We start from the raw sequence: 111,003 nt of genomic DNA on the forward strand, positions 1-111,003 counted from the left end.
TCCTTTTCTATAAGGCCGTCCTTCATCTTTATTATGCGGTCGGATTTTCTTGCAAGTTCGCTGTCGTGGGTCACTATGAGCATTGTGGTATGAAGCTCATGGTTGATCTTCCGAAAAAGCTCGTATGCCTGCGCAGTGCTCTCGGTGTCAAGGTTTCCGGTCGGCTCGTCTGCAAGTATTATCTGGGGCGAGTTTATGAGGGCCCTTGCTATGGCAACCCTCTGCTGCTGCCCTCCTGAAAGGTCGGTGGATTTTTTGTTCATATATTCCTTCAGGCCTACTGTCTCAAGAAGATACTCAGCGTGTTCTTTGTGCTTCATGCCTGATCTTTTGTCTTTTATCCAGGTCGGGATCAGTACGTTCTCTATTGCTGTGAACTCCGGAAGAAGGTGGTGGAACTGGAATATAAATCCGAGATTCTGATTTCTAAATGCTGCCAGTTCATCTGGTTTCATGGCAGTCAGGTTTTTGCCCTCGAAAATTATTTCTCCTGAAGTTGCGTTGTCGAGGGTTCCCAGGATGTTTAGAAGCGTGGTCTTGCCGCAACCAGAAGGGCCTATTATGCTTACGAATTCTTTTTTTTCAATAATAAGGTCCACGCCATGGAGCACCTGTGTCTTTATTTTTTCACCGTATACTTTGGTTATCTGCCTGGTTTCAAGCAGCGGTATGGCTTTTTCGGATATTATGCCGTCTTTTTTATCATCCATTTCTTATGACCTCCATAGGGTTGAGCTTTTCTGAATTCCTTGCCGGCACGAATGAAGCTGCCATTCCTGCAAAAGTTGCAACTGCAAGCACTATGATTATGTTAACCGGTTTTATGGTCAGCGCAAAGCCGAGCCCTCCGCCTCCTGAGGTACCTATTCGGAATGCCTCGAGAAGGAGTGCTCCAAGCCCTATGCCTGCTACTGCTCCTGCAAATCCAAGCAAGGTGCCTTGAATTATGAATATTTTACTTGCTGATTTTCCGGTTACTCCCATGGCCTTGAGTATGCCTATCTGCTTGGATTTTTGGACCACAGAAACTGCGAGCACACTCGAGATTCCAAGCGCTATGGCAATCAGCACGAACACCTGTATGGTGTATGATGAGCTCGACTGGCTGCTAAGAGCTGAAAGCAGCTGTGCATTTTGCCCTTTCCAGTTTTCTACTTTGAGATCCGGAAACGCCCTTCCAAGCTGCTGGGCTTTGATGTCTGCTTCAAATGGCGTTGTTATCTGCATCTCTATCCGGCTTGCGTATCCGCTGAGATTGTAGAGCTTTTGAGCTCTGGTTATATCCATGAATATCCAGCTGCCGTTTATGCCTGCGGATTCGAGGTCGAATATGCCCCCCACTATAAAGCTCTGTATGGAGCCTCCTGCCAAGGTCAGGTTTATTGCTTCTCCTGATTCTATATCATACTCACTGGCAAGGTCCTTACCTATGAGTACTTGATTTGCGCTTATCTGTGCGTTTCCTGAAACCATTCTGTCCTTTATCTGATATATGCTGTCCGCTCTTTCAAGCTCTATTCCTTTTACTATAAGGGAGGTGTCTTTTTCTGCTCTCTTGAGGAATGCATTTCCATCGACTGAAGCTGAGGCCGTTATTATATCGGGGTCTATGTCCAGTCTCTCGAGCACCTTAGTATATTCTCCTATACGATTTCTGGAATCGCTATCACTGCTCAGTACGGTTATGTGAGAGCTGGTCCCTATGGTGTTATCCAGAAGATTTTCCTGAACACCGGTGATTATGGAGTTTAGAAATATCTGAACTGCTACCCCCACAGCTATCCCAAGAAGTATGAAAAAGGTCTGGGCCTTGCCGTCAGTGAGGAATCTCATTGCTATCTTCCATTCATATGGCATATTAATTTCCTCCGGTTTCCACTGTTGCTACCTTGTCTCCCGCTTTTAGTTTTTCAGGATAAAGCAAGATGCTTTCCTGCGAAATTACTGTATCAGAAGCCGGTGAAGAAGTATCGCCTGAGCTTGGCGCCGCTGCCTTTTGCGATATCATTACGTAAGCGCCTTCGCCTTCTACTATAACAGGTATTTGCTCTGCTCTGTCTGCATTTTTTACAAATATATAGCTTGAGGTATCATCGCTCATTATATAAGTTGCATCTACAACGAGCGCTTGCGGAAATTCCTTGGTTACAAGCTCTGCTGTCACTGTCATAGAAAGCAGAAACTCTGATTTTGAGGCCTCGGGTATTTCGATTTTTACAAGTATTGTGCCTGAAGTTTTGTCTACGACCGGTGATATCCAGCTTACCTTGGATTCTACCTTTTTTTCAGGGTTTGAAGATGGATATACATATGCTTTTTGTCCTTTTTTTACATAGACTGCATTTTTTTCATCAACTTTTATTTCTGCATATTTTTTTCCTGATTTTGCTATTTCCGCTATCGGAGCCCCATTTTGTATAATTTCTCCCTGGCTTATGAATTTTTGAACTATGACTCCTGCAAATGGCGATTTTATACTGTATTTGCTTATGTCGCTTCGGCTGGAATTAAGATTTGTACGTGCCTGTTCTATCGCTGATCCTTGTTTTCTCGCTTCGCTGCCACCTGGGGCATATGATTTCATCCTTATTTCTGATGCTTTAAGATCTGTCTCGAGCTTTGATATAGTGTCTTTGAATGTCTGCAGCTGAGCCTGCGATATTCCTCCCGATTCAAAAAGAGAGAGATTTTTTTGATACTCACGTTTTTGAATCTCAAGCTCCTGTGTGAGTTTTTTTACTTCCTGGGCTGCTATGTCATAATTGGTGGTAATTACTGCATTATAATTGCTCTGAGCCGCTGAAAGGGCTGCAGTCTTTTCGTTTATGGTGTTTTGAAGACTCTGTGATTCTATTTTTGCCATTTCCTGAAAAGCCTGAATCTGGCCGCCTTCTGAAAAAATCACGTCTGTTACTTTTCCTGCTGCTTCTGAAATTACGGTTACGGATTCATCTGCCGCTATTTCTCCGCTTGCAAGTACGCTCTGTACATAGGTCTGCCTTACAGGAAGAGTATAAGCCACCTTTGTCGGCCTTGTTGTAATGTACGCCGCAGCTGATACCGCTACTGCTGCTATTATGATTATTGTTATGATCTTTTTCTTCATATTATCTCCTATATTATTATGGAAAAAAATCCCCGAGGAGACGGACTCTTCGGGGTAATTTATCTGCTTTATGCATAGTGCCTTTTTTACAGAACGAGTGATGGTGGTGAATACACTCTTGCTGCAAGCTCTGTGTCAATAAGGTATAGACCTCTTGAATCAGCTCCAAACAGCTCCATTTTCTTAACAAGACCATCTGCCGTTGCTTCTTCTTCTCCCTGTTCTTTTACGAACCAGTCAAGGAACTGAATTGTTCTGTAGTCCTTAACTTTTGCAGCCTGTCCGTAGATATTGTGAACGAGATTTGTAACAAATACTTCGTGCTCAAATGCTACTTCAATCGGCATCTTAAATCCTTCGTATACCTTGTCAGGTTTTGCGATTGCTTCAAGCGTAACTATGTCTCCATTGTTTTGAAGATATTCCATGAAAAGCATTGCATGGTCTCTTTCTTCTTGAGCCTGGATCTTGTACCAGTTTGCAAAACCGTCAAGGCCATTGTGTTTATAGTAATTTGAGATGTCCAGGTAAAGATATGCTGAGTAAAGCTCGTGATTAATTTGCTCATTCAATAATTTTGATACTTTTTCGTTTAACATATTATCCCCTCTCTTATTCTTTTATTTTTTGATTAAATAGTCATTTTGACTTATACCCATTATAGCACACATTAAACGAATTTTGTCACTCATTATTTTAATATCCGGCCGGTATTTTAAGGTTCTGCCGTTGTGCCTTCCGTAGGTGCTCCCGCCGGAATTTCTCCCGCAGGTGGCTCACCGTCTGGTGATGGTGGCTTTGTTCCATCTGGAAGAAGAGGCCTGTTGCCGCCGCCCTTGCCAGGATTTCCGCCAAAGCCGCCTTTGCCTCCCATTCCGGTGCTTCCTCCCTGGCTGACTACCATTGCTCCGACTGCTACAGTCTCTCTTTCTTTATCTGCTACTTTTACGGTAAGTGTCTCTCCCTGTGTGATATCCGGCGAGCTGAATATCAGGGTGCTGAAGGACCTTGATGCTGTGAACGACATCAGCTCCCCTGATTCGTCGCTTATGCTTATTTTTTCACCTTCGCTTGCGCCGCTCAGGATTACTGAGGGCTGAGTTGAGGAGTCTGCGGTAGGCATGCTCGTGCTTCCTGCAGCTCCTATTATTGTTCCTCCTGTTATTATGAGGTTATTTCCGTCACAGTCTATTGAGGCTTCTGGCATGTCTGCTCCTACTGCTATGGTATTTCCGCCGTTTATGTGTATGGTCCCGTTTGAGTCTATGGCATCGCCTTTTGATGCGTTTGCGTAGACTTCTCCTGCGTTTATGGTTATGTCGTTTGTGGCATTGAGGCTGTCATCGCTAGAGTTTACCGTGACGCTTCCTCCGTTTATTATTATGTCATTCTTGCTCTCTATTCCTTCTTCGGAGCTCTCTACGTTTATGTTCCCTCCATTTACGGTGATATTGTCTGTGGCATGGAGGGCGTCATTCACCGCGTTTATGATTATGTCTGCTCCGTTTATGATTATGTCGTCATCTGATTCTACGCCGTGCTCGTTGTTGCCGTTTATCCTGAGCTCGCCCTTTCCTTCAAATATAAGGGTGTCATTGCTGAAGAAGGCTGCATTGATTTCGTCGCTGCCTCCGTCCGAAAGCTCGTTCTTTGCGCCTTCGCTGACTGTTACGGTCACCTGTTTCGCATTGTCTACCTGGATCGCCGGTCCTTTGGAGTTGTTTATGGTAACTCCGTCAAGCTGCAGGTTAACTTCCTGGTCTGTGTCTATGACAAGCTTTGCGTCGCTGAGGCTGCCACTGAGGGCGTAGGTTCCTCCTGTGGTTATCTTCTGGTCGGTGCTCCCTGAAAGTACCATCTTATTTGCGTATGGATCCTGGGCTGCCGATGAGTCTGAGCCCGCTGGTGCCTGGGCGCTGCATCCTGCTGAGGCTATAATTACTGATGAAGCCAGCATAAACGCTGTTATGATTTTTCTTTTCATTATTTTACCAACTTTCTGTATGTTTGAGACTTAGGGTAATATTGAGGTTGCCATTCCTGGCCCTGAGGCTGTCTATGAATTCTTTCTGATCTGTGTCATCAGGCACCATAACTGCATAATGGAGCTCAAAAAGCGCCCCAAAATCTGCGGTCTTTATTCGCTCTAGCCTGAAACTGCTCGTATAGCTGCTGAATATGTCATCAAAGAGGTGCTGAAAATCCGTATCTTCTGGAATCATTATCTTAAGCTGCATACTGCCCGATTTTTTCTGCGCATATCCGGTCTGGGTGAGTATTACCATCGCCGCGCACAGTATTGCTGCAAATATTGCTCCGTAGAGGATATACCCCATTCCGCAGGCCAGTCCGACTCCGAGGGTGAAGAATATATATCCTATGTCCTTGGGATCTCCGGGGGCGCTCCGAAACCTTATGATGCTGAAGGCTCCAGCAAGGCTGAGGGCTCTGGCTGCGTTGTTTCCTACCAGAAGTATTATCATGGCTATTATGGATGGCAGCATTATGAGAGTTACTGCAAATGAGGCTGAGGCTCCCCTTTCTCTTTCTGTGAATCTGTAGATCAGGCTGATGAAGAGCCCAAGTGCCAGAGATGATAGTATTATGGTTATCGTCCCGCTCAGGGTGATGGTATCTGCTGCTGATGATGTTGAAAGCAGTGAGTCTAACATATTATCTTTCCTTCTTTCCTTTTGTATAGTTCTTTCCTTTTATATTCGGTTCCGTATTTTGAAAAGCTCTGCGACCTTATGCCAAGCCGTGAGAATTCTGCTGTAAGCCAAAGCGGCAGCGCGCCTGAGGTTTTTACTTCCATAAGATAGGTACCTTCCTTTAAAAGTAGCTGGCCTGATGCTCCACTGGTGAGCTGAGGGCTGGTCCGCCTTGTCCTTATACTGCTGTCGAAGGTTATCCTGAAGCTGCTGTCTTCTCTGTCAAAGTAGGCGTTTCTCCTGTATCCTATGAATACCTTGGGGGATACCCGGTGATTCTTTAGAAAAAACTCTATCTCGCCCGTGACCTGGCGGCTGATGTAGTCCTGATACTGGGGCCGGATGCCTTTTTCGACAAAGGCTTCGGCCTCGCTGCAGGTCATTGCTACCCGCCTCTTGCTGACTATCCCTCCGATTTTCTTCTTGAGCTCGAGGTATACTTTGTCATCTCCACTTTTGGGGATTTCGTAGCTCCTCATCCTCAGCTTTTCCTTGTAGTACGGCTTTGAGAGCGATTTCTGTATGATCTCGTCGTTATCGGTATCGTAATAGACATTGTATATGGTGTACATCGCTCCGTCCCTGCAGTTGGCATCGCATACCATGTGCTCTGACAGTGCCTTCGCGAGTTCTTCATATTGAGCTCCGTTCAATATATATTTTTTTTCGTATCGCTTGAATGTGCTTATTGACATGTTTACCGCCTCCTTCATGATTACATGATACAGTGGATTTCTGACTGTTTTATGGCGGGAATGTGAACAGTGGGTGAAAGTTTTGGGTTTTGACATCTATGCTCATATACATTAGCGTAGTGAGTATAAATGTCAACACATGAATCTGATCTAAATTACAAAAACACTTATATCATGTGCGATATAAGTGTTTTTGTAAAAAGCAGTATATATTATTTTTAATCAAACACAAGCATTCCCGTTTCATCGAATTTAAAGTTTGGTCCCCAGGCTACTTCCCAGTAGTATCCGTCAAAGTCGGCAAAGTATGCGTTATCCCCGAAAAACCACTGGAAGTCTGAGGTGGATCTTCTTCGCTTATATCTTTGGCTAACAGTTCTAAAGGTTAGAGCTCAAATTTTGTCCCTGGCGTATTGAAGAATATCACATCAGGATTATTGCTTTTTTCCTCCGATTTCTGTAAAAGGGTGTATACTTACCATTTATTATCTCATTATTTAAAGGTAATTTTTACACCTGGAACCTCCTTATTTTTGGGCACGTTATCTTTATATGCCCAATTTATATATTCTTATTATATTCTTAAGTTCTCTTAATTTTCCTATAAAGGGTTGCCCTGCTTATTCCAAGCATGTTGCACATCTCTTCAAATGTCAGGCCATGATTTTCTTTGTAACGCATGGCTTTTTCTATTTCTCTTGTTTCGAGTTCTTCGAGGTTCATTATATTGTCTGAAGGTTGCGAGGCTGCCGATGGATGTTTTCCTGCAGTCTGAAGCTTTGGCGGAAGATCCAGGAGCGATATGAGGCTGTTTTCTGACATGTTGACTGCATATTCTATAGCGTTTTCAAGCTCTCTTATATTTCCCTTCCAGTCATATGCTTTTATTGTCGCAAGTGCTCTGTCATCTATTCCGGTTACCGCTTTACCCAGCTTTTGAGAGAATTTTTCTACGAAGGATCTGGTTATTATTTCTATGTCACCTGTCCGTTCTCTAAGAGGGGGTATGTGCAGCGGGATAACATTGAGTCTGTAATAGAGGTCTTCTCTAAATTCTCTATTTTTTACTTTTTCCTCTAGATTTACGTTGGTGGAGGCGATTATTCTTACGTCTACCTCAATCTGGCGACTTCCTCCGACTCTTGTAACTTTGCCGTCTTGAAGCACTCTGAGCAGCTTTGGCTGAAGGTGAAGTGGCATTTCTGCTATTTCATCGAGCAGGAGGGTTCCTCTGTCTGCAAGTTCGAATTTGCCGGGGTGTCCTCCTCTTGAGGCCCCTGTAAATGCTCCTTCACTATATCCAAAAAGCTCGCTCTCAAAGAGGTTTTCAGGTATGGCGCTGCAGTTTATGGCTATGAAGGGTTCCTTTTTTCTGTCGCTGGCGTAGTGGACTGCTCTTGCAAAAAGCTCTTTTCCGGTTCCGCTTTCTCCTGTTATGAGAAGGGTAGACTTGCTCTGAGAAGCTTTTTTGGCGAGCCTTATGGTGTCTTCCATAACTTTGCTCTTGTATATAATGTTGTCAAAAGGTGTGGCTATGTTGGCGGATATTATGTTTCTTGCGGATTTTATGAGGCCTTGTATCTCTTGTATTATAAAGACTACAGACTCTACTCCGTCTTTACTCTGGAGTATTTTGCTGCTTATTATAGCCCCCGTAACGGCTCCCGATGGATGAGTGTACTCAAATTCTCTGTTTTTAAGTTTTCCCCCAAGCGTAAAGCCTTTTATACTGGTATGATTGATGATTTCTTGAATGTTTCTGAATCTCTGTTCTGAAATCCCCAGTATATTGTCTGCTATGCTATTTGTGTACTTTATGTCACCGATGCTGTCTACAGTAACTACGCCCTTGTCCATTATGTCCATTACTGTCTGGAGCTGGTTTGCCAGTATATTGATTTCGGCTGTCTTTTCTTTTTCAGTGAGGGTAGAGGCTATCATCTGTGACATATTCTGGAGGAAGGTCAGTATGCTGGATTCGTTTTTTAGGAGTTTTTTCTTTTGGTCTGGATCAAAGGCTATGAGTCCGATTACACCTTCTGCCGATGAATTTATAGTTATGGGCGTGACCATCTCTGCACATTCCAGGCAGGTGTCTTTCATTTTGCAGTCACTGCACACCGCTGCTTCTCTGGGGTTTTCGACTATATATGGCCGATTGTCTCTGAGACAGCTCGCAAAAACCCCACTTTGGGATATCTGCTCTCCGATCTGGGACTTGTATTTGCCTGTTCCCGCTATCCTTATAAGATTTTTATCGGTAACCGTAACATCTATCTCTATAACGCTCGATATGGCTTCTGCTATCTGTTGAACGCTCGCTTGTATATCCTTCAGCTCCAAAATTTCCCTCCTGTCCATTGCGGCCTCTGACCCTGCGTAAGCCGTTTCGCTACTATTCGCTTATCATAAGGGTCAGTATTTCTACATCCGTTTCTTTCATTCCTACTTTAGCCATGAGCCCTATGTTTTTTATTGTTTTTTCTATGTCAGTCCCTACCAGGCCTTCTCCTGGAAGATACCTGTTTCCTTCAAGGGCCATATGATAGCCCATGAAGGCTGCATCTACTGAAGATGATATCTTTGCCGCGCAAGATGGTTTTGCTCCATCACATACTATGCCTGAAACGTTAAGAAGTGAATTTGTTATGGTATCTTCTATAACTGAAAGCGGCTGATCATCAAGGTATGCTATTGCAGCCCCCGCCGCACATCCTGCACTCACTGCTCCACAGTATGCGCTCAGTTTTCCTATCCCTGATTTTTGGTGTATTCCAAGCAGATTGCTCAGGGCAAGGGCTCTGTAAAGTTTTTCCTCAGATGCTCCTATGTGCTGCGCATAAAGTATTACTGGGATTGAAACTGTCATTCCCTGGTTTCCACTGCCTGAATTTATTACTACAGGAAGCACGCATCCGCTCATTCTTGCGTCTGAACCTGCTGCCGTATATGCTTTTGCTTTTGTTTTTATCTCATCACAGTCATATTTAAGCAGTGTTCTTCCTACCGCAGTCCCGTATTTGTTTTGAATTCCTTCGTTTGCTATTTCCATATTGCATTTTATCTGTCTGCCCAGAACTGGTTTTACAGCTTCTATGTCTACTGTATTCGCAAATTCGTATATGTTTTTTACGCTTAAATTGGATCTGTCCTGTTTTTTCTGATTTGAAGAGGCTTTGCTGTCTTTTTCAAAAATCGTATTGCCGTCTTTTTTTATGTTTATAATATTGGTATGGCTGTCTGATATAGTTACGGATGCACTTTTGTCACCTTTTACAGCTGTTATTTCTATAAAGAGGTTTTCTACGCCCTTTGCAAGACTTACCTGGCATATTTTTTGCGCAAGCAGTTCTCTTGTCTTTGCAACATGGTCTGGTCTTACTGAGGTAAGTACTTCCAGCTCTTTTGAAGCATCTCCAGCCAGGGCTCCAAGTATGGCACTGGTCTCGATGCCTTTCATGTTCCCTGTTGAAGGAACCGTAACTCCCTTTACATTCTTTATTATATTCCCACTGCAATGAACTATCATGGAGTCTGGCATCTCTCCAAGGACCTCTTTGGCCTTTGCAGCCGCGTAAGCTATTGCTATGGGTTCTGTACAGCCAAGTGCTGGTACAAGTTCTTCTTTAAGTATATCTATAAAATTCTCAAACATAATTAATTCCTCCTCTTATAATATCTATGCATTTAATAATTAACGTGTATTAATTATATATATATATATAATTGCAAGTATCGTGCCAAAGGAATAAAACCTTATACTTCAAGGCTTTGAGCAATGATGCAAAAGGCTTTTGTTTCATTATGAGACACCAATTAGAATGGTCTGCAAGTCCACTGTGTCATAATGAGATTTTATATAGTTATTGTATCATAATGAGACATAAGAAAGCAACCTTGTTATAAGTAGAAAGTATTGACAAAAACCTAATTTTGTAATACAATGTAATACAAGGGAGGTGCTTTTATTATGACAATATCACTAAGATTAAATCCGCAAGATGAAAAGCTAATTAAAACATACGCATCATTGAAGCATCAAAGCGTATCCGAAGTCATCAGAAGAGCTATAATAGAACAAATTGAAGATGAGTTTGATATTAAAGAATATTTTGAAGCCAGGGAAGAGTTCGATAAAGACCCTGTAACATACAGCTTGGAAGAAGTCGAAAAGGAACTGGGGTTTAAATAAATGTACAAAGTAGAATTTTCGAAAAAATCCCTAAAGGAACTAAAAAAAACAGATAAAACAGAGAGTCTCCTTATTCTAGCATGGATACGAAAAAACCTCGAAGGCTGCGACAACCCAAGGCTTAACGCTAAAGCTTTAAAGGGTAATATGGCTAATCTTTGGAGGTACCGTATTGGAAACTACAGGTTAACAGCTGAAATAAATGACGAAAAAGTCATTATACTGATTATTAACATTGGACACAGAAAAGATATTTATACGAATTAACTCGTTGGATAAAAAAAGCAATCTCCCATAAATTGGAGATTGCTTTTTTGGTTTATGATTTCTTAAATTTCGCAAGAATACTGGGATATTTTCCTGATACATCCAGCTTTTTATGTTACCGAATTACCGGAGATTATTATCTGTCTTCTAACGTTTCAGATAATCAAATAGATAATTGGCTACTTGGGTGCAACAAATAAGATATTGCAAGGCTTTGAGCAATTACAAAGATATATCTAGTATCATTTTGATACACATTTGAAGCATATATGTATTTTTATGTATCATAATGAGACATAAATGAAAACATGAAATATCCCGTGAGAAATTTCATGTTTTCATTTTTGTCTTTTTTACTTATACATTATTTTTTTGATAATACCCACTCGTTTTTTGCTAAGAGGAGGGTATTTGAGTTTCAAATCAAACCAAGTTGGACTATGACTAATTGATTTTTCATGGGTAAAGGCATCAAAACTGGATTTTCCGTGGTAATTACCCAGGCCACTGGTTCCTCTGCCTCCAAAGGGAAGGTTTTCATTGGTCAGGTGCATAATCGTATCATTAATGCATCCCCCACCAAAATGAATGCGTCTCAATACTTCCTTTTGAAACTTTTTATCATCTGAAAAAACATAAAGTGCTAAAGGATCAGGATTGCACTCGACAATTTCAATAATATCCTCAATGGATCGAAAGGTTATAACTGGCAAGATGGGTCCAAAAATTTCTTCTTTCATGACGGAACAATCTAAAGACCTTATTTCTAACAACGTTAGATCAATATGATGAGACGCTTCAGTGAATCCACCACCATACACAATTTTTCCATCGTTTAAGTAAGACCTCACACGATTAAAATTTCTGTCATTGATTATCTTGCCAAAATCCATTTGATTCTGTTTTGTACTCCCGTAAAAAAGACTTGCTACCCTTTTAAATTCATCATAAAACTCTTGTTTAATCGATTCATGTACAATCACATAATCTGGTGCAACACAAGTTTGCCCCGCATTTATACCCTTACCAAATACAATTCGCTTAACTGCAAGTTTTAAATTGACATTTTTATCTATAATACAAGGGCTCTTTCCCCCTAATTCCAAAATCACAGGTGTTAGAAATTTGGCGGCGCTCTGCATCACAATGCTCCCAACCTGGGTGCTGCCTGTGAAAAATATCTTGTCAAATCGATGATTCAACAGTTCAGTAGTTTCTTTTATACCTCCTTGTACAACTGCAATATAATTTGGATTAAAGGTCTTGAAAATCATCTCTTCAACCACTTTTGCGGTGTACATTGAAAGTTCAGATGGTTTGATTACTGCCGTGTTGCCACCAGCAATTGCACCAATTAAAGGGGCAATTGCCAATTGAAAGGGATAGTTCCATGGGCCAATAATCAAGGTTGTGCCAAAGGGTTCACGCATGGTATAGGATTTTGCCCCAAAATTGATAAGGGTAGATTTGACTCTTTTTTCTTTATCCCACTTTGACAGATTTTTAAGCATAAAATTGATTTCAGTCAAAGTAATTCCAATTTCTGTCGTAATGACCTCTTGTTCCGATTTTCTTAAATCTTGATAAAGCGCTTTTGTAATTTGAGGTTCAAAATCAAGAATCGCTTGCTTTAAGCGCGTAAGCATAACTTTACGAAAAGCAATTGTTCTTGTTTTGCTTGATTTATAAAAATGCTTTTGACTTTCAATGAGATGGGTAATCGCATGAGCGTTTAATTCTTCCATTGATTTTCCTTTCATTTGTTGTTTTTAAGAAGGTCTCTGATTTCTTCAAGAAGTTTGATGTCTTGTGGAACTGGTTCTGGCTCTGGTGCTTTTTCCGGTTCTTGGACCTTTTTCTTTTTGGCTTTGTTTATAAATTTTATAGCAAGAAATATTGAGAATGCTATTATAATAAAATCCACTATGTTTTTTATAAAACTTCCATAAAGAATGGCTGCTTCGGGAGTCACTATAGTTTCCCCATCCATGACTGCCTGAGACAATACATATTTTAAGGTACTAAAGTCTGTCCCTGCTGTAAAAAAACCTACTACTGGCATTATTATGTCATTTACGAGGGATGTCACTATCTTTCCAAATGCTCCCCCCATTACTACTGCTACTGCAAGGTCAAGCACGTTGCCCTTGAATGCAAAGTCTTTAAATTCTTTCCACATATTTATCTCCTTTTTATATAATACAATATAATTATATAGTATTACCTGTTACCACTATCCCTGCATATTTTCCAAGTTTTATGGTGTGAGAGTCGATTACTTCCACCTTGCCCATCCTGAAAAATGTAAGAATTTTTGTAAATGGGAGTTTTATTATTTTTTCTTCTCCAAGATTTACTCCTGCAAATATTCTATCTGTCTCTCTTTTGTCAGAACCTGGCTCAGGAGCTTTTTCTCTGATGAATATAAATGCTCCCCCGGTGTCCATTACGGTCTTGTATCCATAGGTCCCTATATCTGCTATACGTTTTCTAATGCTCAGCACGTCTTTGTGGTGGTAATATATTCTGTCGTTTTTCTTATCTATATCGAAACATCCTCTGTTGAGGGGGTCTTTGGCCCCGCTCATCCCAATTTCGTCTCCGTAATATATACATGGTATGCCAGGAAGAAATGCCCAAAGTATGACTGAGAGGCAGAGTTTTCGCTTGGCTGTGCGATGTTCATTTTCTGTAAATACGGTCAAAATCCTTGGTGTATCGTGGGTTCCAAGTATATTCATAAGGGAATTAAAGACCTGAGGCGGGTAGTTCTCCTGGAGGGTTTCTACAGCCTGTGACAGGATTGATGCCTCACCTGTTTCCATATAGGCAATTATTGCTTTTTTTAGGGGATAATTCATGACACTGTCCAGCTGATCGCCATGAAAGTATTTTCTTCTTTGTCCGTAGCTTAATTTGTTTGAGGCGTCTTCCCATACTTCTCCCAGTATAACGTTTTCGGGATTTTTTTCCTTTACATGTTTTCTTAGTTCTTCGAGGAATACGTCTGGAACCTCGTCTGCCACATCGAGTCTGAAGCCTGATGCTCCAAGATCCAGCCAGTGATTTATGACTGAATCCGGATTTCTTATCATGAAGTCAATATAGTTATCGTCATCGTCTTTTACTTTTGGAAGGGTATCGATTCCCCACCATGACTCATATTTGTCCGGATAGGTGGTAAAGTTATACCACTTATAGTATTTTGAATCCTTGCTGTTGAAGGCTCCCATTTCTCCTTTTCCATCAGAATTGTCATATCTTCTTTTCTTGTTAAAGTAAATACTGTCGTCTCCTGTGTGATTGAACACTCCATCGAGTATTATCTTTATACCTTTTTGCGATGCCTCCCTGCAAAGATTTTTAAAATCCTCATTTGTTCCAAGCATGGGATCTACATTTTTATAGTCTGAGGTATCATATCTGTGGTTTGAGTAGGCCTCTGTTATGGGGTTAAGGTATATAACGCTAACTCCCAGGTCTGCGAGGTAGTTGAGTTTTTCCTGTATACCTGCAAGATTTCCCCCAAAAAAGTCGTTGTTTTTTACAAAACCGTTTTCATCTTTTTGGTTTGGAATGCCTCCCCAGTCGCTTCTGATTATATAGTCTTTATCTATGGGGGGTGCAATATAGGTGTCACTCTTTGCAAATCTATCAGGAAATATCTGATACATCATCCCCTCGCTCAACCACTTTGGGACTTTAAAGTCTTTTCTGTATACGGTATGCTGAAATTCTCCGCTGTGGTGATTGCACTGGAGCATTCCGCTCATACCGCTGGTAGTAAGCGCCCTTATGTGATAAAAATACAGTCCGGTCTTTTTGGGCATCCACCTGAATTCGTAATAATCCGTACCGTCTTTCATGGAAATCCAGTTTCCTGGAATTTCATCGGTTGCTTTAGTCTCATCATTTATGACGACCAGTGTTGCCTGACACTGGCCAAGAGCTCTTGATATACCTGCTCGAAATGTTATTTCTACCTCTTCTGGGGTAGCTCCAAATGGTGATTTATAAAATTCATCTCTGGAGTTGTACTCTATCGTTTTATTTTCCATTTATCGATTCTATCCCCCATATCCGCTGTGCATATTCGCCTACGCTTCTGTCGGCTGAGAATATTCCTGATTTAGCAATATTTGTCAGAGACATCTGGGTCCATCTTTTGCGATCTTTCCATGTTTCCTGAACGCGTTTTTGGGCTTCCATGTAGGACTTGAAATCTGCCAGCACAAAATACTGGTCAGCGGGTCCTCCGCTGCCGTTGGTTATAAGGTTTGCAATAGCATTGAAGCACTGGCCGTCTATCTCACATGAGAGCTGTTTCATTATCCTGTATATATGCTTGTCATTGACCATGTGGTCATAGGGGCTGTAGCTGTGTGAGTCTCTTAGCTTTTGTACTTCATCTTCTCTCATGCCAAAGAGGAACATGTTCTCGTCGCCAACCTGCTGATTTATCTCTATGTTGGCTCCGTCATAGGTGCCTATGGTAAGGGCCCCGTTGATCATAAGTTTCATATTTCCTGTCCCTGAGGCTTCTTTTCCTGCCAGAGATATCTGCTCCGAAATATCTGCTGCGGGCATTATGAGCTCTGCAAGGGACACTGAGTAGTTCTCAAGAAACACTATTTTTATCCTGTCTCTTGCTTCTGGGTCTGAGTTTATCTTGTTGGCCAGATGGCATGCAAACCTTATTATCTCTTTTGCGGCCTGGTAGCCTGCTGCCGCTTTTCCTGCAAATATAAAGGTTCTTGGCTCAATGTCAAAGTCAGGCTCGGTCTTTATTCTGTCATAGATGTATATTATGTGGAAAAGATTTAGAAGTTGTCTCTTGTACTCATGGATACGCTTTACCTGGACGTCAAATATGGAATCTGGATCTACCTTTATAGCATTGGTCTGCCATATCTTGTCTGCCAGTTTTATCTTGTTATCTCTTTTTATCTGATGAAGCTGAGTCAGGACGTTTTCGTCTTCTTTGAATTTCATAAGTTTTTCAAGATTTGTGGCGTCTTTTTTGAATTCAGGTCCTATAAGGTCTTCTATTAGCTCGCTAAGTCTCGGATTGGCCTGACAGAGCCAGCGTCTGTAGGCTATGCCGTTTGTAACATTTGTGAATTTTGAAGGTGTCTCCTTGTTGAATCCATCAAATATATCTTTTTTTATTATCTCACTGTGAAGAGCTGAAACCCCGTTTACCGTATGGGCTGCTGCTGCACAAAGGTTGGCCATCCTCACCTGTCCGTCATATATTATGGCATTTTTTCTTATCATATCTTGATCATATGGATATTTTATGGTCAGTTCCAGAGTCAGCCTTCTGTTTATCTCTGCTATTATGGAATAAATTCTTGGCTGTATCTCTCTTATAATGCTCTCTGCCCATTTTTCGAGGGCTTCGGGCATTACTGTATGGTTGGTGTATGATACAGTCCTTGTAACTATGTCCCAGGCATCTTCCCATTCCAGGCGGTGGTCGTCTATGAGTATTCTCATAAGTTCTGGTATTGCAAGAGCTGGATGGGTGTCATTTATGTGTATGGCTACCTTGTCTGGGAAGGTTTTAAGGTCTTTGAAGGTGCGCATATGTCTTTTTACTATGGTCTGTATGCCTGCTGATGTAAAAAAGTACTGCTGGGTAAGCCTAAGCATTTTCCCTTCCTGATGGGCGTCTTCTGGGTAGAGTATCTTGGATATTATCTCTGCCATATGCTTTTCTTCCATGGCTTTGAGATATTTTCCCTGGGCAAAGAGCTCCATATCTATGCTTACAGGCGACGTTGCTCTGTAAAGCCTGAGGGTGTTTACTACCTTGCTGTCGTAGCCTGTAATGTAATAGTCGTTTGGAATTGCAATTACTGTATGATAGTTTTTATGGTTGATTCTCAGCTTCCCATTTTCCCAGTACTCCTCGAGAGATCCTCCAAATTGCACATTCTCTGACTCGTCTTCTTTTTCAAGCAGCCAGGCCTCGCCAAGGTCTTGCCAGTCATCTGCTTTTTCTACCTGATTACAATTTTCTATGGCTTGCTTGAAAATCCCGTATTCGTAGCATATGGACATTCCGTGTCCGGCCATGCCCTGGGATGCTATGGAGTCAAGGTAACAAGATGCAAGTCTTCCCAGACCCCCATTTCCAAGTCCCGCATCGGGGTCTATGGCGTAGAGGTCTTCGAGTTTTTTCCCAAAGTTTGCCAAGGATCTGGACATTACGTCTTCGAGGTGAAGATTGAAAAGGTTGTTTCTTAGTGATGTTCCTGGAAGAAATTCCATGGAAAGGTAGTATACCTGTTTTTCCTGATGAGAATTTACTATGTCGTGATTTTCCAGCCAAAGCTCTGACATAATGTCTCTTATAACACTGCAGGTCGCCTTGTAGTATTGGTGCATGGTTGCATTATGGGGCTCACGGGCAAAGTATCGCATGAGCTTTCCTTCTATCAAATCTGAAATCTGTCTGGATGTATAATTAAGTCTCATTTACTACTCCTGTTCTAATTCTTTGTAAAGATTTATATATTCTGCTACCGGACTCTTCCAGGAAAAATCTTTTTTCATGGCGTTTTTTGTCAGGGTCTTCCACATTTGAGGGTCTGAATATATGTCCATTGCACGCCTTATTGCGTCCAGCATATCGTATGCATCAAAACTCATGAAGGTTATTCCATTTCCTGTTCCTGTGACTGGATTAAATGGAGCTATACTGTCTTTTAATCCTCCTGCTTCTCTTACTATTGGCACTGTCCCATACCTTGATGCTATCATCTGCGAAAGCCCGCAAGGTTCGCTCTTTGATGGCATAAGAAACAAGTCTGAAGATGCATATATCTTGTGCGCCATCTCAGCTGAAAAAAAGTTAAGCATGGCTGATCTGCCTCTGTAATCTCCTGCCTTGGAGGCGAAGAAATGCTCGTAGCTTGAGTCTCCTGTGCCTAGTATAACCAGTTGGACTCCAAGAGCCATTATTTCATCATAGACTCTTTGCACAAGATCTACTCCTTTGTGAGAAACTAGTCTTGTCACCATGGAAATCAGGGGTATAGCCGCGTTTACTTCAAATCCCAGCTCTTTTTGAAGGGCTTCTTTATTTTTATATTTTCCTTGCATCTTGTCAAGGCTGAACCTGAATGGAAGATATTTATCTTTTTCGGGATCGTATTCAGATGTATCTATACCATTTATTATGCCCCTTAGTTTGAAAGAGTATTCTGCGACTGTCCTGTGAAGGCCTGATGCAAAAAACGGATCTTTCAGCTCCATTGCGTAGCTGGTACTTACGGTTGTAATCCTGTCGCTGGTTTTTATGGCTCCCTTCATCAGGTTTACAGAGTCTCCGTCTTTGATCAGTTGTTCTTCTTCATATGAAAGTCCCAATATATCGCCTGTTATATAGGGATTAAATTTTCCCTGATATTCTATGTTGTGTATGCTAAATACTGTTTTTACAGCGGCAAGTGCTTTGTCTTGAGCGTATAGGGTCTTTAGATATATGGGAATAAGGGCTGTCTGCCAGTCACTGCAGTGTATTATGTCTGTTCTTTTTTCTATATGTTTTACTGATTCTATTGCTGCCTTGGAAAAAAATGCAAATCTCTCTCCATCATCATAATGACCATAATATCCTTCTCTGAAAAAGTAATATTCATTGTCTATGAAGTAATAATCAATATTGTTTTCTTTTATGGTAAATAGGCCGCAGTACTGATTTCTCCATGAAAGCTGGACCTTAAATTCATCTACAAGTTTTAATCTGGAGGCGTATTTTTCCTTTATGGACTTGTAGAGTGGTATCATGATACTGACATTTATTCCCCTCTTTTTAAGCTCTGAAGGAAGTGTACCTATTACGTCTCCCAGGCCTCCACTCTTTGCAAAGGGATTTGCTTCGGAACTTACAAACATTATATTCATATTATCTCCACCTTTAAATTATGCTTCCTTTTTTGATTACCACAGGAAATGTTATATGACCTGATATCTGGCTTGAGTTTCTGACTATGACGTCCTTGTCTATTATAACATAGTCAAGTTCTGCATTCTCAAGTATCGAGGTGTACTCCATTACTATACTGTCCTTTATGACTGAGCCTTTGCCTATACGTACTCCTCTTGATATTATGCAGTTTTCTACTGTGCCTTCTATTACGCATCCATCTGCTATTATAGAATTTTTGACGCTTGCATGAGGGCCATATTCTACGGGCACGCTGTCTTTGACTTTTGTGTATATTGTATTTTTAAATACCTGCTCTCTTATCTCAGGATTGAGCAGACTGATGTTGGCCTGCATATAGTTGGTCACTGAATTAAGAAGCATGAGGCGGCCTGTGTATTCATAGCCCATTATTTTGAGGGTGTTTATCTGTTTTCTCAAAAGACCGGTGTAGATGTCGTATCTTCCATAAGACATGGCATCTGCAACGAGCGCTTCGAGAAGGGATTTTTTCATCATAAATACGCCTATCCCCAGATTTACGGGATTTACGCAGGATTCGTCTTTGTTAAGATATATATCTGTCAGCCTGTTTTCATGATCAAATGTGCAAAGTGGCGATCCAAGAGGTATGTTCTCACAACTTTGTGCGTCCCTGTTGTAGGCCATTGTTATGTCGGCTCCTGTAGATTTGTGATAGGCCATCATAGCCTTGTAATCTATGCTGTAGATCAGGCTGCTTGATGCTATTATAACGTATTCTGCTATTGCACTTTTTATACTCTTCATATGGCATGAAAGGGCGTCTACCTTGCCTCTGTATATACCGCTTGAGCCTGCGCTTCCAAAGGGAGTCAACATGGTGATTCCCCCTCGCTTTCTGTCAAGGTCCCACTCTGTGCCTATGCCTATGTGGTCTATAAGTGAGTTATAGCTGTCTTTGGTTATAAGTGATATATTAAATATCCCTGAATTTACGAAATTTGACATAGCAAAGTCTACGAGTCTATATCTTCCGCCAAATGAAACAGAAGCCATGGTTCTTTCGTCGCTTATTTCTCTAAGATTTGCAAATTCTGAGTATGTGAATATAATTCCAAGTGTATTCATCTTATACCTCCACTTTTTCTGTATCTTTGTCGGTATCTTTGTCTACCATGAATCCCGCGGATATACGAACCCCTTGACCTATCTTGATTTCTTGTCCTATTACTGTTATCAAGGGTGTTTTTTCCGGGTTTTCAATATCTCTACAATCACCTATTTTAGCATTTTTGCCTATTATAGATTCTTCCCCTATTATTGCATATTCTACTACTGCTCCATCTTGTATATCTGCACCGGGCATTATTATAGAGTTATATATTATCGCTCCTTTTCCCACTTTTACAGATTGAGAAATTATGCTTTTTATGACCTGTCCTTCTATGACGCAACCTTCTGTTATGAAAGAGGTCTTTATGTCAGCTTCTTTCCCTATATACTGAGGGGGCTTTACTGGGTTTTTTGAGTATATTTTCCATGGTGGATCGTAAAGACTTATGGACATGTCTGGATCCAAAAGATCCATGTTGGCCTCCCAGAGCGACTCTATAGTTCCCACGTCTTTCCAGTACCCGCTAAATTTGTAGGCGTAGAGGTTTTCTCCGCCTTTTATCATGGCTGGAATTATGTTCTTTCCAAAGTCATTTTCTGATTCTGGATTTCCCTCGTCTTTTATAAGGTAATCTCTCAGTTTATCCCATGTAAATATATAGACTCCCATGGATGCAAGATTGCTCTTTGGATGTTCTGGTTTTTCTTCAAACTCATATATCTTTTCATTTTCATCACAGCTCATTACTCCAAATCTGCTGGCTTCTTCATAGGGCACTTGTATAACTGATATGGTGCAGTCCGCTCCCTTGGCCTTGTGATGACTGAGCATGAGATCATAGTTCATCTTGTATACGTGGTCTCCTGAAAGAATAAGTACATAATCCGGATGCGAAGCTTCTATGAAGTGCATGTTCTGATATATGGCGTTGGCTGTACCAGTGTACCACTCTCCTCGCTTTCCTTTTACATATGGCTGCAGTATACTGACTCCTCCGTTTTGGCGGTCAAGGTCCCAGGGCTGGCCATTTCCTATATATGCATTGAGTTCAAGCGGCATATACTGGGTCAGCACTCCCACCGTGTCTATTTCTGAGTTGGTACAGTTTGAGAGAGTAAAGTCTATTATCCGGTATTTACCTCCAAATGGCACGGCGGGTTTTGCTATTTTCTGGGTAAGTACTCCCAGTCTGCTTCCCTGGCCCCCTGCAAGTATCATTGCTATCATGGTCTTTTTTCTTGTTTCCAGCATTTTGTCGTCCCCCTTATTTTATGATATTTTTAAAAATACGGTTGAAAGAGGCGGAATATCAACACTTATGAATATTCCGTTTTCATCTTTTACTGCCTGGGTATGAGGAATATGGTTTCCTTCTCCTCCATAGCTGATGTCATCACTGCTCATCATTTCTTTATATATTCCCATTTTAGGAACCATTATGCTATAATTTGTTCTTTTTACTGGTGCAAAATTACAAATCACTATTATTTCTTCTAATTTCGTGTTTATTCTGGAAAATATTATTATATTTTGCTCATAGTCGTTAGCGTTTATCCATCTGAATCCGTCCCAGCTCTCTTCAACTTCCCATAGCTCTGAATTTTTGAGATAAAAGTGGTTGAGATCTGCAACGTATTTTTGCATATTGGCGTGGGCGGGGTATTCAAGCACGTTCCAGTCCAGTTCCCCGGCATAATCCCACTCGGAAAACTGGGCAAATTCTCCTCCCATAAAGAGGAGTTTTTTCCCCGGGTGAGCTGTCATATATCCGTAACAGGCTCTGAGATTTGCAAATTTGTTATTGTAAGTGCCTGGCATCTTGTTTATCATAGAACCCTTCATGTGCACTACTTCATCATGTGAAAGAGGTAGCACAAAGTTTTCGGAGTATATATAGGTCATGGAAAATGTCAGAGCATTGTGTCTGTATTTTCTGTACATAGGATCGTATTTCATGTATTCCAAGGTGTCATTCATCCAGCCCATGTTCCATTTAAAGTTGAATCCCAGCCCCCCTAAATAAGGCGGTTTGGTTACCATGGGCCATGAGGTTGATTCTTCTGCTATCATAAGCGCTCCGGGATAGTTTGTCAGCACAGACCTGTTCAGGTCTTTGAAAAATTCAACTGCTTCGAGATTTTCTCTTCCCCCGTGAATATTTGGAGTCCACTGGCCTTTTTCTCTTCCATAGTCCAGATATAGCATGGATGCCACCGCATCTACCCTTAGTCCGTCTATGTGGTATTTTTCAAACCAGTACATGGCGTTTGATATAAGAAAGCTCTTTACTTCATTCCTGCCCCAGTCAAATACCATGGTCCCCCATTCTTTTTGTTCGTTTTTGAAGGGGTCGCTGTATTCGTAACAGGGAGATCCGTCAAAATTGATCAGCCCAAAAGCGTCTTTGGGGAAATGTCCAGGAACCCAGTCCAGTATTACTCCTATCCCATTTTGGTGACACATATCTACCAGTTTCATAAAATCCTTTGGAGTTCCAAATCTGGATGTGGGTGCATAATAGCCTGTGACCTGGTATCCCCACGATCCGTCAAAAGGGTGTTCTGCAATAGCCATGAGTTCTATATGTGTGTAGCCCATAGTCTTTACATAGGGTATGAGCTCCTGGGCAAGCTTTATATAGTCAAAGGTATTCTTATCTTCGTATCTCCTCCATGAGCCTGGGTGAACTTCGTATATGTTCATAGGTTCCTTGTATGGATTTAAATTTTTTCTGTAGGTCATCCAATTTTTATCAGACCACTGGTAGCCTGAAATATCGTAGGTTCTAGATGAGCTGGCGGGCGGAGTTTCCGCATGAAATTCATAGGGATCGCTTTTTTCGTGAAGCTTTCCGCTGGCATCTTCGAGAATATATCTGTACATATCAAGGTCTTTTACGTCTTCTATAAAGAGCTCCCATATTCCCTGACCACTGATTTTTTTCATGGAATTGACTCTGGCTTTCCATTTACAGAATTCGCCTGTGACGTATACGTTTACAGCATTTGGTGCCCATGTCCTGAATATGTATCCCCTTTTTTTCCCTTTTATATGCGGATGCGCACCAAGAAGCTCGTAGGCCTGCTCTGATGTCCCCTGATGAAAGAGGTATATGGGAAGTTCTAGTGTGTTTTTCATGTCATCCTCCCTGTTTGTGGATTTTTGATTTTTGGGTTTTTGATTTTTTGAATTTTCAATCTTTTATTTAATATTATATTACAATTGATGGTTTTTTACTACCTTATTAATATCAATATCTTATGATACTTCGCTTCTGTACTTTGTATTTTTGTGCAAACTGTCACTTTTGCAGATAACAGTTTGCTGATATAATTGAAGTATGTAAAGAATTGGAGGCAATAATGAAAATACAAAAAAGAATCGCAGCAGTACATGATATATCGTGTGTTGGAAGATGTTCTCTCACGGTAGCTCTGCCTGTACTTTCTGCTGCGGGTTTTGATACAAGTATTCTTCCCACTGCGGTGCTTTCTACCCACACGGGAGGTTTTGATGGTTTTACCTATCGCGATCTGACCTTGGATATAGAGCCTATAGCCAATCATTGGAAGTCTCTGGGCCTAAAGTTTGATGCTTTTTACAGCGGATTTTTGGGTTCTTATGACCAGATCGAAATTGTGAGCAATCTTTTTGAATCTTTTAGAGATTCAGATACTATTATACTTGTCGATCCTGTTATGGCTGACCAGGGAGAGATGTATAGCGTCTATTCAAAGAGTATGGCAACTGGCATGAAAAAACTGTGCGAAAAGGCGGATATAATAGTCCCAAACCTGACTGAAGCTGCTTTTTTGCTCGAGGAAGAATATATAGGAAATAACTATGACAAAAAATATATAGAAGATATGCTTGTGAGATTGTCCAATCTGGGTCCTGATAAGGTTGTACTCACAGGGATTTCTTATGATGATAAAAGCCTTGGAGCTGTATGCTATGACAAGACTACAGGAAGCATAGATTATGCCTTCAACGAAAAAAATCCCGCAATATTTCACGGGACTGGGGATATATTTGCAAGCAGCCTCCTGGCTGGCATTATGCACAACTTTTCTCTAGCTGAAGCTGCTCAGATAGCTGTGGATTACACTTACGAATGTATCAAGCTGACAGAGAGCATGAATCAGGAAAGAAGATACGGTGTATGTTTTGAAATGGCTATACCTTATCTTATAAAAAGGCTGGGGCTTATCTAAGTGATTCTGGGATTATCTCATTCTGTATCATATCATCAAAGCTCTGCCTTTTTACTATAAGCTCGCTTCTTCCTTCTTTTACTAGTACTACGGCAGGAATTGGATTCTTGTTGTAGTTGGAAGCCATGGAGTAACCGTATGCTCCCGTTGAAAATACTGCGAAGATATCTCCTGCTTGTGGATTTGCAATGTCTATATCTCTTATGAGTATATCTCCGGACTCGCAGCATTTTCCGCATATTGTTACTTTTTCTGTCTTCTCTTGATCAGCCTTATTTGCAATCACGCCATCATAGACTGCCTGGTAGAGGGCTGGTCTTATATTGTCTGTCATGCCTCCATCTACCGATACATACTTTCTTATGTCCTTTATTTCTTTTATGCTTCCTATAGTATATAGGCTTATTCCAGCTTCTGCTACTATACTCCTACCCGGCTCTATTACTATCTCCGGCCTTTTAATTCCCAGTTTTTTGAAGTATGATTCTATCATTTCCATTGCTGGGTCGAGGAAGTATGAGAATGACTTCCTGTCCTCGTTTGTATATTTAACGCCAAATCCGCCTCCTATATTGAGCTCCTTTATGTCATAGTCAAATCTTCGCTTTACTTCGCCCGTATGCTCAAGGATAGTCTCCACAGCCTGAAGATGCGAAGAGTTGTCATGGAGCTGTGATCCCACATGGAAATGAAATCCCAGGAAGTTTATATATTCTGACTCTATGGCTTTTTTGATCTGAGGGTAAAGCACATCTTCGTCAAGAGGTATCCCAAATTTGGAGTCTTTTTTGCCTGTAACTATATAGTCATGGGAATCCGATTTTACTCCAGGCGTTATCCTGAAGAGTATGCTGGCCGTCTTTCCTTTTTCCTTGCATATAGCTTCTATGAGGTCCGTCTCACATAGACCGTCTACTATAAATCTCCCTATCCCATAGCCCAGAGCCATCTCTATCTCATATGGCAGTTTGTTGTTGCCGTTGAATTCTATCATCTCAGGTGGAAAGCCTGCTTTTATTGCTGTATAGAGCTCTCCTGCTGAAACTACGTCAATACATATGCCTTCTCTTTGACAGAGCCTGAACATGGCCATTGTGCCAAATGCCTTTGCCGCATATGCGACTCTGGTATTTTCATATTTCTGTGTAAACCCTTCCCTCAGCTCTCTAAATCTGCTTACTATATCTGTCTCAGAAAGTACATAAAGAGGCGTTCCATACTTCTTTGCAAGCTCAACCGTACTGCATCCGTCGAAATACAGCTCTGAGTTTTTTATCTGTCTGATCATTATTTTTTCTCCAATCTTGTACAATTTATCTTTCTGGGGCTTCAAATACTAATGTCTTTTTGAAGGTATCCATTGTGCAGACCCCTCCAAGCGGAAGTGTCATCATTGGATGGTCGTGCCCTGATTGAATGTTGTACATTACTGGCACGTCTATGCCTCTCATTGCGTCTGCAAAGCATTCAATTTCTGTATATTCGGGAACTTCATCATTTGAACATTCTGTAAACTGTCCAAGAATTATACCTGCGCAATCTTTTAATTTTCCAGAATTTAGAAGCTGATACGCCATACGGTCTATTCTGCTGATAGTTTCGCCCACATCTTCTATAAATAATATCTTACCTTTTGTGTTTATTTCATACTCGGTTCCCATAGAAGAACACAGGATTGCAAGATTTCCACCTGTAATTTCTCCTGTTGCTTTTCCTTCTTTGAGAACTTTTATATCTTGCCCTTGGGGATTTTTAAATTCGTATTTTTCTTCTGCATTGAGAGTTTTGAAAAAACTTTCTTTTGTCAGATTATCAAATTCGTCTACCATGTTTGAAGATACCATTGGTCCATGAAATGTAACAAAATTGCAGCTTTGGTTTATCGCCAGGTGCATGCTGGTAACATCGCTGTAACCCACGAATATCTTAGGATTGTTTTTTATAGTTTCCAAATCCAGATACTCCATGGCTCGGTTTCCCGCGTAGCCTCCTCTTATGCAAAATATTGCATCTACCTCAGGGTCTGCAAACATAGAGTTTATCCACTTTGCTCTGACTTCTCCATCGCCTGCCATAAATCCTGCATAGTTTTGAGTGAGATTGTCTGCTGTCCTTACTTTATAGCCCTGACTCTCCACGGCACTTATGCATTTTTCCATTCTTTCAGATGAAATTGGTGAACTTGGGGCTATAAGGCCAACGGTTGCTCCCACTTCAAGTTTTTTTGGATATCTCATTTTTGCTCCTTCTTTTTCTTTCTGTTATCCTTTTAGAACCACATTATGTTAACTATAAGCGTCGCTGCAATAAGAGATGCTACGTCACCGATAAGTCCTGCAGCCACTGAGTGTCTTACATTTGTTATGCCTACGCATCCAAAATATACCGCAATTATGTAGAATGTAGTCTCTGTTGAACCCATTGCTACAGATGCTATTCTTCCTATCTGAGTCTGTGTTCCATAGGCAGTAAGAAGGTCTCCTGTCATTCCTACGGCTCCTCCACCTGAGAATGATCTCATTATTCCCATAGGAAGCACTTCTCCCGGCATTCCTATAAGACTTGTAAGTGGATTGATTATGCTAACCAGCCAGTCCATAGCTCCTGAAGCCCTAAACATTCCAATAGCGCAAAGCATTGCTACAAGATAAGGAATTATCATTACCGCTGTAGAAAGACCATCTTTAGCTCCTTCTGTAAATACTGAATATACCTTTACTCCCTTGATGATTGCATAAAGTGGAATAAAAAGAAGTACCAGTGGTATTGCATATGTTGAAATTGTATTTAATACTGCTGTCATTTGCTTGTCCTCCTCTTTCTCCTATAAGTTAATGGCATCTTTGCCAACATAAGCTTCATTTATTTCCAGTGTTCCAGCAAGCTTTTCTTTTTCTATTACGTTTTCCAGCTTGAATCTCTTTGTCTTACTAAGCAATATACTTGAAACAATCCCAACTATAGTTGAAATTGTAGTTGCAAGTATTATAGGCCCTACGACTTCTGTCGCTCCTTCTACCTGTACCGATGAACGAAGTGCAAGCAGTGTAACTGGAAGAAGTGTTATTGATGTAGTACTTATAGCAAGAAGCATACACTGTGCATCTGTTGCTATGTGTTTTGTCTTGTTAAGTGTCTGCAAATCCGCCATAGCCTTGAGTCCAAATGGTGTAGCCGCATTTCCAATCCCCAGTATGTTGGCTGCAAAGTAAAGTGCCATTGAACTCATCGCCGGATGCTCCGGTGGTACGTCAGGGAAAAGAACCTTCATAACTGGTCCTATAAGTTTTCCAAGTTTTTCGCAAAGACCCGCTTTTTCCATTACTGACATGAGTCCTGTGAAAAATACCATTACTCCCACAAGACCAAATACAATTTCAACCGCCGTGTCTGCAAAACTGAACAGCGCTTCCTGTACAGCTGCAATATTTCCCGTAAAAATCCCTGCAATTACTGCGATAACTACAAGGCCAACCCAAATAAAATTCATCATGGCTTAATTCCTCCTAAGTACAATTTCTTTGTGTGATCAAAATCTGATCCACTATGTTTAAAAAAACTGTTTTGCCGGCGCTTTTAATTTATGCAATTATCGTGCCATTTTTTGTTTGTTTTGGAAACAACAGACTTTTCTGTATATTTGGTTTTTTATCCATGTTTTTTGTCCATATTTATGTACGGTTTTTCCATATTTCTGGACAATTCTGCAAATTTAGTTTGCCTGAATATTTACATATGCATTAACTCTATGTATAATTAAATATAATTCGAGGAGGTAAATCATGAAAAAAATAAGGTATTATTATTCTTCCATGTCCAAGCAGGTATTCCTTATACTGCTTACACTGCTAGTATCAGTCAGGTTTTTTATATTTCATATTATTGTCACGTTAGACATTTTGAGTTCGGCATCGCTCTATAACGTGCCCGCTACGGTAGCTATGAACATATCCTATCTTATCTTATGTTCCCTGCTGATATTTGGATTCAAGCTTTTTTACACTGAGTTTGATGAGGTTCAGGTAATCTATCATAATCTCCTTCTCAGAAAAAAAGTGCAGCTTAGCCTTGATATAGTAGATAAGGCAGTGCTTACAAAACGCGGAATCTATCTCTACATAAATGGTTGCCAAACACACGCAATGCGCATACCTTTTTTCAGGCTTGGACTTATATCGCCTGTAGGTGTAGATGAATTCTACAAGCTGCTCAAGTCAAAAGATATAACTATTGAAAAACAGTTCGTTACTCTTCCTGGATACGGAAAATCAAAAAAAATCGTACCCACTGTCTACTCAGCGCTTGCCTTGCTCACTCTCGCCTCGCTGACCCAGGCGGTAGCCCTTGCCAGCGCAATACTAAAAAAAAGCTGAAGTCACTTGGACTTCAGCTTTTTTTTAGTATTCTTGCTCTTTTATTCTTAAATACCTTTACATCGTTTCTCTTATTACTCTCATCATGTTTTTGCTGCATATTTTTTCTATATCTGTCTGGCTGAAATGCTTTTCCAGTGCATTCACCACAAGTGGATATCCCGCGTAGTCTTTCATCTCGAGTCCATTTTCTATGCCATCAAAGTCAGACCCCATTCCTACAGACTCTATCCCAGCCTTGTCTGCCATGTATACTGTATGCCTTACTATGTCATCAATTGTCGCATACTCAGAGCCTTCTCTCAGAAATGCTGAGCAAAAATTGACTCCGACAAAGCCGCCTTTTTCTCCTAGTGTCCTCAGCTGATTATCTGTAAGGTTTCTCCTGTGATCACACAGCTTTCTGGCGCATGAGTGAGATGCTATAAATGGTTTTTTTGAATATCTTGCGACGTCATTGAATCCACCTTCTGAAAGGTGGGATACGTCTACAATTATTCCCAGATTATTCATCTTTTCAACGGCCTCTATTCCAAATGGCTTGAGTCCTCTCATGTGTTGCTGCATGTTGTTACTGCATGGATATCCTATGCTGTTTTCATAATTCCAGGTGAGCGTAATGAGTCTTACTCCTTTTTCAAACACCTCATCCAGCCTCTCCATGCTGTCTGCTATCACTACGCCGTCTTCGATTGCAAGTATTGAGGATATCTTTCCTGATGCTGCATTTTGGATTATATCCTTTTCGCAGAACGCCTTGGCTATTGAGCCCGAGTTTTCCGAGATTTCCCTCTCATATATCTTGTGCATCTCGTTGAATTTGTCATAATGACCCATGTCTGGAAATTCATCTCTGTCTATGTATATGGCAAAGAACTGTGCCAGAGCTCCTCCTTGCTGCATCTTGGCGATACTTATGTGGCCTTCATTATCTGACAGCTTCCAGTTTTTGTCTAGAAAACATCTGAGAAGCGTATCACAGTGTGTATCAATTATCTTCATATTATTATTTTCGCCGTCTTGGGCTACTTCCTCCTATAATTTTGCCTTCTTGCTATATTTTTGTTTTTGGCACATTTATTGCATATTTTTATTATATATGAATTTTCACATTTTTGAAATATAATTAACTTAGATACTTTGGAGGTTATAATGAATACTATGGGTAATCTGGTCAAGCTGCTTGATATGGACGATGATTTTATAATAGATCTTAAGTATGCAGGCAGTGATAATTTTACAGGTGAAAAAATTTATATATCTTGTGAATGCTACATAGATAGAAATACAGCGTTGCTCCTAATAGCGGCAAAAAACATATTCAGAGATGCTGGCTACAGAGTAAAGCTCTGGGATGCTTATCGACCTATAAGCGCACAGAAGCGTTTTTTTGAGATTCTGCCTGATAATAATTTTGTCGCAATGCCGCCTGACATGTCTGTCCTGAAAAGCTTTCGAACTTCGCACATGAACGGTATGTGCGTTGATATAACGCTGACCGACATGGAAGGAACTGAAGTTCCCATGCCCTGCGGATTTGATGAGTTCGTGCCAGCGGCTTCTCTTAGCTGTGAAGATACCCCAGAAAAGCTCAGGGGCAATGCAAATTATATGAGATCTGTCATGATTGGGTGTGGGTTTAGGCCTTATGACGGAGAGTGGTGGCATTTTTACGATGATACCAATGAACCAGTTCCATATTCTGATTTCAGGATTTAGAAAGTATCGAGCCTGAGTCTAAGGGATAGTCAAAAAATACATTTAGGAGGTTTTATGGATATAAAAAAAAGGATAGATGAGATTTATGATGAAATAGTTGAAATAAGAAGGGATCTGCACATGCATCCTGAACTTTCGCAAAATGAGGTGCGCACAGCTAAAAAAATAAGCTCATATCTGCAAGGATTGGATATAGATTACAGGTCCAATGTTGCGGGCAATGGAATCGTGGCCTGGATTGAGGGAAAAAAGAAATGTGAAATCAAAAAGCAGTTTCGCGGTGTGGGAATAAGGGCTGACATAGATGCTCTTCCTGTAAAGGAGATGTGCGATATAGACTTTAAATCTATGAACAAAGGGGTAATGCATGCCTGCGGTCACGATGTCCATACCGCTGTAATGCTTGGATCTGCAAAGATACTTAAGGCTCTGGAAAATGAGTTTTGCGGAGCGGTAAAATTCTTTTTTCAGCCCGCAGAGGAAACCGTGGGGGGCGCTGAAAGAATGATAAAAGAAGGCTGCCTGCGAAATCCCGATGTAGATGCCGTAATAGGGCTCCACGTTGCGCCACTTGTGAGCTCAGGAGATATAGAGTTTTGCAAGGGAAAGATGAATGCTGCCTCTACTGAGTTTGAAATACTTGTACACGGCCAATCGTGCCACGGTGCTCATCCTGATGACGGGGTGGATCCTATAGTCGTTGCTTCACATATAGTGACTGGACTTCAGAGCATAATAAGCAGAAATCTGTCTCCTGCAAATCCAGGAGTAATAACGGTTGGAAAATTCCACTCAGGAACTGCCAACAATATAATTCCTGAAACTGCAGTTCTCTCAGGCATAATAAGGGCGCTTGACAATAATACCCAGCAATATATAAAAGACTGTGTGTTGAAATTTTCAACTTCTACTGCAGAGGCATTTGGGGCGAGAGCTGCAGTTTCTTTTGAAGACAGTTATCCCGCCCTTGTTAATGATGATTTTTTGCTTGATGCAGTCCACGATATAGCAGTGGAAAATCTTGGTACTGAGCGTATACATTTTATGCCTGAGCCCAGCCTTGGCTCTGATGATTTTTCATATTTTACCAATTCTGTTAAGTCCCTTTATTTTAACCTGGGAACAAAAAAAGAGGGAAGCATATCTTCTGATGTTCTTCACAGCGGATATTACTGCCCCGATGAAGAGAGCATGAAATCAGGGATGCTGATTGAAATAATGAGTGTCCTGAAATTGCTTGAGATAAAGGCTGACTGAAAAAATGAAAGGAAGTAATCCATTGGAATCAAATAAATATACAAATGGCTGTAATCGCATCGTCAGGGATACCTGCGTAAAGATAGATCTTTCTGCAATGGCAGGCAACATAAAAAATATAAAGGAAATGGCAGGCGAAAGTGTTGATGTAATGGCGGTAATCAAGGCTGATGGCTATGGCCACGGAAGCTGCTCCATTGCACCTGCATTGATGGAGCACGGAGCTTCATATCTTGGTGTAGCGACACTTTCTGAAGCGCTCGAGCTTAGAAATACCTACAGTGATTATCCCATTTTTATACTGGGACATACTCCTGACCGCCTGCTTGATCTTGTAGTTGAAAAAAACATAACTCAGACCGTATTCTCACTGGCTCAGGCGGAAAAGCTCAGTGAAATTGCAAAAAAATCCGGCAGATCTGCCAAGATTCACATAAAGGTGGATACTGGGTTTCACAGACTAGGCACTGAGAGCGTGGATGAAATTGTAAATATATGTTCTCTGCCAAATCTAGATGTAGAGGGGATATTTTCTCATTTGGCACTTGCTGGAGACAGGGAAAACCAGCTTCAGTATGAAAAATTCACCAAGATAATATCTCAGGCTGAATCTCGCGGATGTTCTTTCAGATATAAGCACATTGCTGACAGCATAGCCTGCGTGGACTATCCACAGTATCACATGAACATGGTAAGGCCTGGAGCGCTCTTGTATGGCCTTAAAGGTTATCACAAGGGAAGCATAGATGTAAGGCAGGCACTTTCTTTTGTGAGCCGCATATCTCAGATTCATGATATCCCTGAGGGCGAGGGAGCTGGATATGACTTTATCTGGAAAGCACCTCAGGACACGAGGATTGCAACCATTCCTTTTGGTTATGCTGATGGATATCCCAGAAATATGAACAAGGGCGGATATGTTACAATAAGAGGTGTAAAATGCCCTGTCATAGGAATAATCTGCATGGATCAGTGCATGGTAGATCTTACAGGCCTACCTGACGCTGAAGAAGGCGATCTGGTTATTATCTATGGTGACGGCTCAAACAACACCATGAGCATTGATGAAGCAGCAAAGATTGCACAGACAAACAAAAACGAGATAGTCTCACGTATTTCGGCAAGACCACCTCGCGTTTATATAAATATTTAATTTTTTTGCATATTTTTGTAAGCATTAAACCGGTATATCATATTTTTTACATTTTTCATAGAAGGAGGATCTGGATATGTCCAGTTCCTCTATTACTTTTTTCTTGTCAGAATTGTTCCTTACAAGTGCCTCTTCGATTATCCTGACCTCTTCATGAGCAAGCAGATCTTTCATGGTTACCGCAATCTTTTTTTCGGATATATTTATATGCTCCGGATAGATAAGCGGTGTCTCACAAAGGGTTATGGCTCTTTCTATGACGTTCTCAAGCTCCCTTACATTTCCCGGCCAGCTGTATGAAAGCATCTTGCGAAGGGCTTCCCCCGAAAACTGCTTTACTGATATGTCATACTGCTCACAGATTCTTTTCATTATCTGATTTATAAGAAGATAAAGATCTGTCTTTCTATCTCGAAGCGGAGGGATGTCAATTGGAAACACGTTTATTCTGTAAAACAGATCTCGCCTGAATGTTCCTGCGAGGACTTCTTCCTCAAGGTTTCTGTTTGTGGCTGCAACAACTCTTACATCTACATTTATCGGCTTTGATGAGCCCACCCTGTAGATGGTCTTGTTCTGAAGCACATGAAGGAGTTTCACCTGTATTTCGAGCGGAATCTCTCCTATCTCATCGAGAAATATCGTGCCGCCGTCTGCTGCCTCAAAATATCCCTCTTTTCCTGATGTGGACGCACCTGTAAAAGCACCTCCTACGTATCCAAACAGTTCACTTTCAAACAGAGTTGGTGCAATGGCGTTGCAGTTTACTTCTACAAAAGGTGCTTTAGGGTTCCCGATGTTATGTATCTCTCTTGCGAGCTGAGATTTTCCAGTTCCGCTTTCGCCCGTTATTATAACGTTGAATTTGGTCTGAGAGGCTTTGTAGGCAAGATATTTGATATCTTGTATGAGTGGACCGCTGCCGACAATTTTTTTGAATGCGTCTTTTGGAAAGGACTTTTTGTATGAACGGTGGACCTTGTGCTGCTTTTCTATTTCTTCGATTATGCGATTTCTGTCATCGAGCAGTGCCTCTAGCTCAGTTGCGTCCTGAAGCATCATAAACACGCCTCTGGTCTGGTTTTCTTCTACATTTTTGAGTGGAAAAATAGAACATATAAAAGGCCTTCGATTTATTTCGTAGAGCGCGTCCTTTATCTGGTCTTCGTCTCCTTTAAGAAGCTCAAACACCTTCCTGGTAAGCTCACTCTCATCAAACACCTCGAGCAGCTTTTTACCTATAACCTGGAATTCTTCTTCGTTACTGCTTCTTTTTGCGAGAAATCGCGCTCCCTTTATAAGAGTTCCGGCTGCCTCTTTACGTACACTGTAGCCTGGCATCTGGAAGAACTTTATCTGTCCGTTAACCCCGTCTATTACTACAATATGGCCAATCGCATTAAAAAAGTTCATTGCAAAGGTCTTTCCGTTTACGCTTATGATTATATTTTTTTTCGATGAATCTATCTTTACATTTATATGAAAGCCCAGATATCTGGTGTCCATCTCAAAGGGAGTATTTAGCTGATGTCCTCTTATATACTTGTATACCGGTTCTATTTTTCGGTTTTTGTAGACTCCAGCCCCTATTATCATATCTCCGGTCCTGATTTTTCTGTCTCTTATGTTTATCAGTTCCAGATCTTCGACTGTGAGGTCTCCGTCATCGTCTCCAAGTGCGTTGTCTGCTATCACGACAATATCACCTGGCATTATCTCCCCGCTTTCGTGAGTATTGGTACGGTCAAAATCTATGCCTGTTATCTCTCTGGCTTTCTGATTGCATATGGAAATGCGCTTTTCGCTGTCCACAAACACGAGCCCTCTTGAGAGATTGTTCATGAGATTTTCAATGATCTGTGTAGTTTCTATCATATCAGCTAAGCATCCAAATTGCATTTTTCAAAAAGCTGAAGTGCAGTATTTCTCATGAAATTGTTTACGTCTGATACCTTTGTGTCATTTGAAAAAAACGAAAATATGAATGGCTGTTTTGCATATATTATTCCGACGTCGTTTGATATGTAGTCGTCTTCTCCTGTTTTGTGAGCCGCTCTGGTACCCGGTGGCAGCATCTCTTTTATCTTGTGGTTTATCTGCTGACGGTGCAGAATTTCTTTTATATCTTCTGACACTTTTTCATTTATGAATCTGTTGAAATGAAGTTCTTCAAGCAGGTATGCCATCTCTTTGGGTGTGGCGCTGTTTTGGATTCCTTTTTTTGAAGCTTCCATGTCAAAAAGCTTTCTGTTGACGCGTGTATCCGCAAGCCCCATATCAGTGAATACTTCATTCAGTTTTTCAGTTCCAAAATGTGAAATAAGAACGTTTGTGGCTGTGTTGTCGCTTATCGTTATCATCAGATTGCAAAGTGTGCGTATGTCAACTTCTGGTTCTCCTGTGAAGGAATTTAGAGCTCCACAGCTTGGCATCTTTTCTTCCTGCTTTATTTTTATGTACTCAGTAAGATCAGCGGCTCTGCTTTCTGCCAGATTGAATATAGCCATAAGCACAGGAAGCTTTATCACGCTCGCAGGTATGAATTTTTCGTTTTCATTCCACGCAATTGTCTCTCCGGTTTCGAGGTTTTTGTAGAAAAATCCTGTCTTGCCTGGAAGCGCTTTTAGTTTTTGGGTTATGCTTTCCATAATTTAATATCCTTTCATTATAAGATTGGTATAAGCTTATGATTTATTATAGTTTATATGAAAGACAGTGTCAAAAAAATCGCATAAAAACTTTCCTTTAAATTGCACGAAAGCTCAAATCCTAGTTCTTTAAGTGCGCCCTGAAGTGCATCCATTACAAGTTTCATGTCTTCTACATTGGCATTTTCTCCCATGTGGCCTATGCGTATAACTTTTCCGCTAAGGCATCCAAAGCAGCCTGCAATCATGACTCCATATTTTTCTTTCATAATTCTCAGTATATCGGAATCCGTCAAACCCTGAGGCACTTTGATCGCCGTAATAGTATCCGCAAATCCTGATTTGAGATAAAACTCCAGTCCAGCTTGTGTTAGGGCTTTTCTGGCAGCCTGAGCTATATCCTTGTGCCTTTGGACAAATCCTTCTTCTTCTATTACATTATCTATTGCCTGAGCTACCCCATATATGTCGCTGATTGGCATGGAGTATGGGAACCACTTGTTGATGTAGTAATCCTTGTAGTTGAGAAGGTTGGCATAAAACGAACTTATTGGAGATTTTCTGGCTTCCATGGATGCAAAAGCCCTGTCGCTGACGCAAACAAGTGTTATCCCAACCGGTGCAGACAGCGCCTTTTGTGAACCTCCGCATATTATGTCTATATGACTCGTGTCTACGCATATATCTTGTCCAAACATGCTTGAAACCGAATCTACTACCGATAATATCCCGTGCGAATCAAACAGAGTACAGATTTTTTCTATATCATTAAGTACCCCGCTCGGCGTGTCGCAGTGAACAACAGTCGCATATTTGAAATCAGAATCTTTTTCAAGAAATGCAGCCAGCCTGCTTATGTCAACTGGTCTGTCGTATTCACTTTCAAAAAGTACGACCTCTCCGCCATACATCTTTACGAAATCCTCAAAGCCTCTTCCAAAGATTCCGTTGTCTATAACAAGCACTCTGTCTCCAGGCTCCGTCAAAGAAGCACATGCCGCTTCGAGACCAAGTATAGCCTCTCCACTGAGTATATATGAAGAGTTTTCTGTTTTTAAAATCCTGCTTAGTTTGTCACAGGTATCCTTGTAGAAATCATAAAATTCCAGATCCAGATCGGGATTTGTAACCTCGATACTCCTTTTCATCCTTACGTTCTCTCTTACCTGTGTAGGTCCAGGCGTCATTATCTTGAGCATTAGAATCCTCCCTTAAGTGCTATTTTCTTAAGCTTGTCTACAACTGGAATCACTATTATTCCGGCAACAAGTATCTGCATTACATTACCTGGAACTGAACCTATTGGTGCTATAGGGTTTCCATACAGCAACACTTCTGCAATATAATATCCCGCCACTTTTATGATACATGCTGCAAATATAGCAATGCTATTGGTTATGTATGCATTTCCTCTTGATTTTTCACAAATAACCCCTACAACATATCCGATAGCACCACATATTATAAATGTAAAAGGTGCCCACGCAGTCCATCCTGAAATTATATCAAACATTGCCATTCCAAATGCTCCGGCTATAGCTCCTGTTTTTCTGCCATAAACAATCGCTGCTATGAACAGCGGTACGTTTCCAAGATGTATAAGTCCCCCGTTTCCCATAAATGGCAGCCTTACATTTATTGACATTGTAGCCAAAAGTGTAAGCCCGATAAACAATCCATTGATAATCATAGTTCTTGTAGCAGTCCTGCTGCCGATGTACTTTTGATTTGTCTGCATTTCAATGTTCTCCTCTGATATTATATTGTTTTTTGTTTACTCAATATGATACCTTTATTCTGTTCTTTTGAAAATGGTCAGATTGTTTATATTTTGAAGGTACAGATTTTTATGTGTAACTTTTTTGCAAAAAAAGAACCAGGATGTTATACCTGATTCTTCCGATTTATTATTTTTATATATTTCACCTCAAAAAATAATTAAGCGCTGACGGGAATATGAGATGCAAGGCCAGCAGCATTATAACGAGCGCTGCAAAATATCTGTGAAGCTGAAGAAAAATTTTCTTCTTTTTTAGATAAAACAATAGCCCCATAGTACCTGTAAGCAGCAGGGATAAATAAAGAAGTGTCCCTGTGTGAAGCCTTAACCCCCCAAGCGCAAGGTAACCATGGACAATTCCAGTCACAACAAGAACAAATCCCATCTGTTTGTGAATTTTTCGCAGCATTCTTGTAAGGCTCTGGATATTCTTGTTTTTGCCCTTGAAAATCATCTTGTTTGCACGTATCAAGGCGAAGGGCATAACCATAAGTGTAAGCAGAACCGCGTTAAGCCAACCAAGTATTGAGTACATAATTCCCCCTTACCCAAGCTTTCCTACTACCGTAATTCCTTCCAGTTTTGATACACCATGCGGGGATACATTTTTAATTTCTTCTGTTAAATCTTTTCCCGCCTCATAGCCGTTATGTTCTCCACCAGACCATGGTTTTACATCGGTTACATCATATACCACTCCATCTACAGCAATGTATGCTTTTGCCCCGTCTTTTCCGTCATATTCTTCAAGCTCGTCCAGAGTAAATGTCTTTTCTTCAGCCTGCTCCGGTGCAGCAGGTTCTTCAGTTGTTACATTGCCGTCATCATTTTCAGGTATGGTATCATCTGTGGAGCTGCAGCCGAAAAGCGCCAGAGACAAGACAAGCATTATCATACTTAATATCAAAGTTGTTTTTTTCATGGTAAAACTCCTTTCCAATTCTTATGGACATTATAATTGTACTCTTACATGTTTACCCATTTTTTAAGATAAATATATCTTTATGAATATATCTATTATATCTTCTTTTGTACTGCTTTTTATTCCCATAGCTTTCAAATCCACCGGTTCGTCTTTAATAAGATCTACAAATCTTATCATATCATTCAAAATACTTCCATTCAGAGATACTGTTTTGTTTTTAGATATTAACACCGATAGTCTGAAAATGTCGTTTTTGTGTTTATTTATGTCCTTGGAGTCTATATTATTTCCTAATTCCTTTCTTAAACTTAAATCAAGCCACGCCTTTGCTTTAAATGGAATCAAATGTAATTCATTCAAAACAGGTATCCCTTTTACAAACACCCTTCCCTCTATTAAGAAATTATAATAATCTTCATCAAGCAGTATAGCTGAAAGACTCGATATATTATCACTTATGTGGATTGGTACTATATTTTCAGATTTCAATATTTCTTTTGATGTTTTCGAAAACAACTCAATCATAACTGGATATCCCTTAACCCTAGGCTTAGAAAATCTGTACAGTTCTGGTTTCCCATTACTTTTCTCTCTGATTTCATACTCTCCACTCGTTATAAATTCCCAAAATCTCACTCCAAATGTTTCCGTTAGCGCTTCTACTATCAATACTATATCTAAATCTTTTGTAGCTCTAAAATCAAGTCCTGCCTCGTCCATAAGTAAATCACAAGCCGTCCCACCAATGAGAATATATTCCTGCGAAAAATCTCGGAAGAAATTTTCAAAAATTTCTATTCCCTTAACCATTATATTTCCTCCCCTATCAATTTTTCAATTTCAATCTGTATACGATCATCGTTTATATCTTTCACCGATGCAATCAATGAAACAACATCAACCATGCCATTTTTTCGAAAAATTGATGGATCATAATCCCATAGCTCCAACTCAAAAAAATCAGGTTCAGAAATATATTCTTTACCATATTTCTTTATTTCTTTAATTCTGCCATCATCTTTTTTTAAGGCTCTTATCTCATAGGAAGGAGGATTAATCATTGATATATCTGACAATGCCTGCAGACCTGCAATCGGTGCATTTTCTAAGATTTCCTTATTGTCTGTATATATTATTTCTGAAACTGGATTCTTTAAATTTTCTAGTGATTTTATTACAAGTTGGCTCCGGTTTAATGAATGGGCATACATTTTTTTATTTCCTGCTTTTTTATATGAAACCAATCCCAATACTTCCATGTCATTAAATGCTCTTGTCATTGTCATTCTTGTAAATCCAAGTATTTTTGCGGCATCAGTCGGGTTTATCTCCTTGAAATTTTCATCATAAATCAAGTGCAGGAACAAAATCTGAGAAGCGGTTGAAAATACTCCTATATCGTGTTTCTTAATTTCTTTACTGACTTTATCAGTGAGATTTATTCCAAGATAAGCAAGAAAAATCTGTTTCTCAGGCACTATAAATGATAATTTTGATTCAATCAATTTTTTTCTTTGATAAGATGTTATTTTATGAATCTCAAATATACATTCCGTTGAAAATATATTAAATATAGTTTTTCTGTGCTTTTTAATTGAGTTTATTGTTATCTCTGAATCCAAAAGTCTGGCATAAATATAATTTCTGCCAATTATCTCAACCCAGCAAATATCATACAACTCCCAAAGATAAATTGGCAACTTATCTTTGTCTTCATTCCTCATTATTTTAAATACAAAATCTATTCCTAAAATATCATTTACTTTATCCATTATAACTCCCCTTTTTAACGTATTCTGTTTTATTGTAACATATTATATTTCACTGTAACACATTTGATGTTACAAATCAATTTTAATGTTACAATAGTAAAAAAACGATACCTACATTCCTATGCAGGTACCGCAAAAATTATTTTTGTTGTTTGTTTTTCTTTACAGCTTCTATCTTCCATATATTTTGTGCATAGTCCATTATAGTTCTGTCTGAACTGAATTTGCCTGCGTTACACATATTTATATAGCATTTTTTTCTAAAATCCGCTTTATCTTTATAGGCATCATTCACTTTTATCTTTGCTTCTACGGCTGACATAAAGTCATTGACTATAAAGTACTGGTCTGGTCTATGCCATGAGGCTCCTTTTAATATTGAGTCATGAAGTTCTTTAAAGCCTCCTGTTTTTCCATCGTCTAAACTGCCGTCTATGAGCATGTCTAAAATTGCTTTTATCTTTGGATTTGAGTTGTATATTTTTTTAGGATCGTAGGTCTTTTCTATTTTCTTTATCTCTTCTACTGTTGCTCCAAATATAAAGTTGTTCTCGAGTCCTGCTTCTTCTACTATCTCAACGTTTGCTCCGTCCATGGTACCCAGGGTAACTGCTCCGTTTAGCATGAATTTCATATTGCCTGTGCCACTTGCTTCTGTGCCTGCTGTGGAGATCTGCTCTGAAACGTCTGCTGCGGCAACGAGTTTTTCGGCGTATGAAACGTTGTAGTTGGAAACGAATACGACTTTGATTATATCTCTTACTTCTGGATCGCTGCCGATTAGCTCTGCTACTTCGTTTATAAGCTTTATTATGGTCTTTGCCCGCTTGTATCCGGGAGCCGATTTTCCACCAAATATGAATGTAGTTTTATGGAAATCTGTAAGTTCTCCTGATTTTATCTCTTTGTATAGATAAAGGATAGTGAGTATGTTAAGCAGCTGCCGTTTGTATTCATGGAGCCTTTTGATCTGTATATCAAATATACTTTCTGGGTCTATCTTTATCCCATCTTTGTGCATTACGTACCGTGCAAGCTGTTTTTTCTTGATCTCTTTTATCTGACTGAATTTCTCTATTGTTTTTTCGTCTTCGGCAAATATTTCGAGAATCTTAAGCTGTGTAAGGTCTGTTATCCAGTCTTTTCCTGACAATTTTTGGGTTATCATCTCTGAAAGCTCTTTGTTGCAAAGCGCAAGCCATCTTCTTTGCGTTATTCCATTGGTCTTGTTTTGAAACTTTTCTGGATAGAGTTTATACCAGTCTTTGAGGGTGTCGCTTTTTATTATCTCTGTATGGATTGCTGCGACCCCGTTTACATAGCTTCCTGCGTATATGGCAAGGTGGGCCATATGAACTGTCCTGTTTTTTATTATCTTTGTCCTGTGTGAGAGGGCCTTGGATATGAGCTCGTCTTCTATCAGCTCAATTTTTTCTTGCTCAAATGCGCTGTGTATCATCTCTATTATTTCATATACTCTTGGCACCAGTGATTTAACAAGTTTTGCGTCCCATTTTTCGAGGGCTTCGGGCATTATTGTATGGTTGGTATATGCAAAGGTCTTTTTGCTTATTTCAAGCGCTTCTTCAAATTCTAGGCCTTCTTCGTCTGTCAGTATTCTTATGAGCTCTGGGATAGATACCACGGGATGGGTATCGTTTAGCTGAACTGCGTTGTAATCTGCAAACTGCGAAAGATCTTCTCCGTGCTCACTTTTGTATCTTCTTATCAGGTCTTTCAGGGCTGCGCTGCTGAAAAAATACTGCTGACGGAATCTCAGTTTTTTTCCTTCTGCATTATCATCATTTGGATAAAGGACTCTGGAGATATCTTCGGCGCGGTTTTTTTGTGCTACTGCAAGATCATATTTCTGGTCGTTAAATTTTGCAAAGTCAAATTCTTCAAGAGGCTCTGACTGCCACAGTCTAAGGGTTGAGATGTTACTTCCTTCATAGCCTATTATGGGCATGTCGTATGGCACCGCAAGTACGCTATAGTCTGCAAAGTCTATCTGAAGCGCGTCTTCGTATCTTCTCACTGACCAGGGGTCTCCATATTTTTCCCAGTTGTCTGCTTCTTCTACCTGAAATCCATCTTCTATCTTCTGCTTAAAGAGTCCGTATCTGTATCTTATACCGTATCCATCAAGGGGAAGGCCCATGGTGGCTCCGCTTTCCATAAAGCAGGCTGCCAGTCTTCCTAGTCCCCCGTTTCCAAGGGCTGCATCTTCAACTTCTTCCAGTATATTAAAATCCGCTCCTTTTTTTGCGAGCTCTTTTTCTATTTTAGCTGATATGCCCAGATTGAGAAGATTGTTTTGCACGGCTCTTCCTACAAGAAATTCGGCTGATAGATATGCTGCTTTTCTGCCTTTATTTTTTTCTTTGTTCATATCCATCCAAGAAGGCCCTACAGCTTCCATTGCTGCAAGGGAAAGTGCCTCATGAAGCTGCCACGGCAGAGCCTTTGAAAGGTCTTTTCCGTAGTTTGTTCTAGATTTTTTTTGTGCTGATTTTATTATTTTTTCTGCTTCCATTTTCTACCTCACCGCTATCGCTTTTTCTGTTTCGATATCAAAAAGATGGATCTGATTTGTATTTATTCCAAGTTTTATTGTGTCCCCAACTCTTACACTGGTCCTTGGAGGTATCTTTGCAATATTTTTTTCTCCCTCTATTGTTACATAAAGATATATTTCTGAGCCCATTGGCTCTGAAAGCTCGACATATGCATCTACGTAGCTCAGATTTTTTGGATCTTCTGTGCTTTGTTCGTCATGAAGTTCTTCTGGTCTTATACCCAGCATTACTTCTTTTCCTTCATATGCGCTCAGGTTTTGTGCTTTTTTGTAGTCCCAGTTTATTTTTATGTCATGTTTTCCTATTTTTGCCATGTATCCCTCAGAGTCTCTCACAATTTTCGCTTTCATAAAATTCATCTGAGGCGAGCCAATAAATCCTGCTACAAACTTATTTACCGGATGATCATAAAGGTTTTGAGGGGTATCTACCTGATGGACAAAACCGTCTTTCATTACTACTATTCGGTCTCCCATAGTCATGGCTTCGGTCTGGTCATGGGTTACGTATACAAAAGTGGTTCCAAGTCTTTGATGCAGCTTGCTTATCTCGCTTCTCATAGCTGTTCGCAGTTTTGCATCCAGATTTGAAAGAGGCTCATCTAAAAGGAAGACCTTGGGATTTCTTACCATGGCTCTTCCAAGTGCTACTCTTTGTCTCTGACCTCCTGAAAGGGCTTTGGGTTTTCTATCAAGATATTTTTCTATGTCCAGTATGTTTGCCGCTTCTTTTACTCTTTTATCTATTTCTGCTTTGTCCATTTTTTTCAATTTTAAAGAAAATGCCAGATTTTTGTATACTGACATGTGCGGATAAAGGGCATAACTTTGGAAAACCATTGCTATATCGCGGTCTTTTGGGGGCACGTCATTTACCAGCCTGTCTCCTATGTGAATTTTGCCCTTTGTTATAAGCTCAAGACCTGCTATCATCCTTAGCACAGTAGACTTTCCACATCCTGAAGGTCCTACAAGCACAATGAATTCTTTATCGTCTATCTCAAGGTTGAAGTCGCTTACTGCGGTTACATTTCCTGGATAAACTTTATATATGTTCTTTAGACTTATTTTTGCCATAGTCATGCTCCTATCTTTTGTATTTTTCTGCCAGTTTTGCTATTCTTTGTCCAAGCTCTGAAGATGCCTGACCTGGGACAAGTCTCCAACTCCAGTTCCCTCCGATTGTAGACGGTATGTTGGTCCTGGCTCTGTTATCAAGTTCTAGATAATCCTGTATCTGAAATATTACTGTACTTGCCCTGGATTTGAAGGCTGTTTCTATCAGGAGCCATACCAGATCTCTGTTTCTTTTTGTCCTCAATATTTTACGCGCGTTTGCCCTTGTCTTGTCACTGGCATTTTCAAAGTATCCTCTGAGCGTCTCGTTGTCGTGGGTTCCTGGGTAAACTACGGAGTTTGCATCAAAATACTTTGGCAAATTACTGTTCCTTGGATTTCCATCGAATCCAAACTGCATGAGCCTCATCCCTGGATATCCTGAGAGTTTGAGGACTCTTATGACTTCTTTTGTTACAACTCCAAGGTCTTCAGCTATTATAAGGGTGTCTCCTGTGGCCTCGTTTATGGCGCTGAGCAAATCCTCTCCTGGCCCTTTTTTCCACTCTCCACCCATTGCTGTCTTTGAGCCATATTCTATAGCGTAATAATTTATTATTCCTATAAAGTGGTCAATCCTTATTATGTCAAAGAGTGAAGCAGAATATTTCATTCGCTTTCTCCACCAGTCAAAGTTGTTTTTTTTCATATAGTCCCAGTCGTAGATTGGGTTACCCCAAAGCTGGCCTGTCTCTGAGAACATATCTGGAGGTACTCCGGCAACAATGACTGGCCTGTGATCTTCGTCCATCTGAAACTGATCTGTATTTACCCAGGCATCGGCACTGTCAAGCGCCACATATATGGGAATATCTCCTATTATTTCTATTTTATTGTTTTTTGCATACTTTTTTAGATCCTGAAACTGCCTTGTAAATTTGTACTGTATGAAGTTCCAAAACTGGGATTCTTCTTCGAATTTCTTGCTGTAGCTTTCTACTGCTTGCGGTTTTCTAAGCCTTATATCATCTGGCCACTTTAGCCACTCTATCCCTCCAAAGTGTTCTTTTATTCCCATATAAAGGCTATAGTCATTTAGCCAGAAACTGTTTTCTTTGCAGAAATCAAGATAGTCCTGGTCCTCTTTGTGGTCGCTGTTCGCAAAAGCTTTTCTCAAAATATCAAATCTATTTTCATATATTTTGAGATAATCTACTGTATCTTGAGTGTCTCCCCAGTTTACAGCTTCTGCGTCTTCTCTTTCTATGAGCCCTTCTTCCATAAGTATCTCTAGATCTATGAAGTAGGGATTTCCTGCAAATGCTGAAAAGCTCTGGTAGGGGCTGTCTCCATAACCAGTTGGCCCAAGTGGAAGCACCTGCCAGTATTTCTGCTTTGAATTCTTTAAAAAGTCTATAAAGTCATATGCGGATTTTCCAAATGTACCTATACCATATTTTGAAGGCAGACTTGCTACTGGCAAAAGGGTTCCGGATCCCCGTTTTAACGGCTCCTGCTTTTTTAGCGGCTCCTGTTTTTTTAATATTATTCCTTTATCTATTCTTTCTGTCATTTTGTTACCACCTTGCCTGCATATTTTACGCTTTCTCCCTCAAGCAGTTCGTATGATAGAACTTTGTGAAGTGGAGGTGCGTTTTTTTCTATTTGTTTATTCAATATGTCCACTGCATTTTTTGCAAGTTCATCTTGGAGCTGCCTTATGGTCGTAAGCTTGGGATTGTAATAGTTAACCAGGTCTATTCCATCGTATCCTGCTATGGAAATGTCTTGGGGTATTTTGAGTCCTTTGTCTGTCATGGCTCTCATAGTCCCTATTGCCATTACATCACTCATGGCAAATATGGCGCTTATGTCCTTATTTTTTTCAAGGAGCCTGCAGGCTGCCTGGTATGAGCTTTCAAAAGAATATCTGGCTTCTTCAAACTGAAGGTCTGGATCAAAGTCTATACCGTGATTTGAGAGTACCGATAGCACCCCTTTCATCCTTGTATTACTTATATTTGAGCTCTCACGCATTCCCCCGATTACTCCTATATTTGTATGGCCCATAGAGACAAGATGCTCTATAAGGCACTTGGCCGCTTCTTGATCATCTGTGGTTACACTTGAAAGATTTTCAAATCCCAGAGCCTGAGCCGTATTTGTTACAAGCACTGCTGGAATTTTTATTTTTGAAAACCCTGATTTAAAATTATCCAGATTTCCTCCAAGAAACATTATCCCAATGGGTTTTTTCTCGTTGCAAAATATCCTGGCCTGGTCGACTTCATTTGCATATTCATCTAGATAGTTTACTACAGCTATATAGCCCTTGGCTTTTATGAGGCGCTGTATTTTTTCAAGTATTGAAAAGAACAAAAAGTTGAAGGTACCTTTTACAAAGATTCCTATTACCATAGTGCTTTGCTGTTTAAGATGTTTTGCATTGCTGTTTGGTACGAAATTCCTCTTTTTTACTACTTCATTTACCTTATGTTTTGTGGCTTCGCTTACATCTGGGTGGTTGTTGAGTACTCTTGACACTGTACTTACTGCCACGCCTGCTTCTTTTGCTATATCTTTTATAGTTACCGTTGGCATATATTGTCTCCCTGCTAATTTTAACCTTTTACTCATTATCCTTTTACTGCTCCTGAAACTACACCCTTGATGATGTATTTCTGCGCGGAAAGATAAAACACGACTATTGGTATTATAGCCAAAACGAGCATAGCCATTAGGGCCCCCATGTCTTTGGAGCCATAGCCTCCTTGGAGATACTGAACTGCTATTGGTATGGTCCTGTATTTATTTCCTATTACAAGATACGGGAGCAGATAATCGTTCCATATCCACATGGTGTTGAGTATGGAAACTGTTATTGCCGTAGGTTTGAGTATTGGAAATACTATAAGAAAAAAGGTCTGGATTGGATTGCATCCGTCTATCATGGCGGCTTCTTCTATCTCAAGGGGTATGCTCTTTACAAATCCTGAGAACATAAATACCGAAAGCCCCGCCCCAAATCCAAGATATATGAGTATTATTCCAACTGGATTATCGAGTCCAAGAACGTTTGCGGTCTTTGACATAGTAAACATTACCATCTGAAAGGGCACTATCATGCTGAATGTAAAGAGGTAGTAAAGCCCCGTAGTGAATTTGTTTTTTACTCTGACTATAAACCACGCTGTCATAGAGGTGCAAAGAGTTATGGCTGCAACTGAAAATACTGTTATAAACATGGAGTAGCCAAACGCTGAAAAGAATCCAGTTTTTTCTACTCCATTTATATAATTTTTCCCTCCTGCATAAGTCTGCGCTGTAGGAAATACGAATGGAGCATCTGATATAAAAAACTGTCCTTTGAATGAGTTCATTAAAACTATAAATATAGGTGCCAAAAATACTATAGAGAGTATAATCATAGAAAAAAATATGACCCTGTTTGTTGCCCTGCTTCTGTGCTCCATTAGCTTTCCACTTCCTTTCTTCTTGTAATGTAGAGCTGTATGAATGCTATTACAGCTACCATTATAAAGAATATCACGGCCTTGGCCTGTCCTACGCCTTCGTATCCCATTCTTCCATAGAAGGTGTTATATATATCAAGGGCAAGCATGGCTGTCTGTTTTGCCGGAGCTCCTCCTGTAAGTGCAAAGTTTTGGTCAAAAAGCTTGAAGGAATTTGTAAGGGTAAGGAAGGTACATATAGTCACTGAAGGCATTACCATAGGTATAGTTATGTGTCTCAGCAGCTGAAAAGGCGTTGCCCCGTCTATCTCCGCGGCTTCTTTGAGGTCTCCTGGAATATTTTGAAGTCCTGCTATATAGATTATCATCATATATCCGGCCATCTGCCAGTTCATAAGTACTACCAGTCCCCAGAATCCGTATTTTGCACTGAAGGTTATATCTACTCCAAATTTTATAAGCACTCCGTTTATTATTATCTGCCAGATGTATCCAAGCACGATACCGCCTATAAGGTTTGGCATGAAAAATACTGTCCTGAAAAGATTTGTTCCTTTTATCTCTCTTGTCAGAAGAAGTGCCAGTGTAAATGCTATTACATTTATTGAAAGTACTGATACTATTGTAAATTTTACGGTGAACCATAGTGCCTTTATAAAGTCCGGACTACCAAGCAAAGCCTTGTAATTTTTGAGTCCCACCCATGACGTGTTGGTCACTGTTGTGAATTCTGTAAATGAGAGATATATTCCCATAACAAAGGGTATCATAAATGAAATCGCAAAGGCTATAAGGGTAGGAAGCGCAAATACTACAAAATACTTTTTTAGTGATCTTTCCATAAACTCCTCCTTTCAATAATAATGCCCCTGCCCGTTTTTCCAGGCAGGGGCTATTAATGCATTATCAATTAAATTTTCAACCTGTTTGTTAATCCGTATTACATTGCGCTTTCAGTTTTCCAGCCATCTACTACTGTAGTAACTACATTTTCCCAAGGCATTGTTCCTTGAGCATATTGAAGAAGTGCTGATCCAAAGTTATCTTTGAATGCCTGGCTTGGGAACACTGTAAAGTTCCATGCTACTGAAGTTGTTCCTTCTTTTTCCATCCATCTTATAACTTCTTTTGCAAGTGGATCTGAAGGTCTTTCTTCTTCTGTAAATGTATCAAATGGTGCTATAAAGTTTAGCTTGTCTATAACAAACTGTTTTCCTGTATCACTTGAATATAACCAGTAAATGAAATCTGCAGCAAGTTTTTGATCTGCTTCTGAAGCTTGTGAGTTTATAGCAAAAAAGTTTTCAGTTCCTGTGCAAAGTCCCTGTGTCTCTTCGCCCTCAATGCCTGTGTATATAGGCATAAACTTGATATCTTCTTCGGCTACCACGTTTCCATCTACTTCATTTATCTGTGACCATGCCCAGTTACCGTTTTGAACAAATGCACACTGTCCCAGAGCAAATTCTGCCATTGAGTCTGCTACCTGCTTGGTTCCAAGAAGCTTGGAATCTGTTGTTGAGTTGTTAATATAAAGGTCGAATATATTCTTGTAGTTATCTGCATACTCAAATGTTATTTCTTTTGTTGCATCACTTGCAAGGTCTATATTGTTGTTCTTGAATTCATAGTATACCGGAATGTTTGCAAGATGTGTCTGCCATCTCCAGTCTTCACCTGGTTTTAGTGAAGTACTTGCAAATGCGCCATTGATTTCAAGCTCAGCTTTTTTAGCTGTCATGTCTTCTATAACTGCTTTAAATATTTCAAAGTTGTTTATTTGATCCATTGATGTAGCTTTTGGGTCTGCTGTTGCAAAATATTTTTGCATTATAGCATCGTTGTAGATAAGTCCGTATCCCTCAACTACATATGGTATTCCATATACGCCTTCTCCGTCAGTCACTGCAAGGCTCTTGTCAGTAAGGTGACTGTAAAGCTCTGTAGAACTTAGATCAGCTGTATAATCTTTCCAGCTTGCGTATCCCTTAGGTCCGTTTATCTGGAAAAGTGTAGGTGCATCTTTTTTTGCTATCTCTGATTTAAGAGTCTGCTCATATGTTCCAGATGCTGCTGTCACAACGTTAAGTTTTACGCCTGTCTCTTCTTCGTATGCCAGTGCTATTTCGTCATAAACCTCAGCTATCTCTGGTTTAAAGTTTAAGTAATAAATCTCCCCTGATCCTGCAGGAGCCTCCCCTGAATCTGTTGTTCCACCACATGCTACGAGTGAAAGTGCCATCACCCCTGTAACTAAAAGTGCCAATAATTTTTTCATTTTTAACCCTCCCATTGAATTATCCAAATTCAGGAACCGTTACTGGAAACGTTTCCTGTTATCTATAAGTATATTATACAATCGTTTTCCTAGTAAAGTCAATATCCATTTTTATCTTATTTTAAGATTTGATACCCTGATTTTCCGTTTTTCTTTACTTTGTATAAGGCTTCATCGGCTTTTGCCATAAGCGTCTTTACGGTTTCTCCATCTCTTGGGAAAAACGATGCACCTATGCTGCAACCTACATCAAAACTTAAAAAATTTTCACTTGCATTGTCTTCTATCCTGTAATTCCCCGTTATCTTACTGTAAATCCGGTCTATGAAGTGAGCGGCATTTTTTTCGTTTTTAATATCGTGAAGATAAATGACAAATTCGTCTCCCCCTGTCCTTATGATAAGGTCTTCTTCTCTTAGTTCCTTCTTGATTCTCGCAGCAAGATATTTGAGTACATCATCTCCTGCCTTATGACCATAGGTATCGTTTATATATTTGAAATTATCTACATCTAAAACCGAAATGCAAGAGGTAAGATGTCTGTCTTTTGACTCATTCAGCCGTTCAAGCATAACACTGTCTAATGCATACCTGTTATATGCTCTGGTCAAGGAGTCTCTGCTTGCTTTTTCTTTTAATTCATTTTCATTTTTCTTTTTGTCCGTAATATCATCAACGATTATGTTTGCACCTGTAATTAAATCATTTTCTTTGCTCGGCGTAAAATGTACACTCACCCAGATTTGTTTTCCCCAGGTGCTCTTATAGGGCATCTCAAATGAGATTAATCTGTCTTTTTCCATGCACTCTGCGAGATTTTGTGAAAATCCGATTTCCCTGAGTTTTGAAAATTCGAGTAGATTGACTTTTTTTGTTGCTTCATAAGAGGGGGAATCCATTATTTCAAGCAGTTTCCTGTTTGCATAGGTTACTTCACCACTCAAATCACATGAAATAAAACCAATCGGAGCATATTCTGCAAGAGTGTAGAACCGTCTCTGGCTTGCCTTTAGCGACTTTTCCAGCCTGGTTTGTTCTAAGAATTGTCCTATCTGTGACAGATAGAGTAAAAATAAATCACGGTTCTTTAATTTGCTTTCTTTTTTAAAAACAAGTACAAAATCCCCCACTATTTTCTCTTCACTTCTGATCTTTGCTAAGACTGAATTTCCGAGATTAAAGTTTTTTTCAAGATTCTGCATGGTTTCGTTTGCTATTACATCGCCTGAAAAATCAGATATTTTATCAAAACAGGTTATGTCACTGCCTTTTAATTTTTTGTCTCTTTGAGGATCATAATCCCAGTTTTTCCCGATTAAATCAATGCCCAGTTTATCAAGTTCTTTTTTTATATTGCTGTTCAGACCATAAATCGAAACCGTCTTAAGGCTATTATCATTTTCTTTGAATAAATTTAAGGCTGCATACTCTGCTCCTGATAGATCGCAGGCAAATTTGGTTATTTCCTCGTAGTCTATATCATTAGATCTGTTGGTCCTGAAGTATTTGGATAACTCACTCATCTTTTTTTCAAATGTCTTATCGGTAAAGAGTGTCACAAAATGAGTTTTTCCAACGCGATAGGCCTTTATATGGTAATTCCTCCTGGACACTAGAGAGTATTCTTCAAACTCAATAATTTCATTTTTAGCAATCACTTGTCCATATATCTCTACCCACTTTTGTGCGTCTTTTTTATTGTCATAAATGTCTCTTACAAGCCGCTTGTTTATTACATCTTGTTTTTTCATGCCTGTAAACTCTTCAAAAGCCTCATTTACGTCAATAAATATATAATCTGTCATCTTATTATTTTTATCAAACACAGCTTCATGATAAGCAAATGCACATGATGCATTTTTCATGGCTTCCTTATATATATTTCCGTTCACTTAGTATCTCCTTAGTTATTATTTATTGGCCATCCAATTATAATCTCGATTACTAAGTATTATACTTTAATATATTTTATTTTACAATCGATTAGTTTCTCTCATTAAAGCAGATTATATTATTCCCATACCCCATTCCACGGTAATGGCTACAATAACAACCAGCACAGAGACTATAAAGCCATGCAGCATAGGCGCAAAGCCTGCCTTTTTCATTTCCTTAAAGCTTGTATTAAGGCCTATGGCAGACAGGGCCGCTACCATGAGGAATTTGCTTAATTCCTTGGCTGAAGTTGAGACATCGGGCGGAATGAAACCAAGGCTGTTTATTATGGAAAGAGCAAGGAAACCCAGTATGAACCAGGGAAACAAAGACATGAAATTTACTTTTTCGGCTAAACTTTCCTTGCCTTTTTCACCGCCTGGTGATTCTGTTTTTTTCTTGAGCCTTATATTTATAAGTGCAAATACAATCACAGTAGGAATGATTGACAATGTCCTTGTCAGCTTTACCATAGTGGCAAAATCCCCTGCTACTTCACTGAATGCATAGCCGGCGGCAACCACGCTCGATGTGTCATTTACAGCCGTCCCAGCCCAGAGTCCGTAAGCCATGTCGCTCAGGCCCAACCAGCGCCCCATGATCGGAAACAGCACTATCATGGCCATATCGAATAAAAATGTGGCTGACATGGCATATGCAATTTCTCGGTCCTGCGCATCAATTACTGGCGCAATTGCAGCAATGGCAGAACCTCCACATATGCCTGTTCCGGCTGAGATAAGGTTAGACAGCTCCCAGTTGAGTCCCAGGGCTTTTCCTATGAAATATCCACCCCCAAAACAGGTCAAAAGGGTAAATACCATAACTGAAAGAGATATCTTTCCCACTGTAAGTATTGTATTTACGCTAAGTGAGGCTCCAAGTAGAATAATTGCTAATTTGAGGATTTTCTTGGATGTAAATTTTAATCCAGGATTCAAAATTGAAGGTTTCCAGAAGGAATTGACTGTCATTCCTATAAAAAGTGCTATCACTGAAGCTCCGACCAGATGGATAGGGAGAAGACCTTCAATAAATCTGGCGCAGGCAGCTATCAATATTGATACAAAAAAACCTGGAATGATTTTTGATTTCGATTTTATAAATTCCACAGCTATACTCTCCTTTTACATAATTATATTTTATGTATTTATTTTATCCCAGATTGATGATAAAATAAAATAATCATTTGTAATATACTAATAAATTTTTGTTATCAAGGAGAGGAGCTCTAAGTTATATGGTGGACAACAGGGTACATACGTTTTTGAAACTATGCGAGATGATGAATTATCGAAAGACTGCCGAAGAACTAAATATGTCCCAGCCTGCTGTTACCCAGCAGATTCATTTTCTGGAAAGAGAGTATGGATGCAAGCTTTTTGAGTATAGTGGAAGAGTCCTCTCAAAAACTCAAAAGTGCAAGGAACTGGAAATATATGCCAGATCAGTAGTTTATAACGATAATCTTATACGAAGAAATATAGAAAAACCTTTTATAAGAAAAATATCTATAGGCGCCACGAAGACCATAGGGGATTATATAATTGAGGATAAAGTTATAGACCTCTTAAAGCTTGATAATATAGAACTGGAAATTATCATAGATAATACAGAATATCTTTTGAAAAAATTGAATGCGCTTGAACTGGACATACTTCTGATTGAGGGATCATTTGACAAGGACAGCTATGGATTTGAGCTGATAAAGCAGGAAGAATTGATAGGTATTTGTTCACTAGAACATTGCTTTGCACAAGGCACCGTAAGCCTTGCAGATTTACTTAAAGAGCATATTATAATAAGGGAATCAGGGTCTGGGACAAGGGGAGTTTTTGAGAATTTTCTTAAGCAGAACAGCTATTCTTTTAATAGTTTTGCCAGAAAATCTGTAATCAGCAGCTTTAAGCTTACAGAAAAAGCTGTGAGTGAAAATTGCGGAGTATCTTTTGTCTATGAGTCTATTGCCAGAAATAACAAAAATCTCAGCACTTTCAAAATTGAAAATACTGAGATTCTTCATGAATATAATTATGTTTTTCTTAAAAGTACATGTGTAGATGATCTGCTTAATCTGTTCTGATATTATTTGTTTTTCATATGGCTATATTTATCTTTGCTCATTTTTTTGCTTTTTGCACTTCCCGGATTGGTCGGAGTAATGCTTTTGCCACTGTTTGCACTAAGGGTTCTGTTCTTTTTTTCTGTGCCTTTTTTTGATGATGGTTTGCCTGAGCCTTTTGATTCCATAGGCTTTCCGCTTCTTCCTATAGCTGATTTTTTGTTTGTGCTGTCACTGTTGTTTCTGATGTTTCCTCTTTTTTTATTTACTGAGAATCCAAATTTTCCAAGATTTCTTCCCAGCTCAAAATACTCTCCATGCAGATATGATACAAGTTCTGCCTTATCAAGCATTATTTTTCCATTACGGTTCACTATTGAGTCGTCTACATTTATTGCAAGTATTTCTGCAAGGAACATGTCATGACTTCCCAGTTTTATTACCTGTTTTATCTTACACTCTATAGATACTGGACTTTCTTTTATAGATGGCGCTGATACGTGAGTACTTTTTTCATATGTTAGTCCTGCTTTTTCCGCTTTGTCGTTTTTTGATCCGCTTATTACTCCACACAGGTCAGCTGCATAGACAAGGTCCTTTGTAGTAAGGTTTATGACGAAATCTCCACCTTTTTTTATCATGTCATGTGAATGTCTCTCCGGCTTTACCGAAATATATGTCGTTGGGGGCTTGGTGTTAACTATTCCTGTCCATCCTATAGTTATTATGTTTGGATTTTTCATGTCACCACATGATACCATTACTGGTGGTACGGCTCCAAATATCGTACCTGCCTTGAATTCTTTTTTCATCTTTTCTCCTGATTCTCTGTTTATAAATCTATTTTACAATTTGTTTTTCTATAGAAAAAAGCGGTATGAATTCTTTTCAGAAAGCTACCACATATTTAACATTAGTCATGTTTGATTTATGGCGGAGAGAGGGGGATTCGAACCCCCGATACAGTTGCCCGTATACACGCTTTCCAGGCGTGCTCCTTAAGCCACTCGGACACCTCTCCAGATATTTGATGACATTGTCACCAAATTATTCTACCATAAAACACAAGTTTTATCAAGCGATATTTATTTGTAAATTTCCTCCTATTTATCTGGAAATTTTCCCTGACACTCGCTCAGGGTCTTGGCGTTCTTTGGAGATGCTTTTTTCATTGACTCAAAGAACTGAATTACTCTTCCGGCATAAGGCACATCTGCTCCAATGTAGGACTTTGCGATATTTTCTATATCTAAACCAACCTGGCAGGAGCTGTCATGCACCTGGCAACGCCTGCATCTTGCTATGGCTTTTTCCAGTTTTGCACCGTAATATTCATCCCTGTTTTTCATGTTAAGCCCGTAAATCAGATATACCGCTCCTGCAAGTACTGCTGCGAAAGCAATCACCGGAACGGCTGTAAGATACTCTTTTGGAAGAGATTCTACGAGCCCTGCGATTCCAAATCCAAGGAACACTATGGCTGCGATGAATTTCATGGTGACTTCCGGAATCTTTTTGCCTATGAGCTTTCCTGCTATTATTCCGACAAGGCTGACTGCTGCCATTCCGGTCGTAGTTCCCAGAAGTGTTATAAAGGGGCTTGCTGAATCGAGGCCCAGGACCATTGCGCTCATCTGAGTCTTGTCTCCAAGCTCTCCCACAAAAAATGCAAGTGCTACGGTCAGCACCGGTCCAAATTTCAGTTTCTGGTCTTCTTCGTCTTCGTCCTCAAAGTCCAGTTTCATAGACCAGAGCCCAAAAAATATGAAGAGTACTGAAGCTAGTGTTTTTATAATGCTCTCAGATGCAAATCCTGATACCACGGATGCAAGTGCTATGGCTATCCCGTGGTTGAGGAATGATCCTGCCACGACGCCTGCCATGACCTGTCTCATCTTAAATTTTGTCGAGAATGCAAGCGCCAGAAGCTGGGTCTTGTCTCCCATCTCAGCAAGGAATATCAGTGTAAATGCGGTAAAAAATGTCGTCATAGTTTATTCTCCTGTGTTTGAATTCCAGAATTCTGAAAGCTCTGTTTCTATACTGTCCAGGCTTACTTTTCTGCATGGATAATAATCTGACGGCAGCAGTCTCTGATACTGGGGCTCCATATATCTCTCGTCTATGAGAAGTATGACGCCTTTGTCCTGAGCGGTTCTTATAAGCCTTCCCGCTGACTGAAGTACCTTGTTTATGCCGGGGTACAAATACGCATATTCAAAGCCCTGGTTTTTATGTTCTTTAAAATATCTGCTTATTATTTCTCTTTCGAGGCAGACCTGGGGCAGACCTACTCCTACTATAACTACTCCTATAAGCCTTTCTCCCTTGAGATCTATACCTTCTGAAAAAACTCCGCCCATTACGCAAAACCCTATATGGGTCTTTTGGGGAGAATCTTGAAATCTTTCAAGAAATTCATCTCTCTCCTGGTCTTTCATATTTGCGGTCTGCTCAAATACTATTATCTCTTCTTGGCTAAGGTCTGTGTATTTGCGCACAAAAACTTCAAAAACGGTATTCATATATTTATATGATGGAAAGAAAATCATGTAATTCCCGGTCTTTGAGCTTGTCATTTTTTGTATATAATCTGCTATTTTTTCGTAGCTGTAATCTCTGTTTTTGTATTTTGTAGATACGTCTGGTGCTATGAGTATCTTCCTGTTTTGGGGGTCGAATGGACTTTTAAATTCTGCAAGTACATCTTCTTCTTCATATGCAAGCAGGCTCCTAAAGTATTGTCCGGGTACAAGCGTGGCTGAAAAAAATACGGCAGATTTTCCCTGATTTATTGCGGTTCTTATTCTGATTGAGGGGTCCAGGCAGTAAAGTTTCATCCTTAAATATTTTTGTCCTTGTGCATACATAAGGTAGGTCTCATCATACATCTCTAATACTTTCATAAACCTGAGGGCTTCAAAATAGAAGCTGGTCAGTTTTTCGGTTTTTTCGTCCTGATTGTTTTCAAGCAGGTAATCTTCTATTTTGTTATTGAATTTGCGAAGATCTTCTCCCAGTTTTTCGGGTGCTTCTTTTTCCACCGTATTCAAGAGGGGCTCTCCATGAGAGTCTGTAAGATAGTTTTTCTTTTGCCTGGTGAGCGCTCTTGAAAGCTTGCTGAGTGCGTCTTCTACATTTTCTTCAAGCTCGCTTTTGCTGTTTTTAAAAAGGCTTTGCAGATCTTTTACATCTGCCTGGTCTATTACAGAGGAATACATCTCCCTTGCTCTTTCTGGAAGATTGTGTGCCTCATCTATAAGGAAGCTATAATCCTGAACCTGCTGATCTAATCCAAATAGCCTCTTGAGTGCTACGTTTGGATCAAATAGATAGTTGTAATCACAGATAATTATATCTGCTTCCATAGATAGGTCCAGCTGGAATTCGAAAGGACATATGGTGTGGTCTCTTGCATATTTTTCTACATTTTCTCGGTTTATGCAGTCCTGGTTTTGAAGCATGTCTTCTACGGCTGCTCTCATCTTGTTAAAATACCCTTTTGCGTATGGACAGTATTCTGGTATACACCTGGTCTTTTCCATAAAACATATTTTATCTTTGGCCGTTATTGTAAGGTATTTTATCCTGGCTCCATCTTTATTTATAAAATGCAGAGTATCTTCTGCAACTTTTCTTATGGTAGTCCTGGCTGTAAGGTAAAAGATTTTTTCACTGTCTTTTTCTCCCATGTTTTTGAGGGCTGGAAAAATCGTGGAAATAGTCTTTCCTATACCTGTGGGCGCCTGCAGGTATATATTTTTTTCATCTTTAAGTGCCTTGTATACTGCTACTGCCATTTCTCTTTGGTTTTTTCGATACTTTGGAAATGGAAATGCCAGTTCCTTGAGGCTTTTGTTTCTCTTTTCTGTCCACGATTTTTTCTCTCTCAGCTTTTTTTCAAATGCGGTGGTAAGCGTTTTAAAAAACTGACTGAGTTCTTGGAAGGTAAAGCTGTTTTCAAATATTTTTATTTGTTCTGTTATAACATGGCAGTAGGTAAGCCTTATATTTACAATGTCCAGACCATTTTGGAGGGCATAAATCCAGCCGTAGCATTTTGCCTGGGCTGTATGAATTTCTTTTTCCTCTATCATTTCAAGGGGTCTTTTGGTGGTTTTTATTTCATCTATGGTTACTTTTATAATCGAGTCTGCTTCTTCTCTTATTATCCCGTCTGCTCTGCCTTGGACTAATAGGTCAAAGTCTTCATATTCCTCTATATGCTTGAGGCTTACTTCGCTCTCATAATTGCTCGGGGCTTTTTCCTGTATTTTTTTGTGCAGCCTTATACCATCAAGTGCGCTTGCATTTGTCGTAAATCTGCTGTCTATATCCCCTGAGAGCAGGCTATAATTTACCAGTTCTTTTACGGAAATACTGTATCTTGTTTTCTTATTCATTTTTTCTCCAAATATAAAACAGCGGAGCATTGTCTTATGCCCCGCTTAATCAAAATCTAAGATTGTCAGCAGATTTTCTTTTCTTCTAGTATTTCTTTGAGTGATTCTATTTCTTCATCTTTAAAGTCTGCATGCCTCAGGTAAGTTTCAAAGAACTTTTTGAGCGATCCGCCATACATTTTTTCAATATGATCTTCTGATTCTGTAAATCTGACTTGATTCTTTGAAAGTTTTGAGGTCAGTATTGTCCTTTGCTTGTTAAGTACTCCTCTTTCTACCAGGCGCCTTATGACTGTATATGTAGTCGATTTGTTCCAGTTAATCTGCTCTGCGCACTTTTTTGCAAGTTCTCCTGTAGATATTGGTTCATTTTCCCACAAGATTTTCATCATTTTCAGTTCTGCATCAAATATTCGTATTTTCACCATATCTCTTTTCCTTTGACATTTTTTTAGTTGCACGTTCACTCTATCAGAATTTTTTGAAGTGGTCAATGCTTTAACGAACATATGCCATAAAAAGAATCCATAATAAACCGGTTCAGGGCATACTAGGGATTCTTTTATGGTTATTTAATTATTTTTTGTCTTACCAGTTTACAGATCTTATCTGGAAATGCGCTTGTGAATGATCACATACTGGACATTTTGGAGGTGCCTGAAGGCTCTCTACTATATAGCCACAGTTGTCACAATGCCAAAGCACTTTTTCTTCTCTTTTAAATACTTTTCCACTTTGAATATTTTGAAGAAGATCATTGTATCTGTCTTCGTGCTCTTTTTCTATTTCAGCAACTTTGGTAAAAAGGAATGATATATGGTCAAACCCTTCTTCTTTTGCTTCTTTTGCAAATGTTGGGTACATTTCATTCCACTCATAGTTCTCGCCTTCTGCTGCCTGCATAAGGTTGTCCACAGTATCAGCACTTATTCCTTCAAGAAGCTTGAACCACATTTTTGCGTGCTCTTTCTCGTTGTTTGCTGTTTCTTCGAATATGTTAGCAATCTGCACATATCCCTGCTTTTTTGCAACACTTGAAAAATAAGTATATTTGTTTCTCGCCATCGATTCTCCTGCAAATGCATCTAACAGGTTTTTCTCAGTTTTTGTACCTTTTAAGCTTTTTACTTCTGCCATTTTAATGTTCTCCTTTTTAGATTATATATTTTAGTTTATTACTGACATTTTTTTATGCAGTTCGGGCATATTCCTGTGAATATTATCTTATATCCGCTTACTGTAAATCCAGATTTTCTCAAAAATTCAGTATCCTGACTTGTTATTTTTTCTTCCAGATCTCCAGCTTCTGAGGAAATATCGTATACTTTACCGCAGTTTTCGCATTTTACGTGGTTATGGTTTGTAATTGTGTGGTCAAATCTGTCGGCCCCATCTACAACCATGACTTTTTTTATGACATCTTCTGCTACAAGCATATTGAGGTTCCTGTAGACGGTTCCCTTGCTTATGTTTTTGTAGGTCATTAATATATATCTGTATACTTCTTCTGCAGTAGGATGGTTTTTAAGGCTCTGCACTGCATCGAGTACAAGTTTTTTCTGTATTGTATTTCTTCTTTTTGGTGTATTCATTATTCCATCCACCTCCTTACTGAGAATAGTTCCTACTTAGTAGTATATTCATTTTTACTTGCTGTGTCAAGTCCATTTCTAAAATACTGATTTCTTTTTCTGTTTTTTGTGGTAAAATTAATTTGTATATTTGTATTAAAAACAAGGAGGCTTTTATGAGTATAATACTTATTATAGAAGATGAAAAACCAATTTCAGATATCATAAAATTTAATCTTCAAAAAGAGGGATTTGACATCCTTACCGCATATGATGGAAAGGAAGGCCTTGAATTGGCGCTTTCTGCTAATCCTGATCTTATCATACTTGATATAATGCTGCCTGGGATGAACGGTTTTGACGTATGTAAAAAACTCAGAGAAACTTCGAATGTTCCTATAATAATGGCCACGGCAAAAGAAGAGGAAGTCGACAAGATACTTGGTCTGGAATTTGGTGCAGATGACTATATTACAAAGCCTTTCAGCGTGAGAGAATTAACTGCCAGGGTTAAAGCAAATCTCAGACGTACTGCAATGCCCATAGTATCACCAGAAAGTGCAGAAAATGCAAAAGAACATATAAGAAGTGGCTCTCTTTCTATAAATGTTTCTAAATATGAGGTTACCAAATTTGGTGAGGCTCTGCCTCTTACTGTTAGAGAATTTGAACTGCTTAAGTTTCTTGCTACTCAGCAAGAGCAGGTGTTTTCACGTGAGCAGCTTCTAGAAAAGGTATGGGGCTATGAATACTACGGAGATATAAGAACTGTAGATGTAACCGTAAGAAGACTGCGTGAAAAGATAGAAGACGACTCTGCAAAACCAGTTTATGTAATGACAAGAAGAGGAGTCGGTTATTATTTCAAAGGTGAATAAAAGAATTAAGGGAGAATAAAGAGTGTTTAAAAGTATCCGCTGGAAACTAAGTATACTGTATTTTGTGCTTGTCTTTATTGCAATGGCTATAGTTGGAATATTCATAACCGACCGCCTGGAAGATTATAATCTGGACATTGTGCGTCAAAATCTGGTGTCTATATCCAATAACACGATTCGGAGCATTATCCCGGACTCCAGTCTTCCTGATGCAAAAGATTCTATACAAGACAGCATTGACATGATCACACTTCCCATAGGCTATAGCATATCCATAGTGGATTCACTCGACTATTCTATTATTGCGTCCTCAAACGACAGCTTTACGGGAAAAAACAGCCTTGATGTCCTGGACAGAAAGGTCATAATGAGCAGTCTCACCCAGAAGTCATATGAACTTGATATAGTTGATCCATCTCCAGGAAGCTCTATGGTTAAAATAATGGCTTTTTCATTTATAAACGATGCCAATGGGGGAGGTTATATAATATACTCAAGCGCAAGCCTTGAGGGAGTATATGCTTCGCTTAATACTGTAACTGATGTTTTTCTTACGGCCACGCTCATTGCCCTCTTTGTTTCGCTGCTGGTGGGTTTTCTTATATCTGGTTCCATAACCACCCCTATTAACGAACTCAATGCAAAGGCAAGTCTTATAGCCAAGGGAGATTTTTCACAAAGAGTCACCAATCATTCAAACGATGAAATTGGAATGCTGGGAAATACCTTTAACTATCTTACCAAGCGACTGGACAATACTTTGGTAGAGATTTCATCAGAAAAAAGTAAACTCGATGCAATTATAAACAATATGGCTGACGGCCTCATGGCTCTTGATGAACACGGTTTTATAGTGCTCTACAACAAGGCTCTTCTCAAGCTGCTTAAGGCTCGCGATATAGATATTTATGGTAGTTCTGTTCATGATATGTCCCTTCAGACAGGTGTTGGAATCTCATTTTCTGCCATTAAGAAATGTATCTTTGATGATAATTCAAACCAACTTATTATAAATGCCGGTGATGAAAAAATACTCAGAGTATCGCCTGCCTACTACAGTGACGATGCTAAAAAACAAACCGGTTTTATTCTGGTATTTCAAGACATTACCGATGCGCAAAGACTTGAAAATATGAGAAAAGACTTTGTTGCAAATGTATCTCATGAGCTAAAAACTCCTATAACTACTATAAAATCTTATGCTGAAACGCTTTCAAGTGGCATAGTTACAGAGCCTGAGACAGTAAGTGAATTTTTAATGGTAATCGAAAATGAGGCCGACAGAATGACTTCTATAGTAAGAGACCTGCTTCAATTATCTCATTTCGATTTCAAGAAAGCTCAGTGGAATTTTGAACACAATTCCATCAATGATATAATAAGGGAATGCATAGAGCATCTGAAAATATATTACATTGAAAAAAATCAGACTGTTAATTTTACCACCACAAATAATCCGAATATTCTCGTTGATAAGGCAAAAATAAAACAGGTAATACTAAACATTTTGTCAAATGCTATCAAATACACACCCGAGTTTGGAAATGTGGATATCTCGGTAGATACTGTGGATAATTTTGTAGATATCTATATCCGAGATGACGGTCTGGGTATACCCGAAGAGGACCTTGAGCAGATATTTGAACGCTTCTACAGAGTAGATAAGGGAAGGTCCAGACAGCAGGGTGGGACAGGCCTTGGGCTTTCTATAGCTCGAGATATTGTAATCGCTCACGGCGGAAAATTGAAGGCTTCTTCAGAAATTAACAAGGGCAGCATCTTCAAAATCAGCCTTCCTGTGGATAAGTCTGTGGCAAACCCGAATAAAGATGGTCTAAATGTGTAAATCATTTTTAACTGCAATGTAACTTGTTTGTAACATGACCATAGTATAATAAAATATGATGTAAGTATATATTAATGGAGAAAGGAGGTTAACTGAATGAAAAAAGTAATCAGATTATCTATAATGACAATGTTTATTTTTATTGCTTTTACTGCAATGTCTTTTGCAGCTCCAGCAGACAGCATATCTGCTGATACTGTTGAAAAACTTTCGGAATCATTTAATTCAGATCGCAGCGTAATAAATAAACCCAAAGACTTTGTTCTTGCTACCATAGATGACAACGTAATTATATCAGGAATGGGAAAAGAAGGAGACAAAATCTCTATCTCCCTTTATACAAGAGTTGATGATGAATACGTTCCTATCAAAGATTCTATTGAGGTTAAACTTGGAAGAATAGGTGATTTTATGGAGAAAATCTCCTTAAAGTATCAGACTTCCAGAATGCCTGTAGAATCCAAAATATCCAAAGATACCCTTGTAGTCCTTACTCTTAAGAGGGGTGATTCCTTTTTAAGAGATTATCGAGTAATCAAGGCTTCAGATGAAAAGGATCTTCAGAAATCTCTTAGTACCTTAAGAACTACAGGTTTTAGCACATTTTCAGCAAGCTCTGCTGTGAAACCTTAATTTTACTGAAGGACGACCATATGAATAAAAACCAGCTTAGAAATACATCTATTATATTTTTATTGATATCGTCAATGGTTCTTCTGTCTATAAGGTTTGAATTGTTTGTCTCACCCTCTTCAACAGCTTCAACAACATTTGACGCCATCGGAGTGGAAGGAATTTTAAAATCTTCTGTCAGACCCACATCTATAATCATAAGGTACACTACCAACAATGTAACTAAATTAGTAGATAAGGACGGATTTTATTATCAGGAGGCGCGCATTGTTCTAAGAGACTCTTTGAGTGATATAAGCGAAACTTCAGAAATTTCGGAAGTGGACTATCATGAAGCAAAGATTTCCAAGAGTATTGAGCTCGATTTTGAACCTGCTGTAAATCAAAGACTCCTCTATGGGAGTCTTTTTTTAGAAGACGGAAGCCTTGGCGATTTTGAAAACATCAGAGAAATTCTTATCCCTCTGGTTAATGACACCTCTGTATATATAATGACTGAAGATGCAAAATTCTTCAGACTTGCAAATAAAACAATAAACTACATGCCCTATGTCGATAATCTGAGCAAACTGAAATATTCAAAATACTACTCTCTTGGAGAGCTTTTTGATTCTTCGAGTGATGTTCTTATTTCTGACAGCGGAATAAATATTCCAAGCTATGAAACCACGTCGGCATTTAACGAAGAAAATTCGAGTTCCATACCAAAGTCTGTATTTTCATCAAGATATGACTTTGCCAACCGTATACAAGAGCTCGATGGCACTTTAATAACCTCCAACGACTATGGAAGAGAACTTTTAAAGATGTCTCCGGACGGAAGAGTTGCTTATAAAAACACTGATGTTCTGAGCAATCCTGTGAAAAATTCGATGACCAGCAGTCTTGTAATAGCCTATCTGTTCATAGACAAGTTTAATGTTAATAATGATGTTTATGTGGTTGAGGATGTTGTCGATTTTAGTGAAAATGGGACAAATGGATATACCTTTGTTTTTGCACCCCGTATAGATGGTCTTAGGGCTTGTCTTGAAAATAACGAAGTAAATACTGAAGTAAGTGTAGCAAACGGTAAGGTTTACAGCTTCAAAGGAATTTTCAGATCTTATGAAAACAATGAAGATAAGCCAGCCGATGATTCAGATGACTATATTTTCAATGCACTGGATGTGCTTAACCTGAATTATGACTATATAAAGTCCACGGTAAAATTCAAGGATAATCTTGAACTTTTTAACAAAATTTCCCTCATAGACCTTGTATATGTATATGGCCAGGACCTTAGTTATACTCCTGCCTACAAGATGATTATAGCTGGAAAGATATTCTACTTTTCAACCCTGAATGGGGAGGTAATTTAATGAACTGGAACAAAGCAAAAAACTACCTGATCATAGCCCTTGCTATTCTTAATATATTCCTTGTTATAAGCATCTTTAACCATAACAACAACGTATCTATAGACAACATATATTTTTCAAAAAAATCAATGGCTGATTTTCAAACTATGCTTGACCGTAAAAATGTAAAGATTACTACGCAAATCCCTACAGATGTATACAATACGGGAACGGTAAACGTAGAATACCAGACTATTAATGCCTATGCCTACCCCCTTCTTTTTGAAGAGTACGATGGCAAAATCAACGTGAATTCTCTCAAAAAATTAGTAATAAACAACAGCGACATTCTTATTGAAGATACGGTAAACGCAGAAAATTTTGCTAATAGATTTATTTCCAGATATCTGAGTGACTACACATACGAACTACGAAACTATACTAAGGAAAATGGGATTATTACCTTTTTTTACAACCCTATATATGACGGTTTTGCCTATGAGGAAAGTGAACTTAGGTTTGTATTCTCTCCCGAAGGCATGAAAATAGTTATGATAGTAATGAGGCCGCTCGATGTGTCTGCTACAAGTACAAATGTCATAACCAGCGTAGAAGCCATACTCAAAGCCTTTCCTTCAATGAAGGAAAACACCGTTATAAGCAAAATAGATTTTATATACTATTTTGATACAGTTTTGGCAGAAGATCTTTATAAGGTCAAGAATGCACGCGCATTCCCCTGCTGGAGGCTTATAACCTCAGACAATGAGTTGTTTTATGTACCTGCACTTGAAAATTAGTGCAATTAATAATGCTAAATTGGATTTAATATAATAAAAAAGCTCAGCCCAAAGGACATGTGTTTTCCTTCTCCGGGCTGAGTTTTTGTTTTCTAAATTTTATAACCAAGGCTTTTTACAAGCTCTCTATCACTCGCCGTTCCAAGACCTGCGGTAGTAAGCATATCGCCTATAATAGCTGCATTTGCACCTGAGCAAAAGCTTCGCTCACCTCTGTCTCTCAGGAGGCTACGTCCACCCGCAAGCCTTATCGCAGCGCCCGGAAGAATAAAGCGAAATATCGCTATAGTCCGTAGAATTTCTTCTTCGCTTAGGGGTAAATTATCTTCAAATGGAGTCCCCTTTATAGGATTAAGTATATTTACAGGTACAGATTTTATGTTCAGATTTCTAAGATCAAGCGCCATATCTATCCTGTCTTTTATATCTTCTCCAAGCCCGATTATTCCTCCGCTGCACACTTCAAGTCCCACGCGCACCGCATCCTTTATGGTATTTATTTTATCATCGTAAGTATGCGTAGTGCATATCTGAGGAAAGAATCTTCTGCTTGTTTCCAGGTTGTTGTGATACCGTTTTACTCCTGCGTTCTTTAGACTTATAAAATCTTCGTATTCAAGCAATCCATGAGAGCTGCACAGATACAAGTCTGAATTTTCGCTAAGATTCTTATATATTTTACAAACTGCATCCAGATCCGAAGCACTTAATTTTCGGCCAGAAGTTACAAGAGAATACCTTCTTATACCCTGTGATTCATTATGCTTTGCATCCTTTAATATATCCTCTTTTGACATCAGAGGATATGAATCTGAGGAAGTCTCAAAATGCGAAGACTGAGAGCAGGTCTTCGAGCGGTCCATTGTAAAGCAAAAGCGCTTCTTGCATATTTATGAGGTGGCCACTGATTACCTTATCTTTAAGTGTATTTGCAAAGGTTTTGTTTCCTTGTCCGTTTATTTCCATGAACGCCTTTCCTTCCTTATTATCGGAACAAGTCTCGTTCCAAGGAACCCGCATATAATGCACGTAGTTATATCTCCAGGAAGAAAGACTACAAGCCCGTATGTGAGGACTGCTTTGGCTCCCATGGGGTTGTCCATAATGAAGTTGCTTATCATGTATAAATAAGGTACCCCTGCAAGATATACTGCGCAAAGCCCCGCAAGGCTGGCCCCCACGATTTGAACAAATCCCGGTTTTTCATATCTTTCGATTATTTTCCCTGTAATATAGGCCCCTGCTATAAATCCTAAAAGGTAGCCAAACGAAGGCTGAAATATATATCCTATCCCTCCGCCCTTTGTAAATACAGGCAGTCCTATGAGTCCAATAGCAACATATAAACCTGCCGATACAGCTCCCAGTCTGGACCCCAGAAGTATCCCTGCCAAAGTGGTAAACATCAGCTGCATTGTAAAGGGTACGTATGGCACCGGAACTTTTATGAATGCTCCTATTGCAATAAGTGCTGCAAATAGCGAACACAGTATCATTTCTTTTGTACTTATCCTGCTTTTTAGTCTTGCTGCCTTCTCCAAAATAAACCTCCTGAATTGTCATGTTTCTAAATGTTTTTCCTGATCATTTTTTCTCATTATATAACTAAAGAAAACTCATGTCAACTAAAAATATATTTTAGTTGACATGAGTTTATTATAGTGAAATCTCTTTGAAAAATATTTTGCATTCTATTTTTTTACAATATTAAAAATCTCATTGAGTGATTTTATTTCGTAGTTTGGAACTATTTCTGAGGCTTCTTCTCCAAATCGGTTTAGCCAGCACGTGTCTATTCCCACGTTAATACCCCCAAGGATATCGGCACCTAGAGAGTCTCCTACTATAAGCGTCTTTTTCGGATCATACTCAGGAATCTCAGCTGTAACTGTTTCAAAGAATTCTCTCATGGGTTTTTGATATCCTATGTCATCTGAAACGAATATCTTGTCAAAATACCTGTTCATATTTGCATCCGAAAGCCTCTTGTACTGAGTACTTGAAACTCCATTTGTAACGACGTACAGGAGGCATTTTGAGTGCAGATAGTCCAAGACTTCGCAAGCCCCGTCTACCTGCTCATGCTGCATATCAAGGTAACTGCGGTACTTTTGCTCCATCTGAACACCATCCACCTCAATTCCATATTTTTTGAACAGCATGGTAAACCTGTTGGTGAATATATAGTCCCTATCCGTATCTCCCTTTTCAAAATCACGCCAGAGCATTTTATTTATTTTCCTGTATTCACTTATTATGTGACTGTTTTGCGGTGCTCCAATTTCGCCAAGAAGGCTCTTTAGGGCTACTTCTTCTCCTCTTTTAAAATCAAGGATAGTATCATCTACATCAAACATTATCGTGTTATATTTTATCATATTATTAACCTGCTATCATAAAGTATGCTATAACTGCTATACCTAAAACTATCCTGTAATACCCAAAAACCTTAAAATCATGTTTCTTTATATATCCCATGAGGAATTTTATGGCCAGTACTGAAACTGCAAAAGCTGTCACCATTCCTGTAGCAAGTATTATTGTTTCTGATTGCGTAAATACCAGTCCAAATTTAAGTAGCTTGAGCAGGCTGGCCCCAAGCATTACGGGTATGGCAAGAAAGAACGTAAATTCTGCTGCTACGGTCCTTGAAACACCTATGAGTATGGCCCCTACGATAGTCGCTCCAGAACGTGAGGTTCCTGGTATTAGTGCCAGCACCTGAAAAATACCTATTATGACCGCTACTTCATATGTTATCTGAGCAATTGAATTTATCCTTGGCTGTTTTCCTTTGTTTTTTGTCTCAATTACAATAAAGAGCACTCCATAAATAATCAGTGTTACTGCTACGGTCTGGTAATTATAAAACATTGCATCTATCTTATCATCAAATGGAATTCCTATAAGCGCTGCCGGGAGAACTGCGATTATTACTTTGAACCACATTATCATGGTATCTTTGTCAAGGACAATCCTGGCCTTGGAGTCTGCGATTTTTTCTTTTTTAAATGGAAAAAGTTTATTCCAGTATAGGACTATGACTGCGAATATGGCTCCAAGCTGTATTACTACAAAAAACATCTCTTTGAAGGCATCTGAAACATTTAGCCTTACAAATTCATCCACAAGTATCATATGGCCTGTACTGCTTATTGGTAGCCATTCGGTCAGACCTTCTACTACCCCCAAAAGTATTACCTTAAGTATTTCAATAAAATCCATCTTTTATCTCCTTCATCCAATGTATATTCCAAACAAATAATTATAGCATATACACTGTTTTTTGTGAACCATTATAGACTAAATCTATTGATAGTATGGGATTTTTCTATTAGACACTTTTAAATGCGTACGATAAAATAAAATTTGGTACAGATATTTATTCATGCTAAACTATATATATTAAGGAGATTATAAATCATGAAAAAGAAATTAATATTTAAAGCTCTAATCACTATTCTTTTGTTAATGCTTGTATTTACAGGTTGTACATCTAATGATAGCGGGGAAGTTTCTCCCGAAGGTGAAACAGATACTGTTTCTGATGTTTTTGTAGGAGATAAAATTGTAGATATTGAGTATGTAAAAGCAAATATGAACAATGATAATTTTATGGCTATTGATGCCAGAGGCCCTGAAGCCATAACAAAATCAGGTTCTCTTGAAAACGCCACCGGTGTCATATGGCAACAACTTTCAACAGTTGCAGATGGAAAATCAGGAGACGCTAACTGGGGAGTTGTCCTTGATAAGGAAAGATTGTCCTCTGCACTTTCTGAAATCGGAATTACAAGAGATAAGGATATTGTAGTATTTGCAGATACTCAAAAAGGCTGGGGAGATGATGGAAGAATTCTTTGGACACTTACTCTTGCAGGATATGATAATGTCAAAATCCTTGATGGTGGTATATTAGCTATTGAAAATGCAGGGCTTAATACTTCAAAAGAACCTGCCCCTTATGTACCTGCTCAAGTAACTATAGACAATATGGATTTGACTTCTAGCATTGATACTGATGAACTTGAATCTCTAATAGCTGATGACTCAGTTAAGATAATTGATACAAGAGATATTTCTGAATATGACGGTGCTGCAAATTATGGTGAAAATGCAGGTGGCCATATTCCAGGATCTATAAGCATAAACTTTTTGGAACTAGTAAAAGAAGACGGTACTCTTAAATCTAATGCTGATATAGATGCTATAATGAGCGCCAATGGTATAGCAAAAGATGATTCAATAGTGACATATTGTACTGCAGGAATAAGATCTGCCTATATGCAGCAAATCCTTGAGATGAACGGGTACACAAATGTAAGAAATTACGATGAATCTTATTACAGATGGTCTGAAATCAACGAGGTTGAATAGTTGTCTTTTTTTAAACTGATAAAACAGGCTATTGGAAAATTTCCGATAGCCTGTTTTTAAAAGTCTAAAACTTTAATTTTTTGGAGCATTTTCTTACTGCTTTTTCGTATTTATCCGGTGCAAATACTTTGCAAAGCGTGTATATCCATGTGGTCCCAAAGATCCCCCACAGCATGCCTTGTTTTTTTCTAAAGAATCTGAAGAAGTGAACACCTGTGATTATCCCAAGAGTGAAAACGCATATCTTGAAAAATGCAAAATCCATTACATCAAATCGCTTTACGCCCTTCATTCCTCTGTCTATAATTTTCATAACCATACCTCCTTATACCTAACAAATACCCAATCGATACAAAAAGAAAACGTTACAACATTTTTATGAGTAAATTATACCACATAGTTCCGAATATTTGGAAATATTTTGTTAAACTTTATTGCTTTTTATTGCAATATCACTCCTTGTTAGTCTATAATGAAATTGTGCAGAGTAGGTATTATGCGTAAAGTGCTACAGAGATGGGAAGTTGCCTGTAGACGAAGGACATACTCAAATTTTAAGGGTTTTGTCTGCGATATTGTACCGCATCCGCTGAGGAGGAAAAATGAATAAAAAAAACAATACACAAAGTATTGTATTTAGTGGGCTGCTTGTGGCTACAAGCATTATCTTTACGAGGTTTCTTGGTTTTATGGCTCTTGGAGGTGCTGTCAGGATAAGCTTTGGTGGACTGCCTATAGCGCTTGCCGGCGCACTTATGGGTCCGTTTTGGGGCGCAATGACTGGACTGGTAGCTGATTTACTTGGCGCTACGTTGTTTCCACAGGGACCATTTTTTCCAGGTTTTACGCTTACGGCCGCACTGTCTGGTCTAATACCGGGACTTGTGCTCTATGGGCGAAAGCCTTCAATAAGATTAATTGGTCTTTCGAGTATACTGAGCGCGGTTATCTGCTCTCTTATCCTCAACACTTTCTGGCTTACCATACTGCTTAAAAAAGGGTTTCTGGTACTTCTTCCTACAAGAATCGTATCTGCCCTTGCCATAGCATTCATTGAAGCCATACTGCTCAAGGTCTTGCTGTCTGCTTTCAAGGGACGTTTTGGAAAAACTGGAAGAGCTTGATTTCTGGTATATTTTTGTGAATTTAGGAGGATATTATGGAATTTAAATCTGATATTGAAATCGCACAAGAAGCGGTAGCTCTGGATATACGAAAGATAGCTGAAAAAATGGGACTAACTGAAGACGATCTGGAGCTTTATGGGAAATACAAGGCAAAACTTGACTACAACCTGCTTAAGCAACCGGGAGGCAAAAAAGCTAAGCTTATACTGACTACTGCCATAAACCCTACTCCCGCAGGAGAAGGTAAGACTACCACTACCATAGGACTTGCCGATGCTCTTTCGAAGCTTGGAAAAAATACTATGGTTGCTCTGAGAGAACCTTCTCTTGGACCTGTTTTTGGAGTTAAAGGCGGAGCTGCCGGCGGCGGATATGCTCAGGTAATCCCCATGGAAGATATAAATCTTCACTTCACAGGGGATTTCCACGCTATAGGTGCTGCAAACAACCTGCTTGCGGCCCTTATAGACAATCATATCCAGCAGGGCAATGCGCTTGATATAGATACAAGAAGAATAACATGGAAACGCTGTATGGACATGAATGACAGACAGCTGAGATTTATTACTGACGGACTTGGAGGAAAAGCAAATGGAACTCCAAGAGAAGATGGTTTTGATATAACAGTGGCCTCAGAAGTTATGGCTGCATTTTGCCTTGCAAATGACATATCCGATCTCAGAGAAAGACTTGGGAAGATTATAATTGGATACTCACGATCAGATAAACCTGTTACTGCCAGCGAATTAAATGCTAACGGTGCTATGGCGGCTCTGCTTAAGGATGCCCTTAAGCCTAATCTTGTACAGACACTCGAGGGAACTCCGGCTTTTGTTCACGGAGGACCTTTTGCCAACATAGCTCATGGCTGTAACTCCGTAATTGCAACAAAGATGGCCATGCATTTTGCAGATTATGTAGTTACTGAAGCTGGATTTGGAGCAGATCTTGGAGCTGAGAAATTCCTTGATATAAAGTGTCGCATGGCCGGAATCAAGCCTGATGCCGTGGTAATAGTGGCGACAGTGAGAGCGCTTAAATATAACGGTGGTGTAAAAAAAGATGATCTTGGAACAGAAAATCTGGAGGCTCTTGAAAAGGGACTTCCAAACCTGCTCAAGCATGTTGAGAATATAACTCAGGTATTCAAATTACCTGCAGTAGTTGCAATAAATCGTTTCCCTCTTGATACTGAGGCTGAACTCGACCTTATAAGAAGCAGATGCAAGGACCTTGGCGTCAATGTAGCTCTTTCTGAGGTATGGTCAGGCGGTGGCGCAGGCGGAAAAGAACTGGCGCAAAATGTGCTCGACCTGATTGAAAACGGAACAAAGGACTTTGAGTATGCATACGATCTCAAAATGAGTATAAAGGATAAAATAAATGCCATTGCAACTAAAATATACGGTGCAGATGGCGTAGATTTTCTTCCTCTTGCTCTCAAGCAGATACAAGAAATAGAAGACCTTGGTTTTTCAGATGTGCCAATATGTATGGCCAAGACCCAGTATTCTTTGACTGATGATCAGACAAAACTTGGAAGACCTGTCGGTTTTAGAATAACTGTAAAAAATGTAAAAATCTCTGCAGGCGCAGGATTTGCGGTTGCTATGACAGGAGACATTATGACTATGCCAGGACTTCCTAAAGTTCCTGCTGCCAACAGGATCGACGTTGATGAAAACGGAAAGATCTCTGGACTGTTCTAAAAATATATAAGATAAAAAATCACTGGAGCTATATATGGCTCCAGTGATTTTTTTTGTATATTTTATATTTTTGTATTTTATATTTGGTTGAATTCTCTGCCTTCTTTAAGAGTAAACTTTTCAACTTCTTCTTGAAGCATCATTGCCTGTCCTGAAAGCTCCTCACTCGCCGCAGCGCTTTGCTCTGCTGTTGCCGAGTTAGACTGTACCACAGACGCAATCTGATCAAGGCCTGCATTTATCTGCGTTATAGCTCCTGCCTGATCCGTCGACGCGCTCGTAATCTCACTTACAGCCTCAACTACTTTCTCTGCATTTTCAACAACGCTGCCTATGGCTTTTGCTGTCTCTTTTGCAATCAAAGTACCTTCTGAGACTGCTCTCACAGTATCTTCTATAAGAGTTGTGGTGTTTTTTGCAGCTTCGGCTGATTTTCCAGCAAGGTTTCTCACCTCGTCTGCTACTACTGCAAATCCCTTTCCTGCAGAACCTGCTCTTGCAGCTTCTACCGCCGCGTTGAGTGCAAGTATATTGGTCTGGAAGGCTATATCTTCTATGACCTTTATTATCTTGTTTATCTCTCCAGATTTTACTGAAATATCTTCTATTGCACAGACCATATCGTCCATTTTTGCTGTACTGTATTTAAGTTCTTCTCCCACACTTGATGCTACCTTGTTGGCATCTTGGGAATTTTTTGCATTTTGCTGGATCTTGTCTGATATTGCACTTATTGATGCTGCCAGTTCTTCTATTGAGCTTGCCTGCTCTGCTGCTCCTTGAGCAAGTGTCTGTGATCCTGAAGATACCTGGTCTGCTCCAGCGCTCACCTGGTCTGATGATCTTTGTATAACTGAGAGCGTATCGCTCAGCGACACTGCAATATTTAGTATAGATGCTTCAATAGGTGCAAATACTCCAGGGTATTCCAGGTCTCTGTGAAGATCGAAGTATCCTTCTGAAAGTTTTTCGAGCCCTCTTGTTGCATCTTCTATAATGGTTTTGGTAGTAGATGACATCAGCCTCATACTGTCGGCAAGATTTCCTATCTCGTCCTCTGACTGGTAGCTGATATCTATGTCATAATCTCCCACTGCCATCTTCTGAGCCGCTTCTTCAACTTCTTTGACTGGTCTTACTATGCCGTTTGCCAGCTTTGTGATTATGAATGCTGCTATTAGTAGTGCGGCTATTGATATGGCTATGCATATCATAGCCGCATTGTAGCTCAGCTGCATAAATTCGTCCTTCTCGACGTTTACCCCAACTGTCCAGCCAGTTCCCTCTATAGGGGTGAAAAATACAACCTTGGTTACTCCGCCATATTTGTACTCTCCTTTTGCATTTTCTCCACTTGCTGCCGCTGATTCTATAGCTGCAAGGGCCTTGAGCTGAGGATCTATATTAGCACTCTTTATAAGATTCTCCTGCTGGGCAACAACTTGCTCATCTTTATGAGCTATAGTTGTTCCTTCTTCGTTAAGTATATAGGCTCCTCCAGTTTGTCCTACCTGGACTTTTGTGACAATTCCAGAAAGGAATGCTCCATCTAATTTGCAAACCAAAACTCCTGTTATTTCTGTATTGTAAATACCGTCTTTCCAAATTGGAGCGGACACAAATACTATTTGTGATCCTGAGTCTATTGAAGGAGAAGATATGTACGTTGTTCCTTTAGATGCCGATTTGAAAAACTCTGTGTCTTGAATATTTTCACCTTTAAGAGTCTTTCCACTCAAATCCGATATATCCATGTCCACAAGTTTGTACTTTTCTATTTTACTGTCAATTATTTTGATTTTTTCCTCTTTAGATGCGTCCTTACTTGAAAACATTAATATGGTTCCTAGCTCTTCAATAGATCTTTTTGTTGCATTGAGGCGATTTTCTATAGCCAATGCTGCGGTAGATGAAGTCTCCTCCATAATTTCATACATAACTTTTTCCGTACTTTTGATGCTCATGATACTGAAAAGTGTCGTCACTAAACCTAGCGAAAGCAGCAATACTACTAGCGTCACAGCCATAATTTTATTTTTAATGCTGTTCATTTTGATCTTCATTTTCCCCTCCAATAATAAAAAAACAATCAATGCCTGAGCAAACCCCCAATCTTGACAGGTATTTGCTCTTCATTATAACCCATTGCGATGTATGAATTCAATAGATTAAGCTGAAAATTTTATTTTTTTGAATAATAAAAAAAATTTGAAAAGCGCACCGGATTTTTCCGGTGCGCTCCCATATTATAACAAGTGTTTTTTATTAGAGCATTTCTATGAATGCAGTCATCCTTGTGTTAAGCTGGCCTATATCCGACTGAGAGTAGTCTGTCTCTATACTCATATAAGGTATTTCTTTTTCACCATTTACAAAACGTTTTATACTAAGAGTCTCTACCGCGTAGGTATGGCATGCCTGAAGTATCACATCTATCACCCCGTCTGCCTGATACTCATCTATCATTCTCCCTAAAAGATCTATCCTGTTTGGATTTGGAGTCATGCATGAACATCCAATGCTAAGATATTTCTCAGCAAGAGCATCATATACATCCTCGTTGGTCTCGTCTACCAGCTTGTCTATGGCCTTTGCTCCCATACAGTTTTCAAAGGCAACTACATATGCTCCATTTTCTTCGATGGCTTTTACAACCTTCTCGGTAACTCCGCCTATTGGGCATCCTGTAACTACTATCCTTGGCTTTGGATCTAGTCTTCTGCCTTGTTCATATTCTTTTTTTACTCTCTGAGCCAGTTCATTTACTTCTTTTATAGTATCGTTTTTATCAAACTTGAATGTGCTCCCGTACAATACTTTAAGGATATCCATCCCTGTCATAGCAGGTGGATTTAGCTTCCCTATTTCGTACATGTTCTTGAGAGCTTTTCTTTCATCGTTCTTAAGTTTTATGGCTTTTCTTATATCTTCTTCTTTTATCTCTACATCAAATTTCTTTTCCAGGATTCCCTTTAGCTTTATTATCTCACTTTTCCAAAGATCAAATCCTTCTTTTGTAGCCTGACTGTTTGGAAGCTCCATCACATGAACGTCCTTGAATTCTCCAAGGTATTCATACATTTTCTTTTTTCCGTCACATGTAGTCTCTCCAACTACTATGTCCGAGAAGTAAAAAAATGGACACTTGTCAGTCTTGCCAAATCCGTAGCTGGATTTTATAAGCGGACACAGGTTTTTTGGAAGGTCTGCTTCCGCCTCTTGGATTGTCTCGTCCGATGTGGCACAAAGGGATACCACTGCAGCTCCAAATGCAAGTGGAAGCTCCTGAGGCATATATGTACAAAAAGTCCCTACCATAGGCACGTTTTTTTCTTTCAGATTTTTAGCTGCTATAAAGCCGTTTCTCCTGGCCTCTGCAAATTCATCAAATATCTGCGGAAGTTCTTTTCTAAGATCCATTTTACTTCTCCTTTTTTACACAAAATTCAACATAAATATATATCTTCAGTGAACTTTATTTTATCCTAGGCGTTTGTAAGTGTCTAATCAAAATAAGGCATAGTATCAATAGATAAATATTATATATATATCTTATCTTATTGAGCTTTTTGTGTAGTAATATATAGATAATTAATACTTGAATTGGAGATGATAATTATGTACACAGTAGGAATAGATATAGGTTCGACATCAGCCAAGATAGTGGCTATGAATTTAAATAAAGAAATCGTATACAAGAAAGTGATTCCAACCGGATGGAACTCACTTGAAACAGCGGAGTACATAAAATCAGACCTTGCTGCAAATGCAATAAATAAGGAAAACAGCATAGTCGTGGCAACTGGCTATGGTAGAATTTCAGTTCCTTATGCGGACAAGATAGTAACTGAAATCACGTGTCACGGTATTGGCGCTGCCCATCTTTTTGATACAAAAAATACCACAGTCATAGACATTGGCGGGCAGGACACCAAGATAATAACCATTCAAAATGGAAGCGTAGTAGATTTTATAATGAATGACAAGTGCTCGGCTGGAACCGGTAGATTTCTTGAAATAATGGCCAACACCCTGGGAATAAAGCTTGATGAAATGTGTGAACTCGCAAGACAAGGCAGCGGAGTCAGCATAAGTTCCATGTGCACTGTATTTGCAGAATCTGAGGTCATAAGTCTTATAGGGAGTGGATGCCCCAAAAAAGATATTGCATTTGGGGTAGTTGATTCGATAGCAAACAAGGTTAAATCATTGTCCAGCAAACATAGGAATGCAAATGAGACTGTATATCTTACCGGCGGGCTTTGCGAGAACCAGTATATAATAGAGGTGCTTGGAGACAAACTTAATTCGAATGTCATAAGCAGTCCTATGGGGAGGTACGCAGGAGCTCTTGGTGCTGCCCTTATGGCAGGTAAAAAAAACAGATATTCAAAGTCTGGTGAGAATCTCATATAGTAATGGATTTTTTATTGACTTATGAATCCTATACTGATATAATATATCTTAGCCTAGCAGGCCTTTGCAACAGGAATCGGTGAACCGTGTCAGGATCGGAAGATAGCAGCACTAAGTCGACCTCCCTGTGTGCCTAAGCAACCTGCTGGGCTATCTATTTTTATAGAAAGGGGACATGGCTGACAGTTTTCAGTCATCTTAAAAAATTATGAAGCAAGCTCTATACAGGATTTACAGGCCAAAAAGCTTTGATGAAATCTACGGTCAGGATCAAATAGTTTCTATACTTAAAAATCAGCTGGAAAACGCCACTCTCAATCACGCATATCTGTTTTGCGGACCAAGGGGTACTGGAAAGACTTCTACTGCCAAAGTTTTCGCATCTGCTATAAATAATGGTACCGATATTGATACAATAGAACTTGATGCTGCTTCAAACAATTCTGTGGATAACATCAGAGATATAAGAGAAAACCTTGCTTTTGCCCCAACTTCAGGAAAATATAAGATATACATAATAGACGAGGTGCACATGCTGTCCGCATCTGCATTTAACGCGCTGCTAAAGACCCTGGAAGAACCTCCTTCGCACGTAATATTTATACTTGCTACAACTGAGCCACAAAAAATTCCTCAGACCGTGCTTTCCAGGTGTCAGAGATTTGACTTTAGAAAGATAGAAAAAGATGTCCTGGTTCAAAGACTCTCTCATGTCCTTGCCCAAGAAGGCAAAAGTTTTGAAGCTGAAGCTCTGGATTTTATAGCTTCAAAGAGTGAAGGTGGCCTCAGAGATGCTCTTAGTATACTTGACAAGGCTCTTTCTTATGGAGATCTTACAACCCATAATCTGCTTCAGGTCCTTGGTCAGATCCACTCAGACAGTTATTTCACCATGCTCAAAGCTATAATGGACCACAACACTGTTGATGCCATAATGGTACTTGCCAGCATCGAAAAATCAGGTATGGACCCCAGAGTCTTTGCGCTTGAATTTATAAATTTTTTAAAACAGGTAATACTTGAATTTAATGGCCTTGTCCAGGATAATATAAACGTAGAAAATGCTGTAACTATATGCACTGACACTATTGCTTCATATATTATAGAGGACTTATCCACAGCCTGTAACAATATGCGATACTCCCCACAACCTCAGGTATTACTGCTGACTGAAATCGTAAAAATAGCAGGTACAAACTATGATACCATAGGCTCCAATCGACACGTAGACAGTGACATTCGCTCTGAGTTCGCTCTTGTAAATACTGAGATAAGAAGGCTTGAATCACTTGTGCAAAGCCTTGAAAAACGCATTGAAGAAATATCAAGTAATCCACAGGCTATTGTGGATAAAATAAAAGATGATGTGGAAAAACCCATTCCCCGTATTTCTGCCAGTACGATCGAGCGAGTTGATATAAGTGATGAGGAAAAATCTCAACTTGAAAGAGTCAATGATGCCATACCTGTACTTTATGAAGAACTGAGAGCTCTAAAGCAGGCACAACTCATGGCCCTTCTTCGAGAAGGAAAACCTGAAAGGTTTTTTGATGATAATATATTCTTCTGTTTTGAAGAAAAAAATATATTTCATAAAAATATGCTTGATACTCAGGATGCCAATAATTCTGTAAGCAAAATCCTCAGTAAACTGCTCAAAAAAAATGTAAGGGTCCAATATATACTTTACAGTGAGCTTGCTGGTATAAAATCCAAAAAGGTTTCTAATGACGAAAATTTTATAGATATGCTTTCCGAAGTTTTTCCGGATGTGACCATAGATGTTAAACCCTAAATTTTAAAAACTTCAAAAAACTTCAAAAAAAACTATTTACAAATATATAATTATTGATTATAATGTATGAAGAGTGAATGAATAAGGGTTCACTCCCCCTAATTATTGAACCTTATTAATACCCCCTTTTTTAAAAATCGAGTTACCCCGCTCGATTTTTTTCTTTTAGACTTTTTTAAAAAAACTTAATATTCAATTTTCTTATTTAGAGAGATGGAGGGAAATGGCCCTTTGAAGTCTCGGCAACCTTCACCAGTGTGAAAAGGTGCCAAATCCATCAGATTTTACTGCTTATTACAGTATGTAAAGATCTGATAGATAAGAGAAGCTATAGATCTGTAATTCTGTGCCTTCTCTTTGAGAAGGCTTTTTTAATTTCAGGAGGAAAACAAAATGAAAAATAACAAAATAATTACAAATCAAAAATCCAGTATAGCTGCGCTCCTTCCAATTCTTGTCTTTCTGGCACTTTTTTTTGGAAGCGGGATAATACTTAAAGATTTTTACAAGATGCCTGCAATAGTAGGTTTTCTGGCTGCACTGTTTGTGGCTTTTATGCAAAACAGAGATCTTAGTTTTAATGAAAAACTTTCTGTGATGAGTCGCGGAGCCGGGCATGAAAACATAATGATAATGTCTCTTATATTCCTGCTTGCAGGAGCTTTTTCGGGGTCTGTAAAGGCTGCTGGCGGAGTAGAGAGTACCGTGAATCTGGGACTTTCTATTCTTCCATCCAACATTGCGGTTGTGGGATTATTTCTTATAGGGTGCTTTATATCTCTTTCTATGGGAACTTCTATGGGAACTATAGCGGCTCTTGCGCCCATAGCAGTTGGAATAAGCGAAAAGACAGGTTTTGGCATAGAACTTTGCATAGGCGCAGTGGTATGCGGGGCTATGTTTGGGGACAATCTGTCTATGATATCTGACACTACCATAGCTGCTGTAAGAACTCAGGGCTGCGCCATGAAGGATAAATTCAGACAGAATTTCTTTATAGTGCTTCCAGCTGCAATAATAACTGCTTTTATACTCTTTATGAGGACTTCTGGCGGGTCATTTGCTATTGAGCAAAATCTCGATTACAGCCTCCTTAGAATTTTTCCATATATAATAGTTCTTGCGGGCGCTATTTTTGGCATGAATGTATTTGCACTTCTGGTTATGGGAACGGTTATTTCTCTTGGTGTGGGAGTTTTTCAAGGCACCTTTGCCTTTAGCGAAATTTTTGGGATTGTTGGGGATGGGGTTTCAGGCATGTTTGAGATTACGGTACTCTCTATAATAATAGGTGGAACGGTAGAAATCGTAAAGGAAAACGGGGGAATAAACGCAATACTGAACATTATAAAATCCAAGGTCAACAGCACCAAGGGAGCTGAATTTGGAATAGCATTTCTGGCTTCTGCTGTTGATATTTGTACTGCCAACAACACAGTGGCAATCGTAATGGCTGGACCAATAGCTAAGGAAATAAGTGATGAGTTTGGGGTTGATCCTAAGAGAAGTGCGTCTATCTTAGACATCTTCACCTCAGTTTTTCAAGGCATCATACCCTATGGAGCTCAATTGCTGACAGCGGCTTCACTTACTGGTATTACTCCTTTTGATATTATGCCAAACCTCTATTATCCTATCCTTATGGGTGTAAGTGCTATCATCTTTATAGCTATGAGAAAAGAAGTTAAGGTTGAAAAATCCAAATCGGCTGCATAAAAATGCCAGTGAAATAATGATAATGGCCATGTAAAGAAGTGGATAAAATATATTTAAAACAATAAAGGAGTAAGATGTGCTTCTGTATTGGAGTATTATTAGCCTGAAAAGACTGAGAAGTGCTGCCGATACAGCAAATCTTGCTCCTTTTATATTATGTGAATTGTTTTTAAAAAAATATTTACCTGCTAGTACAAGTATTATTATTAAGAGAGCTGCCGATGCTTCCATGACCTGGGTCGGATAGACTCTTATTTCCGGGCTTCCAAAAATAGTTGATATAAGTGCGCTCGCATCCACATCAGACTGCTGCTTTAGAGGAAGGGGAACTGATAATACTGATTTTGTGATTTTACCGTAACAGCACCCATTAAGAAAGCATCCCATCTTCATCAAAGAAAAACTCAAGAGAAATGGCACTGTAAGATAGTCAAAAAGCTGAAGATAATCCAGCTTTATTTTTTTTGACACGAAAATCAAGGCTGCAAAGCTTGCACCTATTCCTCCATAAAGAGAGAAGTAACCGCTTTTCATAATGAAAAGCGGTATCCCTGATTCTGTATATTTTTTATAGTTTATTACATAATTTAAAACTCTTGCTCCAATAAGAAAGCTTATTGGGATAAGCAAACATATGAGGTAAACAGTCTTTATTCTTATATTCATATTTTTGAGCTGAATGCCTGCCATTACAAGGCCTGATACCATGCTTATGATAATGAAAAGATCATATGTGTGTATGTGTATCTGAGCGTTTCCTAAGCTCAGGCTTATCTGAGGCAGCATATTACTCCTTTCAAAAATATCTATGAGATTATCTATTTCTTTCCAGAAATTCTTATATCAATAGTTGCTGCATCCTTGCCTTCATCTTTGAAGGTTATTGTTCCACTGCCCTCAGATGTAATCTCTCCTTCAGGTGTTTTTTTCATGTTAAGGCTCATTGAAATATCACCGTCTTCTATGTTAATATCTGCTTTAAATATTCCGTCTTTGTATGTCGCAGGCCCACTTACTGGGTCTTGAGGTTCCATTTCAAGGCTTTCCCCAGTTTCCTTGTTTGTTCCACTGATAAAACCAAACACAAGAGTCGCATTTTGCTCATCTATTTTTCTAATATCAAAGCTGGATCTTAATTTGGCAACTCTTATCATCTCTGCAATCATTTCGTTCATGTCGCAATCGCCTTCTTCTGCTGCTGATTCTTCAATTACCGGTGGATTCGGGAAATCCAGGTATACCTCTGACCACGGCCCTGAGATTTCATCCATAGTCGGTTTTGACTCTTTTAGATTTATTCGAGTCTCGGGGAAAGAAATTTTAAACGGTATGCTTTTTATTGGCTCATCTGTGTCTGGGTCTGATGAAGGCTCAAATAAAAGCAGGGTATCTGGTGCTCCTGACTGTATATGCCCAAGAGGAGTCATTACAGTTTTTAGCGTTCCGTCTTCTTTTATTTTTCCAGTCCAGTTTGCCTTGTTGGCATTTTCTCCAAGCGGAGCAAATCTAACTGTATATCCCGCGTACTCAGCTTTCTCGTTTTCTTTTACATTTTCTGTAATAAGAATATCAATTCGCTTGTTCAGATAATTTTTCAGGCTGATAAGCTCTTTTCTGTAGTCTTCCATCATACCGGCTGTTACTTTTTGCTCAAGCTTGTAGAAGACGCTCTCCTGCATTGCAGCTACAAGTTCTGCCTTTGCTGCATCTGAAATTTCTTTTTTCAGCTTTTCGTTCAAGCCGCCGCCACCAGAAAAACCGGTCTTTTGAACTTCTGACTGCCAAAATGCCTGATCTTCTTCTGGAAGATTCCAAAATGCCTTTGTATATTCATCTATCGACGCATTTATCTTTGTCTTCACAATACCAGGGTCTTTACTTTCCTTATTGTCCTGCCATATCCAGTAGAATTTGCTGTACCATTCTTTATAGCTTCTTTTATTTTCTTTTTCATAGTAAAGTTTGTACGCCTCGTACCAGATATCCTTTCTTCCATCCCACGCCGTAGTTGCAAATTTGGTAAGTGAATAGTCAATTGCGTAAACTCCTACAAATCCGAGCTGAAGGGCATTAGTTCCCCATCTGCTTACGCTGAAATATGAAAGATTTTTTGTAAGATTGGTAAATAGCGCCGTATCATCACCCTTGCTAAAGTCATATGCTGCTTGTACAAATGCTCCTGCAAGGCCTACATTTGTGAATGCGTTTCCAAGTCCTTGTGCAAATTCAGAAGCATACATTGTCTGAGTTATGGTCGTAAGGGCAGAGCCGCTTATCCCCATCCAGTCTCCGCTTATTCCAAGTCCCAGCTCCATTGCTTTTTTCCCTGGAGTCATCTGGCCTTCCATTGCTTCTTCTATTACTTCTCCAAAAACGTCTGATGTTCCTGGAGGAAGCACAGGAAATGAATTTACGCTTATTATCTGCGCTGTCCTGCTGTTTTCATTTTTAATAGTATATGCAGAATAAATAGACAGATGGTTCGCCGTTATTACGACTTCTCCGCTCTCTTTATCTATTTTATAAGGCACCGGAGTCCATTCTCCAAGTTCCTCATCATAATACATTGCTCCCACATTTTTTTCTTCACTTCCCGCTTCAATAAAACTCTTGTCATATGGAATCCTTATTTCTATAAGGTCCGTAAAACCCTCGATTTCAGGCGCCTTGATATCATAAGCCGTCACCTGAACTTCTTCTGCCATAACTTCTTCATTGAAAAGATTAGGAGGTTCAATTTTTTGAACACTCACCTTTGTCTCGCTGTTAATATCGTATGGCGAAAATGCTATCTTTATTCCGTCCCCTTGGATCAAAGTCTCCTCTTCTGAAATCGTGTACTCTTTTGCCTTTCCACTTCCAGATCCGCCTCCCGGACTGCAGGCGTATGTAAGGTTTGTAATTAATATAATTATCATAAGCAATGATATTTTTTTTCTGTTTCGCATATAAAATCCTCCCATTGAATTTTGTAGTGTAAAGTTTTACGCCCCCTGTTTTAGTTTATAATTAGCATCTGTATAATAAGGATCCTTTCCTATTACGATTGATTATATTCTACCCCTGCAGAAGTGTTCTAAACATTCATAAACCATTCATCCCACAGCCTTCACTCTCGTTAAGATGAGCAAGGTAGTTTAGGGACGGGGAAATTCTCGATACATTTATTAAAGGTAAATCGAAAAAATTCCAAGCACTCTGAGAAAATTATTTATGCAAAAATAGCAAAGAGTTATTCTCATACTTGAGATCACACTCTTTGCTATAAATGATTGAAAGTCCTAAACTCTAATTTCCATTTTATTATATCTAATGTTTTTCAAACAAGGCCAACATTTCTTCTGTCAATTCACCGTATCTGGGATTGTTTCTCTGACGAATACGCGGCATATCAATTGAGAACTCTTCTTCAATTCTACTTGGCTTTGCACCCATAAAAATAACACGGTCTGACAAATAAATAGCCTCATCAACGCTATGAGTTACAAAAAGAATAGTTTTTTTATGTTTTTCCCATATACTCAATAATTCTTGTTGTAAAACAATACGGGTATAAGCATCCAAGGCTCCAAATGGTTCATCCATTAAAAGAACATCAGGGTCATTAGCTAATGCACGGGCAATGGCAACACGTTGCTGCATACCTCCAGAAAGCTCATAAGGAAACGCCTTTGCAAATTCCTGCATATGAATCATTTCCATATAATATTCAGCTTGCTCCAGTCTTTCTTTTTTACCTGTCCCAGCAAAATTCAATCCCAGTGCAATGTTATCACGCACATTGAGCCACGGCATCAGAGAATAATTTTGAAATACCATTCCGATTTCCTTGTGTGCACCTGTAATTGGTTTTCCACGATAGATAACTTCGCCCTCTGTTGCACTTTCTAAACCTGCAATGATACGGAGTAGAGTGGATTTACCGCAGCCGGATGGCCCCAGAATGCACACAAATTCAGATTCAGGTACACAAAGATTCACACTCCCCAGTGCTTTAACTGTATCTCCTTTCCCAGTAATAAAATTCTTCTTTACATTTTTTAATGTAATACAGTCCATAAGTCTTCCATCTTTCTTTCTAAATTATTTAACTTTACTCTCCCATGAAAAGTATTTTCTAGAAATAATTTTGAAAATACCATCCAGAAGTGCCCCTACAACACCTATACAGATCATTCCTGTAATAACAAGATCAATCCGTGCCAATTCATAAGCATGAGTGATAAGATAACCTACCCCACTTACAGAACCTGGTAGCATCTCAGCACCAACCAGGCATCCCCATGCGGTGGCAAGACCGAGCCTCATACCGTTTAGAATTGTAGGTGCAGCACCTGGCAGCAAGATTTTAAAGAATATATCTTTCTTGCCTGCCCCCAATACCATTGCAGATTCAATCAGGGTGGAGCGAACATTGTTTACTCCAAAAATAACATTATTGACTATAGGAAAAAAGCTTCCAAGCGCAATCAGAAATATCATAGACATTTTAAAATTATCCCAAAAAACATAAGATTCACCATAGCCTAATTGAGCTACAGTAGCAAGGCTTGTAACTCCAAACCAGCCTAAAACCAAAGGTTGCCATGCCAACGGTGGAACCGGCTTAAACAAATTGATGAAGTTTTCAAATAGCTTGTTTATTACTTTAAAGTATCCCATGAACAATCCTAAAGGAACTGCCACCAGCAATCCAAGTCCGTATCCAAGAATAACTCGAAACAGGCTGTGCAAGATATTTTTTGGCAGAGATCCCAAACCAATAAAGTTATCCATGGAATGTAAGAAGTTGTTAATTACCTTGTAAGGAGACGGCAGGATTGATTTATTGTCGATTATTTTAGACAATAGAGTCCATACTATAATCAGCAGTACCGGAAGTATAAACGGCATCATCCATTCCAATTTTTCTATTGAACTTTTGCTCTCTCTTAAACTTGTTTTTACTTCACTTAAATTGAATTTCATTACTATACACCCTACCTATTGCCATACTTTAAAAGATGAGATTAGTATTTTCTATGCTTATTTACACTACTGCTTATTTACTTTTTCCATAATATCGAAGTTGAAAAAAGTTTCCTTTGCAGTTTCAAAGTCATTTTCTATTAATTTACCACTGAATTTACCCATTTCCTTCATTGCATCATAGTATATGTTAATACCGTTTATAAAGGTTTCATTTGGGTCAGTGCCATAAACTATCATAGATTTTGGTAATATGTCTTTTTCCACACCAACTATCTCGGCCAGCATCTCTCCGGTTGCTTCCTGATTATTATTTGCATAATCAGCTGTATAAGTAATAACTTGACCAAGAGCTTCGATTACTTCTGGATGTTCTTCTATGATTATATTTCTTGCTGCATAACAACAGCATGGGAAATCTGCCCACTTTCCTTCTGGCAATTCGTTAAGAGTGGATATGATTTTTCCAACACCGTTTTCTTCTGCATTTTGCGGATGAGGAGCCGGTCCAGCCCACATCTCCACCTGGCCGCTGGACAGTGAAGGAACTAGATTCTGTACCCCTTTTAAGTCAACCATAAGTACATCAGCCTTAAAGTCAGACGGATCTTCTGTTACATTAAGACCTGCATCTTTCATAGCCGATTCAAGAACAACACGAGGGCTGCTGATTGCAGAATGGTATCCAGCTTTTACAGGCTGCTCTGCGTTTTTAGCATATTCAACAAATTCAAGGAAAGTGTTGTAAGGAGCATCTACCTTTGCCGTAATGGCAACCCCGTCACATTGAATCGGAGATAATATACTCACGCCAGCATCAACATCATATGCGGTCATCATTGCAGTAGAAGATGTAAGTGCAATATCCAGACTTTCCTGACCCATCATTGTTGCACATTCGCTTCCGCCTTTTGTAACGATACGTTTAATATTTGCAATTGTTTGTCCATCTACCTGCAATTCCCCCATATCCTCAGACAATGGATTAATACGAACAGATTCATTTTCAAATAGTTCTGGGGCTATAAAAGGAAGGTACATTATACCTGTGTGCATTTCATTCCCCCATGATAAGTTAATAGTTGGAACCTCTTTAGCTAACTGTTCTCCTTCAGTATTTCCAGATTCACTGGCACCGCAAGCAGCTGTGGAAAAGACCATTACAGCTGCCAAAATAATAGACAATGTTTTTTTCATTACTTCCTCCCAAAATTTTCGAATTATTTACTATAATACTATTTGCCGTAGCCATTGTACCTTCTTTATTGCTGAAATTGCAATATGATTCATTAAATAGCTTATTGATTTTTATTATATATTAGCAAAATTTTATGCATAACATTATATTTAATCAAAAAATAGCTTTCATAATTCATAGCAACAATACAAATAAAAGCCGCTGAATTTCCAATGACTGAAAATCCAACGGCTTGCTTTTATTCCTGCAAATTTTGTTAGTTCTTAAATAATTTCCTTGCAAACTTGTTTCCTATTATACCGCCAATAACCATTACCGCCAGGAATATCCATCCTGATAAAGAAAAGTTTGCTATCGGCGTATATAAAGCACCTACGTTGCATCCGTTTGAAAGTCTTGTTCCAAATCCCATGCTTAGGCCACCAAGAGCGTAAAGCATAAGTTCTCTTAGGGATATGTTCATTTCTTCGAAGAATGTCTTCTTGAAAATACCCGCAGTCAGCAAGTAGATGCTTGTTCCAACAAGTATTCCAAAGTTTTGTACTGAAACTGCATTTTCGAAAAACGGCATAATAAATCCATCTGGTTTCATTTTAGCAAATGCTGCCAAAGAATCAGGAGAAACGCCAAACATCATCAATGCTTTTCCAAACCATATACCGTATGGAGTCGATGCTCCCCAGCCTGCTTTTGTAACTCCCATCAATATGGCAAATAAAATTGTTATTACAACAACCCCTTGCTTCATTGACCATGGTTTTACAAACATTGTGTCGTATGACTGGTCGCTTGACACAGCATAATCGTTTGTGGTCACATCCAGTTGTTCCTGTATCTTTTCCATAGGAGTTCCTATGAATGTTTTGTCTTTTTTACGCATGTTTTCATAAGCATATGAAATTCCAACAACAATTCCACAAAGTACTATTGTAAGGATTAAAGCTCCTAAATAACCTTCCAGACCATCCCATTTAAAGAGGTCTGGCAAGAATACCCCGCCTGACATCTGCTCTCCCACAGGAGAAGTGAACCATGATTTTTTAACCCAGTCTGCAGAATTTTGAACAGGGAATCCTAAAAATACTCCCATACCGAAAAATACCAATGTAGTTAATGCTCTGGGTAATCCTGTTATCAAATCTGTAAGGACCCCCGATGCGCAACATGATGAAAATGCCATACCAAATCCAAACAGTATCCCACCTGCTATCAAGCCAAGGTTTATAGGGTTTATCCAAAGATTGTAAACACTTACATCCTGCTTAAAGAAGAATGCCACCGATACCAGGCATGATATAAAGAACATGAACATAAGTGTTCTCATCAGTTTGGTTGAACCTGTCCTGTAAGCCCTGTTTACACTGCCTGCAAATCCCATGTAAGATCTTGTCAGTGTGTAGCCAAATCCACATCCTATTAATAATCTGAAAAATAACATATCACTTTTTAATAAATTCTTACCTAATATTAAGGCTGCCAAAATTAAGGCAAAGCCTATAAATCTTTCAATCTTTTTCAATTTCGTATCCTCCAAGTTATGCATAAACTACCATTAATTAAAGTTATATTCTGTAACTATTTTATTTCTTCCTGTAATTTGATCGTTAAAGTATTCGTAATTGCTGATTCCCAGATAAGAACCTGAAATGTTTTTAACATTGTCATATCCTGAATTTATAAGTGCCATAAGCGCATTGTAACTCCTCTGGCTTGAACGGCAATGCAGGTATACAGGCGTATCTTTTGGAATTTCTGACATTCTTTGTCTCAATTCACTGAGTGGAATATTTACAGAGTTTACCAGGTGTCCTTCTTCATATTCGTCTTTTTCTCTCACGTCAACTATAAATGCATTAGCCTCTACTAATTCTCTTACCGCTGTCACAGGAACTTGTTTAAATACACCATTTAAAATATTTATACCTACCAGAGCCGCAAAGTTAACTACGTCTTTTGCAGTACCAAATATAGGAGAATAGCATAATTCTAATTCTTTCAAATCTTCCAATGTAGCTCCCATAGTAATCATAGCTGCAATAACATCTATTCTTTTGTCAACGTTTCCTTTTCCTATAGCCTGAGCCCCTAATATTGATCCTGTAGGAACTTCAAATATTAATTTAAAATGCATTGGATTGCTGTTTGGCATCAAACCTACTTTGTCCCCAGGAATTATATAAACAAAATCATAGTTGATTCCTGCTGCTTTTGCTGATTTTTCATTTAAACCGGTTGAAGCTGCATTCATATCAAAAACCTGAACACATGATGAACCTATTACTCCTGTATTTCTGCTGCCTCTTCCAAATACATGGTCTGCTGCTGCTCTGGCCTGTCTTTGGGCCGGTCCTGCAAGTGCAAGTCTTGATTGTTTACGGGTTAATTTGTTGTAAACCTCGATAGCATCTCCAACTGCATATATATTTTTGTCGCTTGTTCTATAATTGTGATCAACTTTGATTGCGCCTGTTTCTCCAATTTCAAGACCTGATTCTTTTGCTAATGTTATTTCAGGTCTTACACCTATTGCCATAACCACAACTTCAGCATCTAATTTTTTTCCTGAAGCTAATTCAATAGAACTTTCCTCAATTTTTTGTATTCCGTCTCCAAGCACGAGATTGATTCCCTTATCCATCATTTCTTTGTGAAGGATTTGTGCCATGTCATAGTCAAAAGGTGCCATAACCTGGTCTAAGGCCTCTACTAAAGTTACTTTATATCCGCCAAGTTCTAAATTTTCTGCTACTTCCATTCCAATGAAACCGCCACCTATTACAGCAATTTTATTAGACTTGTTTTCTTTAATATAGGTATTTAGTTTTTTTATATCAACTACGTTTCTTACCGTGAACACATTTTCATTGTCAATTCCTTCGATTCTTGGAAGGATTGGGTTGGCTCCTGGAGAAAGGAAGAGTTTGTCATATGACTCTTTATATTCTTTGCCTGTAAGCAGGTCCTTTACTGTAACTGTTTTTTCCTGGCGATTTATTGCAGTAACTTCGCTGCTTGTTCTTGCAATTATGTTGTACTGGTTTTTAAATACAAGAGGATCCATAAGAACCAGGCTCTCGCTGTCTTCAACTATACCACTTAAATGAAATGGCAATGAACAGTTAGAAAAAGATACGTTTGGCCCTTTTTCAAACATTATTATTTCTGCTGATTCATCAAGTCTTCTTACTCTTGCAGCTACAGAAGCACCACCAGCAACTCCACCAATAATTAAAATTCTTTTATTCATTTTTATTTCCTCCACTTTATATTATTATTATTTCTTTACCCTTTATATTTATTATTGTATAATCAAATTAGAGGTTTGTATAATAAATAACTTTTATATACCATAAGGCATTGTTATGGCATTAACTTAACAAAGATTGGAGAAAAATTGAATTTAGACTACCTAAAATCATTTTATTATATTGCCCAGTGCAATAGCATATCTAAAGCAAGTGAAATACTTCATGTTACTCAACCAGGACTCAGCATGCAGCTAAAAAACCTGGAATCAGAATTGGGGTTTTCTTTGTTGAGCCGTTCAAACAAGGGTGTATTGCTTACATCAGAAGGTGAAATAGTTTTCGATTATGCCAAGTCCATATTTACACTGGAAGAAAACATGTATAACAGCATTAATTCATTAGAACAAAAGAAAAACACCTTGTTTATTGCATCATGCAAAACATACGGGTCCTACCAGCTGGCTTTTAATATATGCGACTTTAAAGATATTCATTCAGGTCTTGATATCTGCATGGATACTTACAACACATCTGAGGTCATCGACAAGATTCTTAATCACGATTACAACATAGGCATAATTAAGGGGCATTGCAGTCCTGAAGTAATGAATATGATTGAAGAAATCCCATTTTATGATGATGAAATTGTATTATGCATAAACCCTTCATATTCTAAAAATGAAATTAAAATTAAAGAAGTAAAAAGAATCCCTCTTATTATGAGAGATTCTGATTCTATAACATATAAGATGGTAAAAAAGTTTTTAAACAGAAGTGGGATTGATATGGGCGACCTGGATGTATTGATACGCAGCAACTGTACAGAAATCATCAAATCTTCAATACTCAAAAGCTGCTGTGCAAGCTTCGTTTCCAAGAGCTGCATTCAAAATGAATTAAAGAATGGCACGATGAAAATAATAAAAATTTCCGATTTGGACAATTTTGACGATCTTCGTTTCTCCTACCACCTTATCAAAAGGAAACAGTATAAATTAAACACTTATGAACAGAGCTTTTGTGATTTCCTTTTAAAAAACAACACAGCTGAATATTAACTTATTCGTTCCACAAAAAACTTCTTTTTAAAAAACGATGCTTTATAATCTATTTTTAAGCTATTGGCTAAAATTGTCACATCGTGTTTATAGTATACTTTTATATGGTCTATTTCAACAACTATATCTTCGTCCTCAAGTTCATCCAGAACCAGCCTTATCCTTGGACCTACTCAGCTTTTATCTGCAAGATACAACCTGAATCCAGTTTCAGAGCTGGCACTGTATTGTGATTTAAATGCCTCGACAGCAGCAGAAGTTATCTTTATATCCATTTTCAGGCGTCCTTTCTCAATTGAAAAAATTGTTTTGACTGTTAATGATTTTTAGAATTTCTTCTCTTGTATTCCTGTATTCCTCAGAGTATCTAATATTTTCATTCTTATTTTTTATTATATCATAAGTGTAAGAGGTATTGAATTCTTTCACTATAGTCCCAGGCCGGTCAGACAAAACAATTATCCTTGTAGCAAGCTCTAAGGCCTCATCTACATCATGGGTTATAAGCAAAACAGTATTTTTTGTTTTGCTCCATATATGTCTTATCAATTTTTGCATATTGGTCCTAGTCAGGGCATCTAATGCCCCAAAAGGTTCATCCATGAGTATCAATCTTGGTTTATTGACCAGGGTCTTAGCAAGAGATACTCTCTGCTTCATCCCTCCAGAAAGCTCATAGGGCTTATATTTATCAAATCCACTCAAACCTACAAGTTCCAAATGCTTTTTTGTCAATTCTTCTATTTGATTCTTAGGAAATTTTCTCATTTTTAAGCCAAATGCAATATTATCTTCTACATTTAGCCATGGATATAATACTGGATTTTGAAACACAACTCCTTTGTGATAGTCAGGTCCCTCTATAGTTTCATCATCCATTAAAGCTTGTCCTGAACAGGGTTTAATAAAGCCTGCCAGCATTTTAAGCAATGTGCTTTTACCGCACCCTGACGGTCCAAGAACACATATAAATTCACCTTCTTCTATGTCTAAATTTACATTTTCAAGGACATCCACATTGCCTTTTTCACTGTCATAGTTAAAATATATATTTTTTAAAGATACAACCATAAGACACTCCATTTCCAATCCCTTTATCTATTAATTAAATCTGATTATTTAACTGCATTTTCTATATAGAGGGGATTTACCGCATTTACAAAGGTTTCTGACTCTGGCTTAGACATAAGGCTCTTTTGCTGGTATAAAAAATCAGCTGTATCTTTCAAATTGTCTGTCAATTTGCCTTTTTCTGCAGATGTCCCAAAATAATCGGGGCTAAGCTGGTCCTGAGCTGTAAGCCAAAGTGAACCCTTAGTCTGCTTTAAAGCGTCTTCATATGTTATATTCATTGATTGCGCGATTGTATTTACTGCATCATTTATATCTTCATTATAGAGTTTTACAGATCGGTCTAGTGCTCTTATATATTTTGTAACCATATCAGGATATTTTTGTGCAAAATCTCTGCTCACAATTTCTACATTGGATGTTATTATCCCATCTAAAGCCAAGTCTTTGCTGGTAATTATTGTTTTTCCATCTTTTAAAAGATCAGAAAGTATCGGCTCCCACCCATAGGCTGCATCTATATCTCCTCTTTGCCAGGCTGCATATATGTCTGGCATTTGCATGTCCAAAAGAGTCAATTCTCTTTCAGAAATACCGTTTAGCTCCAAGGCTTTGAGCAGACTGTAATGCGCTGTCGTTGCAAAAGGAGTTGCAATCTTCTTTCCTTTTAAATCCTGGATAGCTTCAATACCTGATCCATTTTTGGCAACCAGTCTTTCTGCATCTCCTAAAACTTCATGTATCCAAATCACTTCTGCGTCCATACCATTAGCAATCCCCAGCGTTGCTGAGGTAGAACCTAACATGGCAAAATCTATAGCTCCTGAAATGAGAGCATTTCTTATGTCTCCTGCCTGAAATTCAACTACATTTACTTTTACGCCCATCTCTTCTTCAAAATATTTTTTTGCTATGGCTATTTTTTCACCATTAGGTATTTGTTGTGTACCTATGTTAACTACCTGCAATATATCTGCTTCACTTTCACCAGCCTGGTCTGCTGCTTTACATGCTGTCATTAGTGACACCATAAGAATCACTACAAGTGCTGCTGTAAATATTTTTTTTATACTCATAAAATATCTCCTTTTTAATTTATAATTATTTTTTCCTTATTCTTTACCTTTCCAAGGAACAATTTTGTGTTCTGCAAGCTGTATAGCCTTGTCCAGAAAAAAGCCCGTTATTCCCATTATGATAATGCCTAAAAATATAATATCGCTCCTCAAATATCTGCTTGCATCAAGTACCATCCATCCTATGCCTGAATTTGCTGCAACCATTTCAGCTGATACCAGGGTTGTATAGGCAACGCCAAGCGACGTCCTGAGCCCAGTAAAAATATCTGGCAAACAAGCAGGAAATATTACATGGGTGATTATCTGGGTTTTAGAGGCCCCCACCGTGAGTGCACTGTTTATATAGTCCTCTTTTATTTTTACAACTGCTGATAGGCAGGAAATATATGCGGGTGCAAAACATGCCAGATATAAAAGTGAAATTTTGGAATCATTCTCAATCCCCATCCACAAAACCAGCAGGGTGTAATAGGCAAGTGGAGGAAGGGGTCTGTAGAATTCTATCACCGGTTCAAAAACCGCTCTTATTTTGGAATTATATCCGCTTGCAATCCCTAAAGGTACTGCAGTTACACAAGAAAGAAAAAAGGCAATAACGAGTCTTTTCATACTCTCGCCCAAATGCTCCACCAAAGTGAAGTTTTTGTAACCATTTTCCATAATTTCAACAAAAGCTGCAAATACTGCTCGCGGAGTCGGAACTAAGTTTTGATCAATTAATCCCAATTCAGAAACAATAAACCATAAAAACAAAATGGAAGCTACTGTTCCAAATGACAATATTTTTTCAGTTGCAGTTTTTTTGTACATTTAAAATTCCCTTCTTCATATAATCTTATATTTATCTATTGTTAATTTTATCTCAATTTAATATACCATATTCTTATTTAGTTTCATAATAAGTAACTTTTATGAAGCATAAGCAATCCTTATGAAGAGCAAAATCTTGAATTTAACCTTATTGATATAGTAGCTCGTTATTGATATAATATTAATATAGTAAAATAATTTTAAAATGGAGGTTGCTATGGTTGAAGTAGTAATATGTGTTGGAAGTTCCTGCCATATGAAGGGATCCTACAGGGTTGTCCAGACTTTTAAGGAGATGGCCCAGGAGCATGGTATTTCAGATAAGATAAATATCAAAGCTTCATTTTGCATGAAGAACTGTGTCAATGGTATTTCCACAAGTGTAGACGGACACCTTATTTCGGGCGTCAACATATCAAATGCTCCAGATAGATTTTTAGAATACATACTTCCAAAAGCTGTCTCTGATAATGCCTGAAAGGAGATTCAATGTCCTATATAAACCTTAATCCTGGCAGCTGCCAGGCCTGCTACAGATGTATAAGAGAATGCCCCGTTAAATCCATACAGTTTAAGGATGACAATGCTACGATAATAGAAAACGAATGTATACTCTGCGGTAAATGCATAGAGGTCTGCCCTCATCAGGCTAAATTTATACAAAGCGAACTCTATAATGTCCAGGCTCTGATAGCTTCTGGAAAAAAAGTCATAGCTTCGGTTGCTCCTTCTTACAAGGCTTGGTCAGAAACCAGCTTTGAACATCTCAGGGAACAGCTTTTGGATCTGGGTTTTGCCGATGCTCAAGAAACTGTAATAGGGGCAAGCATGGTAAATCACGATTATATACGCCTGATGAAAGAAGGCTCTATGCCTGTAATAATAACCAGCGCCTGTCCTTCTGTAGTCATGCTTATAGAGCGTCACTATCCTTCTTTAATAGGCCTTATTGCCCCTACACTCTCTCCTATGATGGCTCATGCAAAACTCATAAGAAGAACTCAAGAAGACCCACATGTGGTATTCATAGGCCCCTGCATAAGCAAAAAATATGAACCCTCTGACATACTGCTCAGCGGTTATATAGACAACGTACTTACCTTTGATGAAATAGACAGCTGGCTCGGTGCTGAAACTGCAAGCGAACCAGGAAAAATGAAGAGTCAATCAGATAATAAAGACTCTGGCTCTCCTCTTGTTAATGGGCTTATGGATACCTCAGTCCGGTTGTATCCGCGTTCTAGAGGAGTGATTGACTCTCTTGAAGCAATTGAACCTTTTGATGGCTATCTTAGCATTGCAATTGACGGCGCAAGGGACTGTATTGATATGTTCTCTTATCTTGACGAATGTATAAGAAGTGGTAATATGGCTGAGGACAAACTCTTTATAGAAGCTAATATCTGCAAGGGGGCCTGCATGAACGGACCCATATTTAAAATCGCTAAAAAGCGGACCGTATTTGCAAGCAGCAGGCTCTCTAAAAAAGCTGAACCTCATGACATGCTGGCTCGTGACATGCTGGCTCGTGATATTGATGATATATATGATATTTCCCTTGAAAGGCAATACCTCAACAGGAAACCTGCAGTTAAAGAACCTACTACAGATGAAATAACTGCCATACTTGCTCAGATGGGTAAACACAGGCCAGAAGACGAGCTCAACTGTGGAACGTGCGGCTACCTTACTTGCAAGAGCAAGGCTGAAGCCGTATTTTTGGGCAAGGCAGACATAAAGATGTGTCTTCCCTTCTTCAGAAAGAAAGCTGAGAATTTTTCAAATGTCATCATAGAACATTCTCCTAATGGAATCGTCGCACTTGATAGAGATCATTTTGTAGTTGATATAAATCCAATGGCTGCAAGTATTTATAAGGTCGACGAATCAGAAATAATAGGTGGGATAATCCCTGAGCTCTATGACGATGATTCTTTTGACTTGTCTCGCCAAACTGGAGCTCCTGTAATGCAAAATCTCAAACTTAATATCCTGGATATGGAAATCTACGTTGAAAAGACAATGGTATATATAAAAGAGCACGACACCTTTGTAGCCTTTATAAAGGATACCTCAGCAGAAGAACTTCACAAAGACCATATAATGAACATGAGAATACACACCGCTGATGTTACCCAAAATGTAATAGAAAAGCAGATGAGGGTAGTTCAGGAGATAGCCAGCCTGCTGGGTGAAACTGCAGCAGAGACCAAACTAGCCCTTAACAACCTTAAAGAAACCATAGTAAACGATTAGGAGGCCTTGTGGAGATTTACGTAGATGCTGCATATGAAAGCCTTAACCACCATGGAGAAGAACTCTGTGGAGACAAAGTGGAGTTTGTAAGACAGGATAATTCCTTTGTGGCCGTCCTTGCCGATGGCCTCGGAAGTGGGGTAAAAGCCAACATACTGTCCACCCTCACAAGCAAGATCATTGCTACTATGCTGCTTGGAGGCGCAAAACTAACCGATGCCATAGAGACTATAGCAAATACTCTTCCTGTCTGCAGAGAAAGAGATATAGCCTACTCTACCTTTACCATAATAAGGGTTATGCCCGATGGTATGTGCACACTTGCAGAATTTGACAACCCTTTAGTTACCTTATTTCGTGATAACAAAATGATTCATCTTGAAAGAGTTCCCATGTCTGTAGATGAAAAAACTGTATACCATTCCTCCTTTAAGGCAGAAAACGGAGACATGCTGGTAGCTTTCAGTGATGGAGTAGTGCATGCAGGCGTGGGCAAACTCCTGGATCTGGGATGGCAATATGAAAATATAGTTAAATTTATAAGTGAGCATATAAGCCCGGAAATATGCCCCCTGGAGATGTGCGCCAAGATACTAAATGCAGTAGATGCCCTATATATGGGTGAAATTGGAGATGATTCTACAGTATGTGCCATACGCTTTAAAAAAAGCAATCCTGTTCACATAATGATAGGACCGCCCATAAATTACGAACTTGACTCTATAGTCGTTGAGAAACTTATGCAAAGTAAGGGTATAAAAGTAGTATGTGGTGGAACTACTTCTCAGATAGTAAGCACCCATACAGGGCAAGACCTTGAGGTCAACCTCAACTATGAGAGCCACGGCATACCACCTGTAGCTCATATAAAAGGAATCGACCTTGTTACAGAAGGGGTACTGACAATAGGCAAAACTCTTGATATAATAAAAAAGCTTCCGTCTATGGACCGGTCTGAAAAGGTCATTGCCCTTTATAAAAAAGATGGAGCTTCACGCCTTGTAAAAATCCTCACGGAAGAATCCACCGAGGTTAATTTTCTAGTTGGCAGGGCTATAAATCCTGCCCACCAGAATCCCGAGATGCCCATATCTCTCGGACTCAAACTGAACCTCATAAAAGAAATGAAGTCAGAGCTCGAAAAAATTGGAAAGATAGTTAATATTGAATATTTTTAACATTGAGGAGGATATCTTGTATACTGCAAAAAATTATATACGCGTCGACAGCCTCGAGCAGGCCTATGAACTCAACAAGACCCGTACCAACGTTGTCATGGGGGGTCTGATGTGGCTTAAGCAGAGCAAAAAAAATATTAATACCCTCATAGATCTGTCAGGTCTTGAGCTGAATAATATAACAGACTTGGAATCTCATATAGAGATAGGCGCCATGGTAACGCTAAGACAGATGGAAAAAAGCCCAGTCCTTCAAAAATATTTTGGAGACTACTTTGAGAAAGCTTTTAAATCTATAGTGGGAGTCCAATTTCGAAATGGGGCTACAGTGGGAGGCAGCGTTTTTGGACGCTACGGATTTTCTGATGTCATCACAGCGCTTATGCCTTTGGAAACCAGCATAGAAGTTTTTAATGGATCAATAGAAAATATTCCAATTGAGAAGTTTGTTTCACTTAAAAGAGATCAGTCCATATTGTCTAAAATCATCATCAAAAAAACTGAATCAATCTCTTCATACGAGTCTTTACGCATAATATCTACGGATTTTCCACAGCTCTCAGTATCAGCATCACTCGAAAAACCAAAGCCTGATACAAATCTGTCTAAGCTCAGTATTGCAGTGGGTGCAAGACCTGGCATTGCAAGATTAATAGTGTCTGACAATTTCGATATTTCAGAATTATTCACATCTTATGCACAGGATGTGAATAACAATTCATGTGCATCAATAAATGAGCTGATTGAAAAGTATCTTCTAGATGATTTGAACAATTTAAACTATGGAAGCAATCTCAAAGCCAGCGCCCAGTACAGGCAAATACTTTCCAAAGCTCTGTCTGCAAAGGTGCTTAGAGATCTTGCCGCGAAAGGAGCTTCTTCATGGAAATAAGAGTAAAAGTAAACAAAAAAATGATCATAAGGGAAATCTCACCCGATATGATGCTGATAGATTTTCTCAGAGAAAATGGATATACAAGTGTAAAAAGAGGCTGCGAGACATCCAACTGCGGCCTGTGCACAGTCCATCTAAATGGAAAACCTGTCCTATCATGCTCTACCCCTGCTCTAAGAGCTGACGGCCAGCAGGTGACAACACTTGAGGGAATGCAAAAAGATGCGACGCAAATCGGCGCCTACATTGCTGATGAAGGAGCGGAGCAATGCGGTTACTGCAGCCCCGGCTTTATAATGAATATAATTGCCATGAAAAACGAATGGATAGCTGAGGAAAAAACTGTGGCCAGCGAAGATGATATACTGACCTATCTTGCTGGAAACCTATGCAGATGTACAGGTTACATGGGACACATAAGAGCGCTGCGAAAATACTTTGCCGCTAATAATATAGAAATAACGGGAGGGAAATAGATGGCTAAATATATAAAAGAACCTGCAGTAGATATAAGTAAATTCAAATCTGTAAATAGCAGCTTCAGAAAAAAAGATGCCATGGCTCTGGTTACTGGAAAGCCTGTATACACTGATGATCTGGCTCCACAAGATGCTCTTGTAATAAAGATACTGCGAAGTCCTCATGCCCACGCTCTTATAGAAGAAATCGATGTGAGCCGTGCCCTTTTAGTTGATGGAATTGAGTGCGTCCTCACCTACAAAGATGTACCGGGAAGCAGATTTACAATTGCCTGTCAGGCTTATCCTGAACCAAGCAACTACGACAGGCTTATACTCGAAAAACGCCTGCGATTCGTCGGTGATGCCGTAGCAATAGTGGCGGGTGAAGATGAAAAAGCTGTAAACAAGGCGCTAAAGCTTATAAAGGTCAAATATGGAGTACTTGAACCTGTTCTGGATTTTAAAAAAGCAAAAGACCACAAGGTCCTTGTACATCCAGAAGATGACATAAAGACCAACCCATTTTTTCCTGAGCAGATAAAAAGAAATATTGTTTATTATGGAGAAACCCAATACGGAAACGTAAATGAAGAATTTGAAAAATGCGACGTAGTGATTGAAAAAACCTACCATACGCTTCAAAATAACCAGACTCCAATGGAGCCCTTTACTACTTTTGCAAATTTGGATCCTTATGGCAGAATTACTATAGTAAGCTCCACCCAGACTCCCTTCCATGTAAGAAGGATTGTTGCAAATGCACTCGATGTTCCAAAGTCAAAGATAAGAGTTATAAAACCAAGGATAGGCGGAGGATTTGGGTCCAAGCAGAGCTCTGTAAGTGAAATGTATCCTGCCATAGTAACGCTTAAGACTGGAAGACCTTCTAAGATAGTCTATACCAGAGCTGAATGTTTTATAGCCGGAAGTCCAAGGCATGAGATGGAGATGACCGTAAAAATTGGAGCTACAAAAGACGGAAAAATAAGAGCCATGGATCTTTATACGCTTTCAAATTCGGGTGCCTATAATGAGCACAGCTCCACAACAGTTGGCCTGTCTGCTACAAAATCACTTTCTCTTTATGGAAGAATACCCGCTCAAAGATTCTCCTATGATGTTGTTTATACTAACAAGGTACCAAGCGGTGCCTACAGGGGCTTTGGAGCTACTCAGGGTGTATTTGCCATAGAGTCTGCCATAGATGAGCTTGCACATGCTATGGCATTTGATCCTATAAAACTAAGAGAGTTAAATCTAGTAACTCCTGGTGAAGCTGTATTTATGTATGAAAACAAGCCTGTCAACACATGTAACCTCGACAGGTGCATTGCAAAAGCCAAAGACCTTATAGATTGGGATAATAAATATCCAAGAAGAGAAATGGGTAATGGAAAAGTGCGCGGTGTGGGACTTGCAATTGCTATGCAGGGCTCTGGAATAGCTGGTATAGATATAGCCGGCGTAGAAATAAGGCTGAGCGATCATGGTTTTTATCATATGAATGTAGGTGCTGCTGATATAGGTACCGGAAGCGACACTGTCCTTTCTCAGATAGCATGTGAAGCCCTTGGCTGCACCATGGACGATATAATCGTAAGCGGGGTAGACACAGACGTTTCTCCTTATGACGCTGGAGCCTATGCTTCGAGCACGACATATATAACTGGTATGGCCGTTGTAAAGACCTGCGAAAAAATAATAGAACAGATTCTTGAACAGGCTTCAAAAATGATGGGTGTTGCCAAAGACATACTGGAGTTTGACGGTAAAAAGATATTTACCATAGATGGTCCTGAAGTAGCTTATAAGGAACTTTCACTCTTTGATCTGGCTGCTCAGACAGGTGGCGGATCTGTGGATATGATATCTGCAAGTGAATCCCATTTTTCTCAGTACTCTCCACCACCTTTTATGGCAGGAGCCGTTGAGATTGAAGTGGATAAATATACAGGCAAGATAGAAATCATTGACTATGTAGGCGTACTTGACTGCGGAACTCCTATAAACCCTAATCTTGTAAGGATACAGGCTGAAGGCGGAATTGCACAAGGCATTGGAATGGCGCTTTGGGAAGATGTCCGTTTTGACGATAATGGAAAACTTCTCAATGACAATTTCATGACCTACAAAATCCCAGGAAGACTGGATATAAAGAATGTGAGGGTTCATATTGAGCCTACCTATGAACCTACAGGTCCATTTGGGGCAAAATCAGTTGGCGAGCTCGTTATAAATACCCCTTCTCCAGCTCTTGCTAATGCAATAGAAAATACAACAGGTGTAAGGCTTAGAGAACTCCCTATGACAGCTGAAAAACTTATGATGGCAATGTCATGCATGCAGTAATACTTGCATCTGGGACCAGCAGAAGGTTTGGAGCCAACAAGCTCCTTACCTTCCTTGACGGCCGGCCACTTTTTTCATATGCCCTCGAAAATGCTCTTTCATGCCCTGAAATAAAGGATATCACAGTAGTCACAAGATATGCTGAGATTGAAGAATATGTAGAGAAAACTGTGGATATCTTAATGCATGACAAGCGTAAAAAGGTCAGACTTATCCACAATTCATCTGCAGATGAGGGTATATCTTCATCTATAAGACTCGGCAGTGAGGCTGTGATTAAGGCCGAGGATGAGAATACAGATTCTGGTAATATTTGCAAAATATTTTCGGTGATTTACATGGTGGCCGACCAGCCCTTCCTTAAAAAGGAGACCCTGCAAAAACTAACCATTTCACACAATATGGCCGTGAATAAAGAAAATCTTCCTGTCATCTCTGTGCTTTGCTTTGGACAAACTCAAGCTAATCCTGTGATTTTTACCAGTCACTTCATGGGCCAGCTCCTTGAGCTTAAGGGTGACACCGGTGGAAAGGCAGTCCTTAAAAAGGCAGTTTCGTCTGGCATGAAATTTATTTTAAATAAAGTTGAAGCAAGTGAAAGTCAAGAACTTTTTGATATAGACAAAAAAGAAGACATGAATTAAGAGCAGCGCTTTGTGCTCTTTTTTCATATCTTCTTTTTTTGCTTCCTATATATAGTATAAGTTATCTGAAGGGAAATATGGATCCGCAGTTACATCTATTCCTAATTTTCCGTAAGTCTGGTCATCATTTTTGCTCAGTATTGTAGTTGAGTGAGCCTGAGTTCCATTTAGTTCTCCCAGCATTGAAAGTGCTGCCTTTGCTACAGGGTTTGTTGTAGCACTTATAGTAAGGGCTATGAGCACTTCTTCGCATGAAAGCAGCGGAGTCTTGTTTGAAAGTATATTGCTCTTAAGGTTCATTATAGGTTCTAAAATCTCAGGAGCTATAAGATGTATGGAGTCATCCAGATGGGCAAAGTGCTTTACTGCATTTATCATAACTGCTGCAGCTGCGTCCATTACGTTTGTCTTTCTTCCTGTTACTATAGTCCCGTCTTTAAGCTCAAGTGCTACTGCCGGATACACGTTCACGTCTTGACGCTTGTATTTTTGTGACTTGGCTCTTGCTGGCTCTACACATTTTCTGTCTGATTCTTTAAGACTTAGTTCTTCCATTATAAGCTTGGCTCTGTCAGCCGTTTCTTTATCTACGTAGCCTTTTTTATATTCACAGGCCATCTTGAAATATCTTCTTATAATTTCCTGACATGAAGCTTGCTGAATTACCTGGTCGTCTATTATTCCACATGATATACGGTTTACACCCATATCTGTAGGCGACTTGTACACAGATTCTTCACCTGTTATCTTTTCTATTATTCTCTTTAGAACTGGAAAAGCCTCTATATCTCTATTGTAGTTTACCGAGGTCTCTCCATATGCATCAAGATGGAAGGAATCTATCATATTTACATCTCTAAGATCTACCGTCGCTGATTCGTAGGCTATATTTAGGGGATGTTTGAGAGGTACATTCCATACTGGAAAAGTTTCAAATTTGGAATATCCGGCATCTCTTCCTCTCTTGTTTTCATGGTAAAGCTGACTCAGGCACGTCGCAAGTTTTCCACTTCCTGGACCTGGACCAGTAACTACTACTATAGGTTTTGTAGTTTCTATGAATGGATTTTGTCCATAACCTTCATCGCTTACTATAGTATCTACATCTGTAGGATATCCTTTTGTAGCTCTGTGTTTATAAACTTTAATTCCTCTTCTTTTAAGCTTGTTCATGAAAACTGTCACTGAGGGCTGATCATTGTATCTTGTTATTACTACGCTGTTTACTTCGAGTTCATGGCCTCTAAGATCGTCTATAAGTCTGAACACATCCATGTCATATGTGATTCCAAAATCTCCTCTTACCTTGTTTCTCTCTATATCTCCTGCATATACACATATAACCACTTCCACTTTTTCTTTAAGTTTGTTGAGAAGTTTTATCTTTGCATTTTCATCAAATCCTGGGAGTACTCTTTTTGCATGCATGTCAAACATGAGTTTGCCCCCGAATTCAAGATACAGCTTGTCATAGTTATTGACTCTTTGGAGAATATATTTGGACTGCTCCTCCAGATACCTCACATGATCAAATCCGATTTTCATAATTCCTCCTGTGTAAATTTAGACAGTTCAGGCAAAATTAATCCGCCTGAACTGGTATATAATAACATTATTGTGTCTTATAATTAATGTTTCTATGATAACACAAAATAAAGCTCAAATCAATATTGTGTCATCATTGTAATTCGATTTTTTTTGGAAAACGATTCCTGCATAATTTGTGTTAAAAAACAAACAATTCAAAAACTTTTGGTCTTTTATCAAATTTTGTCTTCCGTTATAAAACAAATTGTGGTATTATGGTAAATATATTAGTACATATACATAAAAAGAAAGAACAATTGCCTTATTTGTTTTCATAATCTTTATTTCAATCTTAATGGTAGCACTTTCAATGTATACGTTCTATTTTAAATATTATAGGAGGAATAATCTATGAAAAATCTTATGAAAAAATGGAACAGCCTGAGTCTGGTAAAAAGAATCTTTGTCGGCCTTATAATCGGTATAATACTGGCAGTTACTGTTCCTACGCAATTCAGCGGAATCACTATCTTTGGAGCACTGTTTGTTGGTGCACTTAAAGCAATCGCACCAATCCTGGTATTTTTCCTTGTTATGTCTGCTATCTCTGGCCACAGAGAAGGTACTGAGACAAACATGAAATCTATCGTAATGCTTTATCTTGCTGGAACATTCCTTGCAGGTCTTGTTGCAGTTATTGCAAGTTTCATGTTCCCAGTTACACTTACTCTTGGAGCTGGAGTAGACAGTATAACGCCTCCTGGAGGAGTTGTAGAAGTACTTAAGACATTACTTATGAATGTTGTTGACAACCCAGTTAAGGCGCTGTTTAACGCAAACTACATTGGTATCCTTGCATGGGCTGTAGTTCTTGGTCTCGCTATCAAAGGCGCTGCTCAGACTACTAAGGATATGGTTACTACATTTGCAGATGGTCTTGCTCAAATGGTAAGATGGGTAATAAACTTTGCACCACTTGGAATTATGGGTCTTGTATTTGATGCAATAGCTACAAGCGGACTTGAGTCTCTTCTTAGCTACGGACAACTTCTACTTGTTCTTATAGGTTGTATGATTTTCGTTGCACTTGTAGTAAACCCGATAATAGCATACATCTTCATACGTCAGAACCCATACAAACTTGTATTGACTTGTCTGAGAGAAAGTGGACTTACTGCATTCTTTACTCGTAGTTCAGCTGCTAACATCCCAGTAAACATGGCTCTTTGTGAAAAGCTTGGCCTTGACAAAGACACTTACTCAGTATCTATACCTCTTGGAGCAACAATAAACATGGCAGGAGCTGCAATAACTATATCAGTTCTTACTCTTGCTGCAGTTAATACTCTTGGAATTCAAGTAGATATTGGAACAGCTCTTCTACTAAGCATACTTTCAGCAGTAAGTGCATGTGGAGCTTCTGGAGTTGCTGGTGGATCTCTTCTTCTTATCCCTCTTGCAGCAAGTCTTTTTGGTATTCCAAATGACGTTGCTATGCAGGTTGTTGGAGTTGGTTTCATCGTTGGAGTTATCCAGGATTCAGCTGAGACTGCTCTTAACTCTTCAACTGACGTTCTTTTCACTGCTATAGCAGAGTTTGGAAAAAGACGTAAGGCTGGAGAAAAAGTTGTTATAAACACTAAATTTGAATAATATATCAGTTATATAAAAAAAGAGTGTAGATCCGAAAGGATCTACACTCTTTTTTTACCCTTTAATAATATCTCGAATTGCTTTGGTTATGTCGTCTACAGGGTCTATCTCAATTGTTATTTTTCCTCTTGTTAAAGCTGTGGAATCCGAAACTCTTATATTGCCATTACTCAGTGCATCAAGCGCCAGATCATCCAGACTTTTGGTCCCATCTATTTTTCCAGATTTTACAAATGCAATCTCGTCGCACAGGCGAAATACCTCTTTGCGGCTGTGGGATACAAATATGGTGCCTTTTGATTCATCCATTACTTTTTCAATTTCTTTTTCTGTATTTATTCTGAGTTCTTCATCCAGTGCACTCATGGGTTCATCCAAAAGCAAAAGGTCTGGCTGTGATGCTATAACTCTGGCCAGGGCCACTCTTTGCTGCTGGCCTCCACTTAGCTGGTAAGGATATTTTTTTTCCATTCCTTGGAGAGAAAAACTCTCTATGCTTTTTTCAAAAATTATATCTCTTTTTTTCTTATCTCTTATTCCTGCTATTATGTTTTCTCTCACTGTCATATTTGGAAAAAGAGCATAACTCTGAAAAAGATATCCTATCTTTCGCTGCTGGGGTCTTAGATTTATCTTGTTTGCAGAATCAAATAAGACTCTTTCTCCAAGTGATATAATGCCCTCATCTGGAGTTTCTATTCCCGCTATGCACTTAAGAGTCATGCTCTTTCCTGATCCAGATGCGCCAAAAAGTCCCAATTTACCAGAGCCCGTATCTATATTTACTTTAAGAGTAAAGCTTCCTGATTTTTTTGTAAAATTCGCCCTCAGATTCATCGCCTGTCTCCTTTTTGAGAAATACTGTTCATGACTACCACTGCCAGAAGTGATATTGCTGATATCAAAAATGCCCATTTAAAGGCCAGGGCTCTGTCTCCTGATTGGATAGCTGTATATACTGCAAGGGCCATGGTCTGGGTTTTGCCTGGTATGTTTCCAGCTATTATTACTGTGGCTCCAAATTCTCCCATAGCCCTTGAAAAAGCAAGTATAGTCCCTGAAAGTATCCCATACCTGCAGTTGGGAAGAATTACCCTGAAAAATATCCTTGTTTCAGACATGCCCAGTGTCTGCGCCGAATATACAAGGGTTTGATCTAACTGCTCAAATGAAGCCTTGGATGCCCTGTACATAAGTGGAAAAGCCACCACCGAGGACGCTATAACTGTTGCAGTCCACGTAAATACCACTGAGCTTTCAAATCCCAGAAGGATTTTTCCAAATACGCCGTTTTTACCAAAGACCACCAGCAGAAAAAAACCAATTACCGTAGGGGGAAGTACCAGTGGAAGCGTAAAAATTCCATCTATGAGATTTTTGTGATTTTTTAGCCTCATAACAAAGGCCGCCGCCCCTATTCCAGCCACAAAGGCTATTATAGTTGCCGCAAGAGAGGTCTTTATCGAAATTATAAGAGGTGAATAATCTATACTATCCAATTTCTTTACCTTCTATCGAAAATCCATATTTTTGAAATATATCCAGAGATTGCTGAGCACTCATAAAGTCCATAAGTTGACTTGCCCCTTGTGGATTCCTGGAGTCTTTTATTATAGCAGCCGGGTATTCTATAGGTGAATGTGAAGCCCTATCCACTGTAAATCCAACTTTGACCTTGTCGGTGGTCATTGCATCTGTCATATATACAAAACCTGCATCCACTTCTCCTGCTTCCACCCATGTGAGCGTAGTCTTTACATCTGGAGAAAGCACAGTTTTTGATCCAAGCTGGTCTTTAAGATTGTAATAATTTATGGCCTCTGTCGCATACTGGCCTGCAGGCGCAAGCGCTGGGTCTGCATGACCTATCTTTGTAAAATCTTTCTCTGCAAGGTCCTTGATCTCTTTGGGCAAAAGCTTACTCTCTGATGGAGTTATTACAACCAGGGAGTTTCTCAAAAATGATTTTCGACTTTCATTAACTATAAGATCTTTTCCTTCAAGTGCATTTACCTGCTTTGATCCTGCAGAAAAAAATATATCTACCGGTGCGCCTTCTTCTATCTGTGCCTGAAGTGCTCCTGAGCCTCCAAAATTAAACATTATTTCATACTCAGGGTGATCTGCCTCATATATTGTTTCTATATCTGTAAGGGCTCCCTTAAGACTGGCTGCCGCTGAGACATTTATTACGGTCTTTTCTTCAGACTGCTCCTGAGGCTGGACGTCCTTACTGCAGCCTCCAAGGACTAAAATCATAAGTAAAAATAAAGCCAAAGTTTTTTTCATGATGTTCCTCTTTCTTAGTTATAATTTTACATATAATTGTTTTGACACAATTGAGTATACAGCAGTATCATTTTTGTGTCAATTATGATAAAATCCTCTCATGGAGGTGATTTTATGCTCAATGAGATTTTGAAACACAAGGTAATTTCATTCGTGGGAAGTGGAGGAAAAACCACGCTTATGTTTGCACTGGCAAAAAAGCTTTCACTTTTGGGAAAAAAAGTTATAGTCACGACCACCACAAAGATATACATACCCCAAAACCATCCAGTAGTGCTTCCTGATAAAGATATTATATCTATGTCAAGTACCAGCCGCAGCCTTGAATCCCTAAAGGAAATTATGGCCTCACAAATAGAACTTTCGCTCAATAACGATAATATATGCGTAACTGGGTCTTTGTGCCTGAGAAAAGACCATTATGAGCCTCAAAAGTTGTGTTCCTATGAGCTCTGCGGCTTTAGTGCAAGAGATTTTCTGAGTCTTGCTGATTTCGTGCTTATCGAAGCTGACGGTTCAAAACATAAGCCTTTAAAATTTCCAGGAGAAAATGAACCCGTAATACCGATAGAGAGTGATTTGGTTATAGCAGTTGCCGCAATGTGGTGCGCAGGCCAGTCTATATCACAAGTATGCCACCGCTATGAGCTTGCCTGCAGATTTTTGTCCAGTCAATACGGATATGAAATAAGCAAGGATCATATTGTGACCAGAGAAGATGTAATGAGAATTATGAACAGCAAGTCCGGCTATAGAAAAAACGTTGGAGACAGGGCATTTTTAAAATATATTTTCTATAATGAGGACGATTATGCTGACTTTGAGATTTAAGATATTATAAAAACTATGGAGGAAAATCATGGAAAAAAATACATCAGGATCAAATTTTTATAAGACAATAATTGAAATATCAGAAAATAATACAAAAAATAGCTTTATACTTACACTTACAGATGAAATAAATACCGCCAGTAAGGCCCTGGTCCACACAGACCACGATGGCAGCATTATCCTGGATCTGGTTCAGGACCACGGACTCGAAGAATACTGGAGAAATCTCTTGAAAAAAATAGATCTTGGAAGTTTGACTTATAAAGACTCTGAGTCATCTGTATTCATTGAAAGTCTCAGCCCAAAGATTCAAATAGTAGTTTGTGGCGGTGGGCACGTAAGCCAGGCTCTCTCAAAATTATGCAAGTTTATGAATTATGATATGATCATCCTTGAAGACAGAGAAGAATTTGGAAATACAAAGAGATTTCCTGATGCAAAAAAAATAATAGTCGATTCCTTTGATACTATATTTAAAAATAACACATTTGACCCTAATGCATGTTTTATTATAGCTACCAGAGGGCACTCTCACGATGCACTTTGCCTTGAAAATATCATGCGTCTTGATTTCATGTATGCTGGCATGATAGGAAGCCGCACAAAGATACAAAAAACAAAAAACCTCATGCTTTCAAAAGGCTTTAGCCAAGAAGATTTTGCAAATATCCATACTCCGATTGGACTCCCCCTGGGAGGCCAGACTCCAGAAGAAATAGCTGTCAGCATAATAGCCGAGATTATACAGACCATAAATTCAGACCATAAATCCTACTTGAGCGACACCATAAAAACTTCAATAATAGATTCGCACTCTCCCCTGGTCCTGGCAAAGATAATAAATAAAAAAGGCTCTTCCCCAAGAGGCCTGGGCAGCCAAATGCTCATAAGAGGTGATGGATCCATAGCTGATACTATAGGGGGTGGCACTATAGAATACCTTTGTATACAAGATGCTGTGAAACTCCTTGGTCAAGATAAACCAAGACCCTTCATCAAGACCTATGTCCTAAGTAATGAAGAAGCTGCCGGTATAGGAATGTGGTGTGGAGGAGTTGTGGATATACTTTTTGATATAGTGTGAAAAACAGATTGAAAAAAGCAAAGTCAGACCGGAGTAAATCCCAGTCGACTTTGCTTTTTTCATTGAATTTACTGCTTCGCTATTTTATGGTCATAATAGTTAAGTTATTACACTTCAAATTTATCGACAAGATTTTGGAGCATCTCTGCCTGATTTGAAAGTTCTTTACTAGATGCTGCGCTTTGCTCTGCAGTTGCAGCATTTGTATGAACTACAGATGCTATCTGCTCAAGACCCTGATTGATCTGAGACACTGCAAAGGATTGTTCCTGAGATGCATTTGCAATATCATTTATAGTTGATGTTATCTGACCAGCATCTTCATAAAGTGACTGAAGATTCGCTGCAGCGTCATCTGCCAGTGAGCTTCCCTCTTCAACAGCTTTCATAGAACGTTCAATGAGCACTGCTGAATTTTTTGCAGCTTCTGAACTCTTTGCAGCAAGATTTCGTACTTCATCCGCAACAACTGCAAATCCTTTGCCTGCCGCTCCTGATCTTGCGGCTTCTACTGCAGCATTTAGGGCAAGTATATTAGTCTGGAATGAAATATCATCTATTGCCTTGATTATGGTTCCTATCTCTGCAGATCTGGCATTTATCTCATTCATTGCTTCTACCATTTCCTGCATTTGTCTGTTACTATCACTTATTTTTGAACTTGCTCTTCCCATACTCTCATTCGCTCTCACTGTATGTTTCGCGTTATCATCTATTTTTGTAGCAACCTCACTTATAGTTGATGAGAGCTCCTCTATCGAACTCGCCTGCTCAGTAGTTCCCTGAGCCAGTATCTGAGAACCGGTAGAAAGCTGCATTGAATTTCCATTTACCTGACTTGCTACTTCTTTTATTTCATAAATAGTCTGGCTTAGAGTATCCCTTATATCAAAAAGTGCTTCCTTAACTTTTGAAAACTCTCCTGCATAATCTTGTCTAAGTTCAAACTGAAGACGTCCAACCGCTATATAGTTTAGTACTTCTGTGATTTCTTCAATGTAATTTATATATGACTTTAGACGGACTACAGTGTCTCCCATAGCCTCAGCGACATCACCTATTTCATCATTAGAGTCTGCTTTTATTTCTATATCCAGGTTGCCTTCTGCAATCTGAGCTGCTGCATATGAAAGTTTGTTAACCGATTTGGTTATATTTTTTGATATAAACATTATTGCAGCTATAACCAGAAGTATTACCAGCGCAAAAAGCCCAAATATAATATTCCTGATTTTTGCATTTGCAGCAAAAGCTTCGTCTTCAGTTATTCCAGTTATAACCACCCAATCTGAGCCTTCTACTGCATTTACATCTCCAAGGTAGCTTTCACCATTCATCTCATATTCAACATCACCAAAAGTTCTTGAAGATACTGACGCTTTAAGTTCTTGGGAAATATCTGTGTCAGCTATGTTCTTTTGCAGATATTCTTCTTGTGGGTGATATATTATATTTCCATTTTCATCCATGAGCATTATAAATCCGCTTTCTCCAAGTTTAAACTGAGAAAGTACATCAGAAAGTTGGCCTATCATAATGTCATATGCAAATGCACCTATCACCTCATCTGTCTGAGGGTCTACTACTGGTGATACAACTGATATAACAAGCGAATCTACGGCAGTATCCTCATATGGAGGAATTACTATAGTTTTTCTAAGTTCCTTTACTGCATACCAGGGTCTGGTAGTTACATCAAAGGTATCATCTGTAACTACATCATCCGAAGTTATTACCTGACTGGAGTCAAAATCTGAAATCCAAACTCTCAAAACGTTTTCCTGACCAATTACAGTGTAGTTTATAAGGCTTGATCTTATCTCTTTCCATTCCGGCTTTTGCGCAAAACGCTCTCCCGCTTTAGTGTCTTTCATATAATTAACTATCTCTGAAGTTCCTGCACCAGTTTGGGTGGTGGCTATGTAGTCAGCAAGAAAAGAGCTCACCTGTTTTGAAAGATATCTTGAATCCGAGGTCAGGTTGTTTTTTACAATTCCAGAAACCGAACTGTTTACCGAAGACATTATCATAAATCCTGCTATTACCAGTATCATTATCACCGGCAGAGAAATACCCAGCAGCATTTTAATCCACAACTTTTGCCTGTTTTTGTTTTTGATCTCATTTTTTTTCATTTAATCTCCTTTTGTCATGTATAATTTTTTATTTTTCTTTGTACCTTTATATCGTCAATTGGTGAGATTAAATTAATAGGAAATTAAAACTTTATGTATTAAAAAAGGGGCTGTCGGAGAATGACGTTTTTTGACCCCTAAACTTTAATAATTAAAAATCCTAGATTATTCAACATCTACAAAAATGTAGAGCACTGAATAATTTAGGATTTTTTTGTTTAATTTAATATTTATTGTATGACAAAAAAAGCCATTTGATATTTTCTCATGACTTATAAAAATCCGATAGGATTAGGCTGTTTTTGCTTCGTAGGTTTTGATTTTTTCCTTCGCGAAGCGATAATATTTATTTAAATTTCTTCCTACAGCGTATAAAAGAAATTCTTTATATACTTTTTCAGATGTACGATGATTAAATCTTCTGAAATTATC

At 39.1% G+C, this 111,003-nt stretch carries 97 protein-coding genes, 1 tRNA gene, 1 other RNA gene, 1 pseudogene and 2 riboswitches (1 of these 102 cut by a window edge); of the genes and pseudogenes, 31 read left to right on the top strand and 69 right to left on the bottom strand.

Annotated elements, in window-relative coordinates; genetic code table 11:
• From G558_RS12060 to G558_RS0102045, 9 genes are all read right to left on the bottom strand, one after another.
• On the bottom strand, positions 1-710 hold the 5' portion of the coding sequence (locus G558_RS12060) for an ABC transporter ATP-binding protein (protein ID WP_051188402.1). 37 nt of this gene lie to the left of the window's left edge; only the first 710 of its 747 coding nucleotides appear in the window; its start codon is at positions 708-710; its stop codon lies beyond the left edge, outside the window.
• On the bottom strand, positions 703-1,857 hold the full coding sequence (locus tag G558_RS0102010) for an ABC transporter permease (protein ID WP_028828680.1): 1,155 nt from the start codon (positions 1,855-1,857) through the stop codon (positions 703-705). Before G558_RS0102010 ends, G558_RS12060 begins: the two co-directional genes overlap by 8 nt.
• 1 nt (position 1,858) lies before the next feature.
• Complete coding sequence (locus G558_RS0102015; protein WP_028828681.1) at positions 1,859-3,106, bottom strand: efflux RND transporter periplasmic adaptor subunit; 1,248 nt, start codon at positions 3,104-3,106, stop codon at positions 1,859-1,861.
• 86 nt (positions 3,107-3,192) lie between these two features.
• Positions 3,193-3,705: a ferritin gene (locus tag G558_RS0102020; RefSeq protein WP_028828682.1), complete on the bottom strand. Its 513-nt coding sequence runs from the start codon at positions 3,703-3,705 to the stop codon at positions 3,193-3,195.
• 116 nt (positions 3,706-3,821) lie between these two features.
• A complete protein-coding gene (locus G558_RS12065; protein WP_036931385.1) occupies positions 3,822-5,090 on the bottom strand; it encodes a carbohydrate-binding domain-containing protein in 1,269 nt (422 codons plus the stop codon).
• Positions 5,091-5,094: 4 nt separating this feature from the next.
• Positions 5,095-5,778, bottom strand: coding sequence for a DUF4956 domain-containing protein (locus G558_RS0102030; protein WP_028828683.1), 684 nt, complete (start codon positions 5,776-5,778; stop codon positions 5,095-5,097).
• Positions 5,772-6,512: a polyphosphate polymerase domain-containing protein gene (locus tag G558_RS0102035; protein WP_028828684.1), complete on the bottom strand. Its 741-nt coding sequence runs from the start codon at positions 6,510-6,512 to the stop codon at positions 5,772-5,774. The genes G558_RS0102030 and G558_RS0102035 overlap by 7 nt, the downstream gene beginning before the upstream one ends.
• Positions 6,513-7,094: 582 nt before the next feature.
• Positions 7,095-8,855: a sigma-54 interaction domain-containing protein gene (locus tag G558_RS0102040; protein ID WP_028828685.1), complete on the bottom strand. Its 1,761-nt coding sequence runs from the start codon at positions 8,853-8,855 to the stop codon at positions 7,095-7,097.
• Positions 8,856-8,907: 52 nt separating this feature from the next.
• Positions 8,908-10,167 (bottom strand): L-cysteine desulfidase family protein, encoded by a 1,260-nt coding sequence (locus tag G558_RS0102045; protein ID WP_036931387.1) that lies wholly within the window; start codon positions 10,165-10,167, stop codon positions 8,908-8,910.
• Between the two features lie 315 nt (positions 10,168-10,482).
• Between G558_RS0102045 and relB the strand changes: the two genes are divergently transcribed.
• Positions 10,483-10,704 carry a type II toxin-antitoxin system RelB family antitoxin gene (gene relB, locus G558_RS0102050; RefSeq protein ID WP_028828687.1) on the top strand — a complete coding sequence of 74 codons (222 nt, stop codon included), beginning with the start codon at positions 10,483-10,485 and terminating at the stop codon, positions 10,702-10,704.
• Entirely contained in the window at positions 10,705-10,971 is a 267-nt protein-coding gene (locus G558_RS0102055) for a type II toxin-antitoxin system RelE family toxin (RefSeq protein WP_028828688.1), read from the top strand. It abuts the gene before it with no gap.
• Between the two features lie 353 nt (positions 10,972-11,324).
• Here G558_RS0102055 and G558_RS0102060 read toward each other — a convergent pair whose 3' ends face one another.
• From G558_RS0102060 to glgB, 8 genes are read right to left on the bottom strand one after another with little or no spacing between them, the layout of a single operon-like run.
• The gene (locus tag G558_RS0102060; protein WP_028828689.1) at positions 11,325-12,716 is read right to left on the bottom strand and encodes an aldehyde dehydrogenase; all 1,392 of its coding nucleotides are present in this window, start codon (positions 12,714-12,716) and stop codon (positions 11,325-11,327) included.
• 11 nt (positions 12,717-12,727) lie between these two features.
• On the bottom strand, positions 12,728-13,150 hold the full coding sequence (gene mscL / locus G558_RS0102065; RefSeq protein WP_028828690.1) for a large-conductance mechanosensitive channel protein MscL: 423 nt from the start codon (positions 13,148-13,150) through the stop codon (positions 12,728-12,730).
• Positions 13,151-13,181: 31 nt separating this feature from the next.
• Positions 13,182-15,029, bottom strand: coding sequence for a glycoside hydrolase family 13 protein (locus G558_RS12070; protein WP_051188403.1), 1,848 nt, complete (start codon positions 15,027-15,029; stop codon positions 13,182-13,184).
• Positions 15,019-17,454 (bottom strand): glycogen/starch/alpha-glucan phosphorylase, encoded by a 2,436-nt coding sequence (locus G558_RS0102075; RefSeq protein WP_028828691.1) that lies wholly within the window; start codon positions 17,452-17,454, stop codon positions 15,019-15,021. The genes G558_RS12070 and G558_RS0102075 overlap by 11 nt, the downstream gene beginning before the upstream one ends.
• Before the next feature lie 3 nt (positions 17,455-17,457).
• Positions 17,458-18,885 carry a glycogen synthase GlgA gene (gene glgA, locus G558_RS0102080; protein ID WP_028828692.1) on the bottom strand — a complete coding sequence of 476 codons (1,428 nt, stop codon included), beginning with the start codon at positions 18,883-18,885 and terminating at the stop codon, positions 17,458-17,460.
• Positions 18,886-18,898: 13 nt separating this feature from the next.
• Positions 18,899-20,017: a glucose-1-phosphate adenylyltransferase subunit GlgD gene (gene glgD / locus G558_RS0102085; RefSeq protein ID WP_036931389.1), complete on the bottom strand. Its 1,119-nt coding sequence runs from the start codon at positions 20,015-20,017 to the stop codon at positions 18,899-18,901.
• A gap of 1 nt (position 20,018) precedes the next feature.
• Positions 20,019-21,254 carry a glucose-1-phosphate adenylyltransferase gene (locus G558_RS0102090; protein ID WP_036931390.1) on the bottom strand — a complete coding sequence of 412 codons (1,236 nt, stop codon included), beginning with the start codon at positions 21,252-21,254 and terminating at the stop codon, positions 20,019-20,021.
• 18 nt (positions 21,255-21,272) lie between these two features.
• The gene (gene glgB / locus G558_RS12075) at positions 21,273-23,141 is read right to left on the bottom strand and encodes a 1,4-alpha-glucan branching protein GlgB (protein WP_051188404.1); all 1,869 of its coding nucleotides are present in this window, start codon (positions 23,139-23,141) and stop codon (positions 21,273-21,275) included.
• 224 nt (positions 23,142-23,365) lie between these two features.
• On the opposite strand from glgB, the gene G558_RS0102100 reads away from it, so the two are divergent.
• On the top strand, positions 23,366-24,217 hold the full coding sequence (locus tag G558_RS0102100; protein WP_028828695.1) for a pyridoxamine kinase: 852 nt from the start codon (positions 23,366-23,368) through the stop codon (positions 24,215-24,217).
• Here G558_RS0102100 and lysA read toward each other — a convergent pair.
• Genes lysA through G558_RS0102120 form a run of 4 tightly spaced genes read right to left on the bottom strand, consistent with a single transcriptional unit; the run spans position 24,210 to position 27,710 of the window.
• Positions 24,210-25,505, bottom strand: a complete 1,296-nt coding sequence (lysA, locus tag G558_RS0102105) for a diaminopimelate decarboxylase (RefSeq protein WP_028828696.1) — start codon at positions 25,503-25,505, stop codon at positions 24,210-24,212. The two genes, G558_RS0102100 and lysA, sit on opposite strands and share 8 nt — an antisense overlap.
• Before the next feature lie 25 nt (positions 25,506-25,530).
• Positions 25,531-26,454, bottom strand: a complete 924-nt coding sequence (locus G558_RS0102110) for a S66 peptidase family protein (protein WP_028828697.1) — start codon at positions 26,452-26,454, stop codon at positions 25,531-25,533.
• Between the two features lie 32 nt (positions 26,455-26,486).
• Positions 26,487-27,020, bottom strand: coding sequence for a spore maturation protein (locus G558_RS0102115; protein WP_028828698.1), 534 nt, complete (start codon positions 27,018-27,020; stop codon positions 26,487-26,489).
• A 21-nt stretch (positions 27,021-27,041) separates the two neighbouring features.
• Positions 27,042-27,710 (bottom strand): nucleoside recognition domain-containing protein, encoded by a 669-nt coding sequence (locus G558_RS0102120; protein ID WP_028828699.1) that lies wholly within the window; start codon positions 27,708-27,710, stop codon positions 27,042-27,044.
• A gap of 289 nt (positions 27,711-27,999) precedes the next feature.
• Here G558_RS0102120 and G558_RS0102125 point away from each other — a divergent pair, with 289 nt between their 5' ends.
• Positions 28,000-28,590: a hypothetical protein gene (locus G558_RS0102125; protein WP_028828700.1), complete on the top strand. Its 591-nt coding sequence runs from the start codon at positions 28,000-28,002 to the stop codon at positions 28,588-28,590.
• A gap of 57 nt (positions 28,591-28,647) precedes the next feature.
• Here the strand turns inward: G558_RS0102125 and G558_RS0102130 are convergent, their stop codons facing one another.
• The gene (locus G558_RS0102130; RefSeq protein ID WP_028828701.1) at positions 28,648-29,592 is read right to left on the bottom strand and encodes a dipeptidase; all 945 of its coding nucleotides are present in this window, start codon (positions 29,590-29,592) and stop codon (positions 28,648-28,650) included.
• A gap of 150 nt (positions 29,593-29,742) precedes the next feature.
• Between G558_RS0102130 and G558_RS0102135 the strand changes: the two genes are divergently transcribed.
• Genes G558_RS0102135 through alr form a run of 3 tightly spaced genes read left to right on the top strand, consistent with a single transcriptional unit; the run spans position 29,743 to position 32,719 of the window.
• Positions 29,743-30,309: a M15 family metallopeptidase gene (locus G558_RS0102135; protein ID WP_036931392.1), complete on the top strand. Its 567-nt coding sequence runs from the start codon at positions 29,743-29,745 to the stop codon at positions 30,307-30,309.
• A gap of 54 nt (positions 30,310-30,363) precedes the next feature.
• Entirely contained in the window at positions 30,364-31,566 is a 1,203-nt protein-coding gene (locus G558_RS0102140) for a M20 metallopeptidase family protein (RefSeq protein ID WP_028828703.1), read from the top strand.
• Positions 31,567-31,588: 22 nt separating this feature from the next.
• Positions 31,589-32,719, top strand: a complete 1,131-nt coding sequence (gene alr / locus G558_RS0102145; RefSeq protein ID WP_242825193.1) for an alanine racemase — start codon at positions 31,589-31,591, stop codon at positions 32,717-32,719.
• A gap of 24 nt (positions 32,720-32,743) precedes the next feature.
• On the opposite strand, the gene G558_RS12080 is transcribed toward alr, so the two are convergent.
• From G558_RS12080 to G558_RS0102230, 17 genes are all read right to left on the bottom strand, one after another.
• Positions 32,744-34,594, bottom strand: a complete 1,851-nt coding sequence (locus tag G558_RS12080) for a sigma-54 interaction domain-containing protein (protein WP_036931394.1) — start codon at positions 34,592-34,594, stop codon at positions 32,744-32,746.
• Positions 34,595-34,599: 5 nt separating this feature from the next.
• The gene (locus tag G558_RS12085; protein WP_051188406.1) at positions 34,600-35,367 is read right to left on the bottom strand and encodes a serine hydrolase; all 768 of its coding nucleotides are present in this window, start codon (positions 35,365-35,367) and stop codon (positions 34,600-34,602) included.
• 53 nt (positions 35,368-35,420) lie between these two features.
• Positions 35,421-36,566, bottom strand: coding sequence for a pyridoxal-phosphate-dependent aminotransferase family protein (locus G558_RS0102160; RefSeq protein ID WP_330363771.1), 1,146 nt, complete (start codon positions 36,564-36,566; stop codon positions 35,421-35,423).
• Entirely contained in the window at positions 36,566-37,105 is a 540-nt protein-coding gene (locus G558_RS0102165) for an ECF transporter S component (protein WP_036931395.1), read from the bottom strand. The genes G558_RS0102160 and G558_RS0102165 overlap by 1 nt, the downstream gene beginning before the upstream one ends.
• A 184-nt stretch (positions 37,106-37,289) precedes the next feature.
• Positions 37,290-37,682, bottom strand: a complete 393-nt coding sequence (locus G558_RS12090; protein ID WP_051188407.1) for a hypothetical protein — start codon at positions 37,680-37,682, stop codon at positions 37,290-37,292.
• Positions 37,683-37,691: 9 nt separating this feature from the next.
• Complete coding sequence (locus tag G558_RS13580) at positions 37,692-38,069, bottom strand: cytochrome b5 domain-containing protein (RefSeq protein WP_036931397.1); 378 nt, start codon at positions 38,067-38,069, stop codon at positions 37,692-37,694.
• A 63-nt stretch (positions 38,070-38,132) separates the two neighbouring features.
• Positions 38,133-38,882: a hypothetical protein gene (locus G558_RS0102180; protein ID WP_028828708.1), complete on the bottom strand. Its 750-nt coding sequence runs from the start codon at positions 38,880-38,882 to the stop codon at positions 38,133-38,135.
• Positions 38,882-39,844: a helix-turn-helix domain-containing protein gene (locus G558_RS0102185; RefSeq protein WP_028828709.1), complete on the bottom strand. Its 963-nt coding sequence runs from the start codon at positions 39,842-39,844 to the stop codon at positions 38,882-38,884. The genes G558_RS0102180 and G558_RS0102185 overlap by 1 nt, the downstream gene beginning before the upstream one ends.
• 139 nt (positions 39,845-39,983) lie before the next feature.
• Complete coding sequence (locus G558_RS0102190; RefSeq protein ID WP_028828710.1) at positions 39,984-42,380, bottom strand: glycogen/starch/alpha-glucan phosphorylase; 2,397 nt, start codon at positions 42,378-42,380, stop codon at positions 39,984-39,986.
• A gap of 3 nt (positions 42,381-42,383) precedes the next feature.
• Positions 42,384-43,499: an ABC transporter ATP-binding protein gene (locus G558_RS0102195; protein WP_028828711.1), complete on the bottom strand. Its 1,116-nt coding sequence runs from the start codon at positions 43,497-43,499 to the stop codon at positions 42,384-42,386.
• Positions 43,500-43,509: 10 nt separating this feature from the next.
• Entirely contained in the window at positions 43,510-45,051 is a 1,542-nt protein-coding gene (gene malQ, locus G558_RS0102200; protein ID WP_084502786.1) for a 4-alpha-glucanotransferase, read from the bottom strand.
• Complete coding sequence (locus G558_RS0102205; RefSeq protein WP_028828713.1) at positions 45,048-46,079, bottom strand: LacI family DNA-binding transcriptional regulator; 1,032 nt, start codon at positions 46,077-46,079, stop codon at positions 45,048-45,050. Before G558_RS0102205 ends, malQ begins: the two co-directional genes overlap by 4 nt.
• 35 nt (positions 46,080-46,114) lie before the next feature.
• Complete coding sequence (locus G558_RS0102210) at positions 46,115-46,951, bottom strand: carbohydrate ABC transporter permease (RefSeq protein WP_028828714.1); 837 nt, start codon at positions 46,949-46,951, stop codon at positions 46,115-46,117.
• Entirely contained in the window at positions 46,951-47,793 is an 843-nt protein-coding gene (locus G558_RS0102215) for a carbohydrate ABC transporter permease (protein ID WP_028828715.1), read from the bottom strand. Before G558_RS0102215 ends, G558_RS0102210 begins: the two co-directional genes overlap by 1 nt.
• Before the next feature lie 98 nt (positions 47,794-47,891).
• Complete coding sequence (locus G558_RS0102220; RefSeq protein ID WP_028828716.1) at positions 47,892-49,229, bottom strand: ABC transporter substrate-binding protein; 1,338 nt, start codon at positions 49,227-49,229, stop codon at positions 47,892-47,894.
• A 116-nt stretch (positions 49,230-49,345) separates the two neighbouring features.
• Complete coding sequence (locus tag G558_RS13295; RefSeq protein ID WP_051188408.1) at positions 49,346-51,121, bottom strand: sensor domain-containing diguanylate cyclase; 1,776 nt, start codon at positions 51,119-51,121, stop codon at positions 49,346-49,348.
• 114 nt (positions 51,122-51,235) lie between these two features.
• Positions 51,236-52,276, bottom strand: a complete 1,041-nt coding sequence (locus G558_RS0102230) for a YeiH family protein (protein WP_028828717.1) — start codon at positions 52,274-52,276, stop codon at positions 51,236-51,238.
• A 128-nt stretch (positions 52,277-52,404) separates the two neighbouring features.
• Here G558_RS0102230 and G558_RS0102235 point away from each other — a divergent pair, with 128 nt between their 5' ends.
• The gene (locus G558_RS0102235; RefSeq protein WP_028828718.1) at positions 52,405-53,247 is read left to right on the top strand and encodes a LysR family transcriptional regulator; all 843 of its coding nucleotides are present in this window, start codon (positions 52,405-52,407) and stop codon (positions 53,245-53,247) included.
• 2 nt (positions 53,248-53,249) lie between these two features.
• On the opposite strand, the gene G558_RS0102240 is transcribed toward G558_RS0102235, so the two are convergent.
• From G558_RS0102240 to G558_RS0102270, 7 genes are all read right to left on the bottom strand, one after another.
• Complete coding sequence (locus G558_RS0102240) at positions 53,250-54,038, bottom strand: flavin reductase family protein (protein ID WP_028828719.1); 789 nt, start codon at positions 54,036-54,038, stop codon at positions 53,250-53,252.
• Between the two features lie 119 nt (positions 54,039-54,157).
• Positions 54,158-54,247, bottom strand: a tRNA-Ser gene (locus tag G558_RS0102245).
• 82 nt (positions 54,248-54,329) lie between these two features.
• Positions 54,330-55,217 carry a TMEM165/GDT1 family protein gene (locus G558_RS12105; protein ID WP_051188409.1) on the bottom strand — a complete coding sequence of 296 codons (888 nt, stop codon included), beginning with the start codon at positions 55,215-55,217 and terminating at the stop codon, positions 54,330-54,332.
• 3 nt (positions 55,218-55,220) lie between these two features.
• Positions 55,221-57,629 (bottom strand): ATP-dependent DNA helicase, encoded by a 2,409-nt coding sequence (locus tag G558_RS0102255; RefSeq protein ID WP_028828720.1) that lies wholly within the window; start codon positions 57,627-57,629, stop codon positions 55,221-55,223.
• Positions 57,630-57,694: 65 nt separating this feature from the next.
• Positions 57,695-58,057 carry a BlaI/MecI/CopY family transcriptional regulator gene (locus G558_RS0102260; RefSeq protein WP_028828721.1) on the bottom strand — a complete coding sequence of 121 codons (363 nt, stop codon included), beginning with the start codon at positions 58,055-58,057 and terminating at the stop codon, positions 57,695-57,697.
• 160 nt (positions 58,058-58,217) lie between these two features.
• On the bottom strand, positions 58,218-58,766 hold the full coding sequence (rbr, locus tag G558_RS0102265; protein ID WP_036931399.1) for a rubrerythrin: 549 nt from the start codon (positions 58,764-58,766) through the stop codon (positions 58,218-58,220).
• A 38-nt stretch (positions 58,767-58,804) separates the two neighbouring features.
• Positions 58,805-59,221 carry a Fur family transcriptional regulator gene (locus G558_RS0102270; RefSeq protein WP_028828723.1) on the bottom strand — a complete coding sequence of 139 codons (417 nt, stop codon included), beginning with the start codon at positions 59,219-59,221 and terminating at the stop codon, positions 58,805-58,807.
• Positions 59,222-59,376: 155 nt separating this feature from the next.
• Here G558_RS0102270 and G558_RS0102275 point away from each other — a divergent pair, with 155 nt between their 5' ends.
• The 5 genes from G558_RS0102275 (at position 59,377) to G558_RS0102295 (ending at position 64,697) form a co-directional block, all read left to right on the top strand.
• Entirely contained in the window at positions 59,377-60,078 is a 702-nt protein-coding gene (locus G558_RS0102275; RefSeq protein WP_028828724.1) for a response regulator, read from the top strand.
• Between the two features lie 22 nt (positions 60,079-60,100).
• A complete protein-coding gene (locus G558_RS0102280; protein WP_028828725.1) occupies positions 60,101-61,924 on the top strand; it encodes a HAMP domain-containing sensor histidine kinase in 1,824 nt (607 codons plus the stop codon).
• A 96-nt stretch (positions 61,925-62,020) separates the two neighbouring features.
• Positions 62,021-62,557, top strand: a complete 537-nt coding sequence (locus G558_RS0102285; RefSeq protein WP_028828726.1) for a hypothetical protein — start codon at positions 62,021-62,023, stop codon at positions 62,555-62,557.
• A gap of 20 nt (positions 62,558-62,577) precedes the next feature.
• Positions 62,578-63,918 (top strand): hypothetical protein, encoded by a 1,341-nt coding sequence (locus tag G558_RS0102290; RefSeq protein ID WP_028828727.1) that lies wholly within the window; start codon positions 62,578-62,580, stop codon positions 63,916-63,918.
• Positions 63,918-64,697 carry a hypothetical protein gene (locus G558_RS0102295; protein ID WP_028828728.1) on the top strand — a complete coding sequence of 260 codons (780 nt, stop codon included), beginning with the start codon at positions 63,918-63,920 and terminating at the stop codon, positions 64,695-64,697. Before G558_RS0102290 ends, G558_RS0102295 begins: the two co-directional genes overlap by 1 nt.
• 92 nt (positions 64,698-64,789) lie before the next feature.
• On the opposite strand, the gene bioB is transcribed toward G558_RS0102295, so the two are convergent.
• The 5 genes from bioB to G558_RS0102320 all read right to left on the bottom strand — a co-directional run bounded on the left by bioB (position 64,790) and on the right by G558_RS0102320 (position 67,922).
• Positions 64,790-65,494 carry a biotin synthase BioB gene (bioB, locus tag G558_RS12110; RefSeq protein ID WP_242825194.1) on the bottom strand — a complete coding sequence of 235 codons (705 nt, stop codon included), beginning with the start codon at positions 65,492-65,494 and terminating at the stop codon, positions 64,790-64,792.
• 25 nt (positions 65,495-65,519) lie between these two features.
• The gene (locus tag G558_RS14225) at positions 65,520-65,663 is read right to left on the bottom strand and encodes a hypothetical protein (RefSeq protein WP_242825195.1); all 144 of its coding nucleotides are present in this window, start codon (positions 65,661-65,663) and stop codon (positions 65,520-65,522) included.
• Positions 65,654-66,238: a biotin transporter BioY gene (locus tag G558_RS0102310; protein WP_242825196.1), complete on the bottom strand. Its 585-nt coding sequence runs from the start codon at positions 66,236-66,238 to the stop codon at positions 65,654-65,656. Before G558_RS0102310 ends, G558_RS14225 begins: the two co-directional genes overlap by 10 nt.
• A 150-nt stretch (positions 66,239-66,388) precedes the next feature.
• The gene (locus G558_RS0102315) at positions 66,389-67,075 is read right to left on the bottom strand and encodes a YjjG family noncanonical pyrimidine nucleotidase (protein WP_028828730.1); all 687 of its coding nucleotides are present in this window, start codon (positions 67,073-67,075) and stop codon (positions 66,389-66,391) included.
• A 4-nt stretch (positions 67,076-67,079) separates the two neighbouring features.
• A complete protein-coding gene (locus tag G558_RS0102320; RefSeq protein ID WP_028828731.1) occupies positions 67,080-67,922 on the bottom strand; it encodes an undecaprenyl-diphosphate phosphatase in 843 nt (280 codons plus the stop codon).
• A gap of 198 nt (positions 67,923-68,120) precedes the next feature.
• On the opposite strand from G558_RS0102320, the gene G558_RS0102325 reads away from it, so the two are divergent.
• A complete protein-coding gene (locus tag G558_RS0102325; protein ID WP_028828732.1) occupies positions 68,121-69,074 on the top strand; it encodes a sulfurtransferase in 954 nt (317 codons plus the stop codon).
• Positions 69,075-69,138: 64 nt separating this feature from the next.
• Here G558_RS0102325 and G558_RS0102330 read toward each other — a convergent pair whose 3' ends face one another.
• The gene (locus tag G558_RS0102330; protein WP_028828733.1) at positions 69,139-69,387 is read right to left on the bottom strand and encodes a hypothetical protein; all 249 of its coding nucleotides are present in this window, start codon (positions 69,385-69,387) and stop codon (positions 69,139-69,141) included.
• A 168-nt stretch (positions 69,388-69,555) separates the two neighbouring features.
• A riboswitch (THF riboswitch) is annotated at positions 69,556-69,668 on the top strand.
• Positions 69,669-69,676: 8 nt separating this feature from the next.
• On the opposite strand from G558_RS0102330, the gene G558_RS12115 reads away from it, so the two are divergent.
• Together G558_RS12115 and G558_RS0102340 are read left to right on the top strand one after the other, a co-directional pair.
• The gene (locus G558_RS12115) at positions 69,677-70,198 is read left to right on the top strand and encodes a folate family ECF transporter S component (RefSeq protein WP_036931400.1); all 522 of its coding nucleotides are present in this window, start codon (positions 69,677-69,679) and stop codon (positions 70,196-70,198) included.
• A gap of 35 nt (positions 70,199-70,233) precedes the next feature.
• Positions 70,234-71,910: a formate--tetrahydrofolate ligase gene (locus tag G558_RS0102340; RefSeq protein ID WP_028828734.1), complete on the top strand. Its 1,677-nt coding sequence runs from the start codon at positions 70,234-70,236 to the stop codon at positions 71,908-71,910.
• Positions 71,911-71,987: 77 nt separating this feature from the next.
• Here the strand turns inward: G558_RS0102340 and G558_RS12120 are convergent, their stop codons facing one another.
• Both G558_RS12120 and G558_RS0102350 read right to left on the bottom strand, forming a co-directional pair.
• Entirely contained in the window at positions 71,988-73,973 is a 1,986-nt protein-coding gene (locus tag G558_RS12120) for a methyl-accepting chemotaxis protein (RefSeq protein ID WP_051188410.1), read from the bottom strand.
• Positions 73,974-74,175: 202 nt separating this feature from the next.
• Positions 74,176-75,330 (bottom strand): double-cubane-cluster-containing anaerobic reductase, encoded by a 1,155-nt coding sequence (locus G558_RS0102350; protein ID WP_028828735.1) that lies wholly within the window; start codon positions 75,328-75,330, stop codon positions 74,176-74,178.
• A 198-nt stretch (positions 75,331-75,528) separates the two neighbouring features.
• Here G558_RS0102350 and G558_RS0102355 point away from each other — a divergent pair, with 198 nt between their 5' ends.
• From G558_RS0102355 to G558_RS12130, 4 genes are all read left to right on the top strand, one after another.
• The gene (locus G558_RS0102355) at positions 75,529-76,326 is read left to right on the top strand and encodes an acyl-CoA dehydratase activase (protein WP_028828736.1); all 798 of its coding nucleotides are present in this window, start codon (positions 75,529-75,531) and stop codon (positions 76,324-76,326) included.
• Between the two features lie 53 nt (positions 76,327-76,379).
• Positions 76,380-76,478, top strand: an RNA gene (gene ffs / locus G558_RS13585) — signal recognition particle sRNA small type.
• Between the two features lie 56 nt (positions 76,479-76,534).
• Positions 76,535-78,121: a DNA polymerase III subunit gamma/tau gene (dnaX, locus tag G558_RS13300; RefSeq protein ID WP_051188411.1), complete on the top strand. Its 1,587-nt coding sequence runs from the start codon at positions 76,535-76,537 to the stop codon at positions 78,119-78,121.
• A 198-nt stretch (positions 78,122-78,319) separates the two neighbouring features.
• Positions 78,320-78,446, top strand: a riboswitch (SAM riboswitch).
• 68 nt (positions 78,447-78,514) lie between these two features.
• On the top strand, positions 78,515-79,837 hold the full coding sequence (locus tag G558_RS12130; protein ID WP_084502789.1) for a Na+/H+ antiporter NhaC family protein: 1,323 nt from the start codon (positions 78,515-78,517) through the stop codon (positions 79,835-79,837).
• A 60-nt stretch (positions 79,838-79,897) separates the two neighbouring features.
• Here G558_RS12130 and G558_RS14230 read toward each other — a convergent pair.
• The 7 genes and pseudogenes from G558_RS14230 to G558_RS0102400 form a co-directional block, all read right to left on the bottom strand.
• Positions 79,898-80,623 (bottom strand): annotated as a pseudogene (locus tag G558_RS14230) (prolipoprotein diacylglyceryl transferase family protein); the annotation flags it as partial.
• 32 nt (positions 80,624-80,655) lie between these two features.
• Positions 80,656-82,785, bottom strand: coding sequence for a hypothetical protein (locus G558_RS0102375; RefSeq protein ID WP_028828737.1), 2,130 nt, complete (start codon positions 82,783-82,785; stop codon positions 80,656-80,658).
• 361 nt (positions 82,786-83,146) lie between these two features.
• Positions 83,147-83,896, bottom strand: coding sequence for an ABC transporter ATP-binding protein (locus G558_RS0102380; protein WP_028828738.1), 750 nt, complete (start codon positions 83,894-83,896; stop codon positions 83,147-83,149).
• A 24-nt stretch (positions 83,897-83,920) separates the two neighbouring features.
• Complete coding sequence (locus G558_RS0102385; protein ID WP_084502790.1) at positions 83,921-84,805, bottom strand: ABC transporter permease; 885 nt, start codon at positions 84,803-84,805, stop codon at positions 83,921-83,923.
• A 66-nt stretch (positions 84,806-84,871) separates the two neighbouring features.
• The gene (locus G558_RS12135) at positions 84,872-86,002 is read right to left on the bottom strand and encodes an ABC transporter substrate-binding protein (protein WP_051188412.1); all 1,131 of its coding nucleotides are present in this window, start codon (positions 86,000-86,002) and stop codon (positions 84,872-84,874) included.
• A 257-nt stretch (positions 86,003-86,259) separates the two neighbouring features.
• Complete coding sequence (locus G558_RS0102395) at positions 86,260-87,522, bottom strand: YeeE/YedE family protein (protein WP_028828740.1); 1,263 nt, start codon at positions 87,520-87,522, stop codon at positions 86,260-86,262.
• A gap of 33 nt (positions 87,523-87,555) precedes the next feature.
• Positions 87,556-89,250 (bottom strand): FAD-dependent oxidoreductase, encoded by a 1,695-nt coding sequence (locus tag G558_RS0102400; protein ID WP_028828741.1) that lies wholly within the window; start codon positions 89,248-89,250, stop codon positions 87,556-87,558.
• Positions 89,251-89,397: 147 nt separating this feature from the next.
• On the opposite strand from G558_RS0102400, the gene G558_RS0102405 reads away from it, so the two are divergent.
• The gene (locus G558_RS0102405) at positions 89,398-90,309 is read left to right on the top strand and encodes a LysR substrate-binding domain-containing protein (protein WP_028828742.1); all 912 of its coding nucleotides are present in this window, start codon (positions 89,398-89,400) and stop codon (positions 90,307-90,309) included.
• Between the two features lie 291 nt (positions 90,310-90,600).
• On the opposite strand, the gene G558_RS0102415 is transcribed toward G558_RS0102405, so the two are convergent.
• The 3 genes from G558_RS0102415 to G558_RS0102425 are packed head-to-tail and all read right to left on the bottom strand — an operon-like array spanning position 90,601 to position 93,269.
• Complete coding sequence (locus G558_RS0102415; protein ID WP_242825197.1) at positions 90,601-91,380, bottom strand: ABC transporter ATP-binding protein; 780 nt, start codon at positions 91,378-91,380, stop codon at positions 90,601-90,603.
• Between the two features lie 44 nt (positions 91,381-91,424).
• On the bottom strand, positions 91,425-92,456 hold the full coding sequence (locus G558_RS0102420; RefSeq protein WP_028828744.1) for a taurine ABC transporter substrate-binding protein: 1,032 nt from the start codon (positions 92,454-92,456) through the stop codon (positions 91,425-91,427).
• 36 nt (positions 92,457-92,492) lie between these two features.
• Positions 92,493-93,269, bottom strand: a complete 777-nt coding sequence (locus G558_RS0102425) for an ABC transporter permease (RefSeq protein WP_028828745.1) — start codon at positions 93,267-93,269, stop codon at positions 92,493-92,495.
• Positions 93,270-93,486: 217 nt separating this feature from the next.
• On the opposite strand from G558_RS0102425, the gene G558_RS0102430 reads away from it, so the two are divergent.
• From G558_RS0102430 to G558_RS0102460, 7 genes are read left to right on the top strand one after another with little or no spacing between them, the layout of a single operon-like run.
• On the top strand, positions 93,487-93,747 hold the full coding sequence (locus G558_RS0102430; RefSeq protein WP_028828746.1) for a (2Fe-2S) ferredoxin domain-containing protein: 261 nt from the start codon (positions 93,487-93,489) through the stop codon (positions 93,745-93,747).
• Between the two features lie 11 nt (positions 93,748-93,758).
• Entirely contained in the window at positions 93,759-95,525 is a 1,767-nt protein-coding gene (locus G558_RS0102435; protein ID WP_036931401.1) for a [Fe-Fe] hydrogenase large subunit C-terminal domain-containing protein, read from the top strand.
• A gap of 8 nt (positions 95,526-95,533) precedes the next feature.
• The gene (locus G558_RS0102440; protein ID WP_028828748.1) at positions 95,534-96,703 is read left to right on the top strand and encodes a SpoIIE family protein phosphatase; all 1,170 of its coding nucleotides are present in this window, start codon (positions 95,534-95,536) and stop codon (positions 96,701-96,703) included.
• 16 nt (positions 96,704-96,719) lie between these two features.
• The gene (locus G558_RS0102445; RefSeq protein WP_028828749.1) at positions 96,720-97,595 is read left to right on the top strand and encodes an FAD binding domain-containing protein; all 876 of its coding nucleotides are present in this window, start codon (positions 96,720-96,722) and stop codon (positions 97,593-97,595) included.
• Positions 97,586-98,074, top strand: coding sequence for a (2Fe-2S)-binding protein (locus tag G558_RS0102450; RefSeq protein ID WP_028828750.1), 489 nt, complete (start codon positions 97,586-97,588; stop codon positions 98,072-98,074). Before G558_RS0102445 ends, G558_RS0102450 begins: the two co-directional genes overlap by 10 nt.
• Positions 98,075-100,408 carry a xanthine dehydrogenase family protein molybdopterin-binding subunit gene (locus G558_RS0102455; RefSeq protein WP_051188413.1) on the top strand — a complete coding sequence of 778 codons (2,334 nt, stop codon included), beginning with the start codon at positions 98,075-98,077 and terminating at the stop codon, positions 100,406-100,408. It begins immediately after the preceding gene.
• Positions 100,396-101,052 (top strand): nucleotidyltransferase family protein, encoded by a 657-nt coding sequence (locus G558_RS0102460; RefSeq protein WP_028828752.1) that lies wholly within the window; start codon positions 100,396-100,398, stop codon positions 101,050-101,052. The genes G558_RS0102455 and G558_RS0102460 overlap by 13 nt, the downstream gene beginning before the upstream one ends.
• 45 nt (positions 101,053-101,097) lie before the next feature.
• Here the strand turns inward: G558_RS0102460 and G558_RS0102465 are convergent, their stop codons facing one another.
• Entirely contained in the window at positions 101,098-102,597 is a 1,500-nt protein-coding gene (locus tag G558_RS0102465; protein ID WP_028828753.1) for a DUF1846 domain-containing protein, read from the bottom strand.
• Positions 102,598-102,990: 393 nt separating this feature from the next.
• Here G558_RS0102465 and sstT point away from each other — a divergent pair, with 393 nt between their 5' ends.
• Entirely contained in the window at positions 102,991-104,232 is a 1,242-nt protein-coding gene (gene sstT / locus G558_RS0102470) for a serine/threonine transporter SstT (RefSeq protein ID WP_028828754.1), read from the top strand.
• A gap of 54 nt (positions 104,233-104,286) precedes the next feature.
• Here sstT and G558_RS12140 read toward each other — a convergent pair whose 3' ends face one another.
• From G558_RS12140 to modA, 3 genes are read right to left on the bottom strand one after another with little or no spacing between them, the layout of a single operon-like run.
• Positions 104,287-105,069: a sulfate/molybdate ABC transporter ATP-binding protein gene (locus tag G558_RS12140; protein ID WP_051188414.1), complete on the bottom strand. Its 783-nt coding sequence runs from the start codon at positions 105,067-105,069 to the stop codon at positions 104,287-104,289.
• The gene (gene modB / locus G558_RS0102480) at positions 105,066-105,731 is read right to left on the bottom strand and encodes a molybdate ABC transporter permease subunit (RefSeq protein WP_330363775.1); all 666 of its coding nucleotides are present in this window, start codon (positions 105,729-105,731) and stop codon (positions 105,066-105,068) included. The genes G558_RS12140 and modB overlap by 4 nt, the downstream gene beginning before the upstream one ends.
• On the bottom strand, positions 105,724-106,521 hold the full coding sequence (gene modA, locus G558_RS0102485) for a molybdate ABC transporter substrate-binding protein (protein WP_028828756.1): 798 nt from the start codon (positions 106,519-106,521) through the stop codon (positions 105,724-105,726). Before modA ends, modB begins: the two co-directional genes overlap by 8 nt.
• A 114-nt stretch (positions 106,522-106,635) precedes the next feature.
• Here modA and yqeC point away from each other — a divergent pair, with 114 nt between their 5' ends.
• Both yqeC and G558_RS12145 read left to right on the top strand, forming a co-directional pair.
• On the top strand, positions 106,636-107,352 hold the full coding sequence (gene yqeC, locus G558_RS0102490; RefSeq protein ID WP_028828757.1) for a selenium cofactor biosynthesis protein YqeC: 717 nt from the start codon (positions 106,636-106,638) through the stop codon (positions 107,350-107,352).
• A gap of 28 nt (positions 107,353-107,380) precedes the next feature.
• Entirely contained in the window at positions 107,381-108,436 is a 1,056-nt protein-coding gene (locus G558_RS12145; protein WP_051188415.1) for an XdhC/CoxI family protein, read from the top strand.
• A 107-nt stretch (positions 108,437-108,543) separates the two neighbouring features.
• Here the strand turns inward: G558_RS12145 and G558_RS0102500 are convergent, their stop codons facing one another.
• A complete protein-coding gene (locus G558_RS0102500) occupies positions 108,544-110,571 on the bottom strand; it encodes a methyl-accepting chemotaxis protein (RefSeq protein ID WP_051188416.1) in 2,028 nt (675 codons plus the stop codon).
• Positions 110,572-111,003 lie beyond the last annotated feature (432 nt).

Source organism: Proteocatella sphenisci DSM 23131, from assembly GCF_000423525.1.
Classification (GTDB): domain Bacteria; phylum Bacillota; class Clostridia; order Peptostreptococcales; family Filifactoraceae; genus Proteocatella; species Proteocatella sphenisci.

Excerpts from the sequence above, each read along its gene's own strand:
- glgB (WP_051188404.1), bottom strand. The coding sequence starts at position 23,141 with ATGAAAAACACACTAGAACTTCCCATATACCTCTTTCATCAGGGGACA.
- G558_RS0102455 (WP_051188413.1), top strand. The coding sequence starts at position 98,075 with ATGGCTAAATATATAAAAGAACCTGCAGTAGATATAAGTAAATTCAAA.
- G558_RS0102180 (WP_028828708.1), bottom strand. The coding sequence starts at position 38,882 with ATGGTTAAGGGAATAGAAATTTTTGAAAATTTCTTCCGAGATTTTTCG.
- G558_RS12080 (WP_036931394.1), bottom strand. The coding sequence starts at position 34,594 with ATGATAGAAACTACACAGATCATTGAAAATCTCATGAACAATCTCTCA.
- G558_RS0102240 (WP_028828719.1), bottom strand. The coding sequence starts at position 54,038 with ATGAAAAAAGAATTCAAGGCAGGTACGATATTTGGAGCCGTACCACCA.
- G558_RS0102415 (WP_242825197.1), bottom strand. The coding sequence starts at position 91,380 with ATGGTTGTATCTTTAAAAAATATATATTTTAACTATGACAGTGAAAAA.
- G558_RS13580 (WP_036931397.1), bottom strand. The coding sequence starts at position 38,069 with ATGAAAAAAACAACTTTGATATTAAGTATGATAATGCTTGTCTTGTCT.
- G558_RS0102295 (WP_028828728.1), top strand. The coding sequence starts at position 63,918 with ATGAACTGGAACAAAGCAAAAAACTACCTGATCATAGCCCTTGCTATT.
- G558_RS0102055 (WP_028828688.1), top strand. The coding sequence starts at position 10,705 with ATGTACAAAGTAGAATTTTCGAAAAAATCCCTAAAGGAACTAAAAAAA.
- G558_RS0102135 (WP_036931392.1), top strand. The coding sequence starts at position 29,743 with ATGAATACTATGGGTAATCTGGTCAAGCTGCTTGATATGGACGATGAT.
- G558_RS0102435 (WP_036931401.1), top strand. The coding sequence starts at position 93,759 with ATGTCCTATATAAACCTTAATCCTGGCAGCTGCCAGGCCTGCTACAGA.
- G558_RS12090 (WP_051188407.1), bottom strand. The coding sequence starts at position 37,682 with ATGTACTCAATACTTGGTTGGCTTAACGCGGTTCTGCTTACACTTATG.
- G558_RS0102120 (WP_028828699.1), bottom strand. The coding sequence starts at position 27,710 with ATGATGAATTTTATTTGGGTTGGCCTTGTAGTTATCGCAGTAATTGCA.
- G558_RS0102325 (WP_028828732.1), top strand. The coding sequence starts at position 68,121 with ATGAAAAAGAAATTAATATTTAAAGCTCTAATCACTATTCTTTTGTTA.
- G558_RS0102465 (WP_028828753.1), bottom strand. The coding sequence starts at position 102,597 with ATGAAAATCGGATTTGATCATGTGAGGTATCTGGAGGAGCAGTCCAAA.
- G558_RS0102355 (WP_028828736.1), top strand. The coding sequence starts at position 75,529 with ATGTACACAGTAGGAATAGATATAGGTTCGACATCAGCCAAGATAGTG.
- G558_RS0102030 (WP_028828683.1), bottom strand. The coding sequence starts at position 5,778 with ATGTTAGACTCACTGCTTTCAACATCATCAGCAGCAGATACCATCACC.
- G558_RS0102185 (WP_028828709.1), bottom strand. The coding sequence starts at position 39,844 with ATGGATAAAGTAAATGATATTTTAGGAATAGATTTTGTATTTAAAATA.
- G558_RS0102215 (WP_028828715.1), bottom strand. The coding sequence starts at position 47,793 with ATGGAAAGATCACTAAAAAAGTATTTTGTAGTATTTGCGCTTCCTACC.
- G558_RS12120 (WP_051188410.1), bottom strand. The coding sequence starts at position 73,973 with ATGAAGATCAAAATGAACAGCATTAAAAATAAAATTATGGCTGTGACG.
- G558_RS12145 (WP_051188415.1), top strand. The coding sequence starts at position 107,381 with ATGGAAAAAAATACATCAGGATCAAATTTTTATAAGACAATAATTGAA.
- malQ (WP_084502786.1), bottom strand. The coding sequence starts at position 45,051 with ATGACAGAAAGAATAGATAAAGGAATAATATTAAAAAAACAGGAGCCG.
- G558_RS0102315 (WP_028828730.1), bottom strand. The coding sequence starts at position 67,075 with ATGATAAAATATAACACGATAATGTTTGATGTAGATGATACTATCCTT.
- G558_RS0102320 (WP_028828731.1), bottom strand. The coding sequence starts at position 67,922 with ATGGATTTTATTGAAATACTTAAGGTAATACTTTTGGGGGTAGTAGAA.
- G558_RS0102255 (WP_028828720.1), bottom strand. The coding sequence starts at position 57,629 with ATGAATAAGAAAACAAGATACAGTATTTCCGTAAAAGAACTGGTAAAT.
- G558_RS0102090 (WP_036931390.1), bottom strand. The coding sequence starts at position 21,254 with ATGCTGGAAACAAGAAAAAAGACCATGATAGCAATGATACTTGCAGGG.
- G558_RS0102160 (WP_330363771.1), bottom strand. The coding sequence starts at position 36,566 with ATGCTCAAGATAATGACGCCTGGACCTACACAGGTAAGAGAGAACGTA.
- G558_RS0102130 (WP_028828701.1), bottom strand. The coding sequence starts at position 29,592 with ATGAAGATAATTGATACACACTGTGATACGCTTCTCAGATGTTTTCTA.
- sstT (WP_028828754.1), top strand. The coding sequence starts at position 102,991 with ATGAAAAATCTTATGAAAAAATGGAACAGCCTGAGTCTGGTAAAAAGA.
- G558_RS0102290 (WP_028828727.1), top strand. The coding sequence starts at position 62,578 with ATGAATAAAAACCAGCTTAGAAATACATCTATTATATTTTTATTGATA.
- G558_RS0102400 (WP_028828741.1), bottom strand. The coding sequence starts at position 89,250 with ATGAATAAAAGAATTTTAATTATTGGTGGAGTTGCTGGTGGTGCTTCT.
- G558_RS0102235 (WP_028828718.1), top strand. The coding sequence starts at position 52,405 with ATGGTGGACAACAGGGTACATACGTTTTTGAAACTATGCGAGATGATG.
- G558_RS0102270 (WP_028828723.1), bottom strand. The coding sequence starts at position 59,221 with ATGAATACACCAAAAAGAAGAAATACAATACAGAAAAAACTTGTACTC.
- G558_RS0102010 (WP_028828680.1), bottom strand. The coding sequence starts at position 1,857 with ATGCCATATGAATGGAAGATAGCAATGAGATTCCTCACTGACGGCAAG.
- G558_RS0102380 (WP_028828738.1), bottom strand. The coding sequence starts at position 83,896 with ATGGACTGTATTACATTAAAAAATGTAAAGAAGAATTTTATTACTGGG.
- G558_RS0102140 (WP_028828703.1), top strand. The coding sequence starts at position 30,364 with ATGGATATAAAAAAAAGGATAGATGAGATTTATGATGAAATAGTTGAA.
- lysA (WP_028828696.1), bottom strand. The coding sequence starts at position 25,505 with ATGATCAGACAGATAAAAAACTCAGAGCTGTATTTCGACGGATGCAGT.
- G558_RS0102375 (WP_028828737.1), bottom strand. The coding sequence starts at position 82,785 with ATGCGAAACAGAAAAAAAATATCATTGCTTATGATAATTATATTAATT.
- G558_RS0102075 (WP_028828691.1), bottom strand. The coding sequence starts at position 17,454 with ATGAGACTTAATTATACATCCAGACAGATTTCAGATTTGATAGAAGGA.
- relB (WP_028828687.1), top strand. The coding sequence starts at position 10,483 with ATGACAATATCACTAAGATTAAATCCGCAAGATGAAAAGCTAATTAAA.
- G558_RS12065 (WP_036931385.1), bottom strand. The coding sequence starts at position 5,090 with ATGAAAAGAAAAATCATAACAGCGTTTATGCTGGCTTCATCAGTAATT.
- glgD (WP_036931389.1), bottom strand. The coding sequence starts at position 20,017 with ATGAATACACTTGGAATTATATTCACATACTCAGAATTTGCAAATCTT.
- G558_RS0102020 (WP_028828682.1), bottom strand. The coding sequence starts at position 3,705 with ATGTTAAACGAAAAAGTATCAAAATTATTGAATGAGCAAATTAATCAC.
- G558_RS0102195 (WP_028828711.1), bottom strand. The coding sequence starts at position 43,499 with ATGGCAAAAATAAGTCTAAAGAACATATATAAAGTTTATCCAGGAAAT.
- G558_RS0102275 (WP_028828724.1), top strand. The coding sequence starts at position 59,377 with ATGAGTATAATACTTATTATAGAAGATGAAAAACCAATTTCAGATATC.
- bioB (WP_242825194.1), bottom strand. The coding sequence starts at position 65,494 with ATGTCAAAAGAGGATATATTAAAGGATGCAAAGCATAATGAATCACAG.
- G558_RS0102340 (WP_028828734.1), top strand. The coding sequence starts at position 70,234 with ATGGAATTTAAATCTGATATTGAAATCGCACAAGAAGCGGTAGCTCTG.
- yqeC (WP_028828757.1), top strand. The coding sequence starts at position 106,636 with ATGCTCAATGAGATTTTGAAACACAAGGTAATTTCATTCGTGGGAAGT.
- G558_RS12130 (WP_084502789.1), top strand. The coding sequence starts at position 78,515 with ATGAAAAATAACAAAATAATTACAAATCAAAAATCCAGTATAGCTGCG.
- G558_RS0102260 (WP_028828721.1), bottom strand. The coding sequence starts at position 58,057 with ATGGTGAAAATACGAATATTTGATGCAGAACTGAAAATGATGAAAATC.
- G558_RS0102125 (WP_028828700.1), top strand. The coding sequence starts at position 28,000 with ATGAAAAAAATAAGGTATTATTATTCTTCCATGTCCAAGCAGGTATTC.
- G558_RS0102110 (WP_028828697.1), bottom strand. The coding sequence starts at position 26,454 with ATGAGATATCCAAAAAAACTTGAAGTGGGAGCAACCGTTGGCCTTATA.
- modA (WP_028828756.1), bottom strand. The coding sequence starts at position 106,521 with ATGAAAAAAACTTTGGCTTTATTTTTACTTATGATTTTAGTCCTTGGA.
- G558_RS12105 (WP_051188409.1), bottom strand. The coding sequence starts at position 55,217 with ATGACGACATTTTTTACCGCATTTACACTGATATTCCTTGCTGAGATG.
- dnaX (WP_051188411.1), top strand. The coding sequence starts at position 76,535 with ATGAAGCAAGCTCTATACAGGATTTACAGGCCAAAAAGCTTTGATGAA.
- G558_RS12070 (WP_051188403.1), bottom strand. The coding sequence starts at position 15,029 with ATGGAAAATAAAACGATAGAGTACAACTCCAGAGATGAATTTTATAAA.
- G558_RS12135 (WP_051188412.1), bottom strand. The coding sequence starts at position 86,002 with ATGAAAAAAACATTGTCTATTATTTTGGCAGCTGTAATGGTCTTTTCC.
- G558_RS0102045 (WP_036931387.1), bottom strand. The coding sequence starts at position 10,167 with ATGTTTGAGAATTTTATAGATATACTTAAAGAAGAACTTGTACCAGCA.
- glgA (WP_028828692.1), bottom strand. The coding sequence starts at position 18,885 with ATGAATATAATGTTTGTAAGTTCCGAAGCAAATCCCTTTGCAAAGAGT.
- G558_RS0102115 (WP_028828698.1), bottom strand. The coding sequence starts at position 27,020 with ATGACAGCAGTATTAAATACAATTTCAACATATGCAATACCACTGGTA.
- G558_RS0102330 (WP_028828733.1), bottom strand. The coding sequence starts at position 69,387 with ATGAAAATTATAGACAGAGGAATGAAGGGCGTAAAGCGATTTGATGTA.
- G558_RS0102035 (WP_028828684.1), bottom strand. The coding sequence starts at position 6,512 with ATGTCAATAAGCACATTCAAGCGATACGAAAAAAAATATATATTGAAC.
- G558_RS0102425 (WP_028828745.1), bottom strand. The coding sequence starts at position 93,269 with ATGTACAAAAAAACTGCAACTGAAAAAATATTGTCATTTGGAACAGTA.
- G558_RS0102165 (WP_036931395.1), bottom strand. The coding sequence starts at position 37,105 with ATGCAGACAAATCAAAAGTACATCGGCAGCAGGACTGCTACAAGAACT.
- G558_RS0102015 (WP_028828681.1), bottom strand. The coding sequence starts at position 3,106 with ATGAAGAAAAAGATCATAACAATAATCATAATAGCAGCAGTAGCGGTA.
- G558_RS0102420 (WP_028828744.1), bottom strand. The coding sequence starts at position 92,456 with ATGAGTATAAAAAAAATATTTACAGCAGCACTTGTAGTGATTCTTATG.
- G558_RS0102060 (WP_028828689.1), bottom strand. The coding sequence starts at position 12,716 with ATGGAAGAATTAAACGCTCATGCGATTACCCATCTCATTGAAAGTCAA.
- G558_RS0102385 (WP_084502790.1), bottom strand. The coding sequence starts at position 84,805 with ATGAAATTCAATTTAAGTGAAGTAAAAACAAGTTTAAGAGAGAGCAAA.
- G558_RS0102190 (WP_028828710.1), bottom strand. The coding sequence starts at position 42,380 with ATGGAAGCAGAAAAAATAATAAAATCAGCACAAAAAAAATCTAGAACA.
- G558_RS0102210 (WP_028828714.1), bottom strand. The coding sequence starts at position 46,951 with ATGGAGCACAGAAGCAGGGCAACAAACAGGGTCATATTTTTTTCTATG.
- G558_RS14225 (WP_242825195.1), bottom strand. The coding sequence starts at position 65,663 with ATGGAAATAAACGGACAAGGAAACAAAACCTTTGCAAATACACTTAAA.
- G558_RS0102350 (WP_028828735.1), bottom strand. The coding sequence starts at position 75,330 with ATGGATCTTAGAAAAGAACTTCCGCAGATATTTGATGAATTTGCAGAG.
- G558_RS0102100 (WP_028828695.1), top strand. The coding sequence starts at position 23,366 with ATGAAAATACAAAAAAGAATCGCAGCAGTACATGATATATCGTGTGTT.
- rbr (WP_036931399.1), bottom strand. The coding sequence starts at position 58,766 with ATGGCAGAAGTAAAAAGCTTAAAAGGTACAAAAACTGAGAAAAACCTG.
- G558_RS0102220 (WP_028828716.1), bottom strand. The coding sequence starts at position 49,229 with ATGAAAAAATTATTGGCACTTTTAGTTACAGGGGTGATGGCACTTTCA.
- G558_RS12115 (WP_036931400.1), top strand. The coding sequence starts at position 69,677 with ATGAATAAAAAAAACAATACACAAAGTATTGTATTTAGTGGGCTGCTT.
- G558_RS0102460 (WP_028828752.1), top strand. The coding sequence starts at position 100,396 with ATGCATGCAGTAATACTTGCATCTGGGACCAGCAGAAGGTTTGGAGCC.
- G558_RS0102450 (WP_028828750.1), top strand. The coding sequence starts at position 97,586 with ATGGAAATAAGAGTAAAAGTAAACAAAAAAATGATCATAAGGGAAATC.
- mscL (WP_028828690.1), bottom strand. The coding sequence starts at position 13,150 with ATGTGGAAAGAATTTAAAGACTTTGCATTCAAGGGCAACGTGCTTGAC.
- G558_RS12140 (WP_051188414.1), bottom strand. The coding sequence starts at position 105,069 with ATGAATCTGAGGGCGAATTTTACAAAAAAATCAGGAAGCTTTACTCTT.
- G558_RS0102430 (WP_028828746.1), top strand. The coding sequence starts at position 93,487 with ATGGTTGAAGTAGTAATATGTGTTGGAAGTTCCTGCCATATGAAGGGA.
- G558_RS0102285 (WP_028828726.1), top strand. The coding sequence starts at position 62,021 with ATGAAAAAAGTAATCAGATTATCTATAATGACAATGTTTATTTTTATT.
- G558_RS0102500 (WP_051188416.1), bottom strand. The coding sequence starts at position 110,571 with ATGAAAAAAAATGAGATCAAAAACAAAAACAGGCAAAAGTTGTGGATT.
- G558_RS12085 (WP_051188406.1), bottom strand. The coding sequence starts at position 35,367 with ATGGAAAGCATAACCCAAAAACTAAAAGCGCTTCCAGGCAAGACAGGA.
- G558_RS0102205 (WP_028828713.1), bottom strand. The coding sequence starts at position 46,079 with ATGCCAACGGTAACTATAAAAGATATAGCAAAAGAAGCAGGCGTGGCA.